General features: G+C 52.1%; 87 protein-coding genes and 6 pseudogenes. 58 read left to right on the top strand and 35 right to left on the bottom strand.

Translation table 11 applies throughout. The annotated features are described in order from the left end of the window. Nucleotides 1-24: 24 nt before the first annotated feature. The gene (locus Q8X51_RS18080) at nt 25-426 is read right to left on the bottom strand and encodes a hypothetical protein (protein ID WP_407694029.1); all 402 of its coding nucleotides are present in this window, start codon (nt 424-426) and stop codon (nt 25-27) included. Between the two features lie 952 nt (nt 427-1,378). Next, the gene (locus tag Q8X51_RS18085) at nt 1,379-1,936 is read right to left on the bottom strand and encodes a hypothetical protein (protein WP_141126517.1); all 558 of its coding nucleotides are present in this window, start codon (nt 1,934-1,936) and stop codon (nt 1,379-1,381) included. 299 nt (nt 1,937-2,235) lie between these two features. Here Q8X51_RS18085 and Q8X51_RS18090 point away from each other — a divergent pair, with 299 nt between their 5' ends. From Q8X51_RS18090 to Q8X51_RS18100, 3 genes and pseudogenes are all read left to right on the top strand, one after another. Next, entirely contained in the window at nt 2,236-2,703 is a 468-nt protein-coding gene (locus tag Q8X51_RS18090) for a helix-turn-helix domain-containing protein (RefSeq protein WP_407694028.1), read from the top strand. A gap of 372 nt (nt 2,704-3,075) precedes the next feature. Further along, nucleotides 3,076-3,684, top strand: a pseudogene (locus tag Q8X51_RS18095) (histidine phosphatase family protein); the annotation flags it as partial. Between the two features lie 156 nt (nt 3,685-3,840). Then, a complete protein-coding gene (locus Q8X51_RS18100) occupies nt 3,841-4,227 on the top strand; it encodes a DUF7693 family protein (RefSeq protein WP_442094196.1) in 387 nt (128 codons plus the stop codon). Between the two features lie 301 nt (nt 4,228-4,528). Here Q8X51_RS18100 and Q8X51_RS18105 read toward each other — a convergent pair whose 3' ends face one another. After that, nucleotides 4,529-4,777: a CsbD family protein gene (locus Q8X51_RS18105; RefSeq protein WP_407694027.1), complete on the bottom strand. Its 249-nt coding sequence runs from the start codon at nt 4,775-4,777 to the stop codon at nt 4,529-4,531. Nucleotides 4,778-4,963: 186 nt separating this feature from the next. Between Q8X51_RS18105 and Q8X51_RS18110 the strand changes: the two genes are divergently transcribed. From Q8X51_RS18110 to Q8X51_RS18120, 3 genes are all read left to right on the top strand, one after another. Further along, nucleotides 4,964-5,173, top strand: a complete 210-nt coding sequence (locus Q8X51_RS18110; RefSeq protein ID WP_407694026.1) for a hypothetical protein — start codon at nt 4,964-4,966, stop codon at nt 5,171-5,173. A 197-nt stretch (nt 5,174-5,370) separates the two neighbouring features. Next, nucleotides 5,371-5,643 carry a hypothetical protein gene (locus tag Q8X51_RS18115; RefSeq protein WP_407694025.1) on the top strand — a complete coding sequence of 91 codons (273 nt, stop codon included), beginning with the start codon at nt 5,371-5,373 and terminating at the stop codon, nt 5,641-5,643. Between the two features lie 148 nt (nt 5,644-5,791). Continuing rightward, on the top strand, nt 5,792-6,097 hold the full coding sequence (locus Q8X51_RS18120) for a hypothetical protein (RefSeq protein ID WP_407694024.1): 306 nt from the start codon (nt 5,792-5,794) through the stop codon (nt 6,095-6,097). Here Q8X51_RS18120 and Q8X51_RS18125 read toward each other — a convergent pair. The 5 genes and pseudogenes from Q8X51_RS18125 to Q8X51_RS18145 all read right to left on the bottom strand — a co-directional run. Further along, nucleotides 6,071-6,739 (bottom strand): annotated as a pseudogene (locus tag Q8X51_RS18125) (histidine kinase dimerization/phospho-acceptor domain-containing protein); the annotation flags it as partial. The gene Q8X51_RS18120 and the pseudogene Q8X51_RS18125 overlap by 27 nt on opposite strands. Before the next feature lie 329 nt (nt 6,740-7,068). Beyond that, nucleotides 7,069-7,296, bottom strand: a pseudogene (locus tag Q8X51_RS18130) (methyl-accepting chemotaxis protein); the annotation flags it as partial. Nucleotides 7,297-7,341: 45 nt separating this feature from the next. Continuing rightward, a pseudogene (locus Q8X51_RS18135) lies at nt 7,342-8,379 on the bottom strand (PAS domain-containing protein); the annotation flags it as partial. Between the two features lie 1,095 nt (nt 8,380-9,474). Beyond that, complete coding sequence (locus Q8X51_RS18140) at nt 9,475-12,651, bottom strand: efflux RND transporter permease subunit (protein ID WP_407694023.1); 3,177 nt, start codon at nt 12,649-12,651, stop codon at nt 9,475-9,477. Nucleotides 12,652-12,668: 17 nt separating this feature from the next. Then, nucleotides 12,669-13,859 carry an efflux RND transporter periplasmic adaptor subunit gene (locus Q8X51_RS18145; RefSeq protein ID WP_407694022.1) on the bottom strand — a complete coding sequence of 397 codons (1,191 nt, stop codon included), beginning with the start codon at nt 13,857-13,859 and terminating at the stop codon, nt 12,669-12,671. 124 nt (nt 13,860-13,983) lie between these two features. On the opposite strand from Q8X51_RS18145, the gene Q8X51_RS18150 reads away from it, so the two are divergent. Beyond that, nucleotides 13,984-14,604: a TetR/AcrR family transcriptional regulator gene (locus Q8X51_RS18150; protein ID WP_407694021.1), complete on the top strand. Its 621-nt coding sequence runs from the start codon at nt 13,984-13,986 to the stop codon at nt 14,602-14,604. Nucleotides 14,605-15,264: 660 nt separating this feature from the next. Further along, a complete protein-coding gene (locus tag Q8X51_RS18155) occupies nt 15,265-15,963 on the top strand; it encodes a GntR family transcriptional regulator (RefSeq protein ID WP_407694020.1) in 699 nt (232 codons plus the stop codon). Between the two features lie 128 nt (nt 15,964-16,091). Here the strand turns inward: Q8X51_RS18155 and Q8X51_RS18160 are convergent, their stop codons facing one another. Then, nucleotides 16,092-17,147: a sigma-54-dependent Fis family transcriptional regulator gene (locus tag Q8X51_RS18160; protein WP_407694019.1), complete on the bottom strand. Its 1,056-nt coding sequence runs from the start codon at nt 17,145-17,147 to the stop codon at nt 16,092-16,094. Between the two features lie 151 nt (nt 17,148-17,298). Between Q8X51_RS18160 and Q8X51_RS18165 the strand changes: the two genes are divergently transcribed. Beyond that, a complete protein-coding gene (locus tag Q8X51_RS18165) occupies nt 17,299-18,210 on the top strand; it encodes a LysR family transcriptional regulator (RefSeq protein WP_407694018.1) in 912 nt (303 codons plus the stop codon). Nucleotides 18,211-18,246: 36 nt separating this feature from the next. On the opposite strand, the gene Q8X51_RS18170 is transcribed toward Q8X51_RS18165, so the two are convergent. The 3 genes from Q8X51_RS18170 to Q8X51_RS18180 form a co-directional block, all read right to left on the bottom strand. Continuing rightward, nucleotides 18,247-19,026: an SDR family NAD(P)-dependent oxidoreductase gene (locus Q8X51_RS18170; RefSeq protein WP_407694017.1), complete on the bottom strand. Its 780-nt coding sequence runs from the start codon at nt 19,024-19,026 to the stop codon at nt 18,247-18,249. An 8-nt stretch (nt 19,027-19,034) separates the two neighbouring features. Then, nucleotides 19,035-20,834 (bottom strand): TRAP transporter large permease, encoded by a 1,800-nt coding sequence (locus Q8X51_RS18175; protein WP_407694016.1) that lies wholly within the window; start codon nt 20,832-20,834, stop codon nt 19,035-19,037. An 80-nt stretch (nt 20,835-20,914) separates the two neighbouring features. Then, a complete protein-coding gene (locus Q8X51_RS18180; RefSeq protein ID WP_407694015.1) occupies nt 20,915-21,946 on the bottom strand; it encodes a TRAP transporter substrate-binding protein in 1,032 nt (343 codons plus the stop codon). A gap of 409 nt (nt 21,947-22,355) precedes the next feature. Here Q8X51_RS18180 and Q8X51_RS18185 point away from each other — a divergent pair, with 409 nt between their 5' ends. From Q8X51_RS18185 to Q8X51_RS18200, 4 genes are read left to right on the top strand one after another with little or no spacing between them, the layout of a single operon-like run. Next, nucleotides 22,356-23,525 carry an acetyl-CoA acetyltransferase gene (locus Q8X51_RS18185; protein ID WP_407694014.1) on the top strand — a complete coding sequence of 390 codons (1,170 nt, stop codon included), beginning with the start codon at nt 22,356-22,358 and terminating at the stop codon, nt 23,523-23,525. Beyond that, nucleotides 23,522-25,102, top strand: coding sequence for an acyl-CoA synthetase (locus Q8X51_RS18190; protein ID WP_407694013.1), 1,581 nt, complete (start codon nt 23,522-23,524; stop codon nt 25,100-25,102). Before Q8X51_RS18185 ends, Q8X51_RS18190 begins: the two co-directional genes overlap by 4 nt. Continuing rightward, nucleotides 25,099-25,650 (top strand): hypothetical protein, encoded by a 552-nt coding sequence (locus tag Q8X51_RS18195; RefSeq protein WP_407694012.1) that lies wholly within the window; start codon nt 25,099-25,101, stop codon nt 25,648-25,650. Before Q8X51_RS18190 ends, Q8X51_RS18195 begins: the two co-directional genes overlap by 4 nt. Next, a complete protein-coding gene (locus tag Q8X51_RS18200; RefSeq protein ID WP_407694011.1) occupies nt 25,647-26,057 on the top strand; it encodes a PPC domain-containing DNA-binding protein in 411 nt (136 codons plus the stop codon). Before Q8X51_RS18195 ends, Q8X51_RS18200 begins: the two co-directional genes overlap by 4 nt. A 371-nt stretch (nt 26,058-26,428) precedes the next feature. Here the strand turns inward: Q8X51_RS18200 and dld are convergent, their stop codons facing one another. After that, entirely contained in the window at nt 26,429-28,150 is a 1,722-nt protein-coding gene (gene dld / locus Q8X51_RS18205; protein ID WP_407694010.1) for a D-lactate dehydrogenase, read from the bottom strand. A 123-nt stretch (nt 28,151-28,273) separates the two neighbouring features. Between dld and Q8X51_RS18210 the strand changes: the two genes are divergently transcribed. The 11 genes from Q8X51_RS18210 (at nt 28,274) to Q8X51_RS18260 (ending at nt 38,169) form a co-directional block, all read left to right on the top strand. Then, entirely contained in the window at nt 28,274-29,173 is a 900-nt protein-coding gene (locus tag Q8X51_RS18210) for a LysR substrate-binding domain-containing protein (protein WP_407694009.1), read from the top strand. Nucleotides 29,174-29,622: 449 nt separating this feature from the next. Beyond that, the gene (locus Q8X51_RS18215; protein WP_407694008.1) at nt 29,623-30,522 is read left to right on the top strand and encodes a transporter; all 900 of its coding nucleotides are present in this window, start codon (nt 29,623-29,625) and stop codon (nt 30,520-30,522) included. A 593-nt stretch (nt 30,523-31,115) separates the two neighbouring features. Further along, nucleotides 31,116-32,105: a helix-turn-helix domain-containing protein gene (locus Q8X51_RS18220; protein ID WP_407694007.1), complete on the top strand. Its 990-nt coding sequence runs from the start codon at nt 31,116-31,118 to the stop codon at nt 32,103-32,105. Between the two features lie 191 nt (nt 32,106-32,296). Next, the gene (locus tag Q8X51_RS18225; RefSeq protein WP_407694006.1) at nt 32,297-33,676 is read left to right on the top strand and encodes an amidase; all 1,380 of its coding nucleotides are present in this window, start codon (nt 32,297-32,299) and stop codon (nt 33,674-33,676) included. A 111-nt stretch (nt 33,677-33,787) separates the two neighbouring features. Next, nucleotides 33,788-34,414 carry a nitrile hydratase subunit alpha gene (gene nthA, locus Q8X51_RS18230; RefSeq protein ID WP_407694005.1) on the top strand — a complete coding sequence of 209 codons (627 nt, stop codon included), beginning with the start codon at nt 33,788-33,790 and terminating at the stop codon, nt 34,412-34,414. 14 nt (nt 34,415-34,428) lie between these two features. Beyond that, on the top strand, nt 34,429-34,731 hold the full coding sequence (locus Q8X51_RS18235; RefSeq protein WP_407694004.1) for a hypothetical protein: 303 nt from the start codon (nt 34,429-34,431) through the stop codon (nt 34,729-34,731). 4 nt (nt 34,732-34,735) lie between these two features. Next, entirely contained in the window at nt 34,736-35,080 is a 345-nt protein-coding gene (locus Q8X51_RS18240; RefSeq protein ID WP_407694003.1) for an SH3-like domain-containing protein, read from the top strand. Between the two features lie 5 nt (nt 35,081-35,085). Next, the gene (locus Q8X51_RS18245) at nt 35,086-35,520 is read left to right on the top strand and encodes a nitrile hydratase accessory protein (RefSeq protein ID WP_407694002.1); all 435 of its coding nucleotides are present in this window, start codon (nt 35,086-35,088) and stop codon (nt 35,518-35,520) included. Between the two features lie 12 nt (nt 35,521-35,532). Continuing rightward, nucleotides 35,533-35,754, top strand: a complete 222-nt coding sequence (locus tag Q8X51_RS18250) for a CbtB domain-containing protein (RefSeq protein WP_407694001.1) — start codon at nt 35,533-35,535, stop codon at nt 35,752-35,754. A gap of 9 nt (nt 35,755-35,763) precedes the next feature. Next, nucleotides 35,764-36,558 carry a CbtA family protein gene (locus Q8X51_RS18255; protein ID WP_407694000.1) on the top strand — a complete coding sequence of 265 codons (795 nt, stop codon included), beginning with the start codon at nt 35,764-35,766 and terminating at the stop codon, nt 36,556-36,558. Between the two features lie 126 nt (nt 36,559-36,684). Beyond that, nucleotides 36,685-38,169 carry a purine-cytosine permease family protein gene (locus Q8X51_RS18260; RefSeq protein ID WP_407693999.1) on the top strand — a complete coding sequence of 495 codons (1,485 nt, stop codon included), beginning with the start codon at nt 36,685-36,687 and terminating at the stop codon, nt 38,167-38,169. A gap of 174 nt (nt 38,170-38,343) precedes the next feature. On the opposite strand, the gene Q8X51_RS18265 is transcribed toward Q8X51_RS18260, so the two are convergent. Continuing rightward, complete coding sequence (locus tag Q8X51_RS18265; RefSeq protein ID WP_407693998.1) at nt 38,344-39,375, bottom strand: TRAP transporter substrate-binding protein; 1,032 nt, start codon at nt 39,373-39,375, stop codon at nt 38,344-38,346. Between the two features lie 468 nt (nt 39,376-39,843). On the opposite strand from Q8X51_RS18265, the gene Q8X51_RS18270 reads away from it, so the two are divergent. Together Q8X51_RS18270 and Q8X51_RS18275 are read left to right on the top strand one after the other, a co-directional pair. Next, nucleotides 39,844-40,632, top strand: coding sequence for a phytanoyl-CoA dioxygenase family protein (locus Q8X51_RS18270; protein WP_407693997.1), 789 nt, complete (start codon nt 39,844-39,846; stop codon nt 40,630-40,632). 67 nt (nt 40,633-40,699) lie between these two features. Then, nucleotides 40,700-41,497: an SDR family NAD(P)-dependent oxidoreductase gene (locus Q8X51_RS18275; RefSeq protein ID WP_407693996.1), complete on the top strand. Its 798-nt coding sequence runs from the start codon at nt 40,700-40,702 to the stop codon at nt 41,495-41,497. A 145-nt stretch (nt 41,498-41,642) separates the two neighbouring features. Here the strand turns inward: Q8X51_RS18275 and Q8X51_RS18280 are convergent, their stop codons facing one another. After that, nucleotides 41,643-42,512, bottom strand: a complete 870-nt coding sequence (locus Q8X51_RS18280) for a LysR family transcriptional regulator (protein WP_407693995.1) — start codon at nt 42,510-42,512, stop codon at nt 41,643-41,645. Nucleotides 42,513-42,609: 97 nt separating this feature from the next. On the opposite strand from Q8X51_RS18280, the gene Q8X51_RS18285 reads away from it, so the two are divergent. Then, a complete protein-coding gene (locus Q8X51_RS18285; RefSeq protein WP_407693994.1) occupies nt 42,610-43,548 on the top strand; it encodes an AEC family transporter in 939 nt (312 codons plus the stop codon). 547 nt (nt 43,549-44,095) lie between these two features. Here Q8X51_RS18285 and Q8X51_RS18290 read toward each other — a convergent pair. After that, nucleotides 44,096-45,022: an alpha/beta hydrolase gene (locus Q8X51_RS18290; protein WP_407693993.1), complete on the bottom strand. Its 927-nt coding sequence runs from the start codon at nt 45,020-45,022 to the stop codon at nt 44,096-44,098. A gap of 218 nt (nt 45,023-45,240) precedes the next feature. On the opposite strand from Q8X51_RS18290, the gene Q8X51_RS18295 reads away from it, so the two are divergent. From Q8X51_RS18295 to Q8X51_RS18335, 9 genes are all read left to right on the top strand, one after another. Next, on the top strand, nt 45,241-46,044 hold the full coding sequence (locus tag Q8X51_RS18295) for a ribonuclease activity regulator RraA (protein WP_407693992.1): 804 nt from the start codon (nt 45,241-45,243) through the stop codon (nt 46,042-46,044). A gap of 4 nt (nt 46,045-46,048) precedes the next feature. Then, nucleotides 46,049-46,513 (top strand): nuclear transport factor 2 family protein, encoded by a 465-nt coding sequence (locus Q8X51_RS18300; protein WP_407693991.1) that lies wholly within the window; start codon nt 46,049-46,051, stop codon nt 46,511-46,513. A 2-nt stretch (nt 46,514-46,515) separates the two neighbouring features. Beyond that, complete coding sequence (locus Q8X51_RS18305; RefSeq protein ID WP_407693990.1) at nt 46,516-47,913, top strand: aldehyde dehydrogenase (NADP(+)); 1,398 nt, start codon at nt 46,516-46,518, stop codon at nt 47,911-47,913. 13 nt (nt 47,914-47,926) lie between these two features. Beyond that, nucleotides 47,927-48,220, top strand: a complete 294-nt coding sequence (locus Q8X51_RS18310) for a Dabb family protein (protein WP_407693989.1) — start codon at nt 47,927-47,929, stop codon at nt 48,218-48,220. Nucleotides 48,221-48,273: 53 nt separating this feature from the next. Further along, entirely contained in the window at nt 48,274-49,560 is a 1,287-nt protein-coding gene (locus Q8X51_RS18315) for an MFS transporter (protein ID WP_407693988.1), read from the top strand. Nucleotides 49,561-49,620: 60 nt separating this feature from the next. Continuing rightward, a complete protein-coding gene (locus Q8X51_RS18320; RefSeq protein WP_407693987.1) occupies nt 49,621-50,433 on the top strand; it encodes an NAD-dependent epimerase/dehydratase family protein in 813 nt (270 codons plus the stop codon). Further along, the gene (locus Q8X51_RS18325; RefSeq protein WP_407693986.1) at nt 50,430-51,521 is read left to right on the top strand and encodes a mandelate racemase/muconate lactonizing enzyme family protein; all 1,092 of its coding nucleotides are present in this window, start codon (nt 50,430-50,432) and stop codon (nt 51,519-51,521) included. The genes Q8X51_RS18320 and Q8X51_RS18325 overlap by 4 nt, the downstream gene beginning before the upstream one ends. A gap of 87 nt (nt 51,522-51,608) precedes the next feature. Continuing rightward, nucleotides 51,609-52,478: an aldose epimerase family protein gene (locus Q8X51_RS18330; RefSeq protein ID WP_401238001.1), complete on the top strand. Its 870-nt coding sequence runs from the start codon at nt 51,609-51,611 to the stop codon at nt 52,476-52,478. A gap of 53 nt (nt 52,479-52,531) precedes the next feature. Then, the gene (locus Q8X51_RS18335) at nt 52,532-53,806 is read left to right on the top strand and encodes an OprD family porin (protein WP_407693985.1); all 1,275 of its coding nucleotides are present in this window, start codon (nt 52,532-52,534) and stop codon (nt 53,804-53,806) included. 2 nt (nt 53,807-53,808) lie between these two features. Here Q8X51_RS18335 and Q8X51_RS18340 read toward each other — a convergent pair whose 3' ends face one another. After that, nucleotides 53,809-55,413, bottom strand: coding sequence for an IclR family transcriptional regulator domain-containing protein (locus tag Q8X51_RS18340; RefSeq protein WP_407693984.1), 1,605 nt, complete (start codon nt 55,411-55,413; stop codon nt 53,809-53,811). Nucleotides 55,414-55,794: 381 nt separating this feature from the next. After that, nucleotides 55,795-56,712, bottom strand: coding sequence for a LysR substrate-binding domain-containing protein (locus tag Q8X51_RS18345; RefSeq protein ID WP_407693983.1), 918 nt, complete (start codon nt 56,710-56,712; stop codon nt 55,795-55,797). Nucleotides 56,713-56,905: 193 nt separating this feature from the next. Between Q8X51_RS18345 and Q8X51_RS18350 the strand changes: the two genes are divergently transcribed. From Q8X51_RS18350 to Q8X51_RS18365, 4 genes are all read left to right on the top strand, one after another. Continuing rightward, nucleotides 56,906-57,655 carry an SDR family NAD(P)-dependent oxidoreductase gene (locus Q8X51_RS18350; protein WP_407694063.1) on the top strand — a complete coding sequence of 250 codons (750 nt, stop codon included), beginning with the start codon at nt 56,906-56,908 and terminating at the stop codon, nt 57,653-57,655. A 99-nt stretch (nt 57,656-57,754) separates the two neighbouring features. Next, entirely contained in the window at nt 57,755-59,053 is a 1,299-nt protein-coding gene (locus tag Q8X51_RS18355) for an MFS transporter (protein WP_407693982.1), read from the top strand. 17 nt (nt 59,054-59,070) lie between these two features. Beyond that, nucleotides 59,071-59,919: a transketolase gene (locus Q8X51_RS18360; protein ID WP_407693981.1), complete on the top strand. Its 849-nt coding sequence runs from the start codon at nt 59,071-59,073 to the stop codon at nt 59,917-59,919. Beyond that, nucleotides 59,916-60,938 carry a transketolase family protein gene (locus tag Q8X51_RS18365; RefSeq protein WP_407693980.1) on the top strand — a complete coding sequence of 341 codons (1,023 nt, stop codon included), beginning with the start codon at nt 59,916-59,918 and terminating at the stop codon, nt 60,936-60,938. Before Q8X51_RS18360 ends, Q8X51_RS18365 begins: the two co-directional genes overlap by 4 nt. 273 nt (nt 60,939-61,211) lie before the next feature. On the opposite strand, the gene Q8X51_RS18370 is transcribed toward Q8X51_RS18365, so the two are convergent. Together Q8X51_RS18370 and Q8X51_RS18375 are read right to left on the bottom strand one after the other, a co-directional pair. Continuing rightward, entirely contained in the window at nt 61,212-61,580 is a 369-nt protein-coding gene (locus tag Q8X51_RS18370) for a histone-like nucleoid-structuring protein, MvaT/MvaU family (protein ID WP_407693979.1), read from the bottom strand. An 80-nt stretch (nt 61,581-61,660) separates the two neighbouring features. Continuing rightward, nucleotides 61,661-61,882 (bottom strand): hypothetical protein, encoded by a 222-nt coding sequence (locus Q8X51_RS18375; RefSeq protein ID WP_407693978.1) that lies wholly within the window; start codon nt 61,880-61,882, stop codon nt 61,661-61,663. Nucleotides 61,883-62,505: 623 nt separating this feature from the next. On the opposite strand from Q8X51_RS18375, the gene Q8X51_RS18380 reads away from it, so the two are divergent. Further along, nucleotides 62,506-63,033, top strand: coding sequence for a hypothetical protein (locus Q8X51_RS18380; RefSeq protein ID WP_407693977.1), 528 nt, complete (start codon nt 62,506-62,508; stop codon nt 63,031-63,033). Nucleotides 63,034-63,728: 695 nt separating this feature from the next. Beyond that, nucleotides 63,729-64,748: a serine hydrolase domain-containing protein gene (locus Q8X51_RS18385; protein ID WP_407693975.1), complete on the top strand. Its 1,020-nt coding sequence runs from the start codon at nt 63,729-63,731 to the stop codon at nt 64,746-64,748. A 160-nt stretch (nt 64,749-64,908) separates the two neighbouring features. Here Q8X51_RS18385 and Q8X51_RS18390 read toward each other — a convergent pair whose 3' ends face one another. Continuing rightward, entirely contained in the window at nt 64,909-65,787 is an 879-nt protein-coding gene (locus Q8X51_RS18390) for a LysR family transcriptional regulator (RefSeq protein ID WP_407693974.1), read from the bottom strand. Between the two features lie 14 nt (nt 65,788-65,801). Next, nucleotides 65,802-66,974 (bottom strand): L-dopachrome tautomerase-related protein, encoded by a 1,173-nt coding sequence (locus tag Q8X51_RS18395; RefSeq protein WP_407693973.1) that lies wholly within the window; start codon nt 66,972-66,974, stop codon nt 65,802-65,804. 172 nt (nt 66,975-67,146) lie between these two features. On the opposite strand from Q8X51_RS18395, the gene Q8X51_RS18400 reads away from it, so the two are divergent. Both Q8X51_RS18400 and Q8X51_RS18405 read left to right on the top strand, forming a co-directional pair. Beyond that, a complete protein-coding gene (locus Q8X51_RS18400) occupies nt 67,147-68,070 on the top strand; it encodes a LysR family transcriptional regulator (RefSeq protein ID WP_407693972.1) in 924 nt (307 codons plus the stop codon). Between the two features lie 158 nt (nt 68,071-68,228). Beyond that, a complete protein-coding gene (locus Q8X51_RS18405) occupies nt 68,229-68,540 on the top strand; it encodes a putative quinol monooxygenase (RefSeq protein ID WP_407693971.1) in 312 nt (103 codons plus the stop codon). A 407-nt stretch (nt 68,541-68,947) separates the two neighbouring features. Here the strand turns inward: Q8X51_RS18405 and Q8X51_RS18410 are convergent, their stop codons facing one another. Next, complete coding sequence (locus tag Q8X51_RS18410; protein WP_407693970.1) at nt 68,948-69,397, bottom strand: hypothetical protein; 450 nt, start codon at nt 69,395-69,397, stop codon at nt 68,948-68,950. Between the two features lie 38 nt (nt 69,398-69,435). On the opposite strand from Q8X51_RS18410, the gene Q8X51_RS18415 reads away from it, so the two are divergent. From Q8X51_RS18415 to Q8X51_RS18435, 5 genes are all read left to right on the top strand, one after another. Further along, the gene (locus Q8X51_RS18415; RefSeq protein WP_407693969.1) at nt 69,436-69,780 is read left to right on the top strand and encodes a hypothetical protein; all 345 of its coding nucleotides are present in this window, start codon (nt 69,436-69,438) and stop codon (nt 69,778-69,780) included. Nucleotides 69,781-69,864: 84 nt separating this feature from the next. After that, on the top strand, nt 69,865-70,197 hold the full coding sequence (locus Q8X51_RS18420) for a hypothetical protein (protein WP_407693968.1): 333 nt from the start codon (nt 69,865-69,867) through the stop codon (nt 70,195-70,197). Nucleotides 70,198-70,367: 170 nt separating this feature from the next. Then, nucleotides 70,368-70,802 (top strand): hypothetical protein, encoded by a 435-nt coding sequence (locus Q8X51_RS18425; RefSeq protein ID WP_407693967.1) that lies wholly within the window; start codon nt 70,368-70,370, stop codon nt 70,800-70,802. A 371-nt stretch (nt 70,803-71,173) separates the two neighbouring features. Further along, on the top strand, nt 71,174-71,986 hold the full coding sequence (locus tag Q8X51_RS18430) for an isocitrate lyase/PEP mutase family protein (RefSeq protein ID WP_407693966.1): 813 nt from the start codon (nt 71,174-71,176) through the stop codon (nt 71,984-71,986). Nucleotides 71,987-72,146: 160 nt separating this feature from the next. Next, entirely contained in the window at nt 72,147-73,187 is a 1,041-nt protein-coding gene (locus tag Q8X51_RS18435; RefSeq protein WP_235594039.1) for a bifunctional transcriptional activator/DNA repair enzyme AdaA, read from the top strand. Between the two features lie 103 nt (nt 73,188-73,290). Here the strand turns inward: Q8X51_RS18435 and tnpC are convergent, their stop codons facing one another. From tnpC to tnpA, 3 genes are all read right to left on the bottom strand, one after another. Continuing rightward, nucleotides 73,291-74,916, bottom strand: coding sequence for an IS66 family transposase (gene tnpC / locus Q8X51_RS18440; protein WP_407693965.1), 1,626 nt, complete (start codon nt 74,914-74,916; stop codon nt 73,291-73,293). 61 nt (nt 74,917-74,977) lie between these two features. Continuing rightward, nucleotides 74,978-75,313: an IS66 family insertion sequence element accessory protein TnpB gene (gene tnpB, locus Q8X51_RS18445; RefSeq protein ID WP_407693964.1), complete on the bottom strand. Its 336-nt coding sequence runs from the start codon at nt 75,311-75,313 to the stop codon at nt 74,978-74,980. Further along, nucleotides 75,310-75,642, bottom strand: coding sequence for an IS66-like element accessory protein TnpA (gene tnpA, locus Q8X51_RS18450; protein ID WP_407693963.1), 333 nt, complete (start codon nt 75,640-75,642; stop codon nt 75,310-75,312). The genes tnpB and tnpA overlap by 4 nt, the downstream gene beginning before the upstream one ends. A 109-nt stretch (nt 75,643-75,751) precedes the next feature. On the opposite strand from tnpA, the pseudogene Q8X51_RS18455 reads away from it, so the two are divergent. After that, nucleotides 75,752-76,000: pseudogene (locus Q8X51_RS18455) on the top strand (hypothetical protein); the annotation flags it as partial. Nucleotides 76,001-76,148: 148 nt separating this feature from the next. On the opposite strand, the gene pdxR reads toward Q8X51_RS18455, so the two are convergent. Continuing rightward, complete coding sequence (gene pdxR / locus Q8X51_RS18460; RefSeq protein ID WP_407693962.1) at nt 76,149-77,642, bottom strand: MocR-like pyridoxine biosynthesis transcription factor PdxR; 1,494 nt, start codon at nt 77,640-77,642, stop codon at nt 76,149-76,151. Between the two features lie 149 nt (nt 77,643-77,791). Between pdxR and Q8X51_RS18465 the strand changes: the two genes are divergently transcribed. The 6 genes from Q8X51_RS18465 to Q8X51_RS18490 all read left to right on the top strand — a co-directional run bounded on the left by Q8X51_RS18465 (nt 77,792) and on the right by Q8X51_RS18490 (nt 85,578). Then, complete coding sequence (locus tag Q8X51_RS18465; protein WP_407694062.1) at nt 77,792-77,971, top strand: rubredoxin; 180 nt, start codon at nt 77,792-77,794, stop codon at nt 77,969-77,971. A 62-nt stretch (nt 77,972-78,033) separates the two neighbouring features. Beyond that, on the top strand, nt 78,034-78,672 hold the full coding sequence (locus Q8X51_RS18470) for an FMN-binding negative transcriptional regulator (RefSeq protein WP_407693961.1): 639 nt from the start codon (nt 78,034-78,036) through the stop codon (nt 78,670-78,672). Nucleotides 78,673-78,711: 39 nt separating this feature from the next. Then, on the top strand, nt 78,712-79,953 hold the full coding sequence (locus Q8X51_RS18475; protein ID WP_407693960.1) for an NAD(P)/FAD-dependent oxidoreductase: 1,242 nt from the start codon (nt 78,712-78,714) through the stop codon (nt 79,951-79,953). 1,466 nt (nt 79,954-81,419) lie between these two features. Then, on the top strand, nt 81,420-81,914 hold the full coding sequence (locus tag Q8X51_RS18480) for a hypothetical protein (RefSeq protein WP_407693959.1): 495 nt from the start codon (nt 81,420-81,422) through the stop codon (nt 81,912-81,914). 282 nt (nt 81,915-82,196) lie between these two features. After that, complete coding sequence (locus tag Q8X51_RS18485; protein ID WP_407693958.1) at nt 82,197-83,354, top strand: ATP-binding protein; 1,158 nt, start codon at nt 82,197-82,199, stop codon at nt 83,352-83,354. A 1-nt stretch (nt 83,355) separates the two neighbouring features. Then, nucleotides 83,356-85,578, top strand: a complete 2,223-nt coding sequence (locus Q8X51_RS18490; RefSeq protein WP_407693957.1) for a hypothetical protein — start codon at nt 83,356-83,358, stop codon at nt 85,576-85,578. Nucleotides 85,579-85,854: 276 nt separating this feature from the next. Here Q8X51_RS18490 and Q8X51_RS18495 read toward each other — a convergent pair whose 3' ends face one another. Beyond that, the gene (locus Q8X51_RS18495; protein WP_407693956.1) at nt 85,855-86,493 is read right to left on the bottom strand and encodes a hypothetical protein; all 639 of its coding nucleotides are present in this window, start codon (nt 86,491-86,493) and stop codon (nt 85,855-85,857) included. A gap of 291 nt (nt 86,494-86,784) precedes the next feature. On the opposite strand from Q8X51_RS18495, the gene Q8X51_RS18500 reads away from it, so the two are divergent. Then, a complete protein-coding gene (locus Q8X51_RS18500) occupies nt 86,785-87,192 on the top strand; it encodes a hypothetical protein (RefSeq protein ID WP_407693955.1) in 408 nt (135 codons plus the stop codon). Between the two features lie 446 nt (nt 87,193-87,638). Here the strand turns inward: Q8X51_RS18500 and Q8X51_RS18505 are convergent, their stop codons facing one another. From Q8X51_RS18505 to Q8X51_RS18515, 3 genes and pseudogenes are all read right to left on the bottom strand, one after another. Further along, on the bottom strand, nt 87,639-87,917 hold the full coding sequence (locus Q8X51_RS18505) for a hypothetical protein (RefSeq protein ID WP_407693954.1): 279 nt from the start codon (nt 87,915-87,917) through the stop codon (nt 87,639-87,641). A gap of 67 nt (nt 87,918-87,984) precedes the next feature. After that, a pseudogene (locus Q8X51_RS18510) lies at nt 87,985-88,365 on the bottom strand (hypothetical protein); the annotation flags it as partial. A 577-nt stretch (nt 88,366-88,942) separates the two neighbouring features. Next, nucleotides 88,943-89,338, bottom strand: a complete 396-nt coding sequence (locus tag Q8X51_RS18515; protein ID WP_407693953.1) for a DUF6957 family protein — start codon at nt 89,336-89,338, stop codon at nt 88,943-88,945. 161 nt (nt 89,339-89,499) lie between these two features. Between Q8X51_RS18515 and Q8X51_RS18520 the strand changes: the two genes are divergently transcribed. Further along, the gene (locus Q8X51_RS18520; RefSeq protein WP_407693952.1) at nt 89,500-89,970 is read left to right on the top strand and encodes a transcriptional regulator; all 471 of its coding nucleotides are present in this window, start codon (nt 89,500-89,502) and stop codon (nt 89,968-89,970) included. Nucleotides 89,971-90,313: 343 nt separating this feature from the next. Here Q8X51_RS18520 and Q8X51_RS18525 read toward each other — a convergent pair whose 3' ends face one another. The 4 genes from Q8X51_RS18525 to Q8X51_RS18540 are packed head-to-tail and all read right to left on the bottom strand — an operon-like array spanning nt 90,314 to nt 96,123. Further along, nucleotides 90,314-90,721: a hypothetical protein gene (locus tag Q8X51_RS18525; protein ID WP_407693951.1), complete on the bottom strand. Its 408-nt coding sequence runs from the start codon at nt 90,719-90,721 to the stop codon at nt 90,314-90,316. Beyond that, on the bottom strand, nt 90,718-92,730 hold the full coding sequence (locus Q8X51_RS18530) for a hypothetical protein (RefSeq protein WP_407693950.1): 2,013 nt from the start codon (nt 92,728-92,730) through the stop codon (nt 90,718-90,720). Before Q8X51_RS18530 ends, Q8X51_RS18525 begins: the two co-directional genes overlap by 4 nt. Further along, a complete protein-coding gene (locus Q8X51_RS18535; protein ID WP_407693949.1) occupies nt 92,727-94,679 on the bottom strand; it encodes a hypothetical protein in 1,953 nt (650 codons plus the stop codon). The genes Q8X51_RS18530 and Q8X51_RS18535 overlap by 4 nt, the downstream gene beginning before the upstream one ends. Beyond that, a complete protein-coding gene (locus Q8X51_RS18540; protein WP_407693948.1) occupies nt 94,669-96,123 on the bottom strand; it encodes a hypothetical protein in 1,455 nt (484 codons plus the stop codon). Before Q8X51_RS18540 ends, Q8X51_RS18535 begins: the two co-directional genes overlap by 11 nt. Nucleotides 96,124-96,256 lie beyond the last annotated feature (133 nt).

Genomic DNA, 96,256 nt, shown 5'->3' on the forward strand with positions numbered 1-96,256 from the left:
CAGCCATCGCTCGAACTAGCCGTTCTAGCTGTTAGCAGCCTGTGCAACTCGGTGAGTTTGCAGATGCTGCATCTCACGCTCCCATTCAGTCAGGAATTTATCCCAGTCTGAAGCGTACGGCCCATCAACTAACCTGGTCGATCCGATGCTTGCCTGGTAGAAACGCTCTCTCCAGGGTTGCAGAATAGTCTGCTCCAAAATGATGTTGATTCCGGAGTCATGGCGCATCAACGAGACAGAGTTACGAACCTGAATGAGGTCGAGTGGCTTATCGCTACAGGGCGTGTTGTTTCGCTCTTGGTCGTCGAGATCATCGAGGATGAGAAGGAGGTCGGATGCACTGGGATCACCAGGATGGAAGGTGGCAAGCGCCCACAGAACCCTTCGCCTAGTTCTCTCACGCTCGCGGAATAAATCGCAGGTCATTTAAGCCTCCTTTTCACAAAGCAGGGCGGTGGTTATGGCGTGCCGCCTTCGGCGGATGGCTGGCGTGAACCGAGCCGTGGCAAGCCACGTCTCGTCCCTACGGGCGTCCATCCCACACGCCTGCGCGCTCCGCTTGCCCACAGGCCAAGATCCTTAGACTCGAGCCATAGTCATCCCTTTACTTTAGACAGCCAGTATCTCAACGATGAAAAAACAAAGATGCCATATTTGGTCTGCCGAGCATTGAAACCTACAATTGCCGCGATCAATGGGCTTGAGCCTGTTCCTCCCCCTTGCATTCTGCCAGCGAGCGCATGCTTCCCTTCTGTATGCGACTAAGCTCCCAACAACCTTGTTGTCAGCGATCAATCGTGGAACGTGGCAACGATCTTCGAACCCAGCGCCCATCAATCCATGCGATCAGACGGCGTAGATCTGAGACATGTCTCCATTAGCCCAGTCTAGGAGAGCTAGCCAAAGTCCATGGGGAATAGTCGTGCGACTCTCATGTCGATTGCGATATGAGAGTATCCGCAGCAGCTCAGGATCTCGCTCAATAATGACTTCGCATACGGAGCGTAGCGCCTCAAACGGGGCGGCGCTCATGCCAATGACCGAGCTGTGCTGCAGTTTACGTACAGATAGATAGGACTCCTCGATCTTGATCGGGTGTTCGTGAGCGATCTGCAATGCCAGAACACAGAAGCGGTCGGCACCAAGCGTCGAGGCGAGGCGCTCGATGGCTTCGAGCTCATGCAGGTTGTCCCTCGTTAAGGCTATCAGATTCCGCACTCTTCCCCCGGTAGCTCCTACCACTGTTCACTAATTCACTCTCCCACGGCCCACGACTCCACCTGCTAGTCAGGCGGCATTGCCCAGCGAACCTGGATCTTGCCGCGCTGTGAAGCAAGTGGAGCAAGCGTTGCACGTACCCCACCCACCGACAGACGTGTTACTTATAAAACTTACTGAAGCGGCTCGAAAGAGTTGCTGGCTCAATGGTTTCCCAGCTTTCTGGATCCGCCGTAACGCTGAACATTAGCCAGGCCCGCCACAGGAAAAAAGCAGCGACCATACTCGCTTCAATTGTCGCAAATACAGTAGTGTTATACATGTAATTCGGATCATCTTTGCCAAAGAGCATCAGCACTGGAAATATCGATGCAAACCAGCCTGCAACGAATGTCAGACAAAAAGCTATAGCAGCCGTAAATGCCATAAAAATAGGAACTTGATATCTATAATGAGTCGCGAACATTTTTTCGCCACTCTCTTTCTGAAGTCCATATATAAAGCCGTCGTTTTCTTCTTTTTTTCTTTTGTTTTTAAAAACGCCGTACAACGTGACATTTTCGCCAGCCTCCAGCTCTTCGTAGAACTTATTCGTCAGCTGTAGTTTTGGTATCACGGCCCCATTAATACTGACATTAGCCTTATAACCTCCACTTATACGATCTGTATGCCGAACGTAATCGACTTTCCCAGAAAACTTCACGCAATCAAATTTCATTACTACCTATCCCTGCCTTCGCTTAAAAAAACGCATTCGGTTCATGCCAGAAAGCCTTCAATGATGGTTGCAGGTAGGCACGCGGAGGCCATTCAATGCACGCTCTATGGAGTGGCTCGCGTCAATGCCACCGAGCCATGTCCCACCAGCCCGCTTTCCTGATCAAACCATCGCCCCTGACGCCGTGACGCCTTGATCGACCACCGCCTGACGAACCTAACGCCACGATAATATCACTATGGTCTGTTTATCGAAACACGCTTGCCGTGGCTCTATCCTCAGTTTTGAGGATCCGACTCATGCATCTGAAAGAAGCGCTGGCAGGAGCATTGCGTGGAGCTCGTGCTCATCAGGGGTTGAATTACGAAGAGTTGGCGGGGGCGACGCACAGAACGTACGTCGGGAAGCTTGAGCAGGCCCGAGCGAATGCGACGTTGGAGAAACTGGACGAAATCGCTGACTACCTAGGCCTCGACCTTTTGACTATGGTCACTCTCGTCATTGCTGCGCAGGGTGAAGAACTCCCGTCAGAGGCCTTACAGCGTACTGCCTTGCGTGTCAGGGAATTCGAGATGTCTGGAGGGTGGCAGCTGGTGGAGGAACAATTTAGTGACGGAAAGCTCATCAGACGCTCCCAAGGAAAGCCTAAGCAGCCGCTTAATGCGGAATACATTCGAGCCTTGAAAGCGCAAGGTTTCGACAGGAAAACAATCGCTGAAAAGCTCGGCATTGCCAGAAGCACAGTCCAAAAATATTGGAATACATAAGCCTGCAGAACATCAGCAATCCTGCAATCTAAGCAAATCGCGGTTTATGGCGCGCCCTATCGGGTCGGCTGTCGTAAACCATGCCATGGCTGACGCCAACTCATGGCCCTCTGGGCTTCCATCCTCGCGCCTCCGGCCTTACTGGCCTGCGCGCTCCGCTTGCTCTCGTAATTTCCATCGACGGAAGAAAATCCAGGGATATCTTCAGCATTGCGCAATAGAGTGTAGTCATCCTGTCTGTCCATATTTCTGTTGGAAGGTGCAGTCGCGGGGTGGACAATAGGGTTTTGGTCACTTGATAGATGGCCATTGAGGAAGGAACCTTGGGGATCTAAGAGAAATGAGGGCCGAATCTGTGCGAGTATTTCGTAAATGAAGCATGTGAGACTAATACGACATGGAGAAAGCGCTGCGAACGCGGGCGAAGCCACTTTAGATCACGCGACCATTACTCTCACCCCGAGAGGAGTTGAGCAAGCGCAGCTGGTGGCATTGTCGTTCAAACATGCTCCGGCTCTAATCGTTGCCTCGCCTTTCACCCGAGCGCATTCAACCGCTATGGCGACCGCAGCGGTGTTTCCTCATATCCCTTTTGAAACCTGGCCCATACACGAATTCACTTATCTCGAACCTGCGCGTTGCGCTAATACAACCGTCGCTCAAAGACGAGAATGGGTTGAGGCGTATTGGGCCAAGGCAGATCCTGGTTTCACGGATGGTGAGGGCGCTGAGTCATTTCTAGATTTCATAGCAAGAGCTCAGTCTTTCTTGGAGTGTCTTGCAGAGCATCCCGCCCAGGACATTGTTGCGTACTCTCATGGCCAGTTCATTAACGCTGTAGCCTGGCTGATTGAGCGCAAACCGCTCGGCATTGACGGCGGAGCTATGGTGGACTGGCGTGAGTATGAGATCGCGAACCACGTGCCCAACTGTGGTGGTTACCTGCTATCGAAAGATCCCGACGAAGCCGGATGGAGAGTAAGCCGGTCAGCCGCCGAGGAGCCACAATTGGATGCCGCTTCGCGGGTGCCGGGCAGAGCCTATCAAGTCGTTCGTGATCCTGAGCGCCTGCTCATTGAAGAACGCGCTCAGGCCCTCTCAGCGGCAGGCTATCCAACGCCAGCTACTGATACGGCTATGTACGCCGAGGAAAGGCTGAAACAGGCCAGAGCGGCAGCGCATTCATCCCAGGTAGGTAGCATTAGCAAAAGCACTGCGGGTGAACTTTCAGCAAGAGAGGTATGCCAGGTATTGCGAGAGGTCACCTTCGAGCGGCGGACGATGACCAAGGTAAGCCATGCTTCTTGGGGTGAAATTTCTGCGAGTCATTTTTTGGTCAACGTAGACGGTTGGCAGATATCTATTTCCACCGACTGTGGCACGCTCGACCACTGCGAAGCGTGCATCAGCCGTGATGGACGGCGCTGGTCATTTGACTCGGGAGATCGATTTGGCACTGACCCTATTGCGTTGCTCAGCACTTGGGAACATCAGACGCTTGAACGTCTCCTAAAGACGCTCTAGGGAGCCAAGGTCGAGCGGGACTCTACGAGCGCGGCTGTCGTGAACCAAGCCTCGCCGTTGCCGAGTCTTGGCCCTGTGGGCCTCCATCCTCCCGCCTACGCGCTCCGCTTGCTAGTGGCCCCACGTCACCCCTACACAAGATTTGTGGCCCAATAGCCTCGTCGTACTCAGACGTGCTGCTTGGATGGAAGTGAGTTGTGCATACCAGCCCTAGCCCCCGCAGCCCAATATGGACAGTTCTAGAGGCGGGGGCGATAAACGTGAAAACGGAGCATCCCTATCGAAACGTTCTTTTCCTTGCTCAGCGGCGAAAGAGACGGTCTAGAACCAGCAGCGCTACTGCACCAATCGCGATTGCAGCAACCGGTTTCTCTTTGACGAACGTAGATACGCTGTCCAGCGCATCGCCATAGGTTTGGGTCAGCTGACCAGCAGCTTGACGTCCAGCACCTTCAGCTTCCAGCTTCGAATTACCAAACAGTTTTCCGACTGCGCTCTGCGCTTTGCCGGCAACCTTTTCTACAACGCCTTCAACTTGTTCGCTCTTCATGATTCACCAAACCTTCGTGTGTGATTGAGTAACCCAGAAAAACCTGGGCTTGAAGCAAACTGCACAGAGTTAGGGGAACGGGCGTAATGATTAGTTCAAAGTTGTTGAGCCTAAGGATTTGTCCGCAAGACACCTCACCATTCTTGTGCTGCGCTATGCTGAGCGGCCCTAAAGGAGATCACGCCAATGCCAAAGGAATACTCGTTGTCAGATGTGCTGGAAAGGATGTACGACAACCAGCTCTCTCTCGAAGCTGCACTCATGGAATTGACCCTCCATGTGGAGGCTCACGGACATGCGGATGTAGGAAACAACGTCCGTGGCGCCCTTGAAACCATTGGCGAAAACGCCGGACATATCAAGCAAGGTCTAGCCCGGCTCAAAAAACTCCCATGAGGCAGCCGCTTTTTGATTTTGATCTCAAATATCCGCGATCCTAGCCTAGATGATGAGAGCTATCTCTCAGGCCTACCAATCCTCCTTTCTCGGAAGTGCTCTGTAGACAAGGTCGTTTTTTAACCCTCTACTCAAGTTTTGAATTTCGCCTCCGTTTAAATAGTCATGCGACTTATTTTCTCAGGAATATCGAAACCATGAGTTCAAAACTCCCCCCAAACAGATTCTTCACCTTCAAGGATGGTTCGCCCGAGAGTGAGTTGGACGAAGTTAGGCTCGCCATCTTCACTCGGCCCGGCATTGCCGAGGGTGAAGTCGTAGACGATGACAACAGCTACGCAGTTCTCCTGGATACAGAATCCAATGGCGTAATTTCTATCAAAATCGATGAGTCGCGCTTTAGGTTCACGCCTAAGCAGGCGACGGCGCTAGCCTCAGCACTCACTGAATTATCGAGAGCTGAAGGATGACTTTCCGCCTTCCCTTTGGAGACGCGGCGATGTGAAACAGAAGCTCTTCATCATGGATGGGGGAGCTTTCGAAAAAATATTCCGATCGGGCTCAAGGTTTCTCAAAACTAACCGTTTTTCATATCTATGACATCTAGAGAAACCGGTTTTGAACCTACCAACGATCGTATTTGCACGCTCCCTGAAAGGCGCCGTGCCGTTTGCCAAGACCATCCAGGGTCATCGTCAACGCAGGGCGTGGGAGCGCTTGGTCAGCTACATCGCGTCCTCTGACTCCCCTTCCGACTTTGACAGAGCTGCAGCCTTCGCTGAGGGCTATGCGCAAGCGCTGGTCGACGGTGGGCAAATGGAAATCTCAACAGAGCGTGACTTACTGATCATCTCAATCGTTGATGAGTGGCGGCGTCAGAAAAAGGTCGAGCGCCTACTTATTTACCGGAATACCTGGGCCTAACTGGCAGCGGGTCAGATCGAGTAGATCTCCAACAATCTGGCTGACCCTCCTTACACTGGCATAAATCTGATTACTGACTTTGGCTCCACGAGTACCGATCTCAGTGGATCGTCTCATGCTGTCAGATCCCAGCAAAATCGCTCCTAGTGGCGTTCGTAGATCATGGCCTAGGATGCCTAGAAAGATATTTCGCGAAGCTTCCACTGCTCTTGAATAGCTGGCAATTGATTCGGCAAGCGCCTGATCAACGGCTTCGTGGAAACGGTTCATGTCCTCAAAATTTAGGGAGATGCCGGTTTTGAACTCCGCCAGCCATTGATTGAGGACGCTCGTTCTTAGCGCTCGGTACTCTGAGACCATCTGATCAATGGTGAAACCTGCCATTAGCCTAGTGACTGCATGAGTCTCAGCAGGGGGTTCTCCAGGGCCGGACGGCCCCTTACCATGGGACTTGGCCACCCGCTCTGTCATCGTCTGCTTCGTGCGCAGGTCAAGCGCAATCGCATGGAGCACCTGGCCGGCATGATCTCGCAACGCTTCTCTGTCTAGTGCGATTCCAGGCGTCTTAATGGTACGAGCGAAGTCTTCCCATCCTTGAAGAATCGGCTCTATATTTTTAACGATGAAATCAGATAAGCGCATGCAGGTGATCCAAAAAAGGATTTATCAGAAACCGCAGCAAGGTAATACGACATGCGCGAGCGGAGCCGCAATTGTAGGGGGTGGCGCAGAGATATCAAATGGCAATGTCGTCGATACCAAAGCTAGCATTCCTACATGTCCATGATGCTCTCTGCAGGCGAGCAACCATTGTGTGGGCCAGATAACTAGGCCTAACGGAAGGGGCGATGAATGCTCAAGTTCACTGCCGCTGGATACCTAATGCAAATTAGACAAAGGCTTCCAAGGCAGAGAACATATGAGCAGCATCGCTGCCTGAGGAGCTTCAGCAGAATGGTAATTTAGCGAGCAATCATCCCCGCCGCTTGTTCGGTGGCCTCGGTAGTGCGAGTTGCTAGCTTGCGAACCTCATCGGCAACGACCGCGAAGCCACGACCTGCCTCGCCCGCGCGCGCGGCCTCAATCGCCGCGTTCAGTGCCAAGAGATTTGTCTGGCTCGCAATGCTCTGAATCGTCCCAACGATCTGCGACAATTGAGAGATGTTTTCCTCAAGCGTCCGCTGATGCTTGACCTCTGCCTGTCGTAATGCCTCCTGCTCATGCTGCAAATGGACATCCACAAGGGCACCTACTACCCGAAGAGGTGCGCCGGAGGAGTCGCGCCGAGTCTGACCTCTAGCTCTGAACCACCGATACTCGCCGCTCTTCATCTTCAAGCGATACTCGATATCAAAGGGCGTTTTACCAGAACGGTCGCTCAGGTGAGCACCAAAGGCGTTGAGGCTTTGCTCCTTATCATCTGGATGTAGCCTTGACGCCCAGCTATCCAAAACATCTGGGAACTCCTCGGCACTTTCAAATCCGAGCAGTCGCCGGAATTGAGGAGACCACCAGAAAGGGTTCTTTGGATTTACCGGGTCTCCCGAAATAACTTCCATATCCCACAACCCGTCCGAGAGCATCTCCCTGGCCAGCTCAAATCTGGTGATGATTACGTCGTGCTCCTGGTCGCGCTCAAGCTGGTCATGTATATCACGCAGAGAACCAGCTACGCGTATAGGCATCCCGCGATCATCCCGTAGAGTTTCTCCTTGGGCGTAGAACCAACGGTATGAGCCGTCCTTCATCGCTAGCCGATTTTTCACCTTATAAGGTGTTTGCCCGGACTTATCGTTTAGATGGCGGGCAAAAGCATCAAGAGTGGCTTGCTTGTCTTGCGGATGCAGACGATCAGCCCAACTGGCTAAAACATTTGGGAAGTCGCGCTCGTCTCTGAACCCCAGGAGGTTTCGTAGTTGCTGAGACCACCAAAAACGATTTTTAGGATTCACAGGGTCGCCAGCGACGACCTCCATATCCCAAAGCCCCTCGCTGGAAGCTCGGTTCACAAGATCAAACCTGACTTCGTGGGCATGCGCGGACAACGCAGCTTCGCGAAGCAGCTCACGGGCTGCTTCCAATTCCTGCTCAAGCTCATGTATACGGGTCTGGGAGTCGCGATCAAGGGAGTCAAAAGCCTTCCAGGCATCAAGCACAGCAGCGCGTTCAGCGCACCCCTCTACTTGTGGCGGTACCCGGCCGGTGATTGCAGCAACCAATTGTTGAATAGCGCGACGATCACGGCGCATTTTGAAGAAATTAGTCATGAAGATTGGACTCATAAATGTTACGGGCCCTATCCGTGGCACCTTGCCATCTATATCGTCATGAATAAAAAAAACTGTACACGATTTTAAATTTGTACATGTTTCTCTCACGATTATTTTTGAGCTCGACGAAAACCTTCGACTGATCCCTTCACTAAAGTGAGTAAGCAGCGGGGTATAGAGCGCCAATATTAATTACAGGAAGGTCGAAACGCGCTCACTGGCCGCAAGGGAAGCGCGCAGGCCGGCACAGCCGAAGCCGTGAAGGATGGACGCCCGAAGGGTCGAGATACGGCGGGACGCGGAGGCTTGGTTCACGACAGTCTGTCCGCGAACAGCGGATCGCCGACCGAGGTACGTCAGTAAGATCTTGCAGCTCGACTCTACAGCACCAGCGCCGTGAGCCGAAACTGCGCAAAACAAACGCCCTCCTACATGAATGCCAAAAGCGCCAGACCTCTCACAAGTTCTACTATCTATTCAGCCCAGCTTTTGTTTCGCACGTTGCTCATTCCTCGTATCGGAGCCACAAATACGTCCGACCAGAGATCGCCTGTGCGACTTTGCAAACGCGTGCTTGTAAGTCTTCATCGCTAGTGTTGTAGAGAGCACAGAAGTCTTTGGCTACAACGTTAGCAAGGGAAATATCGGGCGGCTCGGTACGAATAAAGCCGAGGTAAGATGCCCTCACGCCCATCAACTCATAGCCATGCGCCTCGGATAAATGACGCGCAACTGCAAAGTTTTCGCAGGATCCAAGTCGGAGGTAAAATAGCCATTCGGAAACACAGCAAGTGCCTGGCAAGACTGTTGAAATGGAACAAGGAGAGCTGAAATAGGCTGATCTAGAAGAGATGGGGTTATTCTGATAAGCAATTCATTCGTGCAGAGCCTGCTCATCAAGGGTCAAACCATAAGCGCAAGCATCTGCGATAGAAGTGGCTGCAATCAGGTTCATGAAATTTCGAAAGCGGATTGCCAACTCCGCTTTCGTAGTCGCATAGCCTATGTATTCACCATTCTCGAAGCACTCTAGAGACAAGCCCGCTTTGTCCTGCTCCGCTGCAACGGCTCTATATCAAGCACGAACGACCAATGCATTGGTCAAGGCTACGTCGCAGCGCCCTCCGACTTCTGCTCCATTTGCCCATCCTTGGGATTATTTGTCGCGGCAGCTACGTGTTTTTTCAATGGGAACACTCCGCAGACCACTACAAAGAAAAGAGGTACGAATAGCAAAGCCAACACCGTACCAGATAGCATTCCGCCGATGACTGCGGTGCCTAAAGCGTGTTGAGCCCCTGCCCCGGCCCCAGAGCCCAATACCAGCGGCAGTACGCCTAGAATGAACGCAAGCGAAGTCATCAGCACGGGTCGCAGGCGCATCTTCACTGCATCCATTGCCGACTCAACCAAGCTCTTGCCTTGCCCGTGCAGCTCCTTAGCAAACTCAACAATCAAAATCGCGTTTTTAGAGGCCAAGCCGATTGTGGTCAGCAATCCTACTTGGAAGTAAACATCGTTCATTTTCCAGGTAAGAATTGCCCCTACCAGCGCACCGAGCACGCCAAGCGGTATGACGAGAATGACCGATAATGGAATCACCCAGCTTTCGTATAGAGCAGCTAAGCAAAGGAAGACAAAGAGTATCGAAATGCCATAGAGAATTTCAGTTTGCCCTGACGAAGCCTTTTCTTGATGCGACAACCCTGTCCACTCATAACCAAAGCCTGATGGCAGCTCCGCGACGGCAGCCTCAACTATCGCCATGGCTTCGCCACTTGAAGCGGTGCCAGGAAGCGCCATCCCTAGGATTTCCACCGAAGGAAAGCCATTGTAGCGCTCCAGCTTTGGTGATCCTGACACCCATTGTGCCGTTGCAAACTCGCTAAATGGCACCATCGCGCCCTGGCTGTTGCGCACGTACCATTGACCAATATCCTGTGGCAGCATTCTAAAAGGTGCATCACCCTGCAACATGACCTTCTTCACGCGTCCCCGATCCAAAAAATCGTTGACGTAGCTGCTGCCCCAAGCAGCGGAAAAGGTATCGTTGATATCAGCCATCGATAAGCCCAAAGTGCCTGCCTTGTGCGTATCAATCTCAAGCTTAAATTCAGGTGCATCCTCTTGTCCGTTGGCGCGCACTGCAACCAAACGTGGATCTTTCGTCAGTTTGGCCATCAAAGTATTGCGCGCTTGCATCAAGGCATCGTGCCCAAGGTTTGCCCGATCCTGGAGCATCAAATCAAACCCTGTTGCATTCCCTAACTCGGCAACTGCCGGTGGAGCGAAAGGAACAATCTGAGCGTCTCGCACCCCGGCAAAGGCTTTCCAGGCAGCGTTTGCAACGCCCGACACACCCAACTCTTCAGTGGTGCGTTCAGCCCAGGGACGAAGCCTGATGAATCCTAACCCGATGTTCTGACCGTTACCCGCGAAGCTGAACCCTGATACTGTAAACAGACCCAAGACTGCCTTTTCTTGGTCGACCAAGAAATGATGCTCTACCTGTTTGAGCACCTCATCAGTGCGGTTAGTGGTCGCGCCAGGGGGTAATTGAATCAACGTAAACAAAGTTCCTTGATCCTCGTCAGGTAAAAAGCCCACAGGTATCTTGCTGAACGCCACAACTACCAACGCCAAAAGTACCGTGTAGACGGCCATGTAGCGCTTGGGCCTGCCAAGAATATGCCCAACGATTCCTTGATACCGGTGATTGCCTCGGTCAAAGAGTCGATTGAACCATCCAAAGAATCCTTTGTTGGTCAAGACGTGCCCGGGCGCAACAGGCTTGAGAAATGTGGCGCATAGCGCAGGCGTCAGTATCATGGCCACGAGAACAGACAAAACCATTGCGGAGACAACAGTGATTGAAAACTGCCGGTAGATCACCCCTGCTGATCCACTAAAAAATGCCATCGGGATGAACACTGCTGCCAACACAATAGCCACTCCCACGAGTGCTCCACTGATCTGGCCCATGGACTTTCGCGTGGCTTCCCTAGGCGAAAGCCCATCTTCCGCCATCACCCTTTCCACGTTCTCGACAACGACGATCGCATCATCCACCAACAAACCAATGGCTAATACCATTGCAAACATTGTAAGCGTGTTGATGCTGTAGCCAAACACAGCCAGTACGCCAAATGTGCCTAGTAGCACTACAGGTACGGCAATGGTTGGTATCAAAGTTGCGCGAATATTTTGCAGGAAAAGGAACATAACAAGAAAAACCAGTGCAATTGCTTCCACTAATGTGCGCACCACTTCCTCAATCGAGATGCGTACAAATGGAGTGGTATCGTACGGCTTCTGAACCTTCATGCCGGGCGGGAAAAACCGCTGAAGCTCTGCAAGTTGCGCATCAATAGCTTTAACCGTGTCCAACGCATTGGCGTTGGTGGCGAGTTTGATGCCCAAGCCCGCTGCAGGCTTACCGTTGTAGCGGCTGGAGCTGTTATAGCTTTCGCTACCCAGCTCAATCCTGGCAACATCGCGCAACCGAACCTGCGATCCATCGCTTTGCGTGCGCAGCAGAATGTCCTCGAACTCAGTTGCTGTCCTCAAGCGGGTTTGCGATGTAATGGTAGCATTGAGTTGTTGGTTGGCCTGTGCAGGAAGAGCTCCTATCTGCCCTGACGATACTTGAACGTTCTGCGCCTGGATTGCTTGCTTTACATCTAACGGCGTTAAGCTGAAGTTCAATAGCTTACTGGGATTTATCCACACCCTCATAGCGTACGGAGAGCCAAACAGCGTCGTATCGCCCACACCCTCTACTCGCCCTATCGCATCCTGAACATTGGCAGATACGTAATCAGATAGATCGGCCCCATTCATGCTTCCATCATCTGAAGTAAAAGCAAGAATATTGAGAAAGTTTGTGGCCGACTTGGTAACTTGCACACCCTGCTGCTGAACTTCGGCCGGGAGCAAAGGGGTAGCCAAAGCAAGTTTATTTTGAACTTGGACTTGAGCAGTATCAGAGTTGGTGCCAGTTTCAAAAGTTAAAGTTATCGTAACGGCGCCGGTAGATTCACTCGTTGAGCCCATATAACTTAGGCGATCCAACCCCTTCATCTTTTGTTCAATAACCTGAGTGACCGTATCCTCTAGCATTTTGGCGGATGCGCCAGGGTAATTAGCGGTAATGGCAATAGCCGGTGGAGCGATAGTAGGATACTGTGCAATGGGAAGGCTAATAATTGATAAGATGCCCGCCACCATCACAATAATGGCAAGTACCCAAGCAAAAATCGGTCGATCGATAAAGAAACGCGACATAGTAGATCATCCGCTTATTAAAATGTATAAGACGAAGACGAAGCTTTGTCATCAGGGACTACAGGCTCTTGCCAAGGAGCGGTTGTGACCTCTGTATCCGGCGCCGCCCGCTGATGACCATCAACGACCAGTTTATCGCCAGCCTCCAACCCGTTGCTAACAAGCCATTTATTACCTATTGCTCGCTCAATCAGAAGTTGTCTACGTTGTAGCTTGTTATCTTTACCTACGACATATGCAAATGGCTTACCCGTGGAGTCTCTTGCGACAGCCTGTTGTGGAACGAGCAAGCCATCCTCCTTGACACCCTCTTCCAACAATGCACGCACATACATACCTGGGAGCAAATCGGCACGAGGATTGGGGAAAAGAGCACGAATTGTGATGGAACCGGCAGATGGGTCGACCGTCACGTCGGAAAACTCTAGTTTTCCCTCAAGCGGATAAAGGCTACCGTCCTCCAAGCGTAGCCGGACTTTGGCAGAATCAGCACCTGCTTTTTGCAGCTCTCCGCGCGCTAAAGAACGCTTGAACCGAAGCAATGCGGCACTGGGCTGAGTGACGTCTACATAGATGGGATCGAGTTGCTGGATGGTTGCTAATGCAGTGGACTGGTTGGCGGTTACCAGTGCGCCAGGAGTTATTGTGGATTTGCTGATACGACCTGAGATCGGTGCATCGACGCGTGTATACCCTAGATTGATTCTGCTGCTATCAACGCTAGCTTGAGCGGCTTGAACGTCCGCCTCGCCCTGTCCAAGCGAGGATATCGCATCATCATAATCTTGACGACTTACCGCCTGAAATCTGGATAACTCCTTGTATCTCTGAGTTTTCAATCGCAGGGAAGTCAGAGTGGCTCTTGCTTTAGCCAGCGTGGCTAGGTCATTGTCAAGCGCTGCTTTGTAAGTAGCCGGATCAATCGTGTACAACGCCTGCCTGGTATTTACATCACTCCCCTCCACGAACTCGCGTGTTAACACAATCCCGCTGACCTGCGGACGCACTTCGGCGATTTGAAATGGCGAAGTTCGGCCTGGAAGCTCGCTCGTAAATGCCACTTTCTGAAGCGTGACCTCGACGATTCCAACCTGTGGCGTCCCTTGAGGGGGAGGCGGCCCACCTGGCGCCTTCCCGCAGGCGGCAAGCGCGCCGATTGCGGCGGCGCCCAGTACTGGCAGAAAAATGGAAGCGACTAGCCGATTCATGATAACTCCGAGCACATTGTCGAGGAACGCCGAATAACGATACCGATCAGTACCACAATCTATTTTGACAATTAATAGATGTCAAGGAATACTGTACAGATCGGTTTCGAAATGAGAGATAGATATGCGAATGCTTACGGAGACAAAACGGGCAGCTATTCTTCAGGCAGCGGCCGCCGTATTCCAAGAAGATGGATTCGAGGGTGCGTCCATGGCGAAGGTAGCCGCCTGCGTGGGCGGTTCCAAATCTACGCTGTATCGCTATTACGGCTCCAAAGAGGAGCTGTTCATCGCTGTCAATCAGGACGCTGCCAAGCGCCATATATTGCCAAGTCTTGAGCAATTGCTATCTAGCACTTCCGAAAATCTTTCTGAAGCACTCAAACGCTTTGGGGAGGCAGCGGTAACTATGGTGGCGAGTGAACCCTCTATCAAAATGATGCGCACGGTGATCGGTGAATCTGGCCGCAGTGATATCGGGAGACGGTTCTACGATGAGGGTCAAAAGCTCGGCATTGAAGCGCTAGCGGGCTTCTTCAAGATAAAAATGGATGAGGGCGTCATGCGCAAAACCGACTCGATAGCAGCGGCGAAGCATCTGCTAGCGTTGTTTGATGCCGAAACTGTTTACCCTTGTCTCATGGGTATCAGGGGAGCCCTGACCCCCCCTGAAGTCCAACAAGCGGTTAGTAGAGCGGTCGACACTTACTTGAATGGTTACGCTCTCCAAGCCCAGGGTACGTAGCGGGACTGAGGTATACAGTTAACACGTGTTGATAATGTATATCGACGCTGTCAGTCATGTTTTTTAAACGTTTACTTGACAGCCGCAATATAAAACTCTTGTCCAAAAGAAGTTTGATGCTCTAGCAAGCCCCTCTACTTGAGGTTTGAGGCATATGCCATCGAGAACGCCTCTGAGACACTGGCAAATCTCCGACCCCTCCATAAATGCCACCCACGCCGCGCTAGTCCTATTTTTGACCGCAAAAACTGATGACCAAGATGCAGGCTTCAGGGACACTGCCAAAAATGCGATCAGCTAGCTCCCCCCGGCTAGCACCACCCCATTTACCTAGTCATTGATCGAAACGGTCTGGCGGATCGTACACAAAATCAGTGAGTGATCCCTTGGGGCAATGCGGTTTCCGCCCAACCCAGTTGCTAAGCGTCGGAATACCATAAAAGGATACCTATCAGGTCAGATCCTCAGCATACGACGGAGAAGCTAAGTGGGACGCTACTGCACCTTACTCGCTGGCCCCTACGTTCGTGGACTCCCCCACTGGCTAGGACTGTCGGATGCGTGGCCACCAGCTAAACGCCGTGGGCTTAACAGGCACATTGACGAGGAGAGGAATAGAAATGTATTTTGTATACAGTACACACACTTAAGGCCCTAGTAATGGATAAGCTCACCACGCCAACTCAACTGATTGAGCGAGTATACGAGACGATTCTCGACGCGATCTGCGAGGGGACGCTCAAGCCCAATGAGCGGATCACCCAAGAAGGCCTGGCGACGACATTAGGGGTTTCTCGCCAACCTATCTTGCAGGCATTCCAAATTCTAAAGCGTGAAGGCTTCATTGAGGAAAGTGGGCGCAAGGGTGTCGCCGTTACCCCATTGGACGCAGGGAAATTGGTTCACCTCTATCAAGTGCGCGGAGCCTTGGATGCACTCGCCGCTCGCAGTGCTGCCAAGCGTTTTGTAATAGTGAGCGCAAAACCATTCCGGGCTACTGTCGAAGCCCTGTTGGCTGAGGGCCGCATTGCTGCTGGAAGTAACGATACCCGAGCATTGGTAAGAATGGATATGGCCTTTCACAAACTCGTGTATGAACTCTCTGGCAACCCTGTGATTGTTGAGACCAGCGAACTACATTGGCATCACATTCGGCGCGCCATGAGCTCCATTCTTCAAAACGACGTTCGCACGTTCAAAGGTGTATGGGATGAACATGAAGCAATCATTGAAGCAATTTTATGTGGCCACGAGGATGAAGCAGCTTCCTTGGCTCAAAGACATGCCGAAAGTGCAGCTGAGCACCTGGCCAAGATTCTTCATGAACCTGAACATGCGTCCAAATTGAGTAGAGCATGATCGCACCATTGCCCTAATCCAGCGAACCGCGCTTTGACTTCTCGCCAGAGGCCCTCTTACTCCAAACGCCAGCTTAAATAGGCTCCGAACATGCACATGCTAGTGCATGAGTGCCTGCGAAAAACCCGTCAAGCTTCGGAGCGGGCACCGTTGGCTAGCTGATCCTTCAGAGGAGGAATGCCCAGGCGGCGAAGCACACGATAGAGCGATTGCCTACATATTCCCAGTGACCGGGCTGCCGCACTCATGTTCCAGCGGCAATCGTTGAGTACCCCGAGGACATCATCACGTTCGCCCGAATGCTCAGGGGAAGGAACAGCCGAGTTGACGAGGGTCAATGTTGGCGTCCCGTAAGAGCCGGAGCTCGTGGCTCTTTTAAAAAAATTAGCGGGCAAATCATCTCGCTGGATACGGTGGCCCTCCATGACCGCACATGCATAACGGATTACGGCTCGCATCTGCCTCAGATTACCGGGCCAATCATGATTTAGCAGAAGCGGCCATACGTCAGCTGACACCACGTTACGAGGCTCACAACCGGGTATTTCATGTTGGATCATATTGCAAAGCAGCTGGCCACGATCGGTACGCTCCCGAAGCGGGGGCAACTGTATTACCCCTGTTGCGATCCGGTAGAAAAGGTCTTCACGGAACGCACCTGTCTCAACCAAGTCAGTGAGGTTCTGGTGCGTTGCGCAAATCAGCGCGAAATCGACCGAGACACTTTGTTCTGCTCCCAGTGGAGTGACCTCTTTTTCAGAGATCACACGCAACAAACGAGTTTGCTGCTCGTAAGGCATGTCGCCAATCTCATCCAGGAACAGTGTACCCCTGTCCGATTGCAACACTTTCCCTTTCTTGCCGCAGGTCAACGCACCTGAAAACGCGCCTTTGGAGTAGCCAAACAACTCGCTTTCAATCAGGCTTTCTGGGATGGATGCACAATTCAATGCCACCAATTGTGCACCACTACGTTGGCCGTGCTCATGGAGAGCCCGGGCAAGAACCTCCTTCCCCGTGCCAGTTTCACCTTGAATCAATACCGCGATTCCCCGCTGCATTAACTTCAGGCCACGTTGAAAAGCTTGGCGCACCTGAGGGTCAGCATCATGGGCAATGTCGCAACCGGGGCGATGTGTAGCAGCAAGAGCAGAAAGAGGAGCTCGTTCACAGATAGAGGGCATCAACGTCACCTTTATTTTTATAGCTTGTGACTATCTCGACTTCTAGGTTTTTGGCCCTGAAGTCGACAGTGCATGGCAGCCCCACAATAGGTGTGCATATCTATATTTTCCAATCCATAATCAGGCATCTATTGATACCTTTCCGAGCATCATGATCGAGCTACGGCACCTCCAATATTTTCGCGTTCTGGCTGAAACCTTGCACTTCGGTCATGCTGCGAACCGTTTGCACATCTCGCAGCCGCCGCTCTCCAGGCAGATTGCTTTGCTGGAGAATGAACTGGGTGTGATGCTGTTTGATCGTTCACGTCGGCGGGTACAGTTGACGGCTGCGGGAGAGCGTTTTTACATCGATACAGGGACGATGTTTGCCGCTTTCGAGCAAGCTAAAAAGAACGCCCTCGCAGCCGCCAGAGGTGCTGCTGGTCAGCTGTCGGTGGGATTCATGATGTCCACGGCCTATAGCATCACCCCAGCGATCACCAGGCGATATGCTGCACTTTACCCACAAGTGAACCTTAAGCTCACCGAAACCCTGCCTCTGGAATTGGCCGACGACATTACCAGCGGCAACAAGGATGTGGCCATTATGTATATGCCGCAGGACTGTGCAGGATTAGAAACTGTCACGATTTATCGTGAAGAGATGAATTTGGTGCTGCCTCCAGGACATCGCTTGCTAGATCAGCAACTCATCTCTCCAAGGGATCTCGCCGGTGAGACCTTCATCATCACGCCACGGCGCATCGCGCCGGCGCTGCACGACATGATTCTTAGCTATTGCCTGAAGAACGGAGTGACGCCTAATGTCGGCCTAGAAATCAACATGCAGCAAACCATCGTTAACCTTGTAGGGGAAGGTCTTGGCATCGCTATTGTTCCGCGCTCAATGTGTAGTATGCGGCTGCCCACCACGACCTTTCGCCCTTTATTCGATGCCCCAGTCATCGAAGTCGTGGCGGTGTGGAAAGTAGACAATCACAACCCGTGCATCGCCACATTCATCGAAAGTGCCGCGCAAGCTGGCGCGCAAGCTGAAAAGGAGGCCAGCCGAACGGCTTAACCGCTCGCCGCTAGGCTCGCCTGTAAAGTAGCCGTCTTAAATTTCAAGGATTCCGGAAGCCATGTATCCCCCATCCACGGGGATTACATGCCCACTGATGAAAGACGCATCTTCCGATGCGAGGAATGCCACAGCTCCAGCGACTTCATCCGGCGTCCCGTACCGGCGCATAGGAACACCCCGAGTGAAGGATTCACGAGTCGCCGCTGAATGCAGGGTTTGTGTGAGAGGCGTATCGATGGGGCCTGGGGCCACACCGTTTACCGTAATCCCAAACTCGGCTAGCTCAACTGCCATTTGGCGAGTCAATCCAATGATCGCTGACTTTGAGGTGCCATATGCGGTACGCCCCATGCTCGCCCTCATTCCGCTAATTGACGCAAGATTAATGATTCGCCCCCAGTTACGCTGTCGCATAAGGCGCGCAGCATACTGGCCACACAGTAGAGTGCCGGTGACGTTCACATTCATCACGCGCTGCCAGTCGCTTAAGTCACAGTCCAAAAAAGCCTGAGTCTTGGCAATGCCTGCATTATTCACAAGCACATCGCAACGCTCTAGATCTGCAAACGCAGCGGAAACAGAATCCGCATTGCCAATGTCAAGTAACAGGGTTCTGGCCTTGATGCCCTGAGCTTGCAGCCTCGCAACCATTTCTGCAGCGGCATGCTCATTGATATCTGCAACAATCACACTATGACCATCGTGCCCGAGTCGCTCAGCGATGGCCGCGCCAATCCCCATAGCAGCACCAGTCACTAAAGCAACACGTCCCGCCACTCTTTCTTTTGTGTCCTGCTTGATTGATCTGTTCATCCACACTCCTAAAGAAAACCAATAGAGATCCAGGGGAAGCACGCCACGATAATCAGCGCTACTACAAGACCTGCGAGGTACCCCCAAACTCGATTGATCACATGATCGGAAGACGTCTTGCTGATCGCGCAAGCGGCATAGAAGCCAACGCCCAAAGGTGGGGCGAACAGGCCGATCCCCATGGCGAGGATTACAACCATTGCGTAGTGCACCGGATGAATCCCGAGCATCTCCGCCAGCGGAAACATCAAGGGGCCGAAGAGCACGATTGCCGGAATTCCTTCGAGCACGCTGCCGAGGACAAGGAAAGTGATGATGGTTACGATCATGAAGCCAGCGGCCCCGCCTGGAATCTCGCTGATGAGGTCTACCAGATTGGCGGAGAAACCAGACTGCGTAAGCGCCCAGGCCATGGCTGAAGCCATCCCGATGATTAACAGAATTGCGCCTGATAGGGCAGCCGCCTCAATCATCATAGGGTAGACACGCTTGAACTCGATGTGACGCATGAATAGATGCATCACCAGCCCCACCAGAACGACATAAGCAACGCCTATGGTGGAGACCTCGGTGGCCGTTGCAGCGCCTTCGAGTACTGCGACACGAATGAGCAATGGTAACGCCAGAGCTGGGACTGCAAAGAGGAAAGTCTTCGCCACAACGGAAAACGGAGCGCGCTCTATCTTTGGAGCCAACTCTTTGCGCGAGCGCCACCAACAAACCATGGCAATCACCAAAGTCGCTACGACAGCTGGCATCAGCCCGCCTATGAAAAGGGCAGTAATTGAAACGCTACAGACAGCACCGATGGTGATCAGCACAAGGCTTGGGGGAATGGTTTCCGTCATTGCTCCAGTTGCAGCCAGCAGCGCAGCTAACTCCTCTGGCTTTGAACCTCGTTTCTTCATCTCAGGGAAAAGAGCGGGCGCGACAGCGGCCATGTCCGCAACCTTGGAACCAGAAATGCCAGAAACTAGGAACATTGCGCCCAGTAAAACGTACTGAAGCCCTCCTTTCACATGACCTAGCAATGCGGCCATGAAATCAATCAAAGTGCGCGCCATGCCAGATAGTTGTAGAACTACTCCAAGCAATACGAATAGGGGCACCGCAAGCAGCACCATATGAGACATCCCCTCGTCCATTCTCCCAACGACAATGGACAACGGCGCGTGAGTAGCCAGCGCAAGGTAAGCCATGGTCGCGGTTCCAAACGCGAAGGCGATTGGGATGCCCCCAAAGACACAAGCGCCCAAGAGAACAAGGAAAAAAACTACCAAATTGTAATTGCCTATCTGGGCCAGGATCGGTTGCGCTAAGAACAATGAGGCGCTCACCACCGCAACCACAGCCACGCCGGCAATGAATTGACGCAGAGTGGAATAACGCGCCATACGAGCCACCGCTGCCAGTAGCATCAGGATCGCTCCGACGGGCAGAGCAGCTGCCCGCACCCCGTCCGGGATTCCGAGGGCTGGAGTGGTGATGGACATCTGTTCGTGGGAGTGAACCATCGCCGGCGTGATGATCATGGCGACGAACAAAACCACGATGAGCGCGGATAGAGTTTCCGAGAACCCACGCCATGCGGCGGGCAATTTGTTAACAAAAGCAGACATGCGCATGTGCTCACCACGATCCAGTGCGAGCACAGCACCAAACATCGCTAGCCAGATGAACAGCGAGGAAGCCAGTTCGTCCGCCCATACCAGTGGGCTATGCATCACATACCGGGAAATGACGCCAGCAAGCAGCACTCCCGTTTCGATAAGCATCAGTGCCACAGCGGCAGCTTCGACGACGCGCATAGTGCAATGATTGAGACAGGTCAGCGCCCGGGCCGGCAGGCGTTTTGAAGATGTGGAGGCCGGAACAGCCGAGATACCCATCACGACAAAGTCCCCGAATAGCTTTCAAGAATCTTCCAGCCGGTCTCGCCGAAGTTTTCGCGCCATTGCCTGTAGTAGCCGGCGTCGCGCAGCTTGTCTCGGAATGGCGCACCGGCTGAATCAACTACTTCCAATCCCTTGGCCTTGAGCGTTTCGCGAATGCTCTTCTCCATTACCGCCAAGTCGGCGCGCTGCCCGGCTGCTGCAGCATCGACGTGTTTGCGCACAACGCCCTGAACGTCCAATGGAAGTTTGGCAAACGAAGCGGCGTTGCCAAGCATCCAGAAGCCATCCCAAGCATGATTGGTCAACGAACAATACTTCTGCACTTCATAAAGTTTGGCAGAGTTCACCAAGGTGAGCGGATTCTCCTGACCCTCTACGATGCGGGTCTGTAGTGCTGAATAAACCTCAGCAAAGTTAATACTGGTAGGGGCCGCTTCAAATGCCCGGAACATAGACATGATGATTGGGCTGGGTGGCACCCGAAGCTTCATGCCTACCAGATCCTCTGGCTTGACCACCGCCCGAGTGCTGGTCGTCGTTACGCGAAAACCGTTATTCCAGATTTTGTCGAACGCGAACAATGTCTCTGTCTTCTCAATTTCCCCCCGCACGTAGGCCCCGAGCTCACCGTCCAAGGCCGACCATACCTTTTCATAGTTTTCGAATGCGAAACCAACGGCGCTGATTTGAGCTGCGGGCACTAATGTGCCTAAGATGACAGGAGACAATGCGAACATGTCCACTGCGCCAGAACGCACTTGTGCCAATGTATCCGTATCACTTCCTAACTGGCTGCTAGGAAAGATCTGCATCTGTACCGCACCGTTAGTCTCCTCCCGGATAGCTTTGGCCATTTCGCGAGCGCGCGCATTCATCGGATGCGTGATATGCATGTTATTAGCGAACTTAAGCTTGAATTCAGCCGCCATACTTCTTGGACTGTAGAGGCCAACCCCGGCAGCAGCGAACGCGGCTGACGCAAGCGTGGCCGTCTTTATAAAACCTCGACGCGAGAAATAACTCATGTAGCTCTCCTGACGTTATTGTTCTTATTGACCAACCCGACATTACGGAGATGGTGGATGTCAGTACCAAAGCAAATCAGGTGCCATCGCCCGCTGAGTTGCCAATAAGACACGGGGGAGCCCAACAAGAATCATGCAACTACATGAATTACCTAAAAAATAAAGCCCGGATTTGGATGTATCAATTTGTTTAACGCGGTCTCTTCAGATTGTTAGAGAGGCGACAGCTGTCGCCTAAGGGTGTCACCTTAACGTTTCTTCAAGGCGACACCAGTTGCGGACAATTTACCAAGCCATCCTTGATTCCTGAGGTTAATCCCCCGTACTAGAAGGATCACAGCTATTACAACCTATGTTGGCACCCCTCTTGCTATAACTCGACAAACAACATCAAAAGAGGAAATACCTCATGGCACTGCCAGTCATTACGGGTTGGTATCATTCCCAGTTCGGAAAGTTTGACCAGCTTGATCCGGAACAAATGATGTCGGACGCTGCACTCGGCGCGCTCCAGCATGCAGAAATTTCTGCGGAACAGATAGATTCCGTCCACGTCGGGCATTTCAATGCCGGCTTTCTTTATCAAGACTTCCCCTCCCCTTTGCTGGCAAACCGTATACCGGAGTTACGCTTCACCCCTTCCGTTCGGGTTGAAAATGCATGCTCAACTGGCTCAGCCGCCATCCATTCTGCTCTGCAAGCAGTGCTCAGCGGGCAATCCAAGCACGCGCTGGTAATTGGATTTGAAAAGATGAACACGCTGCCGACAGCAGAGGTCGGCAAAATTCTGCTCAAATGCTGCTACGCCAAGGAGGAGGCGTATACAGAAGGCGGGTTCGCCGGAGTATTCGGCACCATCGCGCAGGAGTATTTCGATCGCTACGGCGATCAGTCAGACGCACTTGCGATGATCGCAGCCAAAAATCACGCCAATGGCGCTCTGAACCCATACGCCCATATGCGCCGTGATTTCGGCTTTGACTTCTGTCGGACGCCTTCTGAAAAGAACCCCTTCGTTGCAGGGCCTCTGAAGCGCACAGACTGCTCCCTTATTACCGACGGCGCCGCTGCACTCGTGATCAGTCGTGAAGATCTTATCGGAGGCCGGCAGGGTTGCGTTCGGTTCCTGGCAGCATCGCAGGTCAATGACTATATGCCACTTTCACGTCGAGACCCGACGTTCTTCGAAGGCGCTTCCCGTGCTTGGCAGCAAGCCCTATCGACCGCTGGGTTGAGTCTAAGCGACCTATCCCTGGTGGAGACCCATGACTGCTTCACTATCGCAGAACTAATCGAATACGAAGCAATGGGCCTCGCCGAGCGCGGTCAGGGAGCCCGCGTGATCGCCGAGGGCATCAGCCGCAAAGACGGTCGACTGCCAATCAACCCTTCTGGGGGACTCAAGTCCAAGGGCCATCCCATTGGGGCAACCGGGGTATCAATGCATGTGATGGCGGCAATGCAACTGACTGGCCAAGCAGGCGAAATGCAGCTCTCCACAGCCGACCGTGCCGGCGTCTTCAACATGGGAGGGGCTGCAGTAACGAACTATGTGAGCATTTTGGAGCGAGTGAAATGATGGGCATCGATAACGTAATGAACTTGGGTGAACTACTCAATCAAATCGCCCGCCGCTACCCAGAAGCGCCTGGCTTTATCCGTGGCTCCAATATTCACACGTGGAAGGAGATTTCGCATCGTGTGGATAGCGTTGCTGCCGCCTTGCGTGCTCGAGGTCTTGGCAAGGGCGACAAGCTGCTCGTGCATTCACGCAATAATTTGCCACTATTTGAAAGCGCCTGGGTCGCCTTCCGACTGGGAATGGTATGGGTGCCGACCAACGTGCGAATCACCCCTTCTGAAGCGGCATATCTGGGCAGCTCAAGCGGCGCGGTTGCCATGCTTTACGACAGCGGCTTAGCACACTACGTGGACGCCGTCCGCGCCGAATCTCCCGCATTGCAAGTTGTCATTTCAATAGATGAACCCCGTGAAAGCGAGCTCAGTTATGAGCAGTTGCTGGACGAAGGCGCGCCTAATCGCGAGGCGTTCCGAGCGGCTGAGGTGACATATCATGATCCGCTTTGGTTCTTCTACACGTCTGGTACCACAGGGCACCCGAAAGCCGGTGTTCTCACTCACGGCCAAATGGCGTTCGTCATCAACAATCACATCGCAGATTTGATGCCGGGCCTGAGCAAGGAATCATGCTCACTGGTACTTGCTCCGTTGTCACACGGCGCCGGTATCCACGCCTTGGTCAATGTAGCGCGCGGTGCAGCCTGCGTATTGCCTGCAGGTGACAAGCTTGATTGCGATGAAGCATGGGGGCTCGTACAAAAGTACAAGGTAGACAACCTGTTTACGGTACCCACCATCGTTAAGATGCTCACAGAAGATTCCTCTGTAGATCGGTATGACCACAGTAGCCTGAAGCATGTGATCTATGCAGGTGCACCTATGTACCGAGCTGATCAGCGCCATGCGTTGAAGAAGCTTGGAAAGGTGCTGGTTCAGTATTACGGGCTTGGCGAGGTGACGGGCAATATTACTGTCCTGCCCGCCGACTGCCACGATCCTGAGGACACGCAGGGGGCCAAGATCGGTAGTTGCGGTTACCCACGTACCGGAATGCAAGTAGCCATTCTGGACGAGGACGGCACGGAGCTTGAAACAGGCGTCGACGGTGAGATCTGCGTGCGGGGCCCAGCTGTTTTCAGCGGCTACTATAACAACCCTAAAGCCAACGAAAGCTGCTTTAAGTTTGGATGGTTTCATACTGGCGACTTGGGGCATGTCGACGAACACGGTTACCTATACATCACTGGACGCGCTTCGGACATGTATATCTCTGGCGGTTCGAACGTTTACCCAAGAGAGATCGAAGAGGCGTTGCTATCTCACCCGTCAGTCAACGAAGCAGCCGTACTCGGGCTTCCTGACGCCAAGTGGGGGGAATGCGGCTGTGCAGTTATCGTGACCACATCTGACGTTACCGACGAGGAGCTGTTTGCCCACCTAGAGCCAAGGATCGCCCGGTACAAGTGGCCTAAACGCTTCGTTCGCTGGAGTGAGATGCCCAAATCGGGCTACGGCAAGATTGTCAAAAAGCAAATCCGCACGTTGCTGGAAGAGCGTGAGGAGTTGGCGCTATGACCCCCCACCTCAAAGACTCTAATGGCGTGCGCATGTTCGTTCATGGAGGCGAGCCTCAAGGCCTCCGTCTGCTGGATCATGAAGTGCAGCGCTCCAACGAACTGCGCATTGTACTTCCTTTGGGCAGCAATGTCGGCGCTGAGCTAGTAGCAGCGCTGCAGGGCCAACATTTCAGCAGTGCAGTCGGACGCATTTTGTGCGGTGGGGCGGGTCACCTGAGTTATCACCGAATGGAGTCCACGGACAAGCTATCCCGGCCGTACGACTATGGGACACCCGTAGTCCTGGACGGATACATCACCTTCATCAGCGGATCTATCACAATAGGTCGGGATGCCTGCGGGGAATTATTGCTTCACTGCCATGCAGGGTTCATCGACCGTGATGGCTGCCAACACGGGGGGCATGTGTTGCTCAACGAGTTGTATGTCGGTAGCGAGAACCTGGTAATTCAGCTTTGCCTGTTCGATCAAGTGACGTACCAGTTGCAGTCGGATGAGGAGACTCACTTCACTCTGTTTCACCCTGTGTTACAGGAGGCCTTATGAGCACCCCTTCCACTCTGGATACAAACTCAGAATCCACCACCGTCCAAAAAGGCAATCTTGGAAGGTTGATAATCGCCCGCTTAAAACCAAATGAAGACATCATCGAAAGCGCTGAAGCACTGTGCAGCCAGCACGGTGTCAAATTTGCGGTGGTTCGCAGCGGCCTAGGAAGTCTAATTGATGCCGAGCTTAACTACCTAGGTCGCCAAGGAATGAAAAAAATAGATGTACCAGGGCCTGGCGTGGAAATTTTGAGCTTGAGCGGCGAGGTGGTTTCTGGACAAAGCAGATTACAGGCGGTTGTAGCAGATACCGATGGGAAGATTTTTGCCGGGCGCTTGGAGCGGGGACGAAACCTTTCGTTCATTACCATCGAACTGACCCTACAAGAATGGCTACCAGAATAATCCTCAGGTATCAGGTCAAGTAAAACAGGGGGAATGACGAACTCATTATCGGCGATCGGCTATCCAACGTCTGTGGATAATGTGGGGTGACTATTATCAGGCCGCCCTAAATCCTACAATATCCTCTTGCCTCCTGGACTATCCTAAGATGAGATCATGCCGGCGGCGACTGCGCCTCAATTATGTAGCGACGGGTGCAATGTAGGGGTCGTGGCTGCTGGGTGAGGCTTAGTTTGGCAATACGTCACAATCCGAAAATAGAAGACATAGCAGCGATCAAAAAAATAGCCTGCAGTTGTCCCTCCGCCATTGCAACTCCAATTAAAGCAGCGCCCGGGCGCTTGCACCAAGTGCACGGGCATTTTTCAGCATTAATGCCAGTGCTTACACTTCGAAAGCTTCCCTACCCCGGGATTAAACATGTTGCAAGGATCAATCTCTTGATAAAACTTCTTAAGTGCTGGTTTCGCGGGGTACAGATGCCCCACATTATGCTCTGCAGGATACTCAGCGCCACGCTCATCAAGTAGTTTCCACATGGCGTGCTCGATATCGAGACAATTACTTCCCTTGCGCACGATATAATCCTGATGAAAAACGTGGCAGAAGAAGTGTCCATAATACATCTTCACGATCATTTTCTGATCAATATTTTCGGGGAGGGTCTCGAACCAATCTGAGTCATTTCGGGCCAGTGCGATATCCAAAGCGACAATGTCCTCCACAGTATCGTCATGAATCGCCCGGTACCGCACGGCTGCACCAGCAGCGGCGAACCGGTGCAGGAATGCTTTTGCGCCCTCATCATCCGTGCAACGGAAGTAATCTCCTTCTCGTCCTCCGAACAGATCGTTAAGCACAGCTTCCACCTGGGCAATTGTGTCTTTTGAAACCTTGAGCATCAAATGGTGCTCAAAACGCCGGCGGAAATCCTGCATCCGGGCGGGCAGATGATCAGGAAAGCATCGAGCCAATAATTGGAGAGCGCGGTCAGCAAAGTTCGACGGGAGCCATCCAAATCGATTCAGCTTGGTGTCAACCAAGCTCTTGAGCGCGAACATTTTCGGCAATCGTTGTGTGCCGAAATGATGGATCATCAAGAAGGTGTCTTTACCGTACTCCGCAGCGACGTCATATGCATCCCTGTGCATGTATTCCCCGGCGATAGGGAGCTTGGGAAAGTTCTCCAGCATTTGCCTACGGATTTGCGTGAGGTCAGCCGTATCGTTACTCCCTATGTAGAAAACTGCTGTCTCTTTCTCCGCCGGGAACGTATCCAAACGAACGGCGAAGACGGCGAGCTTGCCAGCGCTGCCACTGACTTCATGCAGTCGCTGAGGGTCAGCGTTAAAACGAGCAGGCGTGGGCGCATCGACATCCCTGACATGTTCGGCATATCTGTCATCAGATCCGCGGCCGGCATCTGGCTGAACGTCGGCTTCTGAGTACAACCCCATCTCTAGATTGTGAAGGATTTCCTCAGGCGTCCCCCCTAACGCAACCCCTAGATGGTTGATCAGACTAACCTTACCTTCTGAGTCGACCTGCGCATACAATGCCATCTCGGTAAAAGCCGGGCCACGACGAATAAGCGATCCCCCTGAGTTGTTGCAAACGCCGCCAAACACCGATGCACCTATGCATGACGAGCCAATCACAGAGTGCGGCTCGCGGCCTAATGGTTTGAGCAGCTTCTCAAGTTGATCCAAAGTTGAGCCGGGGAAACAGATCACTTGCAGGCCGTTCTCTATAACCTGGACGCGGCGCATTCTCAGCGTGCTGATAATCACCACCTCACGGTCATAGAAGCCATCAGGGGTAGAGCCACCAGTCAGACCGGTGTTGGCGGCCTGCATGATGATGATCTTAACTGCGGCGACGCATGCCTTCACCACCTGCCATTGCTCTAGCAGTGAACCTGGCTGTACCACAGCCAACGCAGTTCCCGTGCCAAATCGAAATCCATGGCGAAAGCGGACGGTGTCATTGGCTTCAGTTAATACGTGAGCGGCACCAACAATTGTTTGAAACTGGGCGATGAGCTCTGAAGCACTGAGTAGCCGATCAGAAACCGCAGCAATATTAGCTGTCATGGTAAGGCTCGCAAGTTGGCGCGCTCGTGCGCGCGAGATTTATTGTGCCTCGGAAGATATTGTCGCCAAAGCCATCATTCAAATATATTGTTCTGATTAATCAATCATTATCGGTGATCAATTATGGAGCTCCGGCACCTGCGCTATTTTGTAGCTCTGGCAGAAGAGCGCCACTTCGGGCGTGCGGCAAAACGCCTGCACATCGTCCAGCCCGCCCTAAGTATGCAAATACGAGATCTTGAGGCCGAACTAGGCACCGCCCTTCTGATACGAACCAGTCGCCGAGTGGAGGTGACCGAGGCGGGCGCAATTTTTTATGAAGAAGCCCTACGTGTCTTGGCCCAAGCAGATCGTGCAGTGACCGTGGGACAGAGAATGGGCCGTGGAGAGATTGGGCTAATTCGGGTGGGCTACTCAGAAAACGCCGCGTTCGCCGGGATAGTGACGCAAGCACTCCGAGAGTTTCGCCGCCAATACCCAGGCGCACAGATGGAGCTCTCAGAGGTATCTCCATTTGTCCAGGCTGCAGCAATACTTGAGGATAAGATTGACGTAGGGTTCACCCCACCTTTTCATCAGAACCTACCTGAGGGCTTGACGAGAATTCCACTGAGCGATTGTCAGTGGATGATTGGCCTGAGCTCTGAGCACCCGCTCGCCGCGGAATCTGAATTGGGAGGAAGAGACCTGCATAACCAGAGTTTCGTCGTCTGTGCAGAGCCTTATGCTGATGAGGCGCAAGCTGCAGTGCTTCGCAGGCTGATCGGTCAAGAGCCTAAAATTTCCATACGCACGCCCAACTGGATTACGGTGCTGACCCTGGCTGCAGCAGGTTATGGGATGGCGTTGGTACCGTCCTCACTTTCAAGCGTGCCCATCGTAGGAGTCGCCTATCGCCCTATAAGGGCATTCAAGGAGCGGTCACATCTGAATCTAGTGATTCGAGACAACGAATACATACCTGTTGCGATTGCCTTCACCTCTGTAGTGCGATCTCTTATTGAAAGTCAAAAAGCTGTTTAGGTGGCAACCTGATCTGGTGAAGTAATCTTGGACACCGATTAAGGTTCACGCCGCCATCCGATAAAGACTTCCAAAAGGCAGGCATTGTGTCCTCAGCCCATCCCTAATCCACCTTCAAAACAATAACGATTGTTGCGGACAACGATACGGTCGTTCTGCGTGCCCCTACCTGGGGCCAATGTCCCCAGGCTTTGATCCCGCTGTAGTGTTATGTCCTATTAATTATTTAACTTTATCTCTTCCCCTGCTATGGCAATCTCTCCCCTCGATCAAGCTTTATAGCTGGACACATCAATCTCGCTGTCCGATTCAGTCAACAACGCTGGCGTGCAAAATCAAGCATGAATTTTCCACCCCTCTAAAATTGAACTCGCGAACCTGTAGGGGCGAGATAAAACGCTTCACATATCTAAAAATGTCGTACTGCCAAGACACTAAAGGAAAAAATAATGAAGTCTAAAGATTATATATCTTCAGTCGGCAGATTGGGGAGCGTTGTAGCTCTCACTTGGGCAAGTAGCTCTTATGCGGGCCTTGATTTGGATATGACAGACTTCGTCCCAGCCCCTCCAGGAACAGACGCTATACTGTCATACACAACCTTCGCAAAACGAAGTACCTACACTGCCAATGGCGAAACTAAGATCGATAGAGATACTAAGCTAAACTCCGTTACGGAGATCTTACGATACGTTCATTACATGGACTTGGGCGGCTATACATTCGCACCACAAGTTCTCGTCCCTTTAGCACACCTCTATGACGGCAAAATCGGCGGCGCATCTTTGGGTGACTCTTCAGGGATGGGAGATACCATTCTCGCGGCGCCATTATGGCTTCTAAATGGAGAAGACACCAAGTTTGTAGTGGTTCCGTACCTTTTCGTCCCTATAGGCTCCTACAATAGCGATAAAGCCCTCAATGTTGGCGAAAATCGATGGAAATTCGACTTACAAATGGGCGGAACCCAGAAAATAGCTGACGACTTTCTTCTCCAGGGATCTGTTGAGACTATGTGGTATGGCTCCAATAATGACGCCAGCGCTGGCAATCGCACTAAGCTGGAGCAGGACAACAGTTACCAAGCTCAGCTTTGGCTTTCTTACACGCCTCCCACTGACAAGCGGTGGACGTTTGGTGCTGGCTATTCAAAAACTTGGGCAGGCGAACAGACCATTGACGGCGTCGACAATGGCGTAGCGACCAAAGTGTCCCAAGCCCGGCTGCAAGCTTCTAGATTTATTACCCCGACCTTCCAGCTACAGGGGCTCGTACAGCGAGACTTGGAGATGGAGGGAGGCTTCAAGGAAGATTTCCACTTCACCCTCCGAGTCCTGAAGGTTTTTTAAAGCCTTTTGGCGATGAACAGTTAGAGCCACCCAAGCAAGCGCAATTGCTTAGGTGGCTTCGTACACCAAGCCCCGCACCTCTGCGGGCACACACCCCGCTTGCCCTCCAGCGCTACCACCTCTCCAACGATGCACTCGATCACCAGAAATCGGTTGAGCAGTAGGCGTCACATTCGCTGCGCGAAACAGGAGAGCCGACAAGCCACCTTCCTCAAGCGAAAGCGCCCAGCGACTCGTTAAAGCTGAATGTCTCCCATCGCCACACGGTTGCATTACGAACGACCCCACCCCGCCTTTCAGGACTGTGGTCTTAGGCCCCGTGAGAATGTCAGCGCCTAGGAGGTTCTGACGGGGCGGATAGAAACCAAGCCGTGAGAAAAGCCAGCCTTCTAAGGCGGCTCCCGTACAGAGCAACGCGTCCTAGAGCGCACCAATGAGGGACGGCATGAGGACATTCTTGCCACCAGTCATAGCCAAAATCGCCAGCGCACCCTGATGGCGCGAAAATTGCTTTTTTAAGCTATTGCGGATTACGAGTAGGCGCGAGAGTTGGTCGCCACAAGATTCATAATGCGGTGTGCTGGGAGGTGAACATGATCGGGTGCTTGAAAAAGGAGTCGGTAACGGTTGATCGCGTACCGTTTATCTTCGATACGGCCTCGGTGGGCTACGAGCGCGCTTTTGACTACTGGTCAGAAGCCGTTACAGCACATTTTAGCCCTACACAAAACACCATGACATCGCCCAGAACAGCTTTTTATGGCCGTATGGAAATTCTCTCGGTCGGACTGTTGAACGTGTCCCACCTTAAAACCAGCGCGATGCGAAACGTGCGAGATTTGTCATCGTTACGCAACATTCCGAATGACGATTTTTTCGTAATGGCTGTAGATGGCGGCGCCGGTGGTAAGCTATCCCAACTGGGCAGAGAGGTATTCCTCGGCCCTGGCGACCTAATGATTTACGATTCTGCACGTGAGTTTTCATTCGAGTTCCTTGGCGAAACCGATGTATATCTTGCACAGGTTCCAAGACGGCTTTTAGAAGCCCGCATCAAAAACCCCGAAAGCCTTATTGCTCGGGCTATTAGCCATAAGGATCCACTTGGATGCATGTTGCTCACGATGGTCAAAAGTTTCATGCAGCTTGACCATGGCTTTAACCCTCACAACCTAACCAGTCTCAGCAAAAGCTTCGTTGACATGCTGGCATCGTCGTTAGAGTGCAGCCTGATCAACTCCGAGCTTTCCAGCGCGCATAGCAACTTGTTAGAAAAAGCAAAAAACATTATAAGTAGCAGCTTGGAAGATCCGAACTTTGACGTAAGTCAACTAGCATACTCTCTGGGCGCGTCACCAAGGACGATTTGCAGAGTATTTGCAGCCGAGGGCACTACTGCAACTAAATATATTTGGCAGAATAGGCTAATATTGGCTCGCGAGCTGATCACAGAAGGTAACATAAAACAAGTAAGCCAAATTGCATTGCGCTGCGGCTTCAACGACTTTTCCCACTTTAGCCGATCCTTCAAGAAAGAGTTTAATACTACTCCCAAGCAGCTTCTCAATTCACGCTTGGCGTAGTCCGGCGTCGCCCCCTCCTCCACGCCTATTTTACTCTGACCTAACCTCCCCTTCCTTCGCCTCCATGGCGGCCGTGGTCAATTTTTCTGTCCGCTACGGCCAAGCCGACAACCCCCTTCGCCGGTAAAATCGCGCACATGCAACGAAAGATTAAGTATTGGCGAACTAATAGCTAGAAAAGTGGAGCGCATATGCATTATAAGACCATATCTGATATTTCGGACGACATCCGAAATAAGCAACTCTCTCCAGTTGAGCTAACTCAATATATGCTGGACAGGATTGAAAAACAGGATGGCCAGGCTAAAAGCTATGTCTGCGTGACCGCAACACATGCACTCACGCAGGCCAGAACAGCCGAACAAGAAATCGTGCGAGGCCAGTGGAGAGGCCCTCTACATGGGATTCCTATCGGCATAAAAGATCTCCTTTACACCAAGTTCGCACCTACCACCGGTGGAACTTTATTGAACCAAGATTTCACGCCAAACTTTAACGCCACAGTTGTTGATCGGCTTGAGGACTCAGGTGCTATCGTCTTAGGCAAACTTAAGACAACTGAGCAAGCATTTACCGATCACCATCCGTCGGTTACAAGGCCGGTGAATCCTTGGAACGCTGAGCGCTGGTCTGGCGTTTCATCGTCAGGATCTGGTGTAGCAACAGCCAAAGGGCTCGCGTTCGCTACTATTGGAAGCGACACCGGCGGTTCTATCAGATTGCCATCGGCCGCGAATGGCCTGACATCCATCAAGCCAACTTGGGGCCGCGTGAGCCGCTATGGCGTCTTTCCTATGGCGGATTCCTTTGATCATGTTGGGCCGATGGCAAGGAACGCTATTGACGTCGGGATCATGCTAAACGCTATTGCCGGCGCCGACCGTAATGATCCGACAGCATCTCACTGTCCTGTCCCGGATTACACGGCTGACTGCACGAAGAACATCAGGGGTATAAAAATTGGCCTTCCTGCCAACTACGTAAAATCCGGGTCGTCAGCAGAAATCGTAGATGCGTGGATGGATACGGCGAAAGTCTTTGAGAGCCTCGGAGCCACATTGGCTGTCATTGACTACCCGAATTGCGATCAAGCCATCAATGACTGGAGCACCATAGCTGCAGCTGAGACAGCGCTTAGCCATAAAGCTACATATCCTGCACAGCACCACAAATACGGCCCGGTTCTGTCGGCGTTTCTTGATATTGGCCAAAAGGTGAGCGGCATTGACTTCGCCGCAGCAAGCATTCGCCGCATTGGTTTCAACGAGCAAGTCAACGCTCTTTTCCAGGATGTTCAGTTGTTCCTCGTACCAGTGCTAGGCGGTGCTGTGCCTACATCAGATGAATGGCTGAGCTTGGCAGGGGCCGACTTTGCTCCCTACCTCCAATACACCATCCCTGCCGATATGACCGGTGGCCCGACAATGACATTTCCGGTCGGCTTCGACCGTAACGGGCTACCGATTGTCATGCAGCTGTGTGGGCCGCATTTCTCGGAAGCCCTGTTGTGCCAAGTGGTTGCGGAGTTTCAACGCCTAACTGACTGGCACACCCGTCACCCCGAAGGCTGACTCACTGCGCCGCCGAAGTACGGTTCGCCACGGGTGCCCGTTGTTGACACGACACTTGCCCAAATTGAGCTGAGTTGCCGCCTAAACAGATGATGAGATGAGGAAGAATCCATGTCACATGACCACAGTCACGATCACGACAATGATCACACCGCACCACCTTCAGAGATGGAGCTGCGCGTTAAAGCACTCGAAACATTGCTTGTAGAGAAAGGCATCGTCAATACAGATGCCATTGACGAGCTGATCCAAACCTACGAGTTTCGTATCGGGCCGAAAAATGGAGCCAAGGTCGTTGCTCGAGCCTGGATCGATCCGGAATACAAGAAACGACTCCTGGAGAACTCCACGGCGGCGATTGCGGAGTTGGGCTTTTCGGGTGTTCAGGGCGAAGACATGACCGTAGTCGAAAACACAGATTCGGTACACAACGTTACTGTCTGCACTCTATGCTCCTGCTACCCATGGCCTACCCTGGGACTTCCACCGACCTGGTACAAATCGGCCGCCTACCGGTCGCGCATCGTTCTTGAACCACGAGCTGTTCTGAAAGAGTTCGGTCTCGAAGTAAGCGCTCAAAAAGAAGTCCGAGTCTGGGACAGCAATGCTGATCTGCGCTACCTGGTCTTGCCTCAACGCCCAGCGGGGACTGATGACTGGACTGAGGAGCAACTAATCGAGCTCGTAACGCGGGATTCGATGATTGGTGTCGGCGTAGCAGCCGCTCCCACCCTCTAAGCAGGAGAGCCTAAATGAACGGTATTCATGACTGTGGTGGTATGCACGGGATCGGGCCAATCGTCGTCGAAGAAAATGAGCCTCTTTTCCATGCGCCTTGGGAACGCCGGATGTTCGGCATGTTCATCGCTGTATTCGGTGCTGGTGTCTATAACGTGGATGAATTCCGATTTGCGATTGAGCGGATGAAGCCTACCGACTACCTAACAACCACTTACTACGAAAAGTGGTTTCACTCGCTGTCGATAATGCTGGCGGAGAAGGGAATTATTTCTCCGGATGAGTTGAGCGCGAAAATCGAATCACTTCGGGGATAGAACCATGCAAGCCATCACCAAAGACATGATTGCAGGGCTCGTCGCAACGGGTGGTTCGCCGCGTGTGAATGTTGATATCGCTCCAAAGTTTTCCGCTGGCGAACGTGTCACGGCCAAAGAGATCAACCCGTCCACCCATACTAGGACACCTCGCTACTGCCGTGGCAAACCAGCAGTGATCATTACCGACCATGGCGTATTCGGGTTCCCCGACGTAAATGCGCATGGGCTTCCGGTTAAACCGCAGCACCTCTATACAGTTTGCTTCTCGGCAGCCGATTTGTGGGGCCAGCAGGCAAACCCCAACGACAAGGTGTACCTGGATCTTTGGGAAGATTATTTGGAGTAGATGCAATGATGCCATTAGCTGAATCCCATGTACTTGAGATCAACACAGACGACCACGCCTTCGACCATCCCTGGCAGGCGGGCATGTTTTCGCTGACCGTGAACCTTTATAAGGCCGGGCTTTTCCCTTGGTCGCAATGGGTGGAGTTTTTCAGCAACGAGATCAAACGTAGCCCAAGGCGTCATGACGAGAGCATCAACGATGCTTACTACCGCCAATGGGCTGTCGCCTTTGAAGCAATGCTTCAAACCCTAGGGCTCGTCACCGGAGAACGCGTCGAAGAGACTACCCAGGCATGGCGTCTTGCCTATCTAAACACGCCGCATGGGATGCCTGTTGTGCTGCAAAACGCAGACTGCCCGCCAGTTAAAGCACATCACCATCACCATTCGGCGCCCGGCATCCCCATCGCTGTAAGCCCAACCACCGCCCATCATTGACGGATAACCAAGATGAATGACGCAGCCCTGCTGAATCGCTCCCAATCTCATAATCCTGCTCAGGCATTTCCACTGGCTCACCTCATGCCCTGGGCGGCCCTGGCAGTGTTACTGGCGATGTTGGCCATCTATTTTGTAGGCGCCGAACAAGGTGCGACGTCGCTCCTCGCCGGAAATAACATTCATGAGTTCGTCCATGACGGGCGTCACGCGCTCGGCTTTCCCTGCCATTGAGGTTCTAACATGATCAGCAGACTGCTGTTGAATGGCATCCTAACAGGGATCCTTGCCGGCGTAGTTTCCTTCGGCGTTTTACACGTTTTCGTCGAGCCGCAAATGGAACGAGCAATCGCGTTCGAACAACAGAAGGAGGCAAACGAGACGCCCGTGATGGCGCGTGAGGAGCACACCTCTGACGGGCAACGCCACCAGGCGGCAGATGGTGCTCATGTCCATGGAGAGGTCGTTAGCAGAGAAACCCAGGCAGGTGTCGGCGCCCTTGTTGCGACGACAGTCTTCGGTGGTGCGGTTGGGGGACTCTTCGCTTTGGTGTTTTGCTTCCTGCATGGACGTGTGGGCAGCACGTCAGCCCGGATGCTCTCGTTTTATATAAGCATAGGGGCGTTGCTGGCTTTTGTGATCCTTCCGACGCTGAAGTATCCGGCGACTCCTCCTGGCGTAGGGCTATCAGGGACAATTGGTGAGCGAACAGCTTTCTATTTCCTACTTATAGCAGGCTCTTTGCTTCTTCAAGGAGCTAGCGTGGTGTGCTACCAAAAGCTGAAGAGGAATGTGAGTGGCTCCGCCCCATTATTAGCCATCGGTGTCTATGCGATAATGACCACTATCATGTTCGGTGTGCTGCCATCAATCAATGAAGTACCGAGCGATTTCTCAGGTGAGATTCTCTCGAATTTCCGAATGGCCTCAGTCGCTACGCAAACCGTTCTTTGGGTCGTCATCGGTTTAATCTACGGCTGGTATGCGCACCATGCGCTTTCAAGCTCGCGCAAGCGCCACATTCCTGTAAACGGTTAAGGCTCGCCGGAATAATCCGGGCTGCTCAAACCGCTCGAAACTCAACGAACGCCAAACACAGCACTTGTCGCTGCTGGGTTGTGCACGCACGAAGTTTAACAAACACACCCAAGTGCAGGAACTTAAATGAGCAAACTTAAAGAGTGGTTTCAAGGGCCACAAGATATAAGTAAGACGGAAGCTATGGAGGACTACGCAGTGGGTCGTGTCCCATCACACTACCGCTGGCCAATTCCTGCAATCATCTTAGTGCTCTTGGGAAATTCGACGGCAATGTTCTGGTTCATACTTGGTGCTGATTTAAGCTATCAGGTAGGCTGGCCCATGATGCTGTGGCCACTGGCATATTTTTTCGTTTTCGCAACCATCATCGGCGCGATTGTAATGAAGCTTGCGAGTAGCGAAGGCCTTTCTCTCAATCTGCTGACTCGCGGGCTAGGATTCGGCTATATGGGGTCAGCGTTCACATCTTTGATCTATGGAGTGAACTTCGTCTTTTACTTTATCTTCGAAGGGACAATCGTTTCCCACGCGATTGCCAACCATCTAGGGATCGCGGTCGACTCCCCAGGTGGGATAGGAATCTTCGCGGTACTGGGTCTATTGGCCATCTTCTTTGTGTGGCGCGGCATGTCATCTCTCCAGTTCCTTCAAACTTGGGGTGTGCCACTCTTCATTGGCCTGTTTGCCTTCTGCCTTTACCAACTGACTCACAACTACGACATCGTAGGCCCGCTGGGTTGGCTACCGAATGGCACGGTGGACGAAACTAAGATATGGGTTGTCATGAGCATGGCAAATGGGCAGATCGTTTTCCAAGGACTAATCGCCACCGATTATGGGCGGTTTGCAAAGCCTGGTATTACTCACAAAGGCACCACCGCGATCATGATGGGTATGTTGATACCGGTACTTCCAATTCTGTTAGCCGGCGCGATGTTGGCGCACACTCTGCTCCCCCACATTTCCACAAACGGTGTCGCAGCATCCATGGATCCTGGGTACATTTTCCCAATGGTCATGGGCCTACTAGGTGTGGTATTCGCGGTAATGACTCAGATTCGGATTAATGTCATCAACCTGTACTCGGGCTCAATTGCCCTTTCGAATACAGCTGATATGGCGCTCAACTTTCGACCGGGGCGCCAGTGGTGGATGATTTTAGTCTGGCTGATGGGGGTCATTCTGTACTCAGTAAACGTCCTCCAATACATGAATACGTTCCTGACCATCACGGGCATCCTGACGAACACCTGGGTATTCATTATCTTGGCTGACCAGTTGATCTGCCGTCGCGTGTTAAATCTGGCCCCGAGCGATTTCGTGGAGTACCGCAAAGAGTACCTTCGATCTTGGAATCCCTGCGGTGTCATCAGCTTGGTAGTGGCTGTCGCCCTCGGAGCTGCTGGTGTGTTGGGAGCCTATCCCATCTACTACGCCTCGTTTATTGCGATGATCGTGGGCCCGATCCTTCACGTGGCGTCAAGCGTGGCAACTCGGGGCCGCTTTTACTTCTCGCAATTCCCCGACGATGTAACCACAAACTGGAAGCCCAGCGAGTCATACGCCGGCCCACGCCCGATCCTAAGCGGTCACTTTATCTCCTCCTGAGACGGCAATAGCACGAGTCGCCGAGAACTGCTCGCCATGCCTAAAGGCATGGCGATCTCATCCTACTCACGCGCTCATTGGAGCGGAGAACTATGCGTAGCATAACGACTAATCAACGTCCTCCCTTTGTCCAGCCGAGTCAGCATGACGACCTCAGCACCAATCCTAAACCATTTAGGCAAGTGCCCCCGCCGACTTTTCTAGTAAAGCCCAAGCCTGCTCACCAAATGCCTTGCGCCACTGTGCGTAATATCCAGCGTCCCTCAGCTTCTGCCGGAAGGAATCAGGCGCAACATCACTGATGATCAGACCTTTATTACCGAGATCCTCTCTAACTGTGGTTTGCAGCGCCTGTAGATCAGAGCGCATGTTTACTCCTGCCTCATTGATGTGCTTGGACACGATATCCTGAAGCTCTACAGGCAGACGTGAGAAATTGACCTTGTTCCCAAGCACCCAAAAACCATCCCACATATGGTTGGTCAATGAGCAGTACTTCTGCACCTCGTAGAGCTTGGCGGAGTTTACTAACGTAAGAGGATTTTCCTGGCCCTCGACTATGTGGGTCTGCAACGCGGCGTAGACCTCTGCAAAATTTATACTCGCCGGGGCAGCATCAAAGCTTCGGAACATCGACATGATGATCGGACTCGGTGGCACCCGTAATTTCATACCGACCAAATCTACCGGGGCCGCTACCGGTCGAGTGCTGGTGGTGGTCACCCTAAATCCGTTATCCCAGATCTTTTCAAATGCGAAGAGGCCTTCACTCTTGGCTATTTCAGCCCTGATGTGTGCGCCAAGCTCACCGTCCATGGCAGCCCATACCTGATCGTAATTTTTGAAGGCAAAACCAACCGCGCTGATCTGAGCGGCAGGAATCAATGTACCGAGAATGACAGGTGGCCCTGCGTAGAAATCAATCGCACCCGAACGCGCCTGGGCAAGCATGTCGGTGTCGCCTCCCAACTGGCTACTAGGAAACACCTGCAGCGCAACGCGCCCGTCGGTGGACTCCTTTATGCGCTTCGCGGCCTCCCGCGCTCTGACATTCATGGGGTGAGTGAGCGGAAGGTTGTTTCCAAACTTCAGGTTGAACTCAGCGGCGTAGGAAAACGCGCTGTATCCGACCGTAATGCCTGAGGCTAGAGCGGCTGACGCCACTGCGGTAGTTCGGAGGAAATTACGACGGGTAAGGCTTTTCATAGTGACTCTCCTGCTTTTTTTGTTGTGGGTGCAAAGAGCTCATTGACAATCATAGATGCCGATTTGTAGTCTGTATACAGAAGACGGAAGCCTAAAAGAGTCACGTCCGTCGCTTCGCGGCCTATAGACCGCAGGCACATGTCTAGAACGGGCCTCCCGGAGGGTGCCGTGCTTGGGATAGGTCAAGGCCATCGGGCAACGCGGTTCCAAGAGATCGATGACCAGCTTTGTGATTGGGCTAAACGGGCCCAGAGAATGAGCAGTGACCCAGGAAAAGGCATCAGAGAAACGGAACATCAGATCGCCGAGCTCTGGGTATCTACAAAGGAGCAACAAAGAGGGGGGTTGGACGTATCACTCAACCGTATGCTGCCAAGACCCCTGCCCCGACTAGGGTGCTAAAAAACCGAGTACCCACGTCGACAATGAAGCAGGCTCGCCTGCATACAATAAAGTCTGGAGAAACTCATGAAGCTTACACAAGAACAAATCAAAGCTTATGATGAAGAAGGCTACATTTTGCTGCCTGGCCTGTTTACGGAACAGGAAGCCGGCTTGATGAAGTCGCGCCTTCCGAAGCTGTACCGCATGGATCGAGATGAGGTTGTTAAAGAGAAGACTGGGGTAGTCCGGACGGTCTTCGCTGCCCATACTTTCGATGATGTGTTCGCCCAGGTAGCACGTCACCCACGCCTTGTTGAGCCAGCCAAGCAGCTGCTCGGTACTGATGTCTACATGCATCAGTTCAAGATCAATGCAAAGGCAGCTTTCAATGGTGACATCTGGCAATGGCACCAAGACTTCGGCACTTGGCATCAAGACGATGGTATGCCGGAAGCTCGCGCAATGAACGTCGCGATTTTCCTGGACGAGGTCAACGAATTCAACGGCCCACTCATGTTCATCCCCCGCTCCCATAAGCTGGGACGCCTTGAAGCGAGCCATGACCGCAGCACGACCAGTTATCCATTGTGGACACTTGACAACGCCAAGGTCGCCGAGCTGGTCGACCAAGGCGGCATTGTTGCGCCGAAAGGTCGCGCGGGTACCGTTCTCATTTTCCAAAGCACCTTGGTGCACGCCTCGTCACCAAACCTGTCCCCTTGGGATCGAAATACCGTGTACGTCACAACCAACTCGGTGGACAACGCGATCACCAAGTTCAATCGACCGGACTTTATTGCCCATAGAAATTTCACTCCTATCCAAATTGTCAGCGATGACTGCCTGGACAAATTCCACGCCGCTGTCGCTTAAACATCAGCTGAGCCGGCTGCCACGCACAGCCGGCAAACGCTCATTCGAATAAAAAGGGTAGGAACCAATGAAAGATTCGATGCAGGGTAAGGTTGTGATTGTCACCGGCGCAGGTGCAATTGCTGAAGGTTGGAGTAATGGACGCGCGGCAGCAGTGCTCTACGCTCGACATGGTGCCAGGGTACTCGCTGTTGATCGCGACGCCGTCTCAGCAGAACGCACTCGCGACATTATTCGAGGAGAAGGCGGGGTCTGTGAGGTTTTTACCGGAGACGTTACTAGCTCAGCTGATATGCGCCAGATGGTCGCGGCGGCGCAAGACTATTTCGGCAGTCTGGACACCCTCCATAACAACGTTGGAATCGCCGAAATAGGCGGGCCTGTTGAGGCGAGCGAAGAAAGCTGGAATCGACTGGTGGCGGTGAACCAAACAAGTCTATTTCTAACCTGCAAATACGCGCTGCCGGTAATGGAGAAGAAAAAAAGCGGTTCAATCGTCAACATCGCTTCTATCGCTGCAGATCGCTGGCTCGGCTTTCCGTATGTCGGATACTCAGCGACGAAAGCGGCGATGATCGGTTTTACGCAAAACATCGCCGTCCAGTACGCACCACACGGGATCAGAGCAAACTGTGTATCTCCGGGGTTCATGAATACGCCAATGGTGAGCAGCTCCCTGACCGCCGCATATGGTGGAGAAACAGAAGCGATGCTCGATAAGCGTCACGCGCAATGCCCGATGGGGTTTATGGGTGATGCTTGGGATGTCGCAAACGCAGCCCTCTTTCTTGCATCTGATTCGGCCCGATACGTTACCGGTATTAACCTTGTCGTCGATGGTGGTCTGACTCTACGCTGCGCGTAGAGTGCAAAACGAAACTACTGGGAGCATGCCGTGCAGAGCGCGCGGCTGTTGCTCCCATACTTTCTTACATTTTCACACTTCCCGAATGCAGCGAAGCCAACGCTAGTGTGCATCCGCTTTCATCAACTTCTCAGCAGATGACCGTCTAGCCGGTGCACAAGTCCAAGAAATTCTCTAGACAGGGATTATCGTTATTTGGATTCCAGCACACCCCGCACTTAACTTCTGGAGAATGATCAATAGGCCAATAACTTACTCCCTCGTGATTAAACTTACTCATTGACTTGGGCACAATGGCAACCCCGAGACCTTCAGCAACCAAGTTAATTATAGACTGTTGCAAATCGGCATGCATGAATTCTTTGGGGCTGAATCCTGCATTATTGCATACCTGCATGATTGAATCGTAGAGCGGCGGAGATGTATCCCTACGGCTAATTATAAATCTCGTACCTTCCAAGCACTCTATAGTTAGTGCCTGATGCTTGTTCAAGGTATGGCTCGTGGGCAAGGCGATGCAAAGCGGCTCCGAGTGTAAGTGTCGATACTCTAGACCTTCCTCAAAGGATTGGAAGGTAACCCCCACATCGATCTCTCCCGCACGTAGTTTAGAAATCAGCTCCACTGGCAGCATCTCTTGCAAGTGCATGCTGACACTTGGGTATTGCTCTAGAAAGGTTTTAGAAATAGATGGCAAGATTGTCCATGCCACATACGAAGTGAAGCCTACTTTGAGCTCTCCTTGTAGGCCGCGGGCGACTGCTCGGGTCGAACTCACAGCATCCTGCCATGCAACCATCAGCCCACTAGCCAATCGCTGAAACTCCCTCCCTGCCGCAGTAAGTTCCACGCTACGGGATGTCCGCGACACCAAGCAGCAGCCGAGCTCGTCCTCGATGCATGCCAGCTGACGGCTGAGCGACGGTTGGGTCAAATTGACCGCGTCAGCGGCCTTGCCGAAGTGCAGGTGCTCAGCGAGCACCAGAAAGTTTCTGATTTGCTTAATTTCAAGCATCGATGCGTCCCGCGTATCAATTCTGAGAATACTAATCATTGGACTGCATCAATTGTCAAGCTTAAAATCCAACACCCCCACTGAGTAGGCTCGCTAAATGAACACGGTTGTCTTGGTTGTCCTCCCAATTTTTAGCCTTATCCTCTTAGGGTTCATCTGTGGGCGCACTAACCGACTTGGTGATCAGGGAGCATCAGAATTAAACAAATTTGTCGTATGGCTTTGCCTGCCAGCCTTATTATTCAAAACAACCGCAACCACCGTTTTTGCTGAAATTTGGCATCCCGGTTTTATCATAAGCTTCGGCGCAGGCACTTTAGCGGTTTTTTTGGGCACCGTGCTCTGGAAATTATCGCAGGGGAAAAAACTGGTTGAAGGAAGCATTGATGCGCTGAGTGCTTCATACGCAAATACAGGTTATATTGGAATTCCGTTATGCCTGATGATTCTCGGCCAGGAGGGTATGCAGCCTGCTCTGATATCCACACTTATCATCGTTTGCTTCATGTTTGGGATCGCACTGACGCTCATAGAAATAGGTTTGCAAAGCGATAGCACCTTCTACGGCGCTGCAAAGTCCGTGGGCAAGGCACTGCTTAAAAACCCATTGGTCATAACCCCAATCATCGGAAGTTTATGGGGATGGAGTGGCTCGGGAATTCCGACACCTCTAGCCAGCGTTCTAGACTTGTTAATCGCTGCGACTACTCCATGCGCTCTCATTTCCCTAGGCCTGTTCCTGTCCAAAAAACATACGTCCTGCGAGAAAGGTGCTTGGCCGTTAATCCTCATTAAACTGTTTGTTCAGCCGGCCATTACTTGGGTGCTTGCATTCAAAGTGTTTGCTCTGCCTTCCATGTGGGCGCATTCCGCGGTGCTGCTAAGCGCGATGCCTACGGGCACAGGCCCATTCATGATTGCCGAGTTCTATCGACGCGAAGCAGCAGTGATAGCAAAAGTCATACTGATCACAACGTTGGGCTCAATCTTTACCCTGTCTGCGTGTGTGTACTGGATCGGCCTTAACAAGCTCTAAAAGAGAATCGTTATTCTGCATTCGCCCAAGCACGCCTAGTATCCGGGGCACCGGTAAGCAACAGCGAATACAGCCCTGCATTCCTGTCAGAGGATTCCAAGCGAAGTCCCAAGGCGTCAGTAGAAATTCCTAACATCGGGGTGAACGCCAGCGACAGGGCGAGGTATCACTTTTTAGTCAAGCACATTAACAGGCGAACCCTGCCAAGCCAACACCGCGACTCGGGACTGGCTGTCATCAGTGTTTATCCAACGAGCAGACGCCGAGTACTTATGCTCCTCGTGTATAGCTCTTGGTAGATCGAGTTGAGTAATCTCTTCATTGCTGTGAAGCCACTGCTGGCTCAATGCTTGACTCGCAATCAGCAGCCTAACGCTAACTTGCTTCCGCGCTCTTCAAAATCAATAAAAAACTTGGTTGCAGTCGAATCCTGGAAAATGAAGCTTGCGCTTTGGTTCGAACAGCGATGCTCGTGTGAGATCGGGGACAATGTGCGCGGCACTCTGGCAACGACTACCAAGAAGCATGTTTCCAACCAAATGCATTCTTAACAGATCATCGAGTTCCGCAGCGACTCAACCAGCACATCATAGAAATCCTCCACCTCATCAACTCCAGAAGCACGAAGACTGGCATGAACTAATCCTCGGCCTATGTGCAAATGGACGGGAATACTTGCTTTCCGAAGCACGCTCGCGTACGCAATCCCGTGGTCGAACAGCGGGTCATACTCAGCGACGCCAATGAATGCCGGAGCCAAGCCGATTGCGTTGTCGATTTCCAACGCGAGGGCTCGGGGATCGGCTTTGCGTACGTGTCCGGGAACGTAGCTTTCCAACGAGGCCAACAAGCCTGCGGTAGTGAGCATGGGTGCCTCTGCGTGTGCCTGCATAGAGCGCAGCTCGACGCTAGCGGTCAAAACCGGGTAGACCAATGCTTGGAGCTTGGGCTGCGGCAAATTCATTTCTCTTAGAGCCACGCATAGACCAGCAGCCAGTGAGCCACCAGCACTATCGCCTGCAACCGAAAGGCAGTCCTTATCTAGCTGAGGGAAATCACCGCGACGTAAGGTATGCCAGGCCTCTAGCCCATCTTCAAGGGGGGCTGGGAACGGGTGCTCTGGGGCTAGTCGATAATTCACAGCCACAATCGCTATCGGAATGCGACGTAACACCGCGAACGCAAACCAATCATGAGTTTTGTGACTTCCCATACTCCAACCGCCGCCATGGAAGTACACCAAGGTAGGCCAACCTGTTGATGGTGCCGGTGCTTCAGGTAAGTAGATGCGAATGGCTAAACCATTGATTTCGTCATCTTCAACCTTGATTCCACTTGGTCTCAATGGTGTGAAGTACCGACAAGCTTCAGCGAAAGCTTCGCGGCGGTCGGCGATTGCATCACTTCTCGAGGCGAAGCTCGCACTCTCCTTTACGTAGGTTGCCAATGCGGGGGCGAGGTTGTAGTTGGCCATTTTTAATATTCCCCTTGTGAAAGTCCCCCCCAGCCTAGCGAGATCCTCTAATCCAGGTGCTGCTCTTAGCCAGCTGGTCTTTTGTGATTCTCGCAATGTGGGAAACAGCGGTCGTTCTAACGACGATCTCATTTTGTCCTTCCAGCACCTGCACATAGGATCAGCTACCAGTTGCCGGCCAAACGAGCCAGCCATCAAATGCAGCCTGGAGAACAAGAATGGCAATCCATGAATACGCCGAGGAATACAACAACGGCGAGAACCGCAATGTTGCTGTCAGTGATGAGACTCTCGAAAAACTTTCCCGTTGTTCCAGCGGGTCTCTGACCACACAACTGTTTAAACGCGGTTTTCGTCAACCGGCGTTCGTCGGTCTTCGCGCCATGTGCGCTCAAGCTAAGCCCTTTGCCGGTCGTGCTTTCACGATGCGCTTTATACCTGCTCGTGAGGATATCGATACCTACGGCACCATGACGACCAAGCCTAATGGCGACAATCTTCAATGGCAGGGTATCGAGCAAGTGCAGGCTGGTGATGTGCTGGTAATCGATAGCCGCAACGATCCGGCAGCCGCATCAGCGGGCAATATCCTTGTAACAAGACTTCTCGCCCGTGGCGCTCGTGCCATCGTGACTGACGGCGCTCTGCGCGACGGGAGCGAGATTGCGGCGATGACACTGCCAGCCTATGCCCGTGAAATCACCGCCACAACCCGCATCTCCTACCACCACGTTGCCGATCTGCAAGTTCCGATTGGCTGTGCCGGAGTTGCCGTATACCCCGGCGATGTCGTCGTCGGTGATGCAGACGGCTTGACTCTCGTTCCGGCCTACCTCGCAGAAGAGCTAGCTGATGTCTGCCTGGAGCAAGACGACATCGAAAACTACCTTGCTATGCGAATCGCATCCGGCGAGGCCCTGTGGGGTATCTATCCACCCAGCGCAGAAGCAGTTGCGGCCTATCAAGACTGGGTTGCATCAGGCCGTCCAGCCATTCCATCCATCATTTCCAAGAAGGATTGATCCCATGGCACAGCATAAACACGCGCAAACTATTCGCCGTTACTTCGACGCCTGCAATGAAGCGGACTACGACAAGTTGGTGTCCTGCTTCACCGCCGATGCAGTGCATTACTTCCCCGACGGCTTACCTGATATCCCGTGGTGTACCGCAGACACCATCGCTCGTAAGTGGCAGTGGTGTGTCGAAAATCTTGGCTCTCAGTGGACAATAGAGAAGATCCTGATCAGTCATGACAGTGATGAAGCAGTGATCGAATGGACTCATTGGAAGAGCAAACTGGGCACGGCACTGCGGGGAGATGAGTGGTACATCTTTGATAAGGACAGCGGCCTGATCAAGGAGATCCGGGCCTACTACGCCTCCCCCGCCGATAAGCAAGTGACCATCAACGAGTTAGTTGGCTTCGACTACGCAGGCCGTGATTATCACCTGGAGCCGTTGGCTCACTCCGAAGCCGAGGAAATCTAATCATGACTAAAGTCACTGCCCACGCCTCAGTCGACGCCGCAGTAAACCAGGCCACCGAGGCAGCACCTTACTGGGCTGAATCCAGTATCTCTACTCGCGCTGCGCTACTGCGTGGACTGGCTGAAGCCCTGGAAGCTCATAAGGGCGATCTGGTCACTATCGCTGACGAAGAAAGTCACTTGGGTTCGGCCCGCCTGACAGGAGAGATTGCGCGTACTGCATTTCAACTGCGAGGGTTTGCAGAACAGCTCGAAGCGGGCGCAGCTCACAAGCGCGTCGTGGATGAAGCGATTGCAGGAGCTCCACCCGCTGGACGACCTCAACTCACTCGCATCCTGCGACCGGTTGGGCCTGTGGCAATGTTCTCAGCCAGCAACTTCCCGTTTGCTTTTTCGGTGCTTGGCGGAGACACAGCCTCTGCTTTGGCAGCAGGCTGTCCAGTCGTTGTGAAAGCTCACTCAGGACACCCTCGCCTTTCGAAGGCCGTTTTCGATTTGGCACGACAAGTAGTTCGCTCTCAGCAACTACCTGAAGGTTTGTTGACCCTCGTTGAGGGCGCTTCACGAGGTAGTGGCGGCCATCTCGTTCAACATCCCGAGATCAAAGCAGTAGCGTTTACCGGCTCATATCAGGGTGGAACCGCATTGTGGCGTCTTGCTAACGAACGCCCTGTTCCAATCCCCTTTTTCGGCGAGTTGGGATCAATCAACCCACTGGTCGCATTACCTGAAGCGTTGGAGGCTGACAGCCAGAATCTGGCAAACACCTTGGCCGGTTCAATCACAATGGGGTGTGGGCAGTTCTGCACGAGCCCAGGAGTTATTGTGGTTTTAAAAGGTGATCGCACCGAGCAATTCATCTCGCAGTTGAGCGACGCACTTAAACCTATCCAGACCCATGCGATGCTCACACTTTCCATGCGTGAAGGCTTCGAACATGCCAGCTCATTGGTCGCAGAACATGCCCAGACTCTTGTAGTTGGTATAGATGGCGCAGGCCCGGCTCCACGGCTCTATCGAACTGATGCGCACACCTTCATCGCAAGTTCACAGCTTCGAGAGGAGATGTTCGGGCCAGCTGCGGTAATCGTTGAGGCTTCTAGCCTCATTGAGGTCGAGCAGGTACTTCGTGCTATCGGTGGAACCCTGACCACTACGCTCTGGGGAGCCAGAAATGACACTCCAGCGAATCGATCCTTGGTGCGTGCTGCAGAAAGCGTCTCTGGTCGAGTGTTGTTCAACGGTGTCCCTACTGGCGTTGCCGTTTGCGCGGCTCAGAACCACGGCGGCCCGTGGCCTTCGTCGACGGCACCGCAGACCACGTCAGTTGGATACGCGTCACTGGAACGCTTCCTCCGTCCAGTTGCCTTGCAGGATGCTCCTGCTTGGGCCCAAGCGTAAGGAGAGCGTCCTGATGATGCGTCATATCGTTATGTTCCGCCGTCTACCCGATGTACCAGTTCAACCACAGCTTGAAGCCGAACTGGTGGAACGCATGCGGGCACTGCCTAATTACATCGATTTCATCCGTGACTGGCATGTAGAGACCAACGAACTTGAACGCTCTATCTGTTGGGACTATCTGCTCGATTCCAGTTTCGACAACGCCGAGGCCGTAGAGCAGTACTTGCCCCATCCGGCGCACCAAGCGTTAGTGAAAGACCTCAAGCAATACTTCGAGTGGGCGGCCGTCGACTACACCGCCTGAAACTCGCTGCAATAACAACAAACGCGTCTCAATGAGGACGCGCGGAGACAGTAATGAAAAATAAGAAGCCCTATCGCTGGACGATCTTGGGAATGCTGTTCGTGGCGATGGTTATCAACTATGTTGACCGGGCTGCTCTTTCCATCGCTATGCCATTCATCACCCAGGACTACCACCTGACGCCATCTGAAAAGGGGCTGATATTCAGCAGTTTCTTTTTTGGATATGCGTTGTTCTGTTTCGTCGGTGGCTATCTAGCTGATCGTTTCGGCCCTAAACGCGTCCTTACATGGTCTATGGGGTTCTGGTCGGTATTGTGTGGTTCGACCGCACTGGCTTTCAATTTCTGGTCGCTATTGATCGTAAGGGCGCTTTTCGGGGTTGGTGAAGGGCCGGTAAGCACTACCGCGAACAAGGCTATCAACAGCTGGTTTCCAATCAAAGAGCGCGCTCGTGCCATCGGCTTTGCCCAAGCTGGCGGGCCGCTGGGTGGTGCACTCGCCGGGCCTATCGTGGGTTTTCTGGCCTTGTGGCTAGGGTGGCGTGTCGCGTTCGTCGTTATTGCGGTGCTGGGCATCATCTGGGCGCTGGCTTGGTGGCGTCTGGCCACTTCAACGCCGGTTGAGCACCCGAACGTTGGCCAAGAGGAGCTGGCTTTGATCAATCTTGATCGTGAAGCTCCCGTGCAGTCCGCGAGTGACGCCCCAAAAACGCCGGTGCTTGATGTGATTCGGCAGCGCGCAGTGATCGTCATGGGACTCTCGTTGTTCTGCTACAACTACATCCTTTACTTCTTCATGACATGGTTCCCAAGCTATCTAATCGATGCTAAAGGCATCGATCTCAAGTCCATGAGCATCGTCACCGCCCTCCCCTGGTTCGTAGGAACTCTGGGATTCATCGGTGGCGGATTCTTGATCGACTGGGTATTCAAACGTACTGGTCGGCGGCTGTTTTCGCGCAAGGTCGTGTTGGTGACTTGCCTGCTCATCTCTGCGATTTGCGTAGGTCTGACCGGGCAACTCAGTAGCGTGACCAGCGCCGTGATCGTGATGACCATTGCGGTCGGATTCTTGATGCTCTCTGCACCTGCCTATTGGTCGATGATCCAAGACGCGGTGCCCGATCATCAGGTCGGTACCGCCGGCGGCTTCATGCACGGTCTCGCCAATCTGTCGGGTATTGTCGCGCCAACAGCGACGGGCATGATCATACAGTCCACTGGAACCTTCGGGAGCGGGTTCGCTCTTGCGGGCATTTTGGGTGTGATCGGGGCGGTGATCGTGGCTTTTTTTGTGACCAACAGGGCCGTTTCAAATCCGGTGCTAGCAACGGCTTGAATTCAAGAAGCTGAGCTGGTTCAACCTGGCTCAGCCCCTTGCAGAATGAGGAAACAGTTTATGCAAACCTTGCTGATTACCGGAGCTGCGGGCATCGTTGGTACAGCCCTTCGTCCCTTACTGCGTGAGCACTACACGCTCAGACTGCTGGATCGTCGCTCAGTGGGCTCGTTGCACTCAGACGAGACAGAGATCGTTGGCGACCTAACAGATCCTGCCCTGGTGGAGCGCGCTGTTGAAGGTGTTGATGGAATCCTCCATCTGGCCTGCGCTCATGGGACAGACATTGCATTCCAGACCACGGTTGAACCTAATTACCACGCAACCCTTTATCTGCTCGAAGCCGCGCATCGCCATGGTGTCAAACGGTTCATTTTCACCAGCAGCCACCATGTGATCGGCCAGTATCGTACCGACGCTGCTGAAACATTCGACGACATGCCGCCGGCCCCCGACAGCTACTACGCGATGAGCAAGGTGTTCGGCGAAGCGGCCTGCGCTGCATTTACCCAGAGATATAACCTGGCAACATTCGTGATTCGTATCGGTAATGCAGATGCTCAAGTCGCCGACGCCCGTCGACTACGGATGTGGACGAGTGCGCGCGATCTCGGGCAATTAGTCCGGATTGGCTTAGAGCACCCTGAGGTTCGACACGAAGTTGTCTACGGCGTATCAGAGAGCCCCAACCCGCTGTTCCACAATCCTCGGGCAAGAGTGCTGGGTTACCGCCCTCAAGACAATGCAGAAGACAATCTTGCTCCCGGATATTTGGCTTATGAAGAAATGGATCCTGAATGTTCGGGCCGTGATCACGTTGGCGGCGCCTATGCCGGAAACAAACTGGTGAGCCTTCTGGGTGCGCAGTCATGAAGATCACGAGCCTGAAGACCTTTGTAGTCGAGATCCCTTTCCATGACGGCGGCAAGGAAAAGGTCATCACCCCCCTGACCTGGCATACGCTGGAGAACGTTCTAGTTCGCATTGAGGACGAGCTTGGAAACGTGGGATGGGGAGAGGCCTTTGGGTACTTCGTTTCAAGTTCAGTGCAGGCAATGATCGATCGCCTGATCTCCCCCCTCATCGTCGATCAAACGGTAAACGATATTCCAGCCTGGAACCTCAGCGCCCAGCTCCGGCTGCACATTTTTGGTCGCTACGGCGTCACCATGTTCGGTTTATCGGGCGTCGACATGGCGCTGTGGGATTTGAAGGCTCGCCGTGAAGGACTTCCGCTACATCGATTGCTGGGTACAACCGCACGCGATTCGCTTCCAGCATACGCAAGCCTTGTCCGGTACAACGACAGCGTTATCGGGCCGGCCACGTGCGAGCGCGCACTGCGCGAGGGTTTCAACACCATCAAGCTGCATGAAAACTCACTCAAAGAAATCGCCGCTTGCCGTCATGCCATCGGTGACGATGTTCCGCTGGCCACCGACGTCAACTGCTCATGGACTGTCGACGACACTCGTGAGTTGCTTCCAGCGCTGGCTGAGATGAATCTCGCATGGTTGGAAGAGCCAATCTTCCCGCCTGAAGATTTCGCGACTCTCTCGAGCTTACGCGGCCAAGGCGTTGCCATCTCGGCAGGTGAAAACTGGTGCACCGCCGTTCAATTCGAAAACGCCTTGGCGCTGGGTGCGGTCGACTCAATTCAACCCTCGGTAACCAAGGTAGGAGGTATCAGTGAGTGTCTTCGGATCGCCGAACTCGCAAGCCGATATAACACCCTAGTCCTACCTCATAGCCCGTACTTCGGCCCGGGCTTGTTAGCCACGCTGCATCTCGCAGCCGTTCAACCAAAGGTGCCGTTAATCGAGTACCACTACGTTGAAACGGATGGCTGGCTCTACGACGTCAAAGGCCTACTGGATGGTGGATCGATGCAAGTCCCAACCGGGCACGGTCTGGGCCTTGATCTGAACTTGGGCGTTTTTGAGCAATTCCTCAAGAATTAGACACCTTCTTCTAACGAACTAAACCACTTCCTCCGGCGTGCAAAGTGCGCCGGATGGGACGTTGCATGCCCGATTTCAGGAGCATCCATGAAACGTGTAGAACTCAAGAATAAAACTTGGTCTCTGGCACTCATTCCCGAATGGGGCGGTCGGGTCGCGCTACTGCAGGCAACCGGATTGGATATCGTGACCCCGATCACTTCGGAATCCTTTGATCCCGTCGCTTGGCCTAAAGGTGGGATCTATCCACTCATGCCTTATTCCAACCGCATTCGGGACTCCCGACTGGCGCATGGTGGAATCACTCACGCCCTTCCTCCCCATCCTGAAGTTCTTCCTCACACCCTGCATGGGGTTTCCCAAACCTTGCCGTGGCTGGTCGCCAACCACAGTGAACGCAATGCCACGCTTACCTGCGACTACGACGGCGAACATTGGCCTTGGCCTGTGCGTTTTGAACAGCAATTCACACTCAACGATGATCAGTTACACATCGAAATAGCTGTGACAAATCTGGGGAATTCTTCGATGCCCGCAGGACTGGGTCTGCACCCGTACTTTCATCGCCATGCAGGAATGCGCGTGGAATTGGGTCTGGTTCGCGTATGGGAAATCGATAATGCCTACCTGCCAACCGGAGTGGATCATTCAAAGCACCGTTCAATTGTGATCAGCGAAAAGATAAGCGAAGAGCTCGCCATCTACGGATCCGAATGGAACGGCGAGTTGAAGGTGAGTTATCCCGAAGGCCGACTGACCCTGCTGACAAAAGCACCACTGAACCACTTCGTCGCATTCGCACCAGTAAACGCCCCGTACGTTTGCCTTGAGCCGGTTTCGCACCTTGCAGATGCCTTTAACAGCCCCCCCAGCCAATGGCATGACCGGGGCACCCATGTTCTCGAGCCCGGCGAAAGCCTGGCCGCATCACTGAAGTTTCATTGGCAACCTAACTGAACTTGCCGGACTACCGGCAATGCAACGCCGCCCATCGAAGGAAAATAATAAGAATGAAAACTCTCCAGCTCCGCTCATCTTCCGTCCCATTTTTCACCCTGGTTGCATCTGGGCTCATCCCCACCTGTGCCCAAGCGGACTTCGTCCACGACAGTAAGGCTGCGCTGACGCTACGAAACTTCTACTACAACCATGACCTACGCGATTCGTCGGCTCCCGCACAATCGAAAATCGAGGAGTGGGCTCAAGGATTTATCTTCAAGGCTCAATCTGGTTACACCGATACGCCGATTGGATTTGGGGTGGACATGTACGCAGGATTGGGCATAAAGCTGGACTCTTCTCCGGATCGCAGCGGTAGCGCCCTCCTTCCGGGTGCCTACAATCGCGCGGGCGGGCCACGTAACGCAGACCCTCGATCGGTCGATGAGTACTCAGAAGCAACAGCGGCAGTAAAAATGAAGATATCCAAAACTGAACTGAAGGTGGGTGGACTCTTTCCGAAGATCCCATTGGTTTACGCCGGCGACTCCCGGCTGCTTCCTCAGTTTTTCGAAGGCGCAATGCTCGATAGCAGCGAGATTGATCATTTCACCTTTAGCCTCGGCCAGATGAGGCAGGTCAACTATCGCGAGTTCAGTGGTTCGCGCGCGATGCAGACGGGAAACTATTTGAACGTCACCAGCGACCGCTTCAACTACATCGGAGGCACCTGGTCTCCCGAAAACAGCCTGTCGCTCGGCATCTGGGGCGGACGTTTGGAAGACGTGTATCAGCAAGTTCTCTACACCGGCACGAAGTTTGTGGATGTTGGTGGATGGAGGCTGTCGGGCACTCTCAACTATCTCGACAGTGATGAAAGCGGCGTGGCGCGTGCCGGAAACCTGGATAGCCGCATGACATCGGGGCTGGTGAGTGCGGCCTACGGTTTCCAGAAGGTCACGTTGGGTTACCAGCACAACGCTGGCGATAGCGCACTGCCTTTCCTTCACGACACCGATCTGCCAGGCGTTGCCAACGCAGTCCAGGTGCTGCGGTTTGATCGTGCTGGAGAACAATCCGTGCAGGCTCGCTACGACATCGATTTTGCAGGCCTAGGTGTGCCAGGCCTGGCCGCATTCGCGCGCTACGTGCACGGTGAGGATTTCACAGTAAAAGGCATAGCAGGCAAAGAGTGGGAACGGAACATCGACGTGAGTTATGTGATTCAAAGCGGCCCACTGAAAAACTTGGCACTGCGCCTGCGCAACGTTGAAATTCAGGGGGATGCCACAGGGCGGCGCGATGAAAACCGCGCCATCATTTCATACACGTTCGCGCTGAAATAGGATCAGGCCGGCCCGCGCGTGATAGCCGCTGGGGTGCCACGGCTATCTGCTGGTGTACTCATGACAGTGCCCGACCAGGGCGCAGTTTTCAGAGCATCTCGGCTGACTGCCTGGCGCGCCGAGGTGATGAACAGAGAGGCACCATCAACGCCTCCAAAGCAGAGATCCGTGGGTGATGAGACAGGCACGCCAAGCATCCGCTCCAGATTTCCTTCTCGGTCGAATTTGACGATACTCCAACCGCCAGAGAGCGCTGTCCAGATGCTTCCTTCTTCATCCACAGCCAGACCGCTCAACAAACCAGAACCCTTTGGAAGCGTTGCGAATCTCCGAACTTGCCCTGAGCGCTCCAGTCGGAAGATCGTCCCGGAATCGGCAGCCAGAGCAAAAAGCTGGCCACTCTGGGAATCCCAGGCAAGTGCACTGACAGCCTCACTAAACTGCCACTGGCTATTGAGCGTTCCGTCGCGCTTCACTTCTCCAACCTTCCACGTGCCCCCGAGCATTCGAGTCGCTGCCCACAGCCGGCCATCACGGTCAGTGCAAATGCACGCGGGGGCACCGAAGCCGTAGTGACCTCGGGATCTGACTACCCCATCAACGATGAAGAAGAACTCCTCGTCAGCGGCCACGAACAGGCCATTGGAAGTCAGCTCCATGCCGCTGATTGGCCGCTCAGACTGAAAGATCTTCTCGGTGCCTTTATCGTCATGGCGATAAATCGCGGGCCCTAACTTGTCGGCCCAATAGAGACACGACTCCCGCTCGCTCCACCTTGGCAGCCCTCCCAGGAAAGCCCACCGGTCACTGAGAGGCTGCAAGACATCGGGATTCGAGGGGTTTTGCCGCACTGCCAACTGACTGCCAACCCTCTGCGCCGAAGCCGCAACCTCTGGGCCGATCAGCTCAAGGCGATCACGATCCAGACGATAGGCAGGGCCTGCGATGCTCAACGCGCCACGTACCTGACCCGAACCATCCACGACAGGGGCAGCTACACACCGAATGCCCATCGCGATTTCCTCATCATCGATGGCATATCCACGCGCGCGGGTAACTTCAACTTCAATAGCGAGTCGATGTTTATCAGTGATCGTCAGAGGGGTCAGGGGTACCAACTGCATTCGTTTGATGAGGTCACGGCGTTCACCCTCACCCATGGCGCTCAGGATGGCCTTGCCCTGACCTGTGCAATACATCGGCTTGCTCTGGCCCATGGCAGCGGCGGAGCGGTGAGTATGAGCACCATCACAACGTTCAAGGGAGAGAACTTGATCTCCCTCTCGGATAGCAAGATATGCGGTCTCGCCAGTAAGGTCTCGCAACGATCTCAGTTCGAAGCTAGCTGCGGCTACCAAATCTGGTTCCAACCAAGCACCCCGAACCATCTCCAAATAACGGAAACCCAAACGGTAGCGTTTACTTGTTGGATCGCGCCGAACCATCCCGCGATCGACCAGTAGGCCAAGTAATCTGTAAAGCGTTGAGCGCGGAAGATTTACTCGGGCAGCAAGCAGCTGACTATCGAGTCCCTCAGGTGCTAGCCCGATAGCTTCGAGTAGATCAAAGGCTTTTTCTAATGATGCGGTGCCTTTGCCTGCGTCCATCGGAAACCCCTCATAGTTTCTTAGGAGGAATATCATAATATGGGAGATGATTTTTACATCAATGCCGGAGTTCGCAGTACCAGTCTCACATTACAGGACAAGGGTACTCAGCCCACCCCGCGCTAGAGGTTTAGCTAATCGCGGTTCACCTACGCAATCAGGAAATTGCTAAGCAGCAGCCAATACGTGAAGAGGCGCGGGAATGCCTCGTCGGCGAGCTGAAGGCGGCACTATGTGAGGCCAGGTCGCGCATAGGCGAAAAGTGCTGAATACATCTTTTGCTGAATGGTGTGGCTCTCTGAGAGATCAACAATTGATGCTCTTTCAACGCTCAGTCCAAGACGAAGAAGTATCCCCTCTAGCGTTCCATCTCGGCACCGCTCAGTACGCGAACTCATGTCCCAACTCACTTTCCATCCACTCCAAAAAACGCCTTACACGCGGAAAGCCGGAATGCGCCTTTGGAAACACTAAATGGTGAGCGGCCACTGGGGCGCTGAGGGATTCTGGCTTGACTTCTACTAACGCGCCGGACGCCAAGTACTTCTGCGCGAGCAGCGTACTTTCCAACGCGAATCCAAGCCCGTGGCTGGCGGCCTCAAGTGACATATAGGATCGATCGAAACTCAATGTGTAGGGTCTTTCCGGTCGAGCCAAACCATGTTGGGCGAACCATTGTGGCCACTTTAGCAGCGTGGCTTCAGACAACACCAAATCACAATCGAGTAGATCCGAAGCAACTTGAATGGGTTGTTGGGCAAGCAATTTCGGTGAGGTTAAGACGGCGAATTTTTCATTTTGCACTGTACGAACCTCATAGCTTGGCCAATTAGGCATGCCATGGCGGATATCCACATCAATCTTGTCGCGGCTGAAGTGCAGTGACTCGTATGAGCATGACAGGTTGAGTTGAATATCTGGATTACTCGCGCGAAACGCCTCCAATCGCGGCATCAGCCAGAGCAGGCCGAAGCTAGGCGATGAATGCAGCCGCAGACAATCGAGACTGACATCGCTCGCTGCACGCTCGGTTGCCACTGCAAGGCTGTGGAGAATTCCGGAGACCTCTTTCAGGTACTGCTCCCCCACCGGAGTCAGGGAGACACCACGTGCCGCTCGCACGAATAATTGCCTACCAATCATCCCTTCAAGCTTGGCCAACTGGTGGCTAACAGCTGATGGCGTTAAATCCAATACTTCAGCTGCTCTGGCAACGTTTCCGAAGCGAGCCGTCTGCTCGAAGGCTTGAATTGCTCTCAGCGGTGGAAGGATGGTTGGCGTATCGGCATCAGTGCGCATCGCGTCCTCATTACATTTTTTTAGATTATTGGACTGTCTACCATTCAATCACCTAGTGATCGGCATGACGAGTGCTGAATTTTTTTCAGCATCGAGTGATATTCACGTTATTGCTCAGGACACCCTCGGAGAACAAGCTGAGTCATCGGTTCTTCTTGGATCGACCAATAAAAACAATTTGAGGTACTCCTCCATGCTTCTCCAAGGCAAAGTCGCAATCATCACTGGTGCTGCATCTGCCCGTGGCATTGGCCGCGCGACAGCGACCACTTTTGCGCAACAAGGGGCTCACGTCGTGATCCTCGACCTGGATGAATCCGCTGCTCGTGATGCCGCAGCTTCTCTTGGCGAAGGTCATCTCGGTCTTGCCGCCAACGTTGCCGATGAATTTCAGGTTCAACAAGCCGTTGCCAAAATCATCGAGCACTTCGGTCGCATCGACGTACTTGTCAACAACGCTGGCATCACCCAGCCCCTCAAGACTCTGGACATCCGCCCCTCTGACTACGACAAAGTGCTGGACGTCAGCCTGCGCGGCACCCTGCTCATGTCACAGGCAGTGATCCCGGTAATGCGTCAACAATCTTCCGGCAGCATCGTGTGTATGTCCTCCGTTTCTGCTCAACGCGGCGGTGGCATTTTCGGTGGCCCTCATTACAGCGCCGCCAAGGCAGGCGTTCTTGGATTGGGCAAAGCCATGGCGCGTGAGCTAGGGCCGGAAAACATTCGCGTCAACTCCATCGCACCCGGCTTGATTCACACCGATATTACCGGCGGCTTGATGGAGGATGATCGTCGCCACGCGATCATCGACGGGATTCCCTTGGGCCGACTCGGCGCAGCACAGGATGTCGCCAACGCAGCACTGTTCCTGGCCAGCGACCTATCCTCTTACCTCACAGGTATCACGCTGGATGTGAACGGCGGCATGTTGATTCACTGAGTACATCTGGGCGGGCCTGCGCGGCCCGTGCGGTTCTGGATCGACGACACGTCGGGTTCGATGTCCCGGCGGTCAATAAAAACAAGAGATCAGACCATCATGACAACCCTGTCGCTCGAAGCGGTTTCGACCGTGCGTTCCAATGCCTACCGTAAAACTGCCTGGCGCCTTATGCCATTCCTGATGCTGTGCTACCTGTGCGCCTATCTTGATCGCGTCAACGTCGGGTTTGCCAAACTGCAGATGATGAACGATCTGGCGCTCAGCGAAACTGTCTATGGACTTGGCGCTGGCATGTTCTTCATTGGCTACTTCCTCTGCGAAGTCCCCAGCAACATCATTCTCCACAAGGTCGGTGCGCGGGTCTGGATCGCACGCATCATGATCACCTGGGGCATCGTCTCGGCGATGTTTGCCTTCGTTGAAACCGCCTGGCAGTTCTACGCCCTTCGCTTTCTTCTAGGCATTGCCGAAGCCGGTCTCGCGCCTGGCCTGTTGCTCTACCTGACCTACTGGTTTCCATCCTATCGTCGCGCACGCATGACCGTGTTGTGGTTCATCGCCATTCCGCTGTCGGGGATGGTGGGTGGCCCCCTTTCCGGCTGGATCATGAATCACTTCGCCGGCATGCACGGGTGGGCGGGCTGGCAATGGATGTTCGTTCTTGAGGCCGTTCCGACCGTTGTTGTTGGTCTTTTGGTTCTGAGCTACCTGAAGGACGGGGTGCATCAGGCCACCTGGCTCAACGACGAAGAAAAAGCGCTTATCACTCGGGAACTGGCGGAAGACGATCAGCAGAAAGTCACCCATGCCTCCGTCGGCGAATTCATTCGCGACCGTCGTTTGTGGTTACTGGCTGCGATCTACTTCTGTGTGGTGATGGGACAGTACGCAATCACTTTCTGGCTGCCCACCCTAGTGCGTAATTCAGGCGTTTCCGACCCTCTGCATATCGGCTTTCTTACCAGCCTGCCCTACCTCTGTGCCATCGCCGCCATGCTGTTGGTTGGGCGCAGTGGTGACAAGCATCGTGAGCGCCGCTGGCATCTCATCGTGCCGATGATTGCCGGCGCTATCGGCTTGAGCCTAGCGGCGCTAATGGGGGGAAATCCAACCCTGTCCATCCTCAGTCTTTGCTTGGCCGCATCCGGCATTTTGTCTGCGACCTCATTGTTCTGGATGTTACCGACCACACTGCTAGGTGGCGTTTCTGCCGCCGCCGGCATCGCGGCGGTGAACAGCTTCGCCAACCTCGCAGGGTTCTGCTCGCCCTATCTGATCGGCTGGATCACCACAATCACGGGCTCCAGCGCCATCGGCATGTACCTGATCACCGGCGTGCTGTTCGCCGGCGCCGCTCTGGTGCTGCGCATCCCCGCAGCCTTGGTCAATCGTTGAGTTAATGGAGTTTCACCATGACTACTAATCCTTCACTCGCTTCATCCACGACCCTGGTTGAACGCGCACACAATATCCGCCGCCATGCGCTGCGAATGGGCCAAGTACAAGGACAGGGCTATGTTGGCCAGGCCCTCGGTGCTGCCGACCTGCTGGCGGTCTCCTACTTCCATGCCATGAACCATCGGCCAGAAGATCCAGAATGGGAACAGCGAGACCGCTTCTATCTCTCCATCGGTCACTACGCGATTGCGCTGTACGCGGCCTTGATCGAAGCCGAAATCATCCCGCTCGATGAGCTGGAAACCTATGGTTCGGATGACAGCCGTTTGCCGATGTCGGGCATGGCCGCCTACACCCCTGGGATGGAGATCACCGGTGGATCGCTGGGTCAGGGGTTGGGCATCGCGGTCGGTGCCTGCTTGGGCCTCAGGCGTAAGGGCTCATCCTCCTTCGTATACAACCTGCTGTCGGACGGCGAGCTGAATGAAGGCTCGACTTGGGAAGCGGTGATGTCGGCCTCGCACTGGAAACTCGACAACCTGATCGCCATCGTCGACGTCAACAACCAGCAAGCCGACGGCTACTCCAGTGAAATCCTGTCATTCGAACCCATCGTCGATCGATGGCAGGCGTTTGGCTGGTTCACCCAGCGCGTCGATGGCAATGACCTTGACGCGCTCGTCGCCGCCTTCGATGCCGCGCGCAACCACTCAGCCGCCCAGCCGCGCGTGATTATCTGCGACACAAAAATGGGCAAAGGCGTGCCGTTCCTGGAAAACCGCGAGAAGACCCACTTCATCCGCGTGGAAGAACACGAGTGGGATCTGGCACTGAGCAACCTTGAAGAAGGAAAAGACCAATGAGCAACGCCGCTAACACTCCGACGTCAACTGGCGAGCCAATCAAAAAACGCCTGACTACTTCGGCGATGATTGCTTCCATTGCCTCCGAAGGCCAAGCGACTAAATCGGCCCCATTCGGACACGCATTGGCTGCATTGGCTGATCAGCGCTCGGACATCGTCGGTCTTTCCGCTGACCTGTCCAAGTACACCGACCTGCACATCTTTGCCAAGGCACACCCGGATCGCTTTTATCAAATGGGCATGGCCGAACAATTGCTGATGAGCGCTGCGGCAGGCATGGCGCGGGAAGGTTTCGTACCCTTCGCCACCACCTATGCCGTGTTCGCATCTCGCCGCGCGTATGACTTCATTTGCATGGCCATCGCGGAAGAAAACCTTAACGTCAAAATCGTCTGCGGCTTGCCCGGCCTAACCACCGGGTATGGCCCAAGCCACCAGGCTACCGATGACTTGGCGATCTTCCGCGCAATGCCCAACCTGATGATTGTTGATCCCTGCGACGCACTGGAAATCGAGCAGGCCGTGCCTGCAATCGCTGCGCATCAGGGCCCGGTCTATATGCGCTTACTGCGTGGCAATGTCCCGTTGGTGCTGGACGAGTACGGCTATAAATTCGAGATCGGTAAAGCCAAGACCCTGCGCACTGGTAACCACGTCCTGATCATCTCTACGGGGCTGATGACGATGCGTTCATTGGAAGCGGCCAAGCAGCTCCAGGCAGACGGGATCGATGTTGCAGTGCTGCACGTCCCAACCATCAAGCCGTTGGATGAGCAGACCATCCTAGCCGAAGCCCGCAAGTCCGGACGCCTGGTGGTAACCGCCGAAAACAGCTCGATTATCGGTGGGCTCGGCGAGGCTGTTGCTGGGCTACTTCTGCGTAACGGAGTGACGCCTACCTTCAGGCAAATCGCTTTACCCGACGCATTTCTGGACGCGGGCGCACTGCCGACGCTACATGATCGGTATGGCATCTCAACACCAGCTGTATGTGCGCAAATCAAAGCTTGGCTGTAGGCCTCTGTCCAAGGCGCCTTGGTTTGAGGCGCTTTTTGCAAGATTACATCGCATGGAATAGGAAAATGTTCAACTACATGATCCGTTCCTGCAACCTTTGAATTACCGGCGCAGAAGTCTGGTAGCTGACTACGCTACACCACGGAAACTCACGACGTATAAGGGATACAGCAGCATCAGGTATCTTTCGACCAACGAGGAGCAAGAGAGCAAACGCGTCAGTGTTATTAAGCATCAAAAAAAGGGCCCTCCTGGGCCCATTTTATTCGAGCGCTAAAACTCCTTGGTCAGCCAAGACTCAACAGTCTCCGCGCCGTGATCACTTTTCCACTGTTTCAAGCCTCTGTGGTTACCACCTTTCGTCTCAATGGTTTCACCGGTGTGTGGGTTCTTATAAATCTTCACCTGGCGGGCCTTACGTGTGGTTTCAGTCCCAGATACTGGAGCGCGACGACTAGCCTGTGGATCCAGCAGATTGATCACGTCCTTGAGGCTGTAGCCATATTTTGCGAGCAAATCGCGCAGCTTCGTTTCGAACTCAATTTCTTGCTTAAGGCCCGCGTCACCCTTGAGGTTTTCGAGCGCTTGGAGTTGTTCGGCGAGGTGTTTTTCGAGTTGGCGGAATTCTGCGAGTTTGGACATTAGAATTTCCTAAGTTATTAGTGGTGTGACGTTACACCAAAATAGACATTCGAATGTTGCCAAAGTATCAACGCAGAGATTCAATAATTAGTTTGGGTCATGGCAATGTCTTCGCTGTCGTCATCAAGCTCTTCAAGAGCGATAGAGTGTTGAAATTCGGGCATTGCTGAAACCTTTTGCCAAAAGGCCGCGCTCGCGCTCAAAAGCGGCCCATACAGCAACATCCGGCACGCGTGGAGGGTGACCAACTCCTCGAGATCAGAACCCATAAGCACCGCGTCGACGAGGTCGTCTACGTCCATGGCGTCGGGCACCTAGCTCGCGCTTTGGGGATTTACCCATTACGACTTTATGTATTTGCGACATTTATGTCGAATCCGCGACAAAATAAAATCTTCGATATTGAAATCATTTTTCAAAACCGGAGATGTATATTTTGAACTCAAAAGAAAAGCAGATGTGGCTGTACCGCCCTGTTTTTCACTTTAGTAATAGGTTGGTTTGCCAGTCTCTTTTTATTTGATCCGTTCGACCTAAAGGTTTTTTTGAGCTCATTTTCAGATCTATGACATCGGTTTGGGATTGCCCTTCTGCTCTTAACCCAACTCGTCTGTTTGGGGCCGTAGGCCCCGGCTCGTTTTTGCCATCAAAACCCAAGTATTTAATACTACTTTTTTGTGGGGCATCCGGGATTTGGTGTGATCCGTGAGCGAGAAAATCCAGCGATCAGCCAGAGGCAAAGCTCCGTGAATTCAACATGCGCGGACGGGGAGGAGAATCGCCGCAAAGCAGACTCAAGGTAGGTGAACATTCACGGCGCAGCTTTGCTAATCACCGTATTGAGTGAATGCGCAGGCTTCGGTTGAGAAGACTGTCGACCGCATCGTACCCTGAATGGATATCCTGCCCGCATAATGGAAAATCCATGCTTTTAAGACGCTTTCAAATCCTCACTCCTATCGCGATTTTCACCGCGATATCCATAACGTTCTGGATCATCCAGCTCCGCTTTTTCGACGTTATAGGCTGGAATTACAATGTCTGCCATGCGTTGTTCGGATTCACATTCCCACTCGCGCTCAGCTACTTCGGATTCCCCCTCACCAAGCTGCAGCGACCCAACTTCTCTCAAGTCATTCGCAATGTGCTGAAAATCCCACTCCTGTTGTGGCCTTCTTCATTCGCCAGGCTTTTGTGCCGCTCCATTGTCAGAGACGTTAACGAGGGGATCCCTTGGACTCCTTGGATCGGCGTAGCGATCACGCTGTTTTTTTCCGTCGGAAATGAAATGTTTGTTGATCCTGCCACCAACGGGATCCCGTTCATAAATGCGTATGACCATTTCGTGGCCGATGTGGTGGGCATGGCTCTATTTCTCCTCGTAGCTTCTTTCATCTTACGAAATAGGCTGCGTTCAATCGCCGTGTTTTCCATCCGGGCGGCGACCAATTGATGTTACGTGCCCAAGTCAGCATCCTTCCGCGAGTGTGAATATCTAATATCCTGCCGCTCAACGTAGAATTCGCGCCCCTTCCTCTGCGACCAACCAGCTGCATGAGCGTCGCTTCCGCCGAAAGCTGGGTAAAATCGCAATCAGTAATGAGCTTGATGCTTTTAGGATTTTGTAATGAGTAGGGCACGACTAAATATCGCCCAAGAGGGGAAGTTGTGGGAGATGGCCCTTGAGCATCTGGGCTCAAACGGACTACTCCAGGCGGTGATAGATATGTGGAGTCGTTCCGCACCTCCGCCCAGACCACTCGTTGAGCATCTGTCCACCAACGAGGTGAGTCAGGAAGTCTTGGATATTCTTAAAATTGCTCAGCAGCAGGTAGGTGCCATCGTGCCAGGTCGAACGCAGGATGCTGGTACGGTCACGCTACACGCTCGTCACGCTAACAACTTAGCTGATGGACTCATTACCATCCTGCCAGAGATGCAGCTTTCTCGAGCCTCGCGGGGCTCTTGTATTGAAATCGAACTGGGAATTTAAAGCCCACGCCGGCTCCTTTACGATACTGAGCAGCAAAAGAAACGCAACCATGATCACGCAGTCATCGATACTTTAATCTTTGAGATTGGACACTTCAGGAGCTTTAAATTTGCCAAGCGTAGCGAGCAGTGAATCCCCAGTAGGCCGTTTGCTCAATGACTAGATCGAGAGGCGGTTTCAATCATGCGCATTTTGAATCAAAACAACAAACGCCTGGATTTGTCTCTTTGCTATGCTTCGACGACGGCAGGTGCCATGAGCGGAGTATTGGCATAGAAAGCATCGCCACCCAACGACCACTCAGCCGCGATACCGTGTTCGATCTGGCTTCCGTTTCCAAACAATTCACTGCGTTTTGTTTGCTGCTTTTAGAGCAAGAAGGCCTTTTGGCCTTAACCGATCCAATAAGCCGCTTCGTACCAGAAGTAAGTGGCTACTCATACCAAGTAACCTTGCAGGATCTCGTCTATCATGTCGGCGGCATGCCGGACTTCATTGAAATTGCACTTTCTAAAGGTATCGGTTTCACTGATGAACTTAGTGCCGACGGCATACTTTCCATTTTGAGTGAGCAGACAAAATCTAGCTTTCGTGTACGCGAACGGTTTGAGTACAGCAATACAGGTTATTTTTTACTAGCAATAGCAATTGAGCGTGCAAGTGGAGTCTGCCTTGCAGACTATGCCAGAACCCGTATTTTTGAGCCTTTGGCGATGGATCACACCTTCATACTAGAGGGCGCTAGCCAAGATGACCGAGTTGCTACAGGATATGCAAAAGGTGCCGGTCGGACTTACATATTGTCACGAAACCCTTGGAGCGCCCTTGGCGCGAGTTTAGTACATTCATCCGCCGCAGATCTCATGAAATGGGCAGAAAATTTCCTCACCGGTAAAGTGGGGGGACATGTGCTCATAGAAAAGATGTTGACTCCGCTGGCTCTAACGAACAATAGGGGGGTAGCAATAATTGGACATTCAGCCTACTGCTTCGGGATTTCGATGGAGAAGGACAGCAATGGAGTTAAATTTTGCCACGAGGGTGCTACGGCGGGCTTTAGTAGCTATTTCGAACGTTCACTGGAGAAGGGCTATTCTATTGCTGTTTTATCAAACATAGAAGACTATGAAGTAGAGCAGTTGGCTGCAATGCTAATTGCAGTGCATTGTCTGTAGCATTATTTCCACCCCACTCCGGCCCACTTAGCATGCGTCGCTTATTTTACGTTGGCCGCGATGTTAATCATCAATAGAGTCTCTAATTCCTCATAAGTCTCATTGTAATTTAAGCACTCTCATTTGGAGGGGGCATAGTTACTTGGCGGTCGGTCTTAGATCAGAGTTTTTCTGATAACTCCTGAATCAAAAAATCGACAAATGCTCGAGCTTTGGAGGATATCTGTCGGGAGCTGGGATAAATAGCCCAGATGGCACGGTTTTGCTCCAAGGGAGCGGCTGGCAGGATTTCGACCAACTCCCCTTTAGCCAATGAAGCTTGGGCATTCCATAGTGAAATGGAAGCGATTCCTAGCCCTTCCACAGCCGCGATCCGCGCTGCTTCACCGCAGTTGACTCGGAAATAGCTGTTGATAATAGGATGTGAATTGCATGCGTTCCCGGCGAAATGCCAGCGATCCTCTTCACCCAAGATGATGCAATCGTGGCGACTCAGATCCTCAGGGGCTCCTGGTGCGCCTCTCTGTTTGAGATAGGCCGGAGACGCGCAGAGAATACGTCTATCGTTTGCAAGCTTACGCGCCACGTGAGTTGAGTCTTTCAGCGCGGCGATGCGAATGGCCACGTCGATTCCGATCTCCGTTAAGTTTTGCACTTCATCCGAAAGCACCAGGTCTATCTTCAGATTAGGATGGCTTTCTATGAAGCGAGTCACCGCAGGCATCAAACAAACCCTGGCGAATGAGCCAGGGGCGGAGATACGCAATACTCTAGGCGTATCACGGCTCTTTACCGTCGTAAAATAGGCCTCGTCCACAGCGGCTATAATGCGAGAAGCATGAGGCAGGAAAAGCGCACCGTCCTCTGTAAGGGTCACCTGCCTTGTCGTGCGATGCAGCAATCGCATGCCCAATGACTTCTCAAGCCTGGCGAGTTTTTGACTGGCTACCGAGGGAACCAGCCCTAACTCCGCGCCAGCAGCGGTGATGTTTCCCATTTCCATGGATCTGACAAACAGGTTCAACGCTTGAATATCCATGGTATGAGTTCCGCTCAGCGTGTCTGCACCGGTGTTGCGTTGATCTTAACTCGCAACAAGCTGTAGGGTTTTTCTCGTAAATCTTTGCCGCCATGAAACCCCGCTTGGCGGTGAAGCTGGTTGGCAGTGAAATACAGGTAACCGTCGGCTCCCACAGAGAGAGTGTCCGGCCACAGTATGCGTGGATCGTGAACGACCGTCTGCCAGTTGCCATTGGGTAGGCGCTTGCGAATACTGTTGTCTTCATAGTCGCCAGCGTAGATCGCACCTTCGCTGTCAGCCTCTAGCCCGTCCGAGGGCCCTTTTTCGCCTAGATCCTTAACTGCCTCGGAGAGCTGCTGCTCGGTCACGTTCGGGTCGCGCAATAGCTTTGTGGACACCGAATACAGGTGGCGGCTGGACAGTGGGCAGAAATACAGCGTCTGCCGATCCGCCGAGAGAGCAATACCATCAGACGCAACGGCAAAGGGCTTGCTGCTTCCATCAACATTGCGAATTCTCAGCAGTTGACCTTCAACCCTTGGCACAAAGTCTGGATCAGCTGAAGTCGATGCCGCGCCACTCAAACGCCGTACTGCTTTACCCGTGGCAATGTCCATGACAATGATTGCGCCCGGCCCACTAAGAGAGGAATCGGTGATGTAAATAACGCCTTCCTTGCCGACACTGAAGTCAAAACGCATGTCGTTGACGTAGGTGCTGGGCAACACGACATTTTCAGGAAAGACCAACGTCTTGACGACCTTGTTGGTCTGAAGATCAACGGACACCAACTTGGCGCCACCCGCGAGCGGTTTGGAGAATTCGGGTGCAGCGGTATCAAGGATCCACAGATGCCCTAAGCCATCGGCAACAATACTTTGGACGCTGATGAAACCCTTTTCCGGATGCTGCGGGTCTGCCTGGTTCAGCGCAATATCAGGATAAGGCACCACTTTGCCGTTGCGTAATTCCCCGACAGTGAACGGCACTTTGTCGCCCCAACGGGGGAAGTTGACAAAAATGCGTCCCTTTTCACTGATGCTGACACCCGTTGGCATAGCGTCGTGAAATGCGAAAACCTGTTCAATCTTTCCCTGAGGCTGGTCTTTTGGGAGATTGCTGAGCGCGGCAGCCTGGAGAGACTGGCTACACAGGGCGATTATTAGGACGGCGGATGTCCACGGTATTGATTTTTTGAACGACAAGATGGATCTCCTTGGCCCCACATCAAGCGGGGCAATACTGAATGATGAGCATGGCCTCTTTCCGAGGCCAGACGTGCCAAGCTGGCAACCGGGTATTTGTGGGCATCTTGATCCCTTTATTGCGACGTAAAAAGCCGGTAAATTTGCTAGCACTTTCACTTAAATAGAGAAAATGATGCGGCTGGGCGACTTGAAGTTGTTTGTGCGCACCGTAAAGCTTGGGAGTTTCTCCGGCGCGGCACGCGAGGCTGAGCTTTTGCCGGGACAAGTCAGCGCTGCCATAAAACGCCTGGAGCGCGAACTAGGTATCCGCTTGTTCGCCCGCTCTACCCGTAGCCTGCGTCTGACTGGAGAGGGAGAGACATACCTTCCAAGCGCAATCACTGCATTGGAAGCGCTGGCTCAAGGGCACGAAAGATTGCACGGGCACGGCGCCGAATTGCAGGGGATACTGCAGGTCGCCGCGCCATCTGATTTAGGCAGAAATGTACTGTTGCCCTGCTTCAGCCAATTTCGCAGAGATCACCCACGGCTTACTTTGCGCCTGCTGATTTCAGATCGACTGGCCAATGTTTTTCGTGATCCGGTTGATATCGCCATTCGTTATGGCTGCGCGGAAGATGCAAGCTACGTAGAGCGCCCTTTAGCCGCTTGGAATCGACGCGTACTGGTTGCATCACCGGCTTACCTGTCCCGTCATGGTCGGCCATCGAGACTGGAAGATCTAAGTAATCACTCGTGCCTTCTGTACATGCTCAATGAGCATGTCTATGACAAATGGCAATTTGGACTCCAGAAGATTCCCGTTAAGGGTCTACTGCTGAGTGACGATGCGGATATCGTTAGGCTCTGGGCGATAGCTGGCGAAGGGATCGCCTACAAATCGTGGCTTGACGTCCGTGAGGATGTGATTGACGGTCGTCTGGAGATTTTGCTTGCACAGTATCCTGGAGAATTGAGCCCTTTAAATTTGGTCTGTCCGCACCGCAAGCAATACTCGCCGGCAGTACAGCAATTGCACGAGATGCTGAGCCGCCATTTAGCGCCCTTCGCCGACGACATGTCTGCAGCATTAGCGGATAGCCGAAATTTATAATTCGACTGGGTGGTTGGTTACAAAGATGTGGTGCTTGGGCGTTTTATTCTTAAAAGCGAGTTCTGAATTCGTTGTTTGCTGGCTACTAAGGTGTGGGTTGGATGGGTAGATTTGTTTGTGTAGCACATATGCAAACACCTACCCACGAGGATAAAGACATGCTTTATATGGTTTTCAGCGGCACGATCAAAGAAGGCAAAACTGAAGAGTTTTACCGCGACGTCGCAGCGGTATCGCAAAAGCTCACCCTTCAGCATGACAAGGCAGTTGTTTACCAATGGCATCGCGACGAGGAAAATCCAAACCGCTTTTTTCTGAATGAACAGTGGGAAAGCGTTGAAGATCTGCATGCCCATTTCGAGACGCTTTACAAGGCCTTCGGCCCGGCTAAGCCAACTGAGCGCTTGCCATCCAAAATTCTCGACTACCTTGACGAAGCCAATGTAAATTTCTACCAGCCAGTTGCCTGATAGGACTCGCTTCCTTGGACGCATCGTCCAAGGAAGCAGCTTGCTGGTCTATATCAGGTTCATAAGTGCAGATTTGAATGCAAGGCGTAGGTTGGGCAGGAGCGTGGTCATTGCTGCCTTCGCTGCTCCATCTGTCGTCCTGATTTCTTGCTAGATAAGCTCCTAGCGCAAGCGGAGCGCGCCGGCCCTCTGGGCCAAAAGCTTGAGAATGGAAGCGCGGAGGGCCAAGGCCTGGCGAAGCCAAGGCTTGGTTTACGACAGCCGTACCTCAGAGGGGTAAAGCTCGAAATGGGTTCAATGGGAGTCGCTATCGAACTACGGCGCATGCATCTTTGTCAGGCCTCAACTTGCTTACCTTGACTATGTAATCCTCTTCAGCCGTGTTTCTAATCAGGGTATCTCATCCCTCAGCACACTGACGAAAACATTCCGGCAATAATCCTGGCGTCGAGCAAAGCGTGGTGAGGTAACTGTTCACCCTCGCTAGTCGGATCAAGTGTCGTTGCGTCAGTGGGGAAATTACGAACGATTCTTGGCCATCGCCCTCCTTCATAAACCAGATCGCAAAAAAGCTCCCAGTCGAACTGGGGAGCATCCGTGACGATCTCGATCTCCTTTTTGAATGACGTCAGAAACCTGAGCAGCGACATCCTGGCTTCAACAATGGGCAATGCGTAGCTCCCACCCCACAGCTGCGGAAGCACGATTTCCTTTACGAAATCACTGCAGTCTTCTTCTTGCCAAGTATCGAGCAATTCGACGTAGAATTCGCGCCCGTCCTCAGCCACCAATGCGAGTGATATCAGCTTCGCTGCGGCTGATAGATTGGTAAACTCACTATCAAGAAAAAGCCTCATGTTGTTAGAACTCCGCAATGGCTAGGGCTCGCCTGGATATGGCGCAGGAAGGTCAGCTCAGGAAAATGGCACTCGAACATCTTGGTTCAGATGGACTGCTTCAGGTGGTTGTAGATATGTGGAGTCGCACCGCCCCTCCGCCCAAGCCAGTCGTTGAGCACCTGACCACCGATAAGTTGAGCCTGGAAGTCCTGAATATACTGAAAATTAGCCAAGAGCTTGTCGGGGCGTTCGTGCCGGGGCAAACACCTGTTCCGGGCATCGTGACGTTGTACGCTCGTCACGCCAGCGAACTAGCGGATGGGCTCATTACGCGACTGCCGAAAGAAAAGCTTTCTCGAGCATGGAGAGGTTCCTGTCTCGAAATCGACCTAGATATTTGATGTCCATTCATGCTCCAAAGGGCTCAATAACGCAGCCATGCTACTAGAGTTTATTGAGCTAATTTCCGCTCCATTGAGATGTTTATGAACGCTGATTTAACTGAAGAAGAAATGCGTCGTGCATTGTTTGGCTCGGCTAAGCCCGAAGAGGTTCCTGCGCCTCCAACGCCAAAGCCTGTGACAGAAGAAGTGGTCACGACGCCACTGCCTCCCCCGGCAGCCAAGAAGAAAGCGGCGAAAGCCTTTATGCCTAGGCTCAGGGTCACGCTTCGGATTGGAAACGAGTACGAGGGGGAGATGCACGAACTCATCCACGACGCCGACACGTTGAGCTCGTTGCTGGCTGAGCAAGAGGCTGTGAAGTCTGCAAGGAAGAAGTACAAATATGTGGAGGTGGTCTCGGTTAAGTCGATGTAGAAAGGACTGCTGGCTTATGAGGTAGAACGTTGACGAACGTCTGGCGAACTCACCTTCGCCGTCAAGCATTAATGCCCACGTAGGTTGATCCCGCGATAATAGGATCACTTCACCAGAGCAGGCCAAGCTATGCCAAGGTTGTCATTCGCCATCCGAGCTTTGTTTGCCTTTTGCCTTTGATCGCGACTGCCAATCACATCCGAGCAGATTTTCAGCATGGGTTGTTCTGGGACTACGGCTACGGTGACAGCGCCTACTGGGCTAGCCGTGTGTTCTGGGCGGCACTGACTATTTTTGACCCGCTGGCGGTACTGCTCCTTTTCAAAAAGCCACGGATGGGAATAGTCCTCACCGCAGCAATTATTTTGGCTGACGTAGCCCATTATTACGTCGCACTGAAAAAGCAGTGGCTGGAGTCGTCCTATCTGTCGCCAGTGGCGTTTCTTACTGCGGTGCTTCTACTCTCACCTATTGCTTGGAGACGCACCATTCGCTACGTATCAATAGCAAATCCGAGCACCATTCTTTCTATTTGTATTGTCCAGTGGGCGAGTACGAGCGCGATGATCAAGGTGTTGATGGCTTTTAGCCTCAATGCCCGCTAGGTTCGAACCTTTCTATGTTCAAGGACGTATATGAAAAAGCTCATCGCACTGATGGGGATGTGTGGTGCTCGGCGGTTGCGCTACGTCGCACTACACCGCAGGGCGAGATTTTCCTTCGGCCAGTGTAGTGAACATCACCAAGGGTACAACGTAAGCGTCCGGGGAAGTCATCTACCCGATCCCTGCGATGGCTGAATGTGTACGGCAACGTCTTTCAGCAGGCTTTTGAGAAGGTATTCAGCCCTCCCTAGCCCGCAAAAACTATATTCGCTAGCTCTTAAATCACTGTCGATTTCTCGGTGGAGACGTCGGTGTAGTCAGCTTACGATAGCGCGCTCTGCATCTGTCTTTTCTCACCGGGGTACCACTGAATGACGCCACTAAGTGCGGTTTTTCGCAACCTTCACCAAGATAATTTGTTGGTACTCGCCAACGTGAGCGATGCTGGCAGCGCACGTATTGTCGAGAGCGTAGGGAGTAAGGCTGTCGCGACCAGCAGCGCCGCCGTTGCTTGGGCACATGGCTACCAAGATGGCAATCAACTTCCCCTAAAATTGCTGACTACTACAGTTGAGTCAATGGTTCGAGTGCTTACAGTCCCCCTCACGGTCGATGTCGAAGGGGGCTATTCCGATGACCTTGAGTCGGTTGCTAAAGTTATTGACTGCGTAGTTAGCACTGGAGCTGTAGGAATAAACATTGAGGACGGAACAGGCAGCACCGATCTGATTTTGCGAAAAATCGAAATGGCAAAGAAGGTAGCAAACAAGCATGGAATCGACCTGTTCGTGAACGTACGAACTGACGCTTATCTGCGATGTTTGGTAGAACCAGCGCGACAATTGGCAGAGACCCTCTTCCGTGCATCGCTGTTCGAGCAAGCAGGTGCAGACGGCATTTTTGCAGCTGGAATGGTTGAGGAAAACGACATTGCTACACTGTGCGAGGCAACGCGGCTACCCGTCAACCTGCTTGCCTGGAACGGCCAGCCCAGTATGGATCAATTGAAGAGTCTAGGCGTCAACCGGCTAAGCGCCGGATCCAGCATCGCTGAGTTCTTATACGGTGCCAACAAGGTGATAGCAACGAGCTTCTTGCGAACGGGGAAGCTTTTCGAGTATCCATTGGACGCATATACCTACAGCGACCTGAATAGCCTTATGGCAGCAAAAAAAACCACCTAGGCGAAAAGTAATCTTCGCTCTATCAATCTGTGATTCGCATGAAAATCGCCGCTGTTTCCAGCACCTCGAAAGCGCTTTTCACTCCCATTCAAGGACGAGGCTACGGTCTATGAGATCTTACAATCACGCTCTTCCGCCCAGAAGCGAGATGGTGAATGCGATGCTATGCAGCGACACCGCCTATGAGGGCGTTTTTTTCACTGCTGTCAAAACTACAGGTATTTTTTGCCGCCCTACATGTAGTGCACGTAAGCCAAAGCCCGAAAATGTAGAGTTTTTTTCGCAGGCCGACGAAGCGATGGCAGCAGGTTATCGGCCTTGCTTACGATGCAAGCCATTGGATCTCGCGGCTTCCGCGCCAGATTGGGTCAAGGGGCTGCTAGCTTCTATATCTGCATCACCTGACGCTCGCTGGAGTGATGCTGAACTAACTACGCGTGGTATCGATCCACTACGCTTACGCAGGTGGTTCAAACAAAATTTTGGCATGACTTTTCATGCATGGATGCGTTCTAGAAGGCTCGGTGTCGCCCTAGGCCGGATCTCTTCGGGCGAAACGCTGGATAACACAGCATTTGACTTAGGGTACGAGTCATTGAGTGGCTTTAGAGATGCTTTCAAAAAAACATTTCAAATTCCCCCTGGTAAGGCAGCTGAAACGTCGCTCCTGCTTTATCGCCATCTGACTACACCGTTGGGCCCAATGATTGCCATGGCAGAGGAACGAGGTTTGGTACTCCTCGAATTTCTTGACCGCCCGGCCCTAACCGCTGAATTAAACGAATTGCGTGGGCGGCATGGGTATTCAATCGCGCCTGGCGAGCATCTCTTCATCAAGCAGATCGAAGTTCAACTAAAACTTTATTTTGATGGAAAGCTAAAAAGGTTTTCAGTACCGCTCCATATGCCAGGCAGCTCTTTTGACAGGCTTGTGTGGGCAGAGCTTCTAAAAATCGACTATGGAACCATTTCAACCTACGGTGCCATCGCTAGGGGCATTGGTAAGCCAGGTGCAAGCCAAGCAGTGGGCAATGCAAATGGACACAATCGCTTATCTATTGTTGTCCCCTGTCACCGTGTCATAGCGACAAATGGTTCACTCGCCGGATATGGCGGAGGACAGCCCCGGAAAGAGTTTTTACTGCGTTTGGAGAAGACTGCTTTGCAAATGACTCAACAGAACGAATTTCTGTTGAATTAGTTGCTAATAAAAATATACGCAGACACAACGACTCTCAGCGCGTCCTTTTTAAAGATCCGTGGGCACTTATTGGCTAGCTGAACCAACGATATGCGTCCGCGCATCACGCCTTGCGTAATTCCACTGGCTGCCACTTATGCGGCAACAACTGATCAATCTCACTCGCCCGCTGCGTCGGCAGGCGCGTCAGAACATCCTTTAAATAGGCGTACTGGTCATGACCATTCAGCCGTGCTGACTGGATCAGGCTCATAATCGCCGCAGCTCGTTTGCCGCTGCGCAACGACCCTGCAAAGAGCCAGCTCTTGCGTCCAAGCGCCCAAGGCCGGATCTGGTTCTCTGCCCAGTTGTTGTCTATGGGTACGGCCCCGTCATCAAGGTAGCGCGACAGCGCTGCCCAGCGTTTCAGGCTGTAATCGAGTGCTCTGCTGATGGCTGAGCCTTCGGGCACGAGGTCACGCTGGGCGATCATCCAGGCGTGCAGCATGTTCATCACAGGTACAGCTTTTTCTTGCCGTATTCTGCGCCTTAAATCCGGCTCCAGGTCGCGGACTTCACTTTCAATTTCGTACAGCAACTGGATATAGCGCAGGGCTTGCTCGGCGAGCGTGCTTTTATTCGTAGCGTGCAGTTCGAAGAACTTGCGCCGTGCATGAGCCATGCAGCCGATCTCGGTCACGCCGAGTTCAAAGCTGGCCTTGTAGCCGCCAAAATCGTCGCAGACCAGCTTGCCCCTCCAGTCTTGCAGGAAGTTGCGAGCATGCTCTCCGGCGCGGCTGGGGCTGAAGTCGTAAACCACCGCTGCCACATCTGAGAACTGGGTGGTGGCATAGGCCCAAACATAGGAACGGTGGGTTTTCTTCGTTCCCGGCATGAGCATCTGCACCGGTGTTTCATCGGCATGAATAACCTGCTGCCCGAGTACCACGTCGCGCAGCGCATCAACCAGCGGCTGCAACTTAACCCCGGTCACGCCAACCCATTGAGCCAAGGTTGAGCGTGGAATCGCCAGGCCCGCTCGACCAAAGATCGATTCTTGACGGTAAGGCGGCAGGTGGTCGGCAAACTTGGCAATCATTACGTGGGCCAGCAGGCCCGCAGTCGGGATGCCCTTATCAATAACCTGCGCCGGAACAGGTGCCTGGATCAGCGTTTCGCAGTCATCGCAGACCCATTTGCCACGCACATGGCGTTCAACGGTAAATACGCCGGGCGTGTAGTCCAGCTTCTCGCTGACGTCCTCGCCGATGCGCTTGAGGGCACAGCCACATGGGCAGTGAGTGTTGTCCGGTTCGTGATGGATCAGCGTGCGTGGAAACTCAGCCGGTAATGCGGTGCGCTTGGGCTTCTGATTTTTCTCGGCTGGAGTTATCACTGCCTGCAAGCTTTGAAGCTCTGCTTCAATCGCTGCAATATCGGTATCGATCAGGTCATCGAGCAAACTGGCCTGCTCGGGATTCATCTGCTCGCTGCGTTTGGCAAACTTCAAACGCTTGAGTTGCGCGATCTCGTGGGTCAGTTTCTCGATCAGCGTTTGATCACGGTTGATCTTCTTGCCCATCGTCTCAACGGTTTTACCCATCGTCTCAACTTGTTGGTCGAGCGTTTCTACCGTCTTGCCCAGCGTGTCGACCTGGTGGTCGAGTGTCTCGACACGCTGTATCAACTGCGCCGCCAAGGCGCGCAGTTGTTCAGGGGTCAGGTGATCAAGATTGGGTAGCGAAGTCATGGGGCCGATTTTCCCAGAGCAGGCAATTCCCGGCGATAGACCGATAGGCTAATGGCAGCCGTTAAAGCAGTGTGATCGAGCCTCCAGAACCTGCGCGCTGCCATGGCAGACCCAGCACTAATGCCTGAAGTTGCTCGGTATCCAGCTCCATCTCAGAACCGTGGCGAATGCCTGGCCAGTGGAACTTGCCTTGGTTTAATCGGCGCGCCGCTAGCCATATTCCGAAGCCGTCATGCACCAGCACTTTCATGCGATTGGCGCGGCGGTTGGCGAACAGATAAGCACAGTGCGGCTGCGCCGCACCGAACACGGCGATCACCCTGGCTAATGCCGTCTCGGTACCGGCGCGCATGTCCATCGGCTCGGTGGCGAGCCAGATTGAGTCGATGCGAATCATCGCAGGAGGTCTCGAAGAAAGGTCGCGCAGGCAGCAGCATTTTCAGTGGGCCAGTTCACTTTGACGGTGCCACGCGGGTGCTGTATTTCAACGCAGATGTTCGATGATGACGGATGGGATTTTGCCCCAGCCAGCGACACGGGTAATGGAATAAATGCAGGTTGCAGCGCTGTGCTTTTCTGCGATTGCAGCCGAATGCATTTGTGGACGAGGTTTGCGTTGAGGTTATGGCTGAGTGCGATGCTGGCAATCGAAGCACCGGGCTGAGCACACTCTTGAATGACTTGGGCTTTGAAGGACTTGGAATAAGAACGGCGTGTAGGCTGCATGAAATACCCGCTTAAAAGGCTAGAACTGGTGCCCACTTAAATTTAAGTGCACACCATGTCTTGGCTTAGCGGGGCTGGGTAGATGACTTGGCCGGACGCATACGGTACAACCACCACTTCAGAACTGAAGTCGCTATTTGGTGAGCCTTACGCCAAGAGCGCAGTCAGCGAGACTGACGAAAAGTGGATCTACACTTACACCAATGGCTCAGCCCATGCCCAAAGCTACGTGGTCACCATGAAGGTGACGACTACGGGCACTGAGAAAATACTCGACGTCCTGATCCGAAATGACGTGGTCATCAACTACACGTTCAGTGAAGGCCCCGCTCCAGGCACTACCACTGCGACGACCTAGGTTCGCTACCTTGCTATTGGGCGACCCACCGCGCGCAGTATGTTGTTGATGGAGCAACCTCATGGACAGAACGTAGGCCTTCGACCCCGCTTCAACGCCTTCACGATGTACGCATCCAAGAGATCTGTTCTTACCGTTGAGGAATCTTCTACGATCGGTTGAAATCGCGGGAGATCAAGTTCGATAAAATTGTGATGGCAGTAATGATTTGACCATTCTCGAAGTCCCCCAAACCTAAAATCAAGCCTGGCAGACTTTGACCTTGGCGATACAGGGGCGACAAGGGACGAACAGAAACCCCGGACGTCAGAGCATCACGCGAAATCTGGAGGTCGTCTGCAGCCTTATGAAGCCAGAGAACTACGTGCATTCCTTGGTCGCTTGGCTGAAGCCAAGCCAACTCGGTTGGCATATGCTGCTCTATAAGTTTTACAAGCTGAAGTCGTCGTTCCGCGTATACACCTCTAATGCGCCGAATATGCCTGTCCAGATGTCCTTCGTTTATGAATGCGGCTAAGACATGCTGATCCGCGCTCGGCGGATGTCGATCCATCAAAATACGAGCGCCGCAAAACGCCTTCTCCATACCGCTTGGGACAATGGCATAGCCCATTCGTAGGGAGGGAAATAGTATTTTGCTAAATGTCCCAAGATAGATGACTCGCTCAGGGTCTAAGCCCTGTAAAGCCGGAAATGGATGCCCTGCGTAACGAAGCTCGCTGTCGTAATCATCTTCCACAATCCAAGCGCCTTGTTCACGAGCCCATTCGAGTAATGTATTTCGACGGCTCATGCTCAACGGCATTCCGAGCGGATATTGATGAGATGGAGTTAAGAAAGCGACTTTCGCATTTGGCGCTAATCCCACGCCAGCGGATACATCTAGACCTTCAGCGTCGACTGGCACATTAACCGTTCGAACGCCTGTGACTGAATAATCCAAGATTGCCGTGAGTCCACGGTACGCTGGAACCTCTACCCAGGCGCTGTCACCTTTCTGTAGCAAAATTTGGCAGCAGAGATACAAAGCCTGTTGAATGCCACTGGTGATAACCACTTGATCAGCGGTACATCGAACGGAGCGTGAACGCCGAACATAATCCGCAATCGCTTCTCGGAGCACTAACGCTCCTTGCGGCTCGTCATAACCCGACGGCGCCCCTGGGCCGCGAGCTCTGACTTTATTTCCTAACCTGCGCCAAATGTCGTCCGGGGCGGTTCGATTAATCGGAACAGAGATTGCGAAGGGGACATTTGGCAGTGGTGTAAATTCGCTAGCCACCTGCTCATAGCGTTTGAGTGAGGAAGGCATCACCTTCGAACCAGGAAGTAGGCTGGCTGATGATTTAGCACCTTCTCCTTGAAGCACTGCCAACGCTCCTGATACACGTGTCCCTGACTTGGACGCAGCCTCCAATATCCCTTCCGCAACTAACTGCTCAAATGCTTCGCTCACGATGCCTCTGGCCACTTGTAAGGACTTTGCAAGAGTGCGTGATGAAGGCAAAGGGTCGCCCGGCTTCAGATCGCCTTTTCGAACGGACTCACGCAGGGCTTGTGCCAGTTGGCGGCTGAGGCTACCCCGTGATCGATCCAAGGCACCGATAGCTGGAATATCTACTGCAACAGGACGTCTCGCCATAATTCTGGCTCACAAAAAATTGTTGAAACTGGCCCTAAAAATGAAGCCAGATAACACAGACAATATCGTCATTCGCTGATTTTGTCAGGCAAACGCTTTAAGGAGACAGGAATTTGAGCACACTAACCGAGCGAGACGCTATCAGTGGGTTGGATGGTACTGAATTTAGGAACTGGATATGCCTTGTGTGTGGCTTTGAATATCACGAAGCGCAAGGTTTACCACAAGAAGGAATAACCCCAGGCACTCGATGGGAGGATATTCCCGAAAGCTGGTGCTGCCCCGAGTGCGGAATGGGGAAGTCAGATTTCGTAATGGTTGAACTCTGAGTAAACCAATCAATAACTTTTAATAAAATCTTATCTACCGACACAGTCTAAAGGATAGAATCATGTACGTACCTCCGCACTTCAGCGAGCCAAATGAGGAAAAGCTCTACGAGCTTATCCAAAGCTTTCCGTTAGGCATTTTTTTCACAAACGGTAAAAACGGCTTGGACGCCAACCATCTTCCATTCGAATTAGAACGTTCGAAAAACAAGCCAGATATTCTGCATTGTCATGTAGCTAGAAATAACCCGATATGGCAAGACATTGCTGACGGCGAAGAAGTTATGGTCGTATTTCGAGCCGCTGATGCGTATATTTCCCCTCAATGGTATCCCAGCAAACAAGAGTTTCATAAACAAGTTCCGAGTTGGAATTACATGGTTGCCCATGCTTATGGCCGAGTAACTATTAGAGATGATGAGCGCTACGTTCGTGGGATGGTTGCGCGTCTCACGCGAAAACATGAAGAATCATTCGCTACCCCCTGGAAAATGACTGATTCACCGAAAGACTTCATCGATATGATGCTAAAGAATATCGTGGGCATTGAGATTGAAATTACCAAGCTGGTAGGTAAATCCAAACTCAGTCAAAATAAAGAGAAACGCGATATTACCGGTGCAGGCAATGCTTTAAATCAACAGGGTAATTCGGTGCTCGGCGATGCAATGTTGGCTTGCGCAGCTGAAAAACAAGAGTGATAAAAAACGAAACACCTTATAACCTTTCAGGAGGTGAATATGACACAGCTGCCAATGGTAATCATCGGTGCAGGCCATAGTGGTACCAAAGCCGCCGCAGCACTACGCAAATATGGATGGACTGGCCCAATAACTTTGATAGGCGCTGAGAGCCATCTTCCATATAATCGACCTCCATTGTCGAAAGCAGTTCTGTTGGGAAAAAAAACAACCCAGTCTTGTACTTTTTTCCAACGAAATTGGTACAGAGACCATGATATCGATATCGTTCTCGGAAATTCGGCTGAAGTTATCGATTGTAAGCAAAAGATGGTGCATTTAGCTGATGGCACGACATTGAATTATCACCGACTACTGTTCGCTACCGGTGCTGAACCCAATGTGCCTGCCATATCTGGGATTGAGTTGGAGAGTGTTTGGCCGCTGCGTACGCCCGAGCACGCTGAGGCTATAGCCAGCGCCCTTAAACCGAAGGCTCGCGTCGCTGTTATAGGAGCCGGCGTTATTGGTTTAGAGGTCGCTGCAGCTGCTGTCGAGCGCGGTTGCGATGTTCACATTATCGAAGCTACATCTCAAGTAATGGGGCGTTCAGTACCGGCAAACTTTGCTAATATAATCATGAACATGCATGTTTCACGACGTGCAAAATTTCATCTTGATACGAGGGTTATTGCGCTAATTGGTGATTCGAGCGTGCAAGGCGTTTTGTTTGAATCAGGCGAGCGGCTTGATTGTGACGTTGTGGTATACGGCGTTGGGGTTAGACCCCGCACCTACCTAGCAGAATCATCAGGTCTATCTGTAAAAAACGGTATACAAACCAATGCTCGTTTGAGTACCTCAGACGAGTCTATATTTGCTTGCGGGGATGTTTGCGCGTTTGAGAGTGCTAGATACGGTCGAGAAATTCGTTTAGAAAACTGGAAAAACGCAGAGGAGCAGGCTGAAATAGCGGCTCGTAGCATGCTTGGTGAGAATATATCATATGATCCTGTTCCCTGGTTCTGGAGTAACCAGTATGACTGGACGATACAGGTTGCTGGTCTAGTTGAACAAAGTGGGCTTATTGAAACGCTAAATACAGCTGATGCTTGCTACTTCATCAATTTGGACTCTAGTGGTCGCCTGGTTGCTGGAGGAGCGATAGGCTCAGTACGAAATGTAGGCTCGGTCATTCGAAATATCAGCCAGCAAATTCAAGATGGTTTTTGTTTAGGGAGTTTGACACCAGAAAGTATTCGTGCAGCGATTACAGCACTGGTGGATTGTCGCGCTGGATAAGCGTTGAAAGCTTGCTTCCAGAACTTGTGTAGGTTTAAAACATATTCCTCGAAAAGAACCCTGTAAGCCTAAGTAATTTCCATGGCATGCCTAATTTTCTGGCTTGTCTTTTTGCGACTTTATTATCACCCCCTGACTATAATATAAGTTTAAAAATATCCACCACCCTGCTAAAACATATTGCAATGAATAGCGCGACAGAACACACCGACAACGGATCAATCACCAATCAAATCATCTTATACAGTCAGCTCACATATTAAAAACTTAGCAAAGGCAGTAAATCCGCTTAAATGTCGAACATTCTCAACTATGGAATAGTTATTATGAGCCACAAGAACTACTACATTGGCATTGGCGCATCCGCTCTATTGATTCTATCAGTCCTACGCCTCCCAACTATCCAACCCCCTAGCAGGGAAGACTTTGTGAAGTATCCGACACTTCGACAAAAATGGTTCGCAACATGTGATTCCCTTGGCGACCGCGCAAGGACTAACGATATAGGTTGCAGACATTTACACGAATGGCAGGTTGCTGATAAATCACCTACTCTTGATAATTTGATGAACCATAATTTGGGTAAGTGACATAGCAGTATAAATCTCCGAGCTTAACGTCCTCCATAATCAGTTTGATTGCCACTCATACGGCAGCAACTGACTGACTTCATTAAACCTCATTTCGGCAAGTGCGGGAGAGTCTCGTGTTGTTGTGATTAACGTGAGTAGGCGAAGGTAACAGATTGAGCTAGCGATGGTTTTATGCCTATACCAGTTAGCTTAGGTCAAATTGAAGAGATTGCACTGTGCGTGCACGAGCGCATCATCAAGCATTATCGCGAAGACGTTAAAGGCGCTTAGAGGACTTACGTCGGGCAAACTTGGATACCCTCCCCTCTACACCTTGGTAATATACAGGCACTAAATTATACTGGAGTAGGTGATGGCCCGCTGGGGGTTTTATCCGTTCAAGAAGACAGTATATTTATGTACACGGGCGCCCGATCTCACTTGAGTGGGGCTGGGCTCGTGAAAGATCATTTGCAAAGATTCGAACATACCTTGGTCAACCTCAGCAAAACAGTTCATGAGAACAAGCTCATTAAGTCTTAAGGGCTAAGTCTTGAAGTTGAAACATTGATCAAGCAAACGCAGTCGCCCTCATATGAGTCAATGATCACATACCGCTATGCGTTCCTAGTCGTAGCCAACGGAACGAGCTAAATCGGCTCGGGACAACACAGAACAATAAGGAACGACTATGACGACTCAAGACGTGCGTCAGCAACAACTCACTCCCTTATTGACCTGTAGGGCAGGCAACAGTAGCATCCGCCTAAGCGATTACCTGAATTGCGCGGTCGGCACGCAAAGGCTTTGTCACAGGTGATACACCCTACATTTCCACGCATTCGACAGTCGTCATACGCGGGCAGCCGACACCGCTAACGACCGGAGTTTGCGATGATCCTTCCCGTTTTTCCTGTTGATCTTGAACGTCACACAGGCCTGAAGAAAGCCGCTCGCGTTCTCTTCAAAACCTGGCCCGGCTTGAAGCCCATCGGTCACTCCCAAGCACTCAGTATTCTCGCCAAAGGCCTTGGCTATAAAAGCTATCATCACGCCATAGAACTATCGTCGTCGTGGGCTGACGCCCGACCAGGCATCGAGATCAACGCGGTCGAGTGGAACATCTCGCAAGCTATGACTGCTGAGCTTCAAGCTCCAGGTAACCCTAAAGTAGGCATCAACCTAGGCAATCTCCTGGCGTACATTCAGACGCTCTCTTTGCACCATCTGAGGATCTTCAAGATCTACCCAGAGTTATTGGATGGCCGGAATTCATTCCCGCTCCTTCCCCACGATACGCAGTCAGCGTTTGGAAAATTTCAACATAGCCCAATCCTCCCTCTTGAGGAAGGATGGCAGATTTTCGACATCGATGACATTGATCAGTAGGAGCATCCTAATTGCAGGACAACTGTAATTCGGGGCTCAAATATAATGCAACAATGTACTTATGCGATGGTTACGCCAGAGAAGGCGCGACTCGGCTGACCACACGTACCTAAGGACGAGAGCCCAATCGGACTAACCACCGAGTTACCTTGGCTATTGCCGTTCAAATTGCATCCTCTTGCCCTACCACTCTGATCATGCCGAAGGATATGATGAGATGTGGGTGTACCAGGGCGAGAGGTTCGCTACAGCACTCGAAGCGAAGGAATGTTAGAGGCGCTGATGAAAATCACCAAAAACCTGAACACCTACGAAATCGAAAAGCTTTATCCGATCTTCCAACATGACGTTTTCCTCCGCTTGCCCAAGAGCATGAGTCATGGGGGAGTATTCGGTGTGGATGCGGCACTGGCGCAACTGGTCATCACCTGGGCACGCGCTCACGATGAGAGCGTACTGCACCTCTATGCTGACTCCGAAAACGCTCATGACCAGATCATGCAGCTGGGCAAGACAGCAGCCGGGCTCGCAGCGCTTATCATGTCTTCCAAAATAGAGACCGAAACGCACGAGCTCATAGAGAAACGTGCAGCATTGTTCGTCATCAGGCCCCTCATCGAAGCGATGTTCGCAGGTGACCTTCGCAATACCTCAAGCGAACGGGGCGCTCGCCCGAAAGTTATCAATCTCTTCAGCATCAATTTCGCCAAGATGGAGTTCATCAAGCCGTTTTACTACGGTGGGGCTTCGCCGCAAATTCACTCCCACTCTACGTTTGCTAGCCTTCTGGAGATGTCGTCAGCTTTAATGCATACGAGACAGGATAAACAGGCGCTGATTCGAGGAGGGTTACCCGCACTGGGTAGCGTGCTTGCGGAGCTGATAGCGAACGCGGATCAACACTCAGTTACCGATGTACATGGGGTGAAGTACAAGAAGGGACTTCGAGGTGCCTCTGTTAAGGCTAGCCGGATCAAGAAAGACGAAATTAAAGCCATTTCGGATAAAGAGTCGCAATTTGCGTTGTTCGCCATGCGAAATACGCTCAAAGGCGCGGAGTATCTAGATTTTATTGAGATTTCAGTAATCGACAGTGGGCCTGGGTTAGCACGCAGATGGCTGTCGGCAAAACTAGGATCACCGGTTGAAGATTTGAGCGAACTCTCCATCGCAGATGAAATTCAGGCCACTCTTGAATGTTTCAAAAAGCACGTTACGACTAAGGACTCCGCGACTTCAGGAATGGGGTTGCACAACGCTGTCCAAGCTCTCAACAAACTCAAGGCCTACATTCGGCTTCGCACCGGAAGGGTTTGCTTCTATCAAGCTTTCCAAGGCCAAGATCAGGTTGTGGATTTCAACCCGAAAAATTGGAGTGGCGACAGCCAACTGGCCGCAGCCGAAGGCACTGTCTTCACCATTTGCATTCCGGTGAACTGAGATGGCAGAACTGTTCGATTTCGAAGTCATCCTCACCCCTGCCCATGATGCCGAACCAGCTCACGTGGTAGTTTTCTTCGCCGGCCCAGACCGGATCACTGATGCTCACATTACCGAAGCCCTTCAAAAACGGCTAAACGAATACATTCTTCCTGACCATGTCACATTCCTTGTGCCCGATTGTCACCGAGCATGGATTCAGGAAGAGTGTGCCGAGAAGACCTCGCCCCTCGCAATCGCCTTAGAGCGTCGCGCAACCGGGGGTACACCGTCCTACGGCTTCACCTTCTTCAATGAGCATGGGGAATTTACAAAGTACGTAAAGGTCGCCGGCAGCGACAGAGGAATTGGCAAGCTCATACTTCAAGCGTCTGATAATTTCGTCCAGGCAGGAATGAAGAAGCTCGTCAAATGCACCTCTGTTTTGACCAAAGCGCCGGCCGGCTTCTTATTCTCAAAACCGTCCTCACGAGCCTCTAACTATTTTATCCGAGCCGAAAACCTGCTAACCGAAACGCTGCATTCGCACTTTTTGGCCCTCTGCTGCCTGAAGGTGATCAAGCATGCATCCGGAGACGGGCTGCGAGAGCCAGAGACGATCTATCTCGACACTATGGCATTCCTACCGGTAGCGCTCTCCATCCAGTTATTTCAAGCTAAGTTCGGTAAACAAACGATCCGAAACATCAAGTCATTCCATTCCCATGACGGCCTCAAAGACGGCACGCTTGCTGATGGAGCTGCGTCACTCTGCTTGATTTCTGCCTCAACAAACTGCGGATTGGCCAAAGAATGGGTCAAGGTCAATGGAGCTCCAGCATGCAGAGTTGCTACGTTCCTGTCATTTCTCAGCGAATCAGACTCATGCAACGTGCTGCATACGATCGAGAAGCCAGAGGACTTCGAGTCGGTAGCTGAAACTGAATCAACCGAGGGACGTAAATTAATTCGCATCCATGGCGAGCGCTTTGTCGCGCAACACACCGAAACTCGGCTTCTCAACATCAGCATGGGACACCTACCAGACGGGCTACAAGGCAAGTTTTTTTCGTTCATGGGTAAAGGTCTTTTTACATGCTTTAGTCAAATTCCGAACAGGGAACGCTACCGGACTGTCCAGGTCGACAAGGACAAGCTCGTACGCACTCCGGACTTCGAGACATGGTTCCAAAAAGTGCTGATGGAGGAGTCTCCAGCATCCACCTCTCTCATCATCCATGATGACGATGGGGCCAGTATGAGAATGGCCACGGAAGCTTTGAAATTTCTTGAGGTCAGGGGTTTGAAATGCGACGTTGTAAGCGCCTCAGATTTTGACCCCAAAGGTAAATTCAAAGGATCGGTAATCGTCGTTGCAGCTGCGGCGGAACGAGGCACGTTGCTGCTCAGTATTAGCCGCCGGCTTAGGTCAGCACAGGAGTCTGGCACACGTATATATCTCGTAGGAGCCATGCTGGGTCGCTCTTACGAGTTGATGGCGGAGCTTGCTGCGAATCTGACCCAGCCACCGAAAGGCAGTCGTAAGTACGTTTTCAAATCCTTCATCGAAATACCTGCAGCAAGCTTGGCTTGTAATAGCCATTGGCAACAGGAGCAAAAATTAATAACCCGCTTGATCTCCTTTGGTGGAGCAGGCGTATCAGCCAAGGTCAAAGCGCGCGTTGATGCGTTTGATAAAGCCGGAACATTGGGACTTTCTGACGATGCGTTCTGGCCGAGTGGCTATCAGCACGGTCAGATGAAGCTGACCAAAGGATTCGCCTTTGTGAGCGGCGGCAACGACGTCACCGTGGCAGCGTGCACCGACATTTTTCTGACCATTTTGTGGATTCTGCAAAACGCTCGAGAGAGCGCCAAGATAGACCAATCAAAACGTCTCGAATCAGGTGAGCTACAACAGGTACTACTCTCTCCTGAGATTTTCTCTCGCTACGATGATGGAATCATTCAAGGGGCATTTCTGAGAGCCGCGTTGCCTACAGAGCTCGACTACAGCGCCCACGAACCACATAGCGCGTCCATGGCTGACATCATTTTGCGAGTTGTTCAGGGTCACGGCTTCGAGCGCGGTGATGCATCCATGGAATTCATAACTGCGCTGGCCATTGGCAAGATTCGTCTCCATAAGGAAGTGGATGAGAGACTTCGGAGCAAAATCAAGATGGTTCTAAAAGACGTGATAGCTGACATCGAGTACCTGCTTGGAGAGGATTCCCCCATATAGCTCCCAGACTCCTGTCCGGAGACTAGAATGGCTTGTGGCAGGGCTCCGGATACCGTGCTTGAGCTGGAAGAGATTGTCTATGAACACCTTCGCTATCTCCACATCTGTGTAGGCAACTGCGTTGCGTATGGACTGTTGAGATGAACTGACCATGACAAGCCATCTAAGCTGGGCAAGGGTCATGAACAGCAGTATGGCAGGCGGAGACCAATGCCCTCGCCAAACCTGCCGCAAGGCTCCTCGTTATAGCGACCAACCACCCCGCCCGTGCCGCATCTACGGGGCGTACTGAGCAATCGTCCGTTCGACGTGGGCATCGGCCAGCCGATAGATATTCAACAGTTCAGCGTCGAAGGCCTGTGCTATCTCTTCCAAGGTTGGAGAGTCACCTACTAGGTCAAACGTTCGCCTTAGGCGGGATTTCACCTTCTCGTAGACTCTGCCAAGCACCTGGTCGCTTTCCAGATATCTTCTCAGACTTGAGAGTTTGTAGGGATCAGTAAATCTAGATGCCGCATCCTGAACCATCACGTCGTATTTCGACGTATCTACCGAAAACGCGGGGACAGTGTAGAAATGGTAAGCACACGCCTTCCTGATGCGCTCATCGTGCTCATAAATTTCCTGCTGCTGCTCATGATGCTCGCGATCAGCCTCCTCCTCTGCTGCTTCGTTATCGCGAATCATGCTTTCGACTTGCATCTCGGCTTTCGACGCCAATGCAAGTAGATCGAGATCGTCTTCTTGGTAGGATACCTGCTTCAGAAACGTCGCTATCCCCATCACCTTGTACTCCAGAAAAAGGTCGTAATCCGAATAGGGGTAGTAATCCGAAGAACGGTCGCGCTCTTTATCCTGCTGTGCTTCGAGTCGGCTCATCCACAACTGCAAATGGGCTTTGAGTGTAGCTTTCATCAATGTCCTCTTTGACTCTGAAAATCAAACCTGTTAGCAGGGTTATATCGACACCATCCCCATCACTTCTGCCCCTGGTACAGTAGCTAAGAGGTCTCGGCACAGGTGAGGGGCTCCCTACCCTGCGCGTATCTGGCGCTTCACATTGCGGGGTTCTCTGGCTCCGCTTTAAATCGATCAGCGCAGAAAATGTCTCAAAGATATTTCACCCCCTGCCGTTAACACACTTGGACGCGGAGGCTCTAGCCCGTGCATATTGCTTGATTTATCGATTATGTTGGAGACAAAGAGTTGAAGAATTTCACGGCGCAAAGCATCAAATCAAAAAGCAAATTCGAAATGTGGGGGGAGCGTAATTGGGGCTGGATCGTAGCAGTTCTGTGTGCGGCGTTGGCTGGAGGGCTGGTAATTTCCCTTCGATTTAGCGTCAGTAACACTGCCCTAGCTGTGTCCCTTGCATCGGCCGTGATGGCGATAATCGCGGGTGCCGCTGGCATGACGCTCAAAGACAAGGCCCTGGGTTTCGTCACCTTGGCGGGAATAATAATTACGGCGGGGGTTTTTATGTGGGGCGTGAAAGACGCAGCACGACCTAACGAGCACACGATTAGCATCACCGGTTTAGAGATGGGATTCGTCATTGATCACAAGGATTGTGATTTCTCAGATCCAACCAAGCTGGTGTGCAAGGTTCGTTAAGCGTGAAATGTGTTGCCCCTGCCCCTTCTATAGGGAAAGCGTCTACCTTCTCGTGCCCTCCGAAATGACAAGTCAGCCTCCGCTAGAAGCCAGCAGCTCCCATTTGCTGCGGGCTAAGGGCAAGTGATGGCATGGTCACTACGGGAACAAAATAAGGGCGCGTCAGCAGAGCGCCTTAGGCCTGCATTTGGCATCAAGTGATGCTACTGCTCTCGGCTGCATTATATAAGGATGATCACAGCCGATATGGCTATCCACACCCTCATGCCTCGGGCAAGCGGGGCGCGCAGGCCGCTCGGCCGTAGACGTGAGGATGGAAGCCCGCTAGGGTCAAGCCACGTAGGGGCTTTGTATACGACAGCCTTCCCCGAAGGGGCACGCAAGGAAACCTCGGCAAGCGACTCAACGCCCATTTGTAGCGATCGAGGCTTATCAAAAACGCCCAATCAAAAGTCTTTCTTCTCTTCCGTCAGTTCGACTCCACCTAATGACCCCAAGTGAATTCGACGACAAGGTAGCTCTACAAGGAAACCTTGCTCAACAAGCGTCCGAGGAACCTCCCAAAGCACCCCGGTGACTTCCCAAGCTTCCGTAACAGCAGACACGGCTTTGGCAACGAATGCACCAAGGTCGAAATCCTGAGTGGCTACAAACGGCCCTTCTCGGCTGTACGACTCAAAGATACCGGAAGCCACTGTGACGACCTCACCTTTCTTCAGGAGCATGAAGCCACCTTGATCCCAAACTCACAAGAATAGGCCGAGACACCCCCTCCCTCCCGGTGAAATATGACTGCAAGATCCGAGGGGTCGGATGGTAATGCCCTTTGGCAGTACGCAAAAAATCACGCAAGCTGGCGCGGCCGTTTTGGCGCTGAAAAGTAGCTAAGACATAACGGCTATTCTCCGTGGTCATCACCCAAAACCGCCCCTCACGCTCAACTTTAAGAACATCAGAAGTCCGAATCAGATGGCCATCGCCAAACCGCCCATACTGGTCTTTCCGCTTGTGGCCAAACACTACACCGATGCCTGCGCGTGCCCTAATGGACACTCCGCAAAGGTAAGCAGTGACCGGTATGTCAAAACCCTGATCTTGGGCCTTTATGATCCGCGCAAGATCGAAATCCGTGTGACGTTTTCCGTGGAAATTAACGTCAAGAGTGTCCAGCATTTTTTTTGCGCTCCGGTGCTATTCCGCGAGGAGTTATCAGGAATTCCGCACGAAACCAGACGCGCTGATACCATGCAAGATCTTTGGTAATTTTCAGCCTGACCGAATCATGCTCGAGAGAAAGATCGGGCGAAGGTCTGTCAGCGAATCGATTTGGAAGTCTGGACGGTGCGAGTTGTGGTAGACAGCTCCTTTCTCAACCTCTATCAGGCAAACCTCAAAATCACTGTCGTAGCCGAGAGTTACTTTTGTTACGCGCTCCATATCCCATCCGACCCTTCTGTTCATCCATGCCGGAGTCATAACCTGGACGTCGACTAGCTCTTGTTGATCGCTCTGGGTCACGAGCATGCTCTGCAACCTGTGCTCACCCTCAATCATGTGAGCAAGTTCAGTGCTTCGCCCCTGCTCGCTCACGCGGACAGTGAGGTGGTACCAGTGAGTTCTGAGAATCCGTGACACGCTATGCCAATGCGCAAGGCCTTCACCAAAGATCCCCGGGACGCCGATAAGATCTGAGTCTTGTGTTCTGAACATGGGATGTCCTTTGCTTTGCAGAGCTCATATAGAACGGAAATTAGAAGAAGGAAAAAATGGTCTTGAGACTGGCAGTTTGCTGATGCCCCGTACCCATCAGGACGTAAATCGTATTCTTAGTCTCGAACATCGCGCCGTCGTCGAAAGCGGTACACATGCTCGAACGCACCCAATCGCCAAGTTGAAAGCGAGCTCGCGAGTCCACTACCACCTTGTGGGCAAACAGTATGAGCGGTAGGTGATCAGCGGCATGAACACGCGTGAGCTCTGCAGGTGTGAGATCGGCTCGAAAGATTGTCCACTCCTCCACCAGGCAATAAGCCTTGGGTGGCGCACGCAGAGCTAGCGTTGCAACGATCTCTTCCACCGAAGCTGAAGAGCCCTCTCGGATTTCACTGCCTCCCAGGAGAAGGTCACTCTGGACTGGGCCGGTCAAGCTAACGCTCCATCATGGTTATGCATCAATTGACAGCGACGAGGTTGGCACCGTGCTGCGATAAGCCGAAAAATCAGCAAAATCAACATGTGAATCACTATATATATTTGTATGTTGATTGGCAAACGCGGCATACCGTCTCTTTTTGAAGAGTCGCCAAGATGTCACTGCGCCGCCCTTACGCAGCCGTACTCCAATTACTACGCACATCCAAAGGGTTGCACCAGTACGCGATCGCCAGCGAGGTTGCCCAGTCGTTTGTCAGCAACCTTGAGGCTTCGAAAACCACAGCCACCGTGGACTCCACGAAAGCCCTAGCTGACGCCTTACAGGTGAATGCTGTAACTTTCTTCGGATTAGTCATCGCAGCCAGTCAACACCAGACTCCTCGCGAGGTGATGCTTTCAGCCATCGCTGAAATGGAGGCACTGGGATTGGCGGATAGCGTTCTTCCTGCAGAGCCTCAGAAGCTAGAAGCGCCAGTTGTGGCTGAAGCTCGGGAGAGGAAGGATCAGGTTCAGCGATTAAAGGCACAAGGCTACAGCCGTGCTGAAGCTGCACGCGAACTCGGATACTCGTGGACGACGATCAATAGACTGTGGTCAATTGATCCCCCATCACACGATTCTTAATGGCATAACTTGAATAGCGCCATTTTTCACAACGCGAAGAACTGTCCCAATATAAGACTACGCACGTGAATCACTTTTCGGATGTTGACTCGCACAGGAGCTTTCTCGTAGTTTTATCAGAATTTTGTATAGAACTTGTGAGCAAAACGATTACGCGCGAGTGAAGCAGAACACGTACAACGGAGAACTAATGATCGAGGGTAGCAAGCAGATGAGCATACCCTACCTGCTAATTTGTGATTGGAAAAAAACTAGGCAAATACTCAAAAATTAAAATATAGATCACCGAATTCAACTATTGGTACTAGCTTACCATCTACCAAGAATGCTTCCGCCCAACCTTTCATCGCTTGGTAAGATTAACTACCTTCTTATCCCGCTCTAACAGCGCGACTTTTTTTCTCAACATAAAAACCTCATACACCAGTGAAACATTTTTTTGAAGCGTGGCCTTATAATCTCTTTCCAGGGTTCTATACTGCTCCTTTAGTAAATCATCAGCTGATTCCGACCTCTTTAGATTGTCGATAGTAGAAACTTGTACAGCGGAAAATGTGGTTCTCTGCCTTTGGGCGGCCTCATCGATAGCTCGGCAAAGGTCGGGATGTCGTTGTTTTTTGATCGAGCCGCGTTTCCGTCCCGCCTCTAAGGCGACAGTGTCATTATTGATCAGGGTTCCTGGCGGTAGCCTTTCCGGCTCATTACGCTCTAATCGATCTATAGCGTCGTAATAATCGTTGTTAGCGCTCATCGCAGATCCTCAATTTCCTGACCATAGCCCGCCTTTGTTACTTGATTGTAAACCGTGTCAATCTCCAAACTAAGCTGTTGGTAAAACGGACTGTTCGACGGAAAAATCGCTCGACTTTGTTGAAGATTCGAGATGCCATATCTGATTTTCTTAATGCTTTTGTTACTATCAAGAACAGCATACTGACAGTCCAAACAAGCAAAAATACTGATAAATCCGATTTTGTCGCAGGACTCAAGATTAGTGCAACCACCCAAAGGACTTTCTTTATAGACCATCTCGCCTTTTTCGAACTTGCGAGCAGTTACTTCCCTATCAGTGGTAATGATCAAAGGCTTTCCTCTATCCAAGGCTACTTGGATACGATTACCTTCTCCACCCCAAAGACGACCTGAGGAATTGATGACATCAGCATTGTAGTTCATCAGAGCATTGACGCGGCGCTCATATTCAAGTTCTCGCATAAAGGCCTTCTGGTCTGGAAGCGAAAGAAAGTTCTCCGCGAAAATTTGGTCAGTCCGGTAAAACGACGTCATGGTCTGAGTCAAATGCTTGTACTGATTCCCTAACGAACCCAGGGAAACAATGCCGGAGCGAGCAGAATAAACAGCAAGCGAGCGCCTACATTGGTGTGACGTCAGCGGCCATAGCTCCCCGAGCTTTACCTTGTCATCATTGCGCCAGTCTCTAAAACCATCAAATCGCTCCAGCTCAACAAGATCAACTTCAGAAACACGAATACCCGGAATACGATTGTGGGTTTTTTCGGTTAACATTTTTTGTGCGCTAGCCATCAAAGGCGCAGTGTCGTAAATGTATTTTCCTGCGCTTTTTTTAACATTATTAAACGCTGGAAACAGCGGATAATTGGAGACGTCAGAATTATCCCAACCATTCCGAATGGCAGCTAGTTCACCGATAGATTGGGCAGCTGATACGCCTCGCTCGACGATCGGGCTGCTAATCCAATACGAAGGTATGTTGTTCTGGCCAACAGTCTTGGAGGTATATCCCCGTAATACTGTCACGAGCTCGTCCCCCACTCTTACCGTCGTCAACGCATTTGCAGGAAGAGTACGTGCTTCGTTATCTCGCATCCCAGAAAAAAAATGAATCCATGTTTTTGCTATATAGTTAATAGAATTTATATAAGCATTGAGTTCTTTAACACCACCAATGTCGAATTTTTCACACAGATCTACGAGCCCACATTCTACAATTGCGTCCTTCCAAGAAACGCCGCGCGAGTAAAACTCGATTTGAGAAGCTGCCGCACCATATAACTCACCGCTGCTTTTTCTAGAATAAAAAACCTTGCAGCTAGCGCTATGAGCATTAAAAAAATCAAGCTCCTCGCAAAAACCAGCAATAAAACTACCGTATATCCTAGACGGCACCAGCTTGGTTTGCTCGAAACTTTCCCGATAGTCACTGTAAGAACCTGCCAACCTGCTTAGATCTTCTATTAGAGAGTAATCCACAGGTGCCAGTTCGAACGATGGATGAGCTATTCGAAGATGATATAACTCGCTCGTAAGCTCGAATAGATCTCTTGCCCCAGATTTGTCTCCGAGATTGGATAGGCTACTCAAAAGCAATAGATGATTTTGGCTATCATTAAATAACTCATGAAGCGTGATCTGATTTTTCTCAGCGAGCACTGCTAATTTCCTAAGCCCCGAAAGCTTCACTGAGTTGACTTTCCGAGCTTTGGGATACAAGTATAAACGCACAAACTGAATAGACTTCATCTCGCGAACAATAGTATCGAACAACTCACCAGCCTTGGTATGTGTCCAACTTACAAAATTATGCTTGCACTGACCTTTAGCATTGTAAGGGCTAAGGTTCCAGATAGGATCTTTAGCTTTAGACAATACCGTTCCGTCATATGCTCTTGAAATGACAGTTTCATCATCAAAGAAGAGACAACCATTTATATCCTTCGGTGCATCAGGGAGCATTAACTCCGCGAAACCGCGAACTTCAAGTTCGGCTAATATGCTCACGATACGACCCCTACCGAAACGAAAGTATTAAAATGAATCTTCCAAAATTCATCTAATTTTCCACGCGCAACATCAGCCTTAATATCAGAAATAAAATTCTCTTGAAACTTCCCGTGGGCCTCAACCTCGACGAGAATCTCGTCAACCCTGTGCAACATAGGCGAAAACTTTTGAATGAACCGCTCATTTGGCATACTTCCTTTTGAAGACTTCAATAAAAACTGAAGCGATAGAAGTCGTCGAACATCCTGTTCATCAGCGTGGATGCCATAGAAGCTGCAAAACAGACAAGTCACTGGCTCTCCGCAGCTAGGAGTGGGAGCTAACGATGTGAAGCCCTTTGCGAGTTCTGGGTTCGACTCGCTTGGCTTATCGCAACGACCAGTAGGAATATTAGAAGGTGATGCTTCATTTACCAGAACAGTTACCGGAATGACTGGCTGCACCCGGGTTCGATTAATAGCTGCATCGAAAGCCTTATCGAAGAACGAAGACAGCTCCACTGCTGTATCTTCAAACGAAGGTCGCGCATAGCTTGCTCGCACAACACCTTCTGTATTACCCAATTTCTCAGAGGTAAGAATTGTATCTCCACCGCTTAGCTTGATATATTCGGAGCCTACACCTTTGCGCCATTTCCTGGGGGTGATCCAAGCCGTATTCGGCAATACTTCTTTGAATAACTTTCTGACCTCTCCTACGCAGGACGGCTCCATCCGAGTAATTAACCCAGATCCATCCTGGTATGGAAAAACTAATTGTGACACTCGACCATCTAGCAACCAAGTACGAATAGCTTTAATTTTTTTGAAAACTGGAGAGTATTCAGCTCCAAATTCCGGAAATACATCTTTACCTTCGGATCGCCCCTTAGTACCAGAGTAGCGATTGCCTTTCGTAGTCGGAACGACTTGCTCGCTATGCATGAGCAGCTCAAGTGCCACAGTAAGATTTGTTCCGGTAGCAGCGAAAAAAGTTACAAGACCAGCACTCATCGCACGATTAGCAAGTGATAAGAAAAAATCACTGCGGGGATTCTTTGCTAAGTCTTTCAACCTCATGCGGATATTTGTGAGAATAAATTTTTGTGATTGCTTACCATCGGGCTGATCAATAAAACCGGAATGCTCTTCGAATTCATTATTGGTCGGAAACTTATTATAGATGCGAAGCTTAGAATACACAGATCCTTGATCGCGCCCCTTGCCTCTTACCTGGCTAGGAACAAAATAAAAAAAATCGTCATCATTCGGTGAAGAAAATAAAATAGGCAGCTGCCCCTTCAAAACCGTAACCCTATGAACCTCGTCTATAAATTTAACGAGAGCAGCGAAGGATCGGGAACGCTCATCTTGGCTGTCTATCTCATTAAATCCAGCATCTACATTACGCCCCTTTGTAATCCTTGTGGCGAGCCCCATAACTTGATGCACTGATAATTCTGTAGCTGCCGCTACGACTACCGCTGCGGTCTTCTGATAGTTTTGAGCAGTCTTCTTGGCAATACCAGAACGCCCAGCTTTTGACACATTAATGAGTTGTAAAAGGTTACGAGTATATTCGATATACGCCGACTTCATCGATTCCAAGCAGTTAAAAGATATGGAGACTTCCTGACTGTCTATCCAGGTATAAAACTGCTTAATCTCTGTATATTTTCGCCCAGCAGAGACAGCACTGGCGCCTCTCACAAAATCAATAGTTGCTTGTACGAGAGGTACCCTGACAGGGTCGAATGAGGATTTATCCACAGCAGCACCGGTCAACCCTCTACCCGCAACATTACTGCGGGACGAGTAACAGAAACACCCCACGTCCAAGCTATGAATACGATTGCTGGACTCCGATGGGAAATAGGTAATCACTGTTGATTCTAACCTGAGCACCCGAGTCTTAAGGTCATCAAAAGGTAAAAGAATGACATCTCGATATTCAAAGTTATCGATCATTAGAACCAAAATCCATGCTAACTGTAGTATTTACATATTTGAAAAGTCTAGCTTCGTACCGACTCATAACATTGGCCTTGCGTTTCATGTCTGTTTTATAGTTAAGATACTGCAGAGTTACCCTCTTATCACTGTGTCCCATGCGCTGCTGTACGCATTCTACGGCAGCCATCGTCCCACCCTCGCCCCTTTGTTCAAGTTCATCTTCAAGAAGATTCATTCCAAACGTCGCACGAAGATCATGGAACCGAAACTTCAAGAAGTCGCTATCCACTGACCTTATTCGAGGCAATATAGTATCAGTGATATACTGGCGTATGGTTGCACCCTCCCGAATAGAACCATATCCGCGATCAATTTCCTGCTCTCCTAAGCCTGCTCTACCACGATCCAATATTTCTTTTTTACTGGTATAATATTCGCTACCAGTATTAGCTAAGAATAAATAGTTATCGCCTACGTCTCCGTAAAATGACTTTTCGCGCCGCTTTACAGCCTCCATACTTCGGCTATAAACTCTTAAATCTTGTACAAGCCATCCGGGTACCTTTAGCGTCATTTTACGACCGGACTTTGTATCAACTCCCGTTCCAGCTCCAATAGGCATCCGCAGATCTCCATCTCCGTCTAGTGCCTGCCAAATATGACGAACCCTAATTGTACAGATCGTTTGTATTCTAGCGCCTGTAAAAAGAGCAACATAGAAAATAAGCTGATATTCCCGAGACGACGAAAGGAGCGCCACCAGCACCTTCTCCTGCTCATCCACAGTAAGTGGGCGAAGTAGTCCACCATCATTGATGTAACCCGGAGCCGTTTGCTGTTTGGGTGCACTAATCGCTAAATTATGGGATTCAACCGGCAGCAGCTTGGATAACCCAAAATTAGTTTCTACGTTTACATATTTCTTAACGACTTCAAAAGGCTGATGCTTAAAGTCTGACTCGTTCACTAGCCCATTTTTCATGAGCGCTTTGTAAAATCCGACTACAGCGTTTATCCGAGCTCTTCCATTTCCTCGTTTAAGTTCGCCTGCGATTATTTGGTCGGCTAAACGACGACGGTAGCGGTAGGTAACCTTCAATAAATCGTTTTCGGGGAAATAAAGAAAATCTAGATCTTCATCTTCTAAAAATCTGAGATAATCTAAAAGATGGTCAGCCCTACTACGGTAGCTTCTAGATTCGTAATTGGGCGAACTTAGTAAGTGATGAACAAGATATAGATTACCGATTTCCCAAGGGGTGCCATCACCTTGAATGATCACTGGAAAGTTTGGATAGTAGCCGTTATGGCTCTGAAAGAATTCGTATTTTGGTATGGCTGGGGATTCACAGGTATCGCTAAATCTGACATCTAGAAGGCGAAATTCCGGGATGAGTAATCGCGATGCTTTCGACTCATAAGATTTTGAAGACTTCGACGATCTTGTAATTTGTGCCATTGACCCATCCGCAGCGCTTGTCCATATGTCCACATGCTAACAGATATCGACTTAACCGTCCATCTGCCTACCTTTGGACTACCGACCATGAACATCGCCGCCGTGCCGATCACCGACAGGCTCTTCATCATGT

The sequence above is a fragment of the Pseudomonas sp. Yb2C2 genome (genome assembly GCF_052112325.1).
GTDB classification, from domain to species: Bacteria; Pseudomonadota; Gammaproteobacteria; order Pseudomonadales; family Pseudomonadaceae; genus Aquipseudomonas; species Aquipseudomonas marginalis.

Excerpts from the sequence above, each read along its gene's own strand:
- Q8X51_RS18080 (WP_407694029.1), bottom strand. The coding sequence starts at position 426 with ATGACCTGCGATTTATTCCGCGAGCGTGAGAGAACTAGGCGAAGGGTT.
- Q8X51_RS18085 (WP_141126517.1), bottom strand. The coding sequence starts at position 1,936 with ATGAAATTTGATTGCGTGAAGTTTTCTGGGAAAGTCGATTACGTTCGG.
- Q8X51_RS18090 (WP_407694028.1), top strand. The coding sequence starts at position 2,236 with ATGCATCTGAAAGAAGCGCTGGCAGGAGCATTGCGTGGAGCTCGTGCT.
- Q8X51_RS18100 (WP_442094196.1), top strand. The coding sequence starts at position 3,841 with ATGTACGCCGAGGAAAGGCTGAAACAGGCCAGAGCGGCAGCGCATTCA.
- Q8X51_RS18105 (WP_407694027.1), bottom strand. The coding sequence starts at position 4,777 with ATGAAGAGCGAACAAGTTGAAGGCGTTGTAGAAAAGGTTGCCGGCAAA.
- Q8X51_RS18110 (WP_407694026.1), top strand. The coding sequence starts at position 4,964 with ATGCCAAAGGAATACTCGTTGTCAGATGTGCTGGAAAGGATGTACGAC.
- Q8X51_RS18115 (WP_407694025.1), top strand. The coding sequence starts at position 5,371 with ATGAGTTCAAAACTCCCCCCAAACAGATTCTTCACCTTCAAGGATGGT.
- Q8X51_RS18140 (WP_407694023.1), bottom strand. The coding sequence starts at position 12,651 with ATGTCGCGTTTCTTTATCGATCGACCGATTTTTGCTTGGGTACTTGCC.
- Q8X51_RS18145 (WP_407694022.1), bottom strand. The coding sequence starts at position 13,859 with ATGAATCGGCTAGTCGCTTCCATTTTTCTGCCAGTACTGGGCGCCGCC.
- Q8X51_RS18150 (WP_407694021.1), top strand. The coding sequence starts at position 13,984 with ATGCGAATGCTTACGGAGACAAAACGGGCAGCTATTCTTCAGGCAGCG.
- Q8X51_RS18155 (WP_407694020.1), top strand. The coding sequence starts at position 15,265 with ATGGATAAGCTCACCACGCCAACTCAACTGATTGAGCGAGTATACGAG.
- Q8X51_RS18160 (WP_407694019.1), bottom strand. The coding sequence starts at position 17,147 with ATGCCCTCTATCTGTGAACGAGCTCCTCTTTCTGCTCTTGCTGCTACA.
- Q8X51_RS18165 (WP_407694018.1), top strand. The coding sequence starts at position 17,299 with ATGATCGAGCTACGGCACCTCCAATATTTTCGCGTTCTGGCTGAAACC.
- Q8X51_RS18170 (WP_407694017.1), bottom strand. The coding sequence starts at position 19,026 with ATGAACAGATCAATCAAGCAGGACACAAAAGAAAGAGTGGCGGGACGT.
- Q8X51_RS18175 (WP_407694016.1), bottom strand. The coding sequence starts at position 20,834 with ATGCGCGTCGTCGAAGCTGCCGCTGTGGCACTGATGCTTATCGAAACG.
- Q8X51_RS18180 (WP_407694015.1), bottom strand. The coding sequence starts at position 21,946 with ATGAGTTATTTCTCGCGTCGAGGTTTTATAAAGACGGCCACGCTTGCG.
- Q8X51_RS18185 (WP_407694014.1), top strand. The coding sequence starts at position 22,356 with ATGGCACTGCCAGTCATTACGGGTTGGTATCATTCCCAGTTCGGAAAG.
- Q8X51_RS18190 (WP_407694013.1), top strand. The coding sequence starts at position 23,522 with ATGATGGGCATCGATAACGTAATGAACTTGGGTGAACTACTCAATCAA.
- Q8X51_RS18195 (WP_407694012.1), top strand. The coding sequence starts at position 25,099 with ATGACCCCCCACCTCAAAGACTCTAATGGCGTGCGCATGTTCGTTCAT.
- Q8X51_RS18200 (WP_407694011.1), top strand. The coding sequence starts at position 25,647 with ATGAGCACCCCTTCCACTCTGGATACAAACTCAGAATCCACCACCGTC.
- dld (WP_407694010.1), bottom strand. The coding sequence starts at position 28,150 with ATGACAGCTAATATTGCTGCGGTTTCTGATCGGCTACTCAGTGCTTCA.
- Q8X51_RS18210 (WP_407694009.1), top strand. The coding sequence starts at position 28,274 with ATGGAGCTCCGGCACCTGCGCTATTTTGTAGCTCTGGCAGAAGAGCGC.
- Q8X51_RS18215 (WP_407694008.1), top strand. The coding sequence starts at position 29,623 with ATGAAGTCTAAAGATTATATATCTTCAGTCGGCAGATTGGGGAGCGTT.
- Q8X51_RS18220 (WP_407694007.1), top strand. The coding sequence starts at position 31,116 with ATGATCGGGTGCTTGAAAAAGGAGTCGGTAACGGTTGATCGCGTACCG.
- Q8X51_RS18225 (WP_407694006.1), top strand. The coding sequence starts at position 32,297 with ATGCATTATAAGACCATATCTGATATTTCGGACGACATCCGAAATAAG.
- nthA (WP_407694005.1), top strand. The coding sequence starts at position 33,788 with ATGTCACATGACCACAGTCACGATCACGACAATGATCACACCGCACCA.
- Q8X51_RS18235 (WP_407694004.1), top strand. The coding sequence starts at position 34,429 with ATGAACGGTATTCATGACTGTGGTGGTATGCACGGGATCGGGCCAATC.
- Q8X51_RS18240 (WP_407694003.1), top strand. The coding sequence starts at position 34,736 with ATGCAAGCCATCACCAAAGACATGATTGCAGGGCTCGTCGCAACGGGT.
- Q8X51_RS18245 (WP_407694002.1), top strand. The coding sequence starts at position 35,086 with ATGATGCCATTAGCTGAATCCCATGTACTTGAGATCAACACAGACGAC.
- Q8X51_RS18250 (WP_407694001.1), top strand. The coding sequence starts at position 35,533 with ATGAATGACGCAGCCCTGCTGAATCGCTCCCAATCTCATAATCCTGCT.
- Q8X51_RS18255 (WP_407694000.1), top strand. The coding sequence starts at position 35,764 with ATGATCAGCAGACTGCTGTTGAATGGCATCCTAACAGGGATCCTTGCC.
- Q8X51_RS18260 (WP_407693999.1), top strand. The coding sequence starts at position 36,685 with ATGAGCAAACTTAAAGAGTGGTTTCAAGGGCCACAAGATATAAGTAAG.
- Q8X51_RS18265 (WP_407693998.1), bottom strand. The coding sequence starts at position 39,375 with ATGAAAAGCCTTACCCGTCGTAATTTCCTCCGAACTACCGCAGTGGCG.
- Q8X51_RS18270 (WP_407693997.1), top strand. The coding sequence starts at position 39,844 with ATGAAGCTTACACAAGAACAAATCAAAGCTTATGATGAAGAAGGCTAC.
- Q8X51_RS18275 (WP_407693996.1), top strand. The coding sequence starts at position 40,700 with ATGAAAGATTCGATGCAGGGTAAGGTTGTGATTGTCACCGGCGCAGGT.
- Q8X51_RS18280 (WP_407693995.1), bottom strand. The coding sequence starts at position 42,512 with ATGCTTGAAATTAAGCAAATCAGAAACTTTCTGGTGCTCGCTGAGCAC.
- Q8X51_RS18285 (WP_407693994.1), top strand. The coding sequence starts at position 42,610 with ATGAACACGGTTGTCTTGGTTGTCCTCCCAATTTTTAGCCTTATCCTC.
- Q8X51_RS18290 (WP_407693993.1), bottom strand. The coding sequence starts at position 45,022 with ATGGCCAACTACAACCTCGCCCCCGCATTGGCAACCTACGTAAAGGAG.
- Q8X51_RS18295 (WP_407693992.1), top strand. The coding sequence starts at position 45,241 with ATGGCAATCCATGAATACGCCGAGGAATACAACAACGGCGAGAACCGC.
- Q8X51_RS18300 (WP_407693991.1), top strand. The coding sequence starts at position 46,049 with ATGGCACAGCATAAACACGCGCAAACTATTCGCCGTTACTTCGACGCC.
- Q8X51_RS18305 (WP_407693990.1), top strand. The coding sequence starts at position 46,516 with ATGACTAAAGTCACTGCCCACGCCTCAGTCGACGCCGCAGTAAACCAG.
- Q8X51_RS18310 (WP_407693989.1), top strand. The coding sequence starts at position 47,927 with ATGATGCGTCATATCGTTATGTTCCGCCGTCTACCCGATGTACCAGTT.
- Q8X51_RS18315 (WP_407693988.1), top strand. The coding sequence starts at position 48,274 with ATGAAAAATAAGAAGCCCTATCGCTGGACGATCTTGGGAATGCTGTTC.
- Q8X51_RS18320 (WP_407693987.1), top strand. The coding sequence starts at position 49,621 with ATGCAAACCTTGCTGATTACCGGAGCTGCGGGCATCGTTGGTACAGCC.
- Q8X51_RS18325 (WP_407693986.1), top strand. The coding sequence starts at position 50,430 with ATGAAGATCACGAGCCTGAAGACCTTTGTAGTCGAGATCCCTTTCCAT.
- Q8X51_RS18330 (WP_401238001.1), top strand. The coding sequence starts at position 51,609 with ATGAAACGTGTAGAACTCAAGAATAAAACTTGGTCTCTGGCACTCATT.
- Q8X51_RS18335 (WP_407693985.1), top strand. The coding sequence starts at position 52,532 with ATGAAAACTCTCCAGCTCCGCTCATCTTCCGTCCCATTTTTCACCCTG.
- Q8X51_RS18340 (WP_407693984.1), bottom strand. The coding sequence starts at position 55,413 with ATGGACGCAGGCAAAGGCACCGCATCATTAGAAAAAGCCTTTGATCTA.
- Q8X51_RS18345 (WP_407693983.1), bottom strand. The coding sequence starts at position 56,712 with ATGCGCACTGATGCCGATACGCCAACCATCCTTCCACCGCTGAGAGCA.
- Q8X51_RS18350 (WP_407694063.1), top strand. The coding sequence starts at position 56,906 with ATGCTTCTCCAAGGCAAAGTCGCAATCATCACTGGTGCTGCATCTGCC.
- Q8X51_RS18355 (WP_407693982.1), top strand. The coding sequence starts at position 57,755 with ATGACAACCCTGTCGCTCGAAGCGGTTTCGACCGTGCGTTCCAATGCC.
- Q8X51_RS18360 (WP_407693981.1), top strand. The coding sequence starts at position 59,071 with ATGACTACTAATCCTTCACTCGCTTCATCCACGACCCTGGTTGAACGC.
- Q8X51_RS18365 (WP_407693980.1), top strand. The coding sequence starts at position 59,916 with ATGAGCAACGCCGCTAACACTCCGACGTCAACTGGCGAGCCAATCAAA.
- Q8X51_RS18370 (WP_407693979.1), bottom strand. The coding sequence starts at position 61,580 with ATGTCCAAACTCGCAGAATTCCGCCAACTCGAAAAACACCTCGCCGAA.
- Q8X51_RS18375 (WP_407693978.1), bottom strand. The coding sequence starts at position 61,882 with ATGGACGTAGACGACCTCGTCGACGCGGTGCTTATGGGTTCTGATCTC.
- Q8X51_RS18380 (WP_407693977.1), top strand. The coding sequence starts at position 62,506 with ATGCTTTTAAGACGCTTTCAAATCCTCACTCCTATCGCGATTTTCACC.
- Q8X51_RS18385 (WP_407693975.1), top strand. The coding sequence starts at position 63,729 with ATGACTAGATCGAGAGGCGGTTTCAATCATGCGCATTTTGAATCAAAA.
- Q8X51_RS18390 (WP_407693974.1), bottom strand. The coding sequence starts at position 65,787 with ATGGATATTCAAGCGTTGAACCTGTTTGTCAGATCCATGGAAATGGGA.
- Q8X51_RS18400 (WP_407693972.1), top strand. The coding sequence starts at position 67,147 with ATGATGCGGCTGGGCGACTTGAAGTTGTTTGTGCGCACCGTAAAGCTT.
- Q8X51_RS18405 (WP_407693971.1), top strand. The coding sequence starts at position 68,229 with ATGCTTTATATGGTTTTCAGCGGCACGATCAAAGAAGGCAAAACTGAA.
- Q8X51_RS18410 (WP_407693970.1), bottom strand. The coding sequence starts at position 69,397 with ATGAGGCTTTTTCTTGATAGTGAGTTTACCAATCTATCAGCCGCAGCG.
- Q8X51_RS18415 (WP_407693969.1), top strand. The coding sequence starts at position 69,436 with ATGGCGCAGGAAGGTCAGCTCAGGAAAATGGCACTCGAACATCTTGGT.
- Q8X51_RS18420 (WP_407693968.1), top strand. The coding sequence starts at position 69,865 with ATGAACGCTGATTTAACTGAAGAAGAAATGCGTCGTGCATTGTTTGGC.
- Q8X51_RS18430 (WP_407693966.1), top strand. The coding sequence starts at position 71,174 with ATGACGCCACTAAGTGCGGTTTTTCGCAACCTTCACCAAGATAATTTG.
- Q8X51_RS18435 (WP_235594039.1), top strand. The coding sequence starts at position 72,147 with ATGCTATGCAGCGACACCGCCTATGAGGGCGTTTTTTTCACTGCTGTC.
- tnpC (WP_407693965.1), bottom strand. The coding sequence starts at position 74,916 with ATGACTTCGCTACCCAATCTTGATCACCTGACCCCTGAACAACTGCGC.
- tnpB (WP_407693964.1), bottom strand. The coding sequence starts at position 75,313 with ATGATTCGCATCGACTCAATCTGGCTCGCCACCGAGCCGATGGACATG.
- tnpA (WP_407693963.1), bottom strand. The coding sequence starts at position 75,642 with ATGCAGCCTACACGCCGTTCTTATTCCAAGTCCTTCAAAGCCCAAGTC.
- pdxR (WP_407693962.1), bottom strand. The coding sequence starts at position 77,642 with ATGGCGAGACGTCCTGTTGCAGTAGATATTCCAGCTATCGGTGCCTTG.
- Q8X51_RS18470 (WP_407693961.1), top strand. The coding sequence starts at position 78,034 with ATGTACGTACCTCCGCACTTCAGCGAGCCAAATGAGGAAAAGCTCTAC.
- Q8X51_RS18475 (WP_407693960.1), top strand. The coding sequence starts at position 78,712 with ATGACACAGCTGCCAATGGTAATCATCGGTGCAGGCCATAGTGGTACC.
- Q8X51_RS18480 (WP_407693959.1), top strand. The coding sequence starts at position 81,420 with ATGATCCTTCCCGTTTTTCCTGTTGATCTTGAACGTCACACAGGCCTG.
- Q8X51_RS18485 (WP_407693958.1), top strand. The coding sequence starts at position 82,197 with ATGAAAATCACCAAAAACCTGAACACCTACGAAATCGAAAAGCTTTAT.
- Q8X51_RS18490 (WP_407693957.1), top strand. The coding sequence starts at position 83,356 with ATGGCAGAACTGTTCGATTTCGAAGTCATCCTCACCCCTGCCCATGAT.
- Q8X51_RS18495 (WP_407693956.1), bottom strand. The coding sequence starts at position 86,493 with ATGAAAGCTACACTCAAAGCCCATTTGCAGTTGTGGATGAGCCGACTC.
- Q8X51_RS18505 (WP_407693954.1), bottom strand. The coding sequence starts at position 87,917 with ATGCTCCTGAAGAAAGGTGAGGTCGTCACAGTGGCTTCCGGTATCTTT.
- Q8X51_RS18520 (WP_407693952.1), top strand. The coding sequence starts at position 89,500 with ATGTCACTGCGCCGCCCTTACGCAGCCGTACTCCAATTACTACGCACA.
- Q8X51_RS18525 (WP_407693951.1), bottom strand. The coding sequence starts at position 90,721 with ATGAGCGCTAACAACGATTATTACGACGCTATAGATCGATTAGAGCGT.
- Q8X51_RS18535 (WP_407693949.1), bottom strand. The coding sequence starts at position 94,679 with ATGATCGATAACTTTGAATATCGAGATGTCATTCTTTTACCTTTTGAT.
- Q8X51_RS18540 (WP_407693948.1), bottom strand. The coding sequence starts at position 96,123 with ATGGCACAAATTACAAGATCGTCGAAGTCTTCAAAATCTTATGAGTCG.